The organism is Microvirga zambiensis WSM3693, assembly GCF_016735695.1.
GTDB lineage: Bacteria > Pseudomonadota > Alphaproteobacteria > Rhizobiales > Beijerinckiaceae > Microvirga > Microvirga zambiensis.
In genome coordinates this window covers 1-113,227 of the sequence record NZ_JAERQD010000013.1, presented here as the reverse complement: position 1 = coordinate 113,227, position 113,227 = coordinate 1, and the positions used below count along the sequence as shown (strand labels likewise).

At 63.7% G+C, this 113,227-nt stretch carries 104 protein-coding genes, 2 tRNA genes and 1 pseudogene (1 of these 107 cut by a window edge); 33 read left to right on the top strand and 74 right to left on the bottom strand.

Annotated features, from left to right (window positions below):
- The 6 genes from chvE to ytfQ all read right to left on the bottom strand — a co-directional run.
- A protein-coding gene (gene chvE, locus JKL46_RS12600) for a multiple monosaccharide ABC transporter substrate-binding protein (RefSeq protein ID WP_425493260.1) crosses the window boundary here: on the bottom strand, positions 1-799 show its 5' portion. 305 nt of this gene lie to the left of the window's left edge; the window shows 799 of its 1,104 coding nt (coding positions 1-799); its start codon is at positions 797-799; its stop codon lies off the left edge, out of view.
- A 235-nt stretch (positions 800-1,034) separates the two neighbouring features.
- Positions 1,035-1,811, bottom strand: a complete 777-nt coding sequence (locus JKL46_RS12595) for a FadR/GntR family transcriptional regulator (RefSeq protein ID WP_201833232.1) — start codon at positions 1,809-1,811, stop codon at positions 1,035-1,037.
- Positions 1,812-1,822: 11 nt separating this feature from the next.
- Positions 1,823-2,788 carry a galactofuranose ABC transporter, permease protein YjfF gene (gene yjfF, locus JKL46_RS12590; protein ID WP_210381342.1) on the bottom strand — a complete coding sequence of 322 codons (966 nt, stop codon included), beginning with the start codon at positions 2,786-2,788 and terminating at the stop codon, positions 1,823-1,825.
- Positions 2,785-3,789, bottom strand: a complete 1,005-nt coding sequence (gene ytfT / locus JKL46_RS12585) for a galactofuranose ABC transporter, ATP-binding protein YtfT (protein WP_201833231.1) — start codon at positions 3,787-3,789, stop codon at positions 2,785-2,787. Before ytfT ends, yjfF begins: the two co-directional genes overlap by 4 nt.
- Entirely contained in the window at positions 3,790-5,298 is a 1,509-nt protein-coding gene (ytfR, locus tag JKL46_RS12580; RefSeq protein ID WP_201833229.1) for a galactofuranose ABC transporter, ATP-binding protein YtfR, read from the bottom strand.
- A gap of 69 nt (positions 5,299-5,367) precedes the next feature.
- Positions 5,368-6,330, bottom strand: a complete 963-nt coding sequence (gene ytfQ / locus JKL46_RS12575) for a galactofuranose ABC transporter, galactofuranose-binding protein YtfQ (RefSeq protein WP_201833227.1) — start codon at positions 6,328-6,330, stop codon at positions 5,368-5,370.
- A 153-nt stretch (positions 6,331-6,483) separates the two neighbouring features.
- Here ytfQ and JKL46_RS12570 point away from each other — a divergent pair, with 153 nt between their 5' ends.
- The 4 genes from JKL46_RS12570 (at position 6,484) to JKL46_RS12555 (ending at position 10,475) form a co-directional block, all read left to right on the top strand.
- A complete protein-coding gene (locus JKL46_RS12570) occupies positions 6,484-8,217 on the top strand; it encodes an IlvD/Edd family dehydratase (protein WP_201833225.1) in 1,734 nt (577 codons plus the stop codon).
- Between the two features lie 33 nt (positions 8,218-8,250).
- Positions 8,251-9,189 carry a dihydrodipicolinate synthase family protein gene (locus JKL46_RS12565; RefSeq protein WP_201833223.1) on the top strand — a complete coding sequence of 313 codons (939 nt, stop codon included), beginning with the start codon at positions 8,251-8,253 and terminating at the stop codon, positions 9,187-9,189.
- A 161-nt stretch (positions 9,190-9,350) separates the two neighbouring features.
- Positions 9,351-10,160: a phasin family protein gene (locus tag JKL46_RS12560; protein ID WP_201833222.1), complete on the top strand. Its 810-nt coding sequence runs from the start codon at positions 9,351-9,353 to the stop codon at positions 10,158-10,160.
- A 75-nt stretch (positions 10,161-10,235) separates the two neighbouring features.
- A complete protein-coding gene (locus tag JKL46_RS12555) occupies positions 10,236-10,475 on the top strand; it encodes a hypothetical protein (RefSeq protein WP_201833220.1) in 240 nt (79 codons plus the stop codon).
- Positions 10,476-11,110: 635 nt separating this feature from the next.
- Here the strand turns inward: JKL46_RS12555 and JKL46_RS12550 are convergent.
- Positions 11,111-11,569 (bottom strand): hypothetical protein, encoded by a 459-nt coding sequence (locus JKL46_RS12550; protein WP_201833217.1) that lies wholly within the window; start codon positions 11,567-11,569, stop codon positions 11,111-11,113.
- A 134-nt stretch (positions 11,570-11,703) separates the two neighbouring features.
- Here JKL46_RS12550 and JKL46_RS12545 point away from each other — a divergent pair, with 134 nt between their 5' ends.
- Entirely contained in the window at positions 11,704-12,531 is an 828-nt protein-coding gene (locus JKL46_RS12545) for a LytTR family DNA-binding domain-containing protein (protein ID WP_201833215.1), read from the top strand.
- Positions 12,532-12,562: 31 nt separating this feature from the next.
- Here JKL46_RS12545 and JKL46_RS12540 read toward each other — a convergent pair whose 3' ends face one another.
- Entirely contained in the window at positions 12,563-13,252 is a 690-nt protein-coding gene (locus tag JKL46_RS12540; protein ID WP_201833214.1) for a FadR/GntR family transcriptional regulator, read from the bottom strand.
- Positions 13,253-13,462: 210 nt separating this feature from the next.
- Here JKL46_RS12540 and JKL46_RS12535 point away from each other — a divergent pair, with 210 nt between their 5' ends.
- The 3 genes from JKL46_RS12535 to JKL46_RS12525 all read left to right on the top strand — a co-directional run bounded on the left by JKL46_RS12535 (position 13,463) and on the right by JKL46_RS12525 (position 16,279).
- Positions 13,463-14,203, top strand: a complete 741-nt coding sequence (locus JKL46_RS12535; RefSeq protein WP_201833213.1) for an ATP-binding cassette domain-containing protein — start codon at positions 13,463-13,465, stop codon at positions 14,201-14,203.
- Entirely contained in the window at positions 14,203-15,252 is a 1,050-nt protein-coding gene (locus JKL46_RS12530; protein WP_201833212.1) for an ABC transporter permease, read from the top strand. The genes JKL46_RS12535 and JKL46_RS12530 overlap by 1 nt, the downstream gene beginning before the upstream one ends.
- A gap of 94 nt (positions 15,253-15,346) precedes the next feature.
- On the top strand, positions 15,347-16,279 hold the full coding sequence (locus tag JKL46_RS12525; RefSeq protein WP_201833282.1) for a sugar-binding protein: 933 nt from the start codon (positions 15,347-15,349) through the stop codon (positions 16,277-16,279).
- 73 nt (positions 16,280-16,352) lie between these two features.
- On the opposite strand, the gene rarD is transcribed toward JKL46_RS12525, so the two are convergent.
- The 9 genes from rarD to JKL46_RS12480 form a co-directional block, all read right to left on the bottom strand.
- On the bottom strand, positions 16,353-17,258 hold the full coding sequence (rarD, locus tag JKL46_RS12520; protein WP_343074053.1) for an EamA family transporter RarD: 906 nt from the start codon (positions 17,256-17,258) through the stop codon (positions 16,353-16,355).
- A gap of 135 nt (positions 17,259-17,393) precedes the next feature.
- Positions 17,394-19,343, bottom strand: coding sequence for an oxidoreductase (locus tag JKL46_RS12515; RefSeq protein WP_201833211.1), 1,950 nt, complete (start codon positions 19,341-19,343; stop codon positions 17,394-17,396).
- Between the two features lie 12 nt (positions 19,344-19,355).
- Entirely contained in the window at positions 19,356-20,504 is a 1,149-nt protein-coding gene (locus JKL46_RS12510; protein WP_201833210.1) for an NAD(P)/FAD-dependent oxidoreductase, read from the bottom strand.
- On the bottom strand, positions 20,501-22,753 hold the full coding sequence (locus JKL46_RS12505; RefSeq protein WP_201833208.1) for a GMC family oxidoreductase: 2,253 nt from the start codon (positions 22,751-22,753) through the stop codon (positions 20,501-20,503). The genes JKL46_RS12510 and JKL46_RS12505 overlap by 4 nt, the downstream gene beginning before the upstream one ends.
- Positions 22,750-23,550, bottom strand: a complete 801-nt coding sequence (locus JKL46_RS12500) for an amino acid ABC transporter ATP-binding protein (RefSeq protein ID WP_425493259.1) — start codon at positions 23,548-23,550, stop codon at positions 22,750-22,752. The genes JKL46_RS12505 and JKL46_RS12500 overlap by 4 nt, the downstream gene beginning before the upstream one ends.
- Positions 23,547-24,236, bottom strand: coding sequence for an amino acid ABC transporter permease (locus JKL46_RS12495; protein ID WP_201833206.1), 690 nt, complete (start codon positions 24,234-24,236; stop codon positions 23,547-23,549). Before JKL46_RS12495 ends, JKL46_RS12500 begins: the two co-directional genes overlap by 4 nt.
- 3 nt (positions 24,237-24,239) lie before the next feature.
- Entirely contained in the window at positions 24,240-24,905 is a 666-nt protein-coding gene (locus tag JKL46_RS12490; RefSeq protein ID WP_201833204.1) for an ABC transporter permease subunit, read from the bottom strand.
- 12 nt (positions 24,906-24,917) lie between these two features.
- The gene (locus tag JKL46_RS12485; RefSeq protein WP_201833202.1) at positions 24,918-25,802 is read right to left on the bottom strand and encodes a substrate-binding periplasmic protein; all 885 of its coding nucleotides are present in this window, start codon (positions 25,800-25,802) and stop codon (positions 24,918-24,920) included.
- A gap of 47 nt (positions 25,803-25,849) precedes the next feature.
- Positions 25,850-26,734, bottom strand: coding sequence for a tripartite tricarboxylate transporter substrate-binding protein (locus JKL46_RS12480; RefSeq protein ID WP_201833200.1), 885 nt, complete (start codon positions 26,732-26,734; stop codon positions 25,850-25,852).
- 297 nt (positions 26,735-27,031) lie between these two features.
- Here JKL46_RS12480 and JKL46_RS12475 point away from each other — a divergent pair, with 297 nt between their 5' ends.
- Positions 27,032-27,985, top strand: coding sequence for a dihydrodipicolinate synthase family protein (locus tag JKL46_RS12475; protein WP_246529280.1), 954 nt, complete (start codon positions 27,032-27,034; stop codon positions 27,983-27,985).
- Positions 27,986-28,047: 62 nt separating this feature from the next.
- Here the strand turns inward: JKL46_RS12475 and JKL46_RS12470 are convergent, their stop codons facing one another.
- From JKL46_RS12470 to JKL46_RS12385, 18 genes are all read right to left on the bottom strand, one after another.
- A complete protein-coding gene (locus tag JKL46_RS12470) occupies positions 28,048-29,346 on the bottom strand; it encodes an NAD(P)/FAD-dependent oxidoreductase (protein WP_201833198.1) in 1,299 nt (432 codons plus the stop codon).
- A gap of 2 nt (positions 29,347-29,348) precedes the next feature.
- Positions 29,349-30,725, bottom strand: a complete 1,377-nt coding sequence (locus JKL46_RS12465) for a dihydroorotase (protein ID WP_201833197.1) — start codon at positions 30,723-30,725, stop codon at positions 29,349-29,351.
- Complete coding sequence (locus tag JKL46_RS12460) at positions 30,725-31,387, bottom strand: aspartate/glutamate racemase family protein (RefSeq protein WP_201833196.1); 663 nt, start codon at positions 31,385-31,387, stop codon at positions 30,725-30,727. Before JKL46_RS12460 ends, JKL46_RS12465 begins: the two co-directional genes overlap by 1 nt.
- Before the next feature lie 10 nt (positions 31,388-31,397).
- Entirely contained in the window at positions 31,398-32,519 is a 1,122-nt protein-coding gene (locus JKL46_RS12455) for a M14 family metallopeptidase (protein WP_201833195.1), read from the bottom strand.
- A 346-nt stretch (positions 32,520-32,865) separates the two neighbouring features.
- Entirely contained in the window at positions 32,866-33,612 is a 747-nt protein-coding gene (locus JKL46_RS12450) for a GntR family transcriptional regulator (RefSeq protein WP_246529279.1), read from the bottom strand.
- Positions 33,613-33,859: 247 nt separating this feature from the next.
- Positions 33,860-34,981 (bottom strand): NAD-dependent epimerase/dehydratase family protein, encoded by a 1,122-nt coding sequence (locus JKL46_RS12445; RefSeq protein WP_201833194.1) that lies wholly within the window; start codon positions 34,979-34,981, stop codon positions 33,860-33,862.
- Between the two features lie 3 nt (positions 34,982-34,984).
- Entirely contained in the window at positions 34,985-35,860 is an 876-nt protein-coding gene (locus tag JKL46_RS12440; RefSeq protein WP_201833191.1) for a creatininase family protein, read from the bottom strand.
- A complete protein-coding gene (locus JKL46_RS12435; RefSeq protein WP_201833189.1) occupies positions 35,857-36,657 on the bottom strand; it encodes an AroM family protein in 801 nt (266 codons plus the stop codon). The genes JKL46_RS12440 and JKL46_RS12435 overlap by 4 nt, the downstream gene beginning before the upstream one ends.
- A gap of 15 nt (positions 36,658-36,672) precedes the next feature.
- Complete coding sequence (locus JKL46_RS12430; RefSeq protein WP_201833187.1) at positions 36,673-37,890, bottom strand: FAD-dependent oxidoreductase; 1,218 nt, start codon at positions 37,888-37,890, stop codon at positions 36,673-36,675.
- A 149-nt stretch (positions 37,891-38,039) separates the two neighbouring features.
- Positions 38,040-39,551, bottom strand: a complete 1,512-nt coding sequence (locus JKL46_RS12425; protein WP_201833185.1) for an amino acid ABC transporter permease/ATP-binding protein — start codon at positions 39,549-39,551, stop codon at positions 38,040-38,042.
- A 9-nt stretch (positions 39,552-39,560) separates the two neighbouring features.
- Positions 39,561-40,685: a hypothetical protein gene (locus JKL46_RS12420; RefSeq protein WP_201833183.1), complete on the bottom strand. Its 1,125-nt coding sequence runs from the start codon at positions 40,683-40,685 to the stop codon at positions 39,561-39,563.
- Positions 40,682-41,431 (bottom strand): amino acid ABC transporter permease, encoded by a 750-nt coding sequence (locus JKL46_RS12415; RefSeq protein WP_201833181.1) that lies wholly within the window; start codon positions 41,429-41,431, stop codon positions 40,682-40,684. Before JKL46_RS12415 ends, JKL46_RS12420 begins: the two co-directional genes overlap by 4 nt.
- A gap of 61 nt (positions 41,432-41,492) precedes the next feature.
- The gene (locus JKL46_RS12410; protein WP_201833179.1) at positions 41,493-42,359 is read right to left on the bottom strand and encodes a transporter substrate-binding domain-containing protein; all 867 of its coding nucleotides are present in this window, start codon (positions 42,357-42,359) and stop codon (positions 41,493-41,495) included.
- A gap of 166 nt (positions 42,360-42,525) precedes the next feature.
- Positions 42,526-43,176: an amino acid ABC transporter permease gene (locus JKL46_RS12405; RefSeq protein ID WP_201833177.1), complete on the bottom strand. Its 651-nt coding sequence runs from the start codon at positions 43,174-43,176 to the stop codon at positions 42,526-42,528.
- A gap of 107 nt (positions 43,177-43,283) precedes the next feature.
- Complete coding sequence (locus JKL46_RS12400; RefSeq protein WP_201833174.1) at positions 43,284-43,946, bottom strand: amino acid ABC transporter permease; 663 nt, start codon at positions 43,944-43,946, stop codon at positions 43,284-43,286.
- A gap of 4 nt (positions 43,947-43,950) precedes the next feature.
- A complete protein-coding gene (locus JKL46_RS12395) occupies positions 43,951-44,736 on the bottom strand; it encodes an amino acid ABC transporter ATP-binding protein (protein WP_210381341.1) in 786 nt (261 codons plus the stop codon).
- A 3-nt stretch (positions 44,737-44,739) separates the two neighbouring features.
- Complete coding sequence (locus JKL46_RS12390; RefSeq protein ID WP_201833172.1) at positions 44,740-45,519, bottom strand: AroM family protein; 780 nt, start codon at positions 45,517-45,519, stop codon at positions 44,740-44,742.
- An 84-nt stretch (positions 45,520-45,603) separates the two neighbouring features.
- A complete protein-coding gene (locus tag JKL46_RS12385) occupies positions 45,604-46,416 on the bottom strand; it encodes a substrate-binding periplasmic protein (protein ID WP_201833170.1) in 813 nt (270 codons plus the stop codon).
- A gap of 416 nt (positions 46,417-46,832) precedes the next feature.
- Between JKL46_RS12385 and JKL46_RS12380 the strand changes: the two genes are divergently transcribed.
- Together JKL46_RS12380 and JKL46_RS12375 are read left to right on the top strand one after the other, a co-directional pair.
- Positions 46,833-47,198, top strand: a complete 366-nt coding sequence (locus JKL46_RS12380) for a cupin domain-containing protein (RefSeq protein ID WP_246529278.1) — start codon at positions 46,833-46,835, stop codon at positions 47,196-47,198.
- Between the two features lie 148 nt (positions 47,199-47,346).
- Entirely contained in the window at positions 47,347-48,333 is a 987-nt protein-coding gene (locus tag JKL46_RS12375; RefSeq protein WP_201833168.1) for a hypothetical protein, read from the top strand.
- 78 nt (positions 48,334-48,411) lie between these two features.
- On the opposite strand, the gene JKL46_RS12370 is transcribed toward JKL46_RS12375, so the two are convergent.
- Positions 48,412-48,795, bottom strand: coding sequence for a hypothetical protein (locus JKL46_RS12370; protein WP_201833167.1), 384 nt, complete (start codon positions 48,793-48,795; stop codon positions 48,412-48,414).
- A 621-nt stretch (positions 48,796-49,416) separates the two neighbouring features.
- On the opposite strand from JKL46_RS12370, the gene JKL46_RS12365 reads away from it, so the two are divergent.
- Positions 49,417-50,691, top strand: coding sequence for a right-handed parallel beta-helix repeat-containing protein (locus tag JKL46_RS12365; protein WP_201833166.1), 1,275 nt, complete (start codon positions 49,417-49,419; stop codon positions 50,689-50,691).
- 179 nt (positions 50,692-50,870) lie between these two features.
- Here the strand turns inward: JKL46_RS12365 and JKL46_RS12360 are convergent, their stop codons facing one another.
- The 5 genes from JKL46_RS12360 to JKL46_RS12340 all read right to left on the bottom strand — a co-directional run bounded on the left by JKL46_RS12360 (position 50,871) and on the right by JKL46_RS12340 (position 54,938).
- Positions 50,871-51,230, bottom strand: a complete 360-nt coding sequence (locus JKL46_RS12360; RefSeq protein WP_201833165.1) for a hypothetical protein — start codon at positions 51,228-51,230, stop codon at positions 50,871-50,873.
- A gap of 304 nt (positions 51,231-51,534) precedes the next feature.
- A tRNA-His gene (locus JKL46_RS12355) sits at positions 51,535-51,611 on the bottom strand.
- A 120-nt stretch (positions 51,612-51,731) separates the two neighbouring features.
- On the bottom strand, positions 51,732-52,706 hold the full coding sequence (locus JKL46_RS12350) for a tripartite tricarboxylate transporter substrate binding protein BugD (RefSeq protein ID WP_201833164.1): 975 nt from the start codon (positions 52,704-52,706) through the stop codon (positions 51,732-51,734).
- A gap of 61 nt (positions 52,707-52,767) precedes the next feature.
- Positions 52,768-54,270 (bottom strand): tripartite tricarboxylate transporter permease, encoded by a 1,503-nt coding sequence (locus tag JKL46_RS12345; RefSeq protein WP_201833163.1) that lies wholly within the window; start codon positions 54,268-54,270, stop codon positions 52,768-52,770.
- Positions 54,270-54,938, bottom strand: a complete 669-nt coding sequence (locus JKL46_RS12340) for a tripartite tricarboxylate transporter TctB family protein (RefSeq protein ID WP_201833161.1) — start codon at positions 54,936-54,938, stop codon at positions 54,270-54,272. Before JKL46_RS12340 ends, JKL46_RS12345 begins: the two co-directional genes overlap by 1 nt.
- Before the next feature lie 435 nt (positions 54,939-55,373).
- Here JKL46_RS12340 and JKL46_RS12335 point away from each other — a divergent pair, with 435 nt between their 5' ends.
- The 3 genes from JKL46_RS12335 to JKL46_RS12325 all read left to right on the top strand — a co-directional run bounded on the left by JKL46_RS12335 (position 55,374) and on the right by JKL46_RS12325 (position 57,182).
- Positions 55,374-56,045 (top strand): TerC family protein, encoded by a 672-nt coding sequence (locus tag JKL46_RS12335; protein ID WP_201833159.1) that lies wholly within the window; start codon positions 55,374-55,376, stop codon positions 56,043-56,045.
- A 109-nt stretch (positions 56,046-56,154) separates the two neighbouring features.
- Positions 56,155-56,865 carry an AzlC family ABC transporter permease gene (locus JKL46_RS12330; protein WP_246529277.1) on the top strand — a complete coding sequence of 237 codons (711 nt, stop codon included), beginning with the start codon at positions 56,155-56,157 and terminating at the stop codon, positions 56,863-56,865.
- Positions 56,862-57,182, top strand: coding sequence for an AzlD family protein (locus JKL46_RS12325; RefSeq protein WP_201833157.1), 321 nt, complete (start codon positions 56,862-56,864; stop codon positions 57,180-57,182). The genes JKL46_RS12330 and JKL46_RS12325 overlap by 4 nt, the downstream gene beginning before the upstream one ends.
- On the opposite strand, the gene JKL46_RS12320 is transcribed toward JKL46_RS12325, so the two are convergent.
- The 5 genes from JKL46_RS12320 to murA form a co-directional block, all read right to left on the bottom strand.
- Complete coding sequence (locus JKL46_RS12320; RefSeq protein WP_201833155.1) at positions 57,147-57,629, bottom strand: arsenate-mycothiol transferase ArsC; 483 nt, start codon at positions 57,627-57,629, stop codon at positions 57,147-57,149. The genes JKL46_RS12325 and JKL46_RS12320 overlap by 36 nt on opposite strands.
- Positions 57,630-57,632: 3 nt before the next feature.
- Entirely contained in the window at positions 57,633-58,118 is a 486-nt protein-coding gene (locus tag JKL46_RS12315) for a UPF0262 family protein (RefSeq protein ID WP_201833154.1), read from the bottom strand.
- A gap of 16 nt (positions 58,119-58,134) precedes the next feature.
- Entirely contained in the window at positions 58,135-59,427 is a 1,293-nt protein-coding gene (gene hisD, locus JKL46_RS12310; protein ID WP_201833153.1) for a histidinol dehydrogenase, read from the bottom strand.
- Positions 59,427-59,867 carry a DUF2948 family protein gene (locus JKL46_RS12305; RefSeq protein WP_201833152.1) on the bottom strand — a complete coding sequence of 147 codons (441 nt, stop codon included), beginning with the start codon at positions 59,865-59,867 and terminating at the stop codon, positions 59,427-59,429. The genes hisD and JKL46_RS12305 overlap by 1 nt, the downstream gene beginning before the upstream one ends.
- Before the next feature lie 158 nt (positions 59,868-60,025).
- On the bottom strand, positions 60,026-61,315 hold the full coding sequence (murA, locus tag JKL46_RS12300; protein WP_201833151.1) for a UDP-N-acetylglucosamine 1-carboxyvinyltransferase: 1,290 nt from the start codon (positions 61,313-61,315) through the stop codon (positions 60,026-60,028).
- A 372-nt stretch (positions 61,316-61,687) separates the two neighbouring features.
- Here murA and hemA point away from each other — a divergent pair, with 372 nt between their 5' ends.
- From hemA to JKL46_RS12275, 5 genes are all read left to right on the top strand, one after another.
- The gene (gene hemA, locus JKL46_RS12295) at positions 61,688-62,914 is read left to right on the top strand and encodes a 5-aminolevulinate synthase (protein WP_201833273.1); all 1,227 of its coding nucleotides are present in this window, start codon (positions 61,688-61,690) and stop codon (positions 62,912-62,914) included.
- 64 nt (positions 62,915-62,978) lie between these two features.
- A tRNA-Thr gene (locus tag JKL46_RS12290) sits at positions 62,979-63,053 on the top strand.
- 223 nt (positions 63,054-63,276) lie between these two features.
- The gene (locus JKL46_RS12285) at positions 63,277-63,519 is read left to right on the top strand and encodes a hypothetical protein (protein WP_201833150.1); all 243 of its coding nucleotides are present in this window, start codon (positions 63,277-63,279) and stop codon (positions 63,517-63,519) included.
- Positions 63,520-63,855: 336 nt separating this feature from the next.
- Positions 63,856-65,535 carry a M10 family metallopeptidase gene (locus tag JKL46_RS12280; protein ID WP_201833149.1) on the top strand — a complete coding sequence of 560 codons (1,680 nt, stop codon included), beginning with the start codon at positions 63,856-63,858 and terminating at the stop codon, positions 65,533-65,535.
- A 249-nt stretch (positions 65,536-65,784) separates the two neighbouring features.
- Entirely contained in the window at positions 65,785-66,093 is a 309-nt protein-coding gene (locus JKL46_RS12275; protein WP_201833147.1) for a hypothetical protein, read from the top strand.
- Positions 66,094-66,319: 226 nt separating this feature from the next.
- Here JKL46_RS12275 and JKL46_RS12270 read toward each other — a convergent pair whose 3' ends face one another.
- The 8 genes from JKL46_RS12270 to JKL46_RS12235 form a co-directional block, all read right to left on the bottom strand.
- Positions 66,320-67,609: an NAD(P)/FAD-dependent oxidoreductase gene (locus JKL46_RS12270; protein ID WP_201833146.1), complete on the bottom strand. Its 1,290-nt coding sequence runs from the start codon at positions 67,607-67,609 to the stop codon at positions 66,320-66,322.
- Positions 67,610-68,113 (bottom strand): GAF domain-containing protein, encoded by a 504-nt coding sequence (locus tag JKL46_RS12265; RefSeq protein WP_201833145.1) that lies wholly within the window; start codon positions 68,111-68,113, stop codon positions 67,610-67,612.
- 44 nt (positions 68,114-68,157) lie between these two features.
- Complete coding sequence (locus tag JKL46_RS12260; RefSeq protein ID WP_201833144.1) at positions 68,158-69,969, bottom strand: ABC transporter ATP-binding protein; 1,812 nt, start codon at positions 69,967-69,969, stop codon at positions 68,158-68,160.
- A 304-nt stretch (positions 69,970-70,273) separates the two neighbouring features.
- Positions 70,274-70,816 (bottom strand): MOSC domain-containing protein, encoded by a 543-nt coding sequence (locus JKL46_RS12255; RefSeq protein WP_201833143.1) that lies wholly within the window; start codon positions 70,814-70,816, stop codon positions 70,274-70,276.
- A 39-nt stretch (positions 70,817-70,855) separates the two neighbouring features.
- Positions 70,856-71,305 (bottom strand): DUF488 domain-containing protein, encoded by a 450-nt coding sequence (locus JKL46_RS12250; protein ID WP_201833142.1) that lies wholly within the window; start codon positions 71,303-71,305, stop codon positions 70,856-70,858.
- Positions 71,306-71,314: 9 nt separating this feature from the next.
- Positions 71,315-71,890, bottom strand: coding sequence for a cyclase dehydrase (locus tag JKL46_RS12245; protein ID WP_201833141.1), 576 nt, complete (start codon positions 71,888-71,890; stop codon positions 71,315-71,317).
- Positions 71,891-71,901: 11 nt separating this feature from the next.
- Positions 71,902-73,074 carry a zinc-dependent alcohol dehydrogenase gene (locus JKL46_RS12240; protein WP_201833139.1) on the bottom strand — a complete coding sequence of 391 codons (1,173 nt, stop codon included), beginning with the start codon at positions 73,072-73,074 and terminating at the stop codon, positions 71,902-71,904.
- Between the two features lie 137 nt (positions 73,075-73,211).
- Entirely contained in the window at positions 73,212-73,637 is a 426-nt protein-coding gene (locus tag JKL46_RS12235) for an NUDIX hydrolase (protein ID WP_201833137.1), read from the bottom strand.
- A 186-nt stretch (positions 73,638-73,823) separates the two neighbouring features.
- Between JKL46_RS12235 and JKL46_RS12230 the strand changes: the two genes are divergently transcribed.
- From JKL46_RS12230 to JKL46_RS12215, 4 genes are all read left to right on the top strand, one after another.
- Positions 73,824-74,618 carry an inositol monophosphatase family protein gene (locus JKL46_RS12230; protein WP_201833135.1) on the top strand — a complete coding sequence of 265 codons (795 nt, stop codon included), beginning with the start codon at positions 73,824-73,826 and terminating at the stop codon, positions 74,616-74,618.
- A 121-nt stretch (positions 74,619-74,739) separates the two neighbouring features.
- Entirely contained in the window at positions 74,740-75,786 is a 1,047-nt protein-coding gene (locus tag JKL46_RS12225) for an ABC transporter substrate-binding protein (protein ID WP_201833134.1), read from the top strand.
- A gap of 111 nt (positions 75,787-75,897) precedes the next feature.
- Complete coding sequence (locus tag JKL46_RS12220) at positions 75,898-78,087, top strand: ABC transporter permease (RefSeq protein ID WP_201833133.1); 2,190 nt, start codon at positions 75,898-75,900, stop codon at positions 78,085-78,087.
- Between the two features lie 5 nt (positions 78,088-78,092).
- On the top strand, positions 78,093-79,199 hold the full coding sequence (locus JKL46_RS12215; RefSeq protein ID WP_201833272.1) for an ABC transporter ATP-binding protein: 1,107 nt from the start codon (positions 78,093-78,095) through the stop codon (positions 79,197-79,199).
- Between the two features lie 3 nt (positions 79,200-79,202).
- On the opposite strand, the gene JKL46_RS12210 is transcribed toward JKL46_RS12215, so the two are convergent.
- Positions 79,203-79,970, bottom strand: coding sequence for an ion transporter (locus tag JKL46_RS12210; protein ID WP_201833132.1), 768 nt, complete (start codon positions 79,968-79,970; stop codon positions 79,203-79,205).
- Between the two features lie 176 nt (positions 79,971-80,146).
- On the opposite strand from JKL46_RS12210, the gene JKL46_RS12205 reads away from it, so the two are divergent.
- Entirely contained in the window at positions 80,147-80,806 is a 660-nt protein-coding gene (locus JKL46_RS12205; protein WP_201833131.1) for an HAD family hydrolase, read from the top strand.
- A 19-nt stretch (positions 80,807-80,825) separates the two neighbouring features.
- Here the strand turns inward: JKL46_RS12205 and JKL46_RS12200 are convergent, their stop codons facing one another.
- Positions 80,826-81,221 (bottom strand): winged helix-turn-helix transcriptional regulator, encoded by a 396-nt coding sequence (locus JKL46_RS12200; protein WP_201833130.1) that lies wholly within the window; start codon positions 81,219-81,221, stop codon positions 80,826-80,828.
- A gap of 103 nt (positions 81,222-81,324) precedes the next feature.
- On the opposite strand from JKL46_RS12200, the gene JKL46_RS12195 reads away from it, so the two are divergent.
- Positions 81,325-81,921, top strand: a complete 597-nt coding sequence (locus tag JKL46_RS12195) for an NADPH-dependent FMN reductase (protein WP_201833129.1) — start codon at positions 81,325-81,327, stop codon at positions 81,919-81,921.
- A gap of 73 nt (positions 81,922-81,994) precedes the next feature.
- On the opposite strand, the gene JKL46_RS12190 is transcribed toward JKL46_RS12195, so the two are convergent.
- The 5 genes from JKL46_RS12190 to JKL46_RS12170 form a co-directional block, all read right to left on the bottom strand.
- Positions 81,995-83,158, bottom strand: coding sequence for an iron-containing alcohol dehydrogenase (locus JKL46_RS12190; protein WP_201833128.1), 1,164 nt, complete (start codon positions 83,156-83,158; stop codon positions 81,995-81,997).
- A gap of 11 nt (positions 83,159-83,169) precedes the next feature.
- The gene (locus tag JKL46_RS12185) at positions 83,170-84,561 is read right to left on the bottom strand and encodes an aldehyde dehydrogenase family protein (RefSeq protein ID WP_201833127.1); all 1,392 of its coding nucleotides are present in this window, start codon (positions 84,559-84,561) and stop codon (positions 83,170-83,172) included.
- 198 nt (positions 84,562-84,759) lie between these two features.
- Positions 84,760-86,130 carry a glutamine synthetase family protein gene (locus JKL46_RS12180; protein WP_201833126.1) on the bottom strand — a complete coding sequence of 457 codons (1,371 nt, stop codon included), beginning with the start codon at positions 86,128-86,130 and terminating at the stop codon, positions 84,760-84,762.
- A 64-nt stretch (positions 86,131-86,194) separates the two neighbouring features.
- Entirely contained in the window at positions 86,195-87,730 is a 1,536-nt protein-coding gene (locus tag JKL46_RS12175) for an amino acid permease (protein ID WP_201833125.1), read from the bottom strand.
- Between the two features lie 63 nt (positions 87,731-87,793).
- Positions 87,794-88,582, bottom strand: a complete 789-nt coding sequence (locus JKL46_RS12170) for an N-formylglutamate amidohydrolase (RefSeq protein ID WP_201833124.1) — start codon at positions 88,580-88,582, stop codon at positions 87,794-87,796.
- Positions 88,583-88,707: 125 nt separating this feature from the next.
- Between JKL46_RS12170 and JKL46_RS12165 the strand changes: the two genes are divergently transcribed.
- Both JKL46_RS12165 and JKL46_RS12160 read left to right on the top strand, forming a co-directional pair.
- Positions 88,708-89,595 (top strand): MurR/RpiR family transcriptional regulator, encoded by an 888-nt coding sequence (locus JKL46_RS12165; RefSeq protein WP_343074052.1) that lies wholly within the window; start codon positions 88,708-88,710, stop codon positions 89,593-89,595.
- A gap of 100 nt (positions 89,596-89,695) precedes the next feature.
- Positions 89,696-91,252: a hypothetical protein gene (locus JKL46_RS12160; RefSeq protein ID WP_201833122.1), complete on the top strand. Its 1,557-nt coding sequence runs from the start codon at positions 89,696-89,698 to the stop codon at positions 91,250-91,252.
- A gap of 3 nt (positions 91,253-91,255) precedes the next feature.
- Here the strand turns inward: JKL46_RS12160 and JKL46_RS12155 are convergent, their stop codons facing one another.
- A complete protein-coding gene (locus tag JKL46_RS12155; protein ID WP_246529276.1) occupies positions 91,256-92,386 on the bottom strand; it encodes an AbrB family transcriptional regulator in 1,131 nt (376 codons plus the stop codon).
- 85 nt (positions 92,387-92,471) lie between these two features.
- On the opposite strand from JKL46_RS12155, the gene JKL46_RS12150 reads away from it, so the two are divergent.
- Complete coding sequence (locus JKL46_RS12150) at positions 92,472-92,936, top strand: RbsD/FucU domain-containing protein (RefSeq protein ID WP_201833120.1); 465 nt, start codon at positions 92,472-92,474, stop codon at positions 92,934-92,936.
- Positions 92,937-92,949: 13 nt separating this feature from the next.
- On the opposite strand, the gene JKL46_RS12145 is transcribed toward JKL46_RS12150, so the two are convergent.
- From JKL46_RS12145 to JKL46_RS12130, 4 genes are all read right to left on the bottom strand, one after another.
- The gene (locus JKL46_RS12145) at positions 92,950-94,152 is read right to left on the bottom strand and encodes a pyridoxal phosphate-dependent aminotransferase (RefSeq protein WP_201833118.1); all 1,203 of its coding nucleotides are present in this window, start codon (positions 94,150-94,152) and stop codon (positions 92,950-92,952) included.
- Between the two features lie 337 nt (positions 94,153-94,489).
- Positions 94,490-94,924 (bottom strand): large conductance mechanosensitive channel protein MscL, encoded by a 435-nt coding sequence (mscL, locus tag JKL46_RS12140; RefSeq protein ID WP_201833116.1) that lies wholly within the window; start codon positions 94,922-94,924, stop codon positions 94,490-94,492.
- Positions 94,925-94,978: 54 nt separating this feature from the next.
- Positions 94,979-95,506, bottom strand: coding sequence for a VOC family protein (locus JKL46_RS12135; protein ID WP_201833113.1), 528 nt, complete (start codon positions 95,504-95,506; stop codon positions 94,979-94,981).
- Between the two features lie 11 nt (positions 95,507-95,517).
- Positions 95,518-95,952 carry a DoxX family protein gene (locus tag JKL46_RS12130; protein ID WP_201833111.1) on the bottom strand — a complete coding sequence of 145 codons (435 nt, stop codon included), beginning with the start codon at positions 95,950-95,952 and terminating at the stop codon, positions 95,518-95,520.
- Positions 95,953-96,055: 103 nt separating this feature from the next.
- Here JKL46_RS12130 and JKL46_RS12125 point away from each other — a divergent pair, with 103 nt between their 5' ends.
- Positions 96,056-96,970 carry a LysR family transcriptional regulator gene (locus JKL46_RS12125; RefSeq protein WP_201833110.1) on the top strand — a complete coding sequence of 305 codons (915 nt, stop codon included), beginning with the start codon at positions 96,056-96,058 and terminating at the stop codon, positions 96,968-96,970.
- A gap of 68 nt (positions 96,971-97,038) precedes the next feature.
- Positions 97,039-100,548: a PAS domain-containing hybrid sensor histidine kinase/response regulator gene (locus JKL46_RS12120; RefSeq protein WP_201833109.1), complete on the top strand. Its 3,510-nt coding sequence runs from the start codon at positions 97,039-97,041 to the stop codon at positions 100,546-100,548.
- Between the two features lie 110 nt (positions 100,549-100,658).
- On the opposite strand, the gene JKL46_RS12115 is transcribed toward JKL46_RS12120, so the two are convergent.
- The 8 genes from JKL46_RS12115 to JKL46_RS12080 form a co-directional block, all read right to left on the bottom strand.
- The gene (locus JKL46_RS12115) at positions 100,659-101,357 is read right to left on the bottom strand and encodes an aspartate/glutamate racemase family protein (RefSeq protein WP_201833108.1); all 699 of its coding nucleotides are present in this window, start codon (positions 101,355-101,357) and stop codon (positions 100,659-100,661) included.
- A gap of 11 nt (positions 101,358-101,368) precedes the next feature.
- The gene (locus JKL46_RS12110; RefSeq protein WP_201833107.1) at positions 101,369-101,992 is read right to left on the bottom strand and encodes a 2-hydroxychromene-2-carboxylate isomerase; all 624 of its coding nucleotides are present in this window, start codon (positions 101,990-101,992) and stop codon (positions 101,369-101,371) included.
- Positions 101,993-102,045: 53 nt separating this feature from the next.
- On the bottom strand, positions 102,046-102,594 hold the full coding sequence (locus JKL46_RS12105) for an acyl-CoA thioesterase (protein WP_201833106.1): 549 nt from the start codon (positions 102,592-102,594) through the stop codon (positions 102,046-102,048).
- Complete coding sequence (locus JKL46_RS12100; RefSeq protein ID WP_201833105.1) at positions 102,591-103,100, bottom strand: DinB family protein; 510 nt, start codon at positions 103,098-103,100, stop codon at positions 102,591-102,593. The genes JKL46_RS12105 and JKL46_RS12100 overlap by 4 nt, the downstream gene beginning before the upstream one ends.
- A gap of 152 nt (positions 103,101-103,252) precedes the next feature.
- Complete coding sequence (locus JKL46_RS12095) at positions 103,253-105,460, bottom strand: FAD-dependent oxidoreductase (RefSeq protein WP_201833104.1); 2,208 nt, start codon at positions 105,458-105,460, stop codon at positions 103,253-103,255.
- A gap of 145 nt (positions 105,461-105,605) precedes the next feature.
- Entirely contained in the window at positions 105,606-106,814 is a 1,209-nt protein-coding gene (locus tag JKL46_RS12090) for an acetyl-CoA C-acetyltransferase (RefSeq protein ID WP_201833102.1), read from the bottom strand.
- Positions 106,815-106,943: 129 nt separating this feature from the next.
- Positions 106,944-108,737 carry an acyl-CoA dehydrogenase C-terminal domain-containing protein gene (locus JKL46_RS12085; RefSeq protein WP_201833100.1) on the bottom strand — a complete coding sequence of 598 codons (1,794 nt, stop codon included), beginning with the start codon at positions 108,735-108,737 and terminating at the stop codon, positions 106,944-106,946.
- Positions 108,738-109,098: 361 nt separating this feature from the next.
- Positions 109,099-109,509, bottom strand: coding sequence for a MerR family transcriptional regulator (locus JKL46_RS12080; protein WP_201833099.1), 411 nt, complete (start codon positions 109,507-109,509; stop codon positions 109,099-109,101).
- Positions 109,510-109,870: 361 nt separating this feature from the next.
- Between JKL46_RS12080 and JKL46_RS12075 the strand changes: the two genes are divergently transcribed.
- Positions 109,871-113,026 carry an SEL1-like repeat protein gene (locus JKL46_RS12075; protein WP_201833098.1) on the top strand — a complete coding sequence of 1,052 codons (3,156 nt, stop codon included), beginning with the start codon at positions 109,871-109,873 and terminating at the stop codon, positions 113,024-113,026.
- A 103-nt stretch (positions 113,027-113,129) separates the two neighbouring features.
- Positions 113,130-113,227: pseudogene (locus tag JKL46_RS36565) on the top strand (sulfite exporter TauE/SafE family protein); the annotation flags it as partial.

The following is a 113,227-nucleotide window of genomic DNA, read 5'->3' as shown; positions in this document are numbered from 1 at the left end:
TGCCGTAGCCCACGCCCTTGAGCGAGGAGATGATGCCGATGCTCAGGCCGTCGTAAGGAGAGAGAACCGCATCGACGCGCTTGTCGGTGTAGAAGGCCGAGAGCAGATTATCCATGCGGGCCTGGGCAACGGCGCCGTCCCAGCGCAGGGTCGAGACCTTGTCCATTCCGGTCTGGCCGCTCGCGACCTTGAGCTTGCCGCTCTTGATATAAGGGTCGAGAACGGACATGGCGCCGTTGTAGAAGAAGAACGCGTTGTTGTCGTCCGGCGAACCGCCGAACAGCTCGATGTTGAACGGGCCCTTGCCTTCCTTCAGGCCGAGCGCCTTCTCGATGTAGCCGCCCTGGAGCACGCCGACCTGGAAGTTATCGAAGGTCGCGTAGTAGTCGACGTTCTTGGAATTGCGGATCAGGCGATCATAGGCAATGACCTTGATGCCCTTGTCGGCCGCCTGCTGCAGCGCGTCGGACAGGGTCGTGCCGTCGATGGCGGCGATCACGAGCACCTTGGAGCCCTTGGTGATCATGTTCTCGATCTGGGCCAGCTGGTTCGGGATATCGTCTTCCGCATATTGCAGATCGACGTTGTAGCCCTTCTCTTTGAGCACCTTGACCATGTTGTTGCCGTCGTCGATCCAGCGCGCGGACGACTTCGTCGGCATGGCCACGCCGACCGTGCCCTTAGTCTGCGCCTGGGCGGCGCCGAGCAGACCGAAGGCTCCAAGAGCCACGGCCGCCAATGCGGTAGTAAGTGTCTTCAAGGTCGTTCTCCCTCTCGTCCATGCCCGGGCCGCTGACATTTTGCCCAGCGCATATTCGGTATTGTTCGTTCCAGGACTCAGATCGGCTTGGGGCAGAGGACACAGGCCGGCTGCCGCCCTCGATTCTACTACAAAGGCAGAGCTTGCCGTTGGGAAAGCCCTGCCCTCCTAAAGACCGTCGAAGTGGTAGACCCATCCCGAGCGGCGATAAATCATACTATAATACTAATTTGGAACAAGAGACCCGGCGTTGCTGGAACAGGCCGATCACCCGCTAATCGACGCCAGAGAACGTGTGGATCTGGACGCTCGCCAGGGCGCTCTCCGCATGCTTGATCCGGACCCGTTCCGCAGCCTGCAGGATCAGGTCCGACATGGCGTCGCTCGCGGCAGAGGGATCGCGCTGCTCGATGGCATCGAAAACCGCCTGGTGCTGCTGCATGACCTCCTTGAAGCGCTCGTCGCTGGAGACGGGAGAGCTGATGGTGAAGGAGGTGGCGAGCGCCGCCCCGATGACCGACCCGATCGATTGCAGGAAGGGATTGCCGGACGCCTCGAGAATGGCCTGATGGAAGATCAGGTCGGCCTTGGTGAAGCCCTGCCGGCTGGTCTCGCATTCGTACATCGCCCGAAGCCCGCGGTGCATCGCGTCGAGCTGCTCCGGCGTACGCCTGACCGCAGCGGTGGCGCAGGCGAGCGGCTCCAGCATCTGCCGGATCTCGAAAAGCCATCCGAGGAAGCGGGCATCGACGCCGACCTGCAGATGCCAATCGAGAATATCGGCATCGAACATGTTCCAGTTGTTGCGATCCATGACCTTGGTGCCGACCTTGGTCTTCGACTCGATCAAGCCCTTCGCGGCCAGCGTCTTCAGCGCTTCGCGCAGGGCCGTTCGGGATACGCCGAACAGCTCCATCAGCTCCGCGTCGCCCGGCAGGATGCTGCCGATGGGGAAGCGGCCCTCCATGATATTCTGGCCGATCCCATGGGCGACGAGATCATGAGCCGATCGCGCTCTCGAAGGCCTGTGGGTACCGTGCATCAACACCATGTTCCTTCTCTTTAAGCCGATCGTGTTCGAAGCGACGCCGCCGACAGCCCGCGCTGCAGCACGATGAACGCGAACAGCAGTGCACCGATGGCGATCTTTGTCCACCAGGAACTCAGGGTTCCCTCGAAGGTGATGTAGGTCTGGATCAGCCCCTGGATGAGCACGCCGACCAGCGTGCCGATGATCGTCCCGTATCCACCCGTGAGCAGCGTGCCGCCGATGACGACGGCCGCGATGGTGTCGAGCTCGACGCCGGTCGCGGCCAGGGAATAGCCCGCGGAGGTGTAGAAGGAAAAGACGATTCCGGCCAGGGCGGCAAGGAAGCTCGAGAGCATGTAGATCCGGATCGTCGTCTTCCGTACCGGAACGCCCATGAGTTCGGCCGACGTTCTGTTGCCCCCGAGCGCATAGACATTGGCGCCGAAGCGCGTGAAATGCGCCAGCACGATGCCGATCGCGAAGGTGATCAGCATGACCATGGCGATGAAGGTCAGCCTGCCGCCGCCCGGCAGCCGAAAGGCGATATCGGTGATCTGTCCATAAGCGGGAGCGTTGATCGGAATCGAATCCGTGGTGAGCACGAAGCACAGGCCGCGCGCCAGGAACATGCCCGCCAGCGTGACGATGAAGGCCGGGATCTGGAAGGTGTGGATCAGGAATCCCATGCCGGATCCGAACAGGGCCGCAATCCCGAGGATGAGCACGAAGGCGAGGTAAGGGTTGAGCCCGTATTTCTCGATCGTGACGGCGAGGAACACGCCGGTGAAGGCGATGACCGAGCCGACGGAAAGATCGATGCCGCCGGAGAGGATCACGAAAGTCATGCCGACCGCGACGATGCCGAGGAACGCATTGTCCGTGAGAAGATTGCCGATCACCCGGGTCGAGGCGAAGCTCGGAAACTGCGCAAGGCAGATCAGGTAGCCGACGATGAAGACGGCGAGCGTGATGAGGACCGGAAGATGGCGCCTGATCATGCTTTCGCCCTCCAGACCGAACGGACGGCCGACAGCACGGGCGACTGGGCAAGCAGCACGGCAAGCACCACGATGGCTTTCACGATGAGGTTGTATTCAGGCGGATAGCCGCTCAGCAGGATGCCCGTGTTCATCGCCTGGATGATGAGCGCGCCGACAACGGAGAGGCCGAGGCTGAAGCGTCCGCCGAAGAGCGACGTGCCGCCGATCACCACGGCGAGGATCGCATCGAGCTCGAGCCAGAGACCGGCATTGTTGGCATCGGCGCCGCGAATGTCGGCCGTCACGATCAAACCGGCAATCGCCGCGCAGAGGCCGCACCACATATAGACGGCGATGGTCACGACCTTGGTGCCGATGCCGGCATAGGCGCTGGAGCGGACATTGGCGCCGATGGATTCGATGAAGAGACCAAGAGCCGTGTACCGCACGATGAAGTGGGTGATGATCAGCATCACGATGGCGATCACCACCGGCATCGGCAGAAAGAGGAAGGAGCCGCCGCCGATGGCGGCGAAGCCCTCGCTCACGAAGGTGATGATCTGGCCCTCCGTGATCAACTGCGCGAAGCCGCGTCCCGCCACCATCAAGATCAGCGTTGCCACGAAGGGCTGGATTTCGAGGACGGCGACGAGGAAGCCGTTCCACAGGCCGCAGGCGAGACCAATGCCGGCGGCGGCGGCCAGCGCAACCGGCAGCGGATAGCCCTGCGCCGTCAATGTCGCCGCCATCGCACCTGCAATCGCCATGACGGCGCCGACGGAGAGATCGATGCCGCGGGTCGCGATGACGAGGGTCATCCCCAAGGCCAGGATCGCCACCGGTGCGCCACGGTTGAGCACGTCGATGAGGCTGCCGAAGAGGCGCCCGTCCTGCAGGCGCAGGGCAAAGAAGTCGCGGAAGACGAGCCAGTTGACGAGGAAGACGATCAGAAGCGCCGCAACCTGCGGAAGCCCCTTGGGAAGGGTGCGAGGAGCACTGGCCTGAATCATGCCGCTCATTCAATGGCCCGCAATGGTTGTCATGATGGTATCGGCGCTCACCTCGGATCCGGACAATTCGCGCACATGCCGCCGGTCGCGCAGCACCACCACCCTATCGCTGTAGGAGGCAATCTCCTCAAGCTCGGACGAGATGACGAGAAGGGCAAGACCCTCCTCGCACAGGCGCTCGATCAGGCGGATGATCTCGGCATGGGCACCGACATCGATGCCGCGAGTCGGCTCGTCGAGGATCAGGAAGCGCGGCTCGGTGGCGAGCCAGCGGGCGAGTAGCGCCTTCTGCTGATTGCCGCCGGAGAGAAGACCGATGGGCTTTTCCGCATCCGGCGTGCGAATGTCGAGAAGCTTGATGAAACGGTCGGCGATCTCTTCCTGCCTGCGACGGGGCAGCAGGCGCAGCCATCCACGCTGCGCCTGGAGTGCCAGGATGATGTTCTCACGCACCGACAATTCCGCGACGATGCCTTCCGTCTTGCGGTCCTCTGGCGTGAAGCCGAACCGTAGGCGCGCTGCATCGCGCGGGGTTGCGATGCGCACGGGCTTGCCGTCGACGAAGGCCTGCCCGCTGTCGGCGCGCTCGATGCCGAAGACGAGCTTCGCCGTCTCGGTACGTCCGGAGCCGAGAAGACCGGCAAGGCCCACGACCTCGCCCGCACGCACGGCAAGATCGAAGGGCTCCAGCAGGCGGCGCTTGCCGTAATCCTTGAACGCGACGAGCGGTTCGCCGGTGACGGCTTTGCGCTGGTTGCGGTGGAGCGCTTCCGCCGCGAGTTCGCGCCCCAGCATCATCGACACGAGCTCGATCCGCGGCAGCTGTGAAATCGGGCGCGATCCGACGAGCCGTCCGTTGCGCAGGACCGTGATACGGTCGCAGACCGCGTAGACCTGATCGAGGAAATGCGTGACGAACACGATGCCGATGCCGCGGCTCTTGAGATCCCTCAGGATCTTGAAAAGGGTCTCGACCTCATGGGCATCGAGACTTGCGGTGGGTTCGTCGAGGACCAGCACTTTGGCCGAGAGATCGACGGCACGGGCAATGGCGACGATCTGCTGAACGGCCACCGAATAGGTGCTCAACGGATTGGCGACGTCGATATCGAGGCCATAACCTGTCAAAAGCTCCTCGGAAAGGCGGCGCATCTCGCCGGTGCGCACGAGGCCGAAGCGGTGCGGCTGGCGGCCGATGAAGAGGTTTTCCGCCACCGACAAGTTCGGCAGCAGATTCACCTCCTGATAGACGGTGCCGATTCCCAGAGACAGCGCGTCGGCGGGATCGCGCGCATTGATGTCCTGCCCGTCGAGGCGAATGGTGCCGGCGTCGCGCTTGAACACGCCGGTGAGCACCTTGATCAGCGTCGACTTGCCGGCGCCGTTCTCCCCGAGAAGACCGTGGATTTCGCCGGCATGCAGGGTGAAGTCCACATGGTCGAGGGCTTGGACCCCGGGAAATCCCTTCGTCAGGCCCCTGATCTCGAGAAGCTGGGGCTGTTCCGTCGCTGCTGGCATCACGTCCTCACCGGCCCATACGCGAAGCAGCAGGCGGTCGCCCGCCTGCTGCCCCGAAGCCTGACGATCCTAATAGAGATCCTTGCGCTTGTCGTATTCGGCCTTCGCGGTCTCGGGCGTGAAGACCTTCGATTCCGTCTGGATCCACTTCTTCGGCATCGTGCCGTCCTTCTTGAAGGCCACGAGCGCATCGAGCGCCGGGCCCGCCATGTTCGGCGTCAGCTCGACCGTGACGTTGGCCTCGCCATCGGACATGGCCTTGAAGATATCCGGAACGCCGTCGATGGAGACGATCTTGATGTCCTTGCCGGGCTTCAGGCCGGCTTCCTTGATCGCCTGGATGGCGCCGATCGCCATGTCGTCGTTATGCGCATAGACGGCGCAGATGTTCTTGCCGCCGCCTTCGGCCTTGATGAAGCTTTCCATCACTTCCTTACCCTTGGTGCGGGTAAAGTCGCCGGACTGGGTGCGGACGATCTTCATGCCGGGATTGGCGGCAACGACCTGATCGAAGCCCTTCTTGCGGTTGATCGCCGGGCTCGAGCCGACGGTGCCCTGCAACTCGACCACGTTACACTTGCCGCCGGTCTCCTTGGCCAGCCACTCGCCGGCGACCTTGCCTTCATAGACGGTGTCGGAGGTCACGGCGGTGAGGTAGAGCGACTCGTCCTTGGTATCGATCGAGCGGTCGAGCAGCACGACCGGGATCTTGGCGTCCTTCGCTTCCTTCAGCACCGCATCCCAGCCCGTCGACACGACCGGGGCGATGAAGATGGCGTCGACGCCCTGCGCGATGAAGGAGCGGACGGCGCGGATCTGGTTTTCCTGCTTCTGCTGCGCGTCGGAGATCTTCAAATCGACGCCGCGCTTCTCGGCCTCGCTCTTCGAGACCTTCGTCTCGGCAGCCCGCCAGCCGGATTCAGATCCGACCTGCGAGAATCCGATGGTCATTTTGTTCTGAGCGTATGCGGCGCCGGAGGACAGCATCAGTGCAGCCATGCCGATCGTCGTCAGGAGATGACGGGCCTTCATGAGATTCTCCCTAAATTTGTCGTTGCTCTTCGACTTTAGCAGCCTTATCAGCTGCCTATTAGTACTATTATATGAATCAAATTGAGCGCCTATTCAACCAAAGTCGTGAATCAACGGCTCGCGGATGCGCTACAAAGTTTCAGGGACAAGACGATGAGCGATGAGAAGAAGCACCAGCTACGCAGCCAAGCCTGGTTCGGGCGCCAGGACAAAATGGGCTTCTATTACCGGTCCTTCCTGAAAAACAGCGGCTTCCCCCAGGACCAGTTCGAGGGCCGGCCCGTCATCGGCATCTGCAACACCTGGTCCGAGCTGACGCCCTGCAACGCCCATTTCCGCACCATCGCCGAGCATGTGAAATACGGCGTGCTCGATGCCGGCGGCTTTCCGCTGGAATTCCCCGTCTCCTCCCTCGGCGAGGTGACGATGCGCCCGACCGCCATGCTGTTCCGCAACCTCGCCGCCATGGACGTGGAGGAGGCGATCCGCGCCCATCCGCTCGACGGCGTCGTGCTTCTCATGGGCTGCGACAAGACCACCCCTGCCCTGCTCATGGGCGCAGCCTCCGCCGACCTGCCGACCGTCGGCGTGTCGGGCGGACCGCAGCTGCGCGGCGTCTACCGCGGCAAGTACATCGGGTCGGGCACCAACATCATCTCCATGAGCGAGCAGCTTCGCGCCGGCGAGGTGACCCTGCAGGAGTTCCACGAGGCGGAAGGCGGCATGAACCGTTCGGCCGGCCATTGCATGACCATGGGCACCGGCTCGACCATGGCCTCCATGGTCGAGGCGCTGGGCGTCGGTCTGCCGGAGAACGCCGCGATCCCGGCGAGCGATGCGCGTCGCAACCATCTCGCCCGCATGGCCGGACGGCGCATCGTCGACATGGTGCACGAGGATCTCGTGCTCTCGAAAGTCATGACCCGTCAGGCCTTCGAGAACGCGATCCGGACGCTCGCCGCCATCGGCGGCTCGACCAACGCGGTCGTGCATCTTCTCGCCATCGCCGGGCGCTGCGGAATCGACCTGACCCTCGACGATTTCGACAGGCTCGGGCGCGACATCCATTGCCTCGTCGACCTCATGCCCTCCGGCCGTTTCCTCATGGAGGACTTCTACTATGCCGGCGGCCTGCCCGTGGTGCTGCGCACGCTGGGCGAGCGCGGCCTGCTCCACAAGGATGCGCTGACCATCAACGGCAAATCCATCTGGGACAACGTCAAGGACGCGCCGTGCTGGAACCGCGACGTGATCACCACCTTCGAGGAACCGTTCAAGCCGGAGGCCGGCATCGCGATCCTCAAAGGAAACCTCGCGCCGAACGGCGCGGTGATCAAGCCGTCGGCGGCGTCGCCTGAACTGATGCAGCATACCGGCCGCGCGGTCGTGTTCGAGACCATCGAGGATCTGCATCACAGCATCGACGACGAGGATCTCGACATCGACGAGACCTGCATCATGGTGCTCAAGAATTGCGGCCCCAAGGGCTATCCCGGCATGGCGGAAGTGGGCAACATGCCCCTGCCGCAGAAACTGCTCAAGAAGGGGATCCGCGACATGATCCGCATCTCGGACGCACGTATGTCCGGAACCGCCTACGGCACCGTGGTGCTGCACGTGGCGCCGGAAGCCGCCGCCGGCGGGCCGCTGGCGCTGGTGCAGAACGGCGACCTCATCACCCTCGACGTGGCGGCCCGCAGCCTGCACCTTCACGTGGAGGCCAAGGAGATGGAGCGCCGGCGCGAAGCCTGGATCCCGCCGGAGCCGCATGCGACGCGCGGCTATGCCAAGCTCTATATCGACCATGTCATGCAGGCCGACAAAGGTGTCGATCTGGACTTTCTCGTCGGCCGCACCGGCTCGCCCGTTCCGCGCGACAATCACTGACTGCTAAACTCAAAGATATCGAAGGGAGAAATCATGTCCTCGTCCGGCAAGAGTGCCACGCGCCCCTATCGCGGCGTGTTTCCGGTCGCCCCCACCATTTTCGATGACAACGGAAAGCTCGACCTCGAAGGCCAGAAGCGCGCCATCGACTTCATGATCGATGCGGGCTCGGACGGCATCTGCATCCTGGCGAACTTTTCCGAGCAGTTCGTGCTGACCGACGGCGAGCGCGAGGCCGTGATGACGACCGTGCTCGATCACGTCGCGGGCAGGGTTCCGGTCATCGTCACGACCAGCCATTTCTCGACCGAGATCTGCGCCGAGCGCAGCCGGCGCGCGGAAGCCGCAGGTGCTGCGATGGTCATGATCATGCCGCCCTTCTTCGGCGCGACCCTGCGGGTTTCCGAAGCCGGGATCCACGAGTTCTTCCGCAGGGTCTCCGATGCCATCACCATCCCGATCATGATCCAGGATGCGCCGATGGCCGGCACGTCCCTCTCGGCGCCCTTCCTCGCGCGCATGGCGAAGGAGATCGCCAACGTCTCCTACTTCAAGATCGAGATCGCCGGCACGGCCGGAAAGCTGCGCGACCTTATCGCGCTTGGAGGCGCTTCCATCGAAGGCCCCTGGGACGGCGAGGAGGCGATCACCCTCATGGCCGATCTCGACGCCGGCGCCACCGGCGCCATGACGGGCGGCGCCTATCCGGACGGCATCCGCCAGATCATCGATCCCTATTTTGCCGGCGACAAGGAAAAGGCAGCTTCCGCCTATGAGCGCTGGCTTCCGCTGATCAACTACGAGAACCGCCAATGCGGGCTTCTCGCCGCCAAGGTGCTCATGAAGGAAGGCGGCGTCATTCGTTCCGAAGCCGTCCGTCATCCGCTGATGCCGCTGCATCCGGAGACCCGCAAAGGCCTGATCGAGGTCGCCCGCCGGGTCGATCCGCTGGTGCTGCGCTGGGGCCGATAAGCCGGAACCCATCGGAGTCGTTTAGCCGCGGGATCGCAAGACCCGCGGCTTTCGTTTGCCCGATGGTGCGCCGCATTCAGGCCAAGGTTTGTTGCTGCACTGCACACTCGCCTGCCCGTGCCCTTAACCTGCGTCATCCGCCGCCCTTACGAGGAACGACCATGCCCGCCAGACATTTCGGCCAGACACCGCCCGACAGAGCCAACGACCTGTTCGACAAGCTCCTTGCAACATCCGATGGCGCCGCCAAGACCCGCGAGCGCCTGCTCTTGGAGCTGAAGGACGAACTGGACCTTCTAGCCAATCTGCAGGAACAGCATCTTTTCCCGATCCTCCGGAAGCATGACATGCAGGACCTGCTGGAGGCCGCCGTCAGCGACAACCGGGAGACAGCCGCGCTTCTCGAGGAGCTGGCATCGATCCCGAAGAGCGGCGGCGAGTTTCTCGGCAAGATCGCCGCGCTGAGGCAGGCCTTCCAGAAGCACATCCGTGACGACAGGAAGGAACTTCTTCCGGCAATCCTCCAGGTTCTCAGCGCGGAAGAGGCTCAGGCCGTCGCGGACAAGGTCGAGGACGAGATGGCAAGCTTCAGCGACGTGCGGGAGCCGGAGCTGGACGCGGAGGGGCATGATCTCCAGACCGTTCCTGACGGCGTGGTCGATATCATGCATACGGGGACGGAAAGCGCCCAGGCGATGACCGTCGGCGTTCATGACATTTCCCGGGAATGCCTGCGCATGTCGCAGAAGCGCCTGCAGACCAATCTCGAGGGCTGGACCCGCCTCGCCCAGTGCCGATCGCCGCAGGATTTCGCGAATGCTCAGATCTCGCTCCTGCAGGACAATCTCGAACTGACCCTCAGCAACGGCGCTCGCCTCGCAGACCTCGCCGTTCAGCTGACCGAGATGACCACCTGGAAAGCCGCGCTCCGGGCGGTGAAGATGACGCCGCATTCCCGCGACTTCGCCTGAGCGGCGCCTGGCGCTCGATGGACAGAAACGGTGGGGGGCCTATATCCGGACGTGTCCCCCACCAAGGCAGAGTTGATGCCCGACACAGACGAACAGCCGGACGAGGAACTGGAAGACCTGGAGACGACGGGAAAGGTCAATTTCCGCGAATATCCGAGTTCCGGGCTCGTGGTCATCGCAGCCCTCAGCTCGGGGCTCGGCTGGATGCTCTACAGGTGGCTGGGCCGGAAGCGGCGGGAGAAGAACGGCGGCCTTGCCGAGGTGAAGACCAACGCGCCGCTGGATACGGAAGAACCCGGCCGCAAATCGCCCTGATTCGACCTTCCCTTACGTGCTGCAGCGCACTGTCTCCTCAAACGTCCGAGAGTATTCTCTTGGACGTTAACAGGAGGTTATCGTGACACACGGTGCTATTTCCTTCGTCCTCGGCATCATCGCTCCCGTCGCCCTGGTGAGCTGGCTGCTCGTTCTGCATTGAGATGCAGGGGCCGGCGCATGCACGTGGCGGCCCGGACGGATGTGAAATCCGCGATGACCGGAGAATGATCTGAAAGCTGAAATTCGCCTGGCTTCCGTAACGGAGCGTTTACGTTTCGGGAGCAGGCTCATGAGGTGCCTGACTGGCACGGTCCTCCCTCGACGGTCGCGACGGCGGCCCACCTAGAGCGCCAACGGATGGGGCGCTCTTTCTTTGCCCCCTCACCGCAAGATTATCCGCCAACCCATCGCTTCTTCGATGCGTCGAGATGCATCCGCATCATCGGCGGCCTCTGCCCGCGGTGCCGATCCGCCGACGGTGACATTATGGGGCGTTCATCTGCACGGCGAGGCGGGCGGCGACTTTCCGTCAGCGTTGACCGCGTCGGCTTCCTCGCCAGAGAGCTTATCGATCTTGTGCCGAGGATCATGGGCGGCGGCGCCCGACTTCCGCTCGCGCCGCCCGTTCGGCCTTACTGCGCCCGTTGGGCCTGGGGTTGATAAGTCGACGGTCTCCGCTGCGCCAGCATCGGGAGGAACTGCCCGCCATGATAGGTCACAGTCCCGCACATCCGATCCGCTTTCGCCGAAAGCTTGCCGTCGAACAGGACGTCGCCTTCGCGGGAGGCAACGACCATATGGATGGCGTTGCCGGTCAGCGTGATCTTGCGGACGACGACAGGCGCGGTGTTTACCGGCGTCACCGAACCGCCATAGCCGCCGTCCACCAAGCCGATCGAAAGGAGGCCGAAGCTCGGCGCTCCGCTCACAACCATCAGGAAGTCCCAACTACCGTGGAGGTTCGGGGCCTCGGCGCCGACCGGAGCGGCATCCGTGCCGCAATTCACGTCAATGGTGAATGCGGGCTGTGCGGCAGCCATGGTGGGAGCGGCGAAGGCGGCAAGCAAGGCTAGCGTCATCAAACGCTTCATCTTCATTCTCCATGTTCGGATGGGTTTGGGCGCTGGTCGCCCGGTAGTGATCGTCATCACCAAGCTCGGCCGCCTCGACAAGCCGGGCTTTCGCCAATAGCCTCGGGTTTTTCGTGAATGTAGGAACATTGCAGTTGACGCAGCGCCAACGACTTTTCTCCGGAAAATTGCGGCTCTTGCTCGCCGCGATATTGGTCGGTCTGCTGCTCGGCTTTGCCGGGCCCTTCGGCTCCTACCCAGCCCTTCCCATCCTAACGCGCTACATCTATTGGCTGGGGCTCACCGTGGCGGGAGTCATGACTGCTGCTGCTGTGGATGCGGTCCTGCCCTCGACGCGCCTTCGATCGCGCGCGCGCCGCATCGGCGCCGTCGCCTTGGTATCTGCGCTGCCGATGACGTTCGTCGTAACCTGGGCTATTTCTCTCGTTCAGCCGGGGCGCTTCTTCACGCCACAGCAGCTGCCGGCACTTTTTGCCGCCGTCGCGACGGTTCAGCTCCTGATCGTTTACGTGATAACCATCACGACGCCCACCGTCGACAACGGCGCGGCACCGGACCGTCAGCTGCCCTTGCCGGAGCGCAGTGGAGAGGCGGCAACCCCAGTTCTCCCCTCTCCCCTGCTGGTCCGGCTGCCGCCCGGCCTCGGCAGCGAGGTAATCGCGCTCGAGACCGAAGATCATTATCTTCGCGTTCATACGAGCGCGGGAAGCGCCCTGATCCTGATGCGGATGGCGGATGCGGTGGCGTTGCTCGACCCGCGCCTGGGTGCGCAGGTTCATCGCCGCTGGTGGGTCGCGGAACGAGCCGTCGCGCACATGCAGAGGGATGGGCAGAAGCTCTGCCTCGGCCTGACCAACGGTATTGTGGTTCCAGTCGGCAGAACCTTCTCAGGGATGGCAAGAGCGAGGTTCGCGTGTGCCCGCAGGATCGACTCTTCGCAGGCGGACGAGGTCCCGCTTTAGGGCGCTCTTTCTTTGACACCTCCTCAAAAGATCACCCCCCGACCCATCGCTTCTTCGATGCGTCGAGATGCATCCGCATCGCCGCCTGCGCCATAAGAGGATCCGAGGCTTCCAGCGCGGCGAAGATTGCCTCGTGTTCCGCGAGCGCCGCGCGCCAAGTCTCCCGGCTGTCGAACCGGATGCTGAGATGGCTGGAAATCGGACTGTGGCGCTCGTCGAAGAGGTCGCGGACGATGCGCAGGAGCACCGAATTGCCGGAAAGACCCGCGAGGGTCAGGTGGAACAGGCGATCCTGCTCGACCGGATCGCGTCCCTTCGCGATATCGGCCCGCATCGCCACAATCGTCTCCTGAAGGGTATCGAGGCCCTCGCCTGTCATCCGCGCGCAGGCCAGAATCACCACCGTTCCCTCGATGGCCGCCCGCGCATCCATCAGCTCGGAGGGGCTCTCTCCCATCGACCGGGTCAGGCGGTCCGGCCGCTCCTGCGGCAGCAGGACATAGATCCCGGAGCCGGAGCGGATCTCGACGCTCCCGTCGATCTCGAGCGCAATCAGCGCTTCCCGTAAAGAGGGGCGCGAGACGCCGAGCTGCTGGGCGAGATCCCGCTCGGCAGGAAGGCGGTGGCCCGCTGGAAAGGTTCCATCGTGGATCAGATCGCGGATCCGGTCGGCCAGATGCTGGTAGAGACGCCTGGGCTCCATCGACTTGACCTGTGACATGGGACGGCGATCCAGCCTGATCAGGAATTGGCCTGACCATAGGCGTCCATCCCGGACCTTGCAATGATGGATGCGGGCCAATTCCGCGCCTTGACCGATCGGTCATTCGGGCCTTATTCCTATTGACGACTGAATTGGCCTGACCAATTTCAGCATCGCTGGAGCCTCGCGCAGAACGGGGTCATTCGAAACAACCGGGAGGGAAGAAACGTGTCGCTCCTCGTCCTGCAGGATGTCGGGAAGGAATTCGGCGCCATCCGCGCCTTGTCCCACGTCAATCTCACGATCAAGCCCGGCGAGGTCGTCGGCCTCATGGGCGACAACGGCGCCGGCAAGTCGACCCTGGTGAAGATCATTGCGGGCAATTTCCCGCCGTCGCACGGCCGGATCCTGTTCGAGGACCGGGAGGTTCACTTCACCAAGCCGGTCGATGCCCGCTCCGTCGGCATCGAGGTGGTCTATCAGGACCTGGCTCTCGCCGACAATCTGACGGCAGCAGCGAACGTGTTTCTCGGACGCGAGATGCGGCGCAAGGTCGGCCCCTTCTCGTTTCTCGATCATGCCGCTATGAACCGGCGCACCGCAGAACTTTTTCGCGAGCTCAAATCCGAGACGCGCCCGGATGATGTGGTCCGGGCCATGTCGGGCGGGCAGCGGCAGGCGGTGGCGATCGCCCGGACGCGCCTTGCCAAGGCCAAGCTCATCCTCATGGACGAGCCGACCGCAGCGATCTCCGTCCGGCAGGTCGCCGAGGTGCTCGACCTCATCCGCCGCCTCAAGGATGCGGGCATCGCCGTCATCCTGATCTCGCACCGCATGCCGGACGTCTTCGCCGTCTGCGAGCGGGTGATCGTGATGCGCCGGGGAACCAAGGTCGCCGACAAGCCGATCGACCAATCGAGCCCCGAGGAAGTCACCGCGCTGATTACGGGCGCCAAGGAAGCGGCGTGATGAGCGAGTTCTCCCCTGCAGCCGGCACCGAAACGAACGACTTCTCGAACGTAGGTCGCACACGCTGGTGGCGCCGCGGCTTCTTCGCGAGCCAGACAGCCTATGTTGCAGCGGCCCTCATCGCGATCATGATCGTGATGTCCTTCCTGAGCTCGGCCTTTCTCAGCTCCGGCAACTTGGCGAACGTCGCCAAGAACTTCTCCTTCGTCGGCATCGTGACGCTGGGCGTCACACTCGTGATCGTCACCGGCGGAATCGATCTGTCGGTCGGCTCGACCATGGCGCTCTCCGCCATCACCTGCGCCATCGTCATGCAGGCTCTGAGCGGCACCGTCTTCGACGGCATTCCACTCGCCGGCATGATCGTCTCGCTCGGCGCAGGCCTTGGTGTCGCCCTGCTGATCGGCCTCGCCAACGGATTTTTAATCGCGCGCGTAGGCTTGTCGCCTTTCGTGACGACGCTCGGCATGCTCTCCATCGTGCGCGGCCTCGCCTATGCGGTCACAGAAGGGCGCGGACAGGCGCCGACCGGCCCCGATGTCGACATGTTCTACAACATCACCGACGGCAACCTCGCAGGCATTCCCGTCGCCGTCATCTATCTGCTCGTGCTCGCCGCGATCATGGGCGTAGTTCTCCATCACACCGCGTTCGGGCGCCACGTCTTCGCGCTCGGCGGCAACGAGAAGGCCGCGGCGCTGACCGGCATCGCCGTCGAGCGGGTGAAGATCGCCGTATACGTGCTCTCCGCGCTCTCTGCCGGCTTTGCGGGCATCCTGATGGTCGGCTGGCTGGGTTCCGCTCCGGCCAATCTCGCCACCGGCTACGAGTTGACGATCATCGCCGCAGCCGTCATCGGCGGCGCCAATCTCAACGGCGGCATCGGCGGACCCGCGGGCGCGGTGATCGGCGCTCTTCTCATCGAGGTCATCCGCAACGGGCTCGTGCTGGCCGGCATCAATGCCTATTGGCAGATCGTGCTGGTCGGCGGGATCATCATCCTCGCGGTCCTCGTCGACCGTCTGCGCACGCTGCGGATGACGTCGTGACCTAGCCTCGAGAACCGATTTGGAGAAGCCGGCCGACAGATGCCGGTCCGAAGACCTCAGGCATGGGGCTGCAATCAACCAGGAGGAAGACATGATGAAACGCCTGATCCTAGCCGCGGTCGCCGCAGCGGCGCTCACTGCACCGGCAGCGGCCCAGACCCTCAAATTCGCCATCGTGCCGAAGGCGATGAACAACCCCTATTTCGACCTCTCCCGCGACGGCTGCATCAAGCGGGCGAAGGAGCTCGGCAACATCGAATGCATCTACAAGGGCCCGGTCGAGCATGAGCCGGCAAGCCAGGCGCAGATCATCCAGGACCTGATCAGCCAGAAGGTCGACGGCATCGCCATCTCCGTCTCGGATGCCGCTGCAGCCGTGCGCGTGATCAAAGCCGCGCGCGATGCCGGCATTCCGGTCATCACCTTCGATGCGGATGCCCCCGCCTCCGCACGCCAGGCGCATGTGGGCACCGACAATCGCGCCATGGGCCGCGCGCTCGGCGAGGAACTCCTCAAGCTGCGGCCCGAGGGCGGCAAATACGCCATGGTCTCCGGCGGTCCCGCCGCCGCCAACCTGAAGGATCGCGTCGAGGGCGTGCGCGATGCGCTCAAAGGATCCAAATGGCAGGAAGTGTCCGGCTCCCCCACCTATTGCAACGACGATCTCGCGCTTGCCGTGCAGCAGATGCAGGACCTGAAGACCGCCAATCCCGATCTCGCCGCCATCGTACCGGTCGGCGGCTGGCCGATGTTCGTGCCCGAGGCCTACAAGAGCTTCGTGAACAAGAACAAGAGCGCCATGGACCAGGGCAAGTTCTCGCTCGTGGTGGCAGACACCCTGAAGGTGCAGCTCGAACTCCTGCGCGACGGCTACGCCAATGCGCTCGTCGGCCAGCGCCCCTACGAGATGGGCGAGAAGGCCATGGACATCCTGCTGCAGCTTAAAAAGGGCGAGAAGGTGCAGGACATCATCTATGCCGGCATCGACCGCGTGACGAAGGACAATGTCGGCTCCATGCTGAAATAAGCCGGTCCCCCACAACAATGCGTCCCGGAAGTTGCGTCTTCCGGGACGTTTTTTCTTTTGCGCGACCGCTTCTTCAGCGGCTCGAAGCGGCTCGCAGGGCGCTGAACGTGTAGATCGCAAGCGCGACCCAGATCAGCCCGAAGGCGACGGCATCGAGCCAATCGAAGGGCTCGCCGAAGACGAGAACGCCAAGCGCAAGCTGACCCGAAGGCGCGAGATATTGCAGCAGGCCGACGGTCGAGAGCTTCAGGCGCTGGGCGGCTGCGGCGAACCAGATCAGGGGCGCGGCCGTGCTCAAGCCCGTCAGAACCAGGAGCAGATCGAGGCCCACATCGCCCCTGAGCGCCACCGATGCGCCATCCGCCAATGTCGTGACCAGATATCCCAAAGCCAGAGGCGTGAGCAGCAGCGACTCGATGCAGAAGCCAATCAGCGGCGTCACCGGCACGATCTTCCTGACGAGCCCGTAGCAGCCGAAGCTACAGGCGAGAGTCAGCGAGATCCATGGCATCGCGCCGGTCGCGGCAGCAAGGATGAGCACGCCGATTCCTGCGAGCAGGCACGCCATGATCTGCATCAGGCTCAGCCTTTCGCGGAGAAAGACCACGCCGAGAACCACATTGACGAGCGGATTGATGAAATAGCCGAGGCTCGTCTGGACGAGATGGCCTGAATTCACCGCCCATATATAGACGAGCCAATTCATTCCGATCAGTGCGGCCGAGACGGACAGCAACAAGATTCTCTGCCGCGATGCGAAGGCCTCGACAAGCTTGCCTCCCTGCCGGAAGACAGCGATCAGGCCGAGCGCGAAGACGCTTGCCCAGACGATGCGGTGAGCGAGGATCTGCAGCGCCGGCACGGCTGTGAGAAGCTTGAAGTGGAGCGGCACGGCCAAGCCCCACATGAAGAACGCCGCCAATGCATAGAGGACGCCGCTGCGCGTGCGCCGCGCCTCGTCCTGCTCCAATCCTGTCACGACAACCGACCCCGCATATCGATCCCGGCGATCCGCCGGCAAGCGTTCGCCATGTCCGCTTCCTAGTTCAATCGGCGGGTCAGGGATAGGCTGCGAAAGAAGGATTATTTTTAAGGCGGCGCACCGGTTCGGCCGTCAATGGATGTGGAAACCGGCTTCGTAGCCTTCCAAGATGGCTGCCTCGACATCCCTGGGGGCGTAGGCATCGCCGATGATTCTGTAGGCGATATCGAGATACTGCACCGCTTCCGCGAGATCGTCGCTCGGCTTGCCCGGACTTGCCAGGACGATGCTGTCATAGGGTTCCGATATCCTGCGCTCACGCGTGAACGGGTTGATGAACGTCACACGTCCGCCATCGAAGCCATGGGCCTCCGAAATGGCGGTGAACCGAACGCCAGCCTGCAGCGCCCGCCGATAGAAATAGGTGATGTTCTGGATTTCGAGCTTCTGGCCGATATGGAAGGCAGGAGAGGCCATCTCGACATCGCGTCCCATCTCCGCCAGCATGATTGCCGTCACCATGGCAGGCTGCCGGTCGAGCTGGTCGATCACCAGAACGCGCTGGCCGATCGTTTCCGGGTGAGCCACAGCCTCATCCACGGAGCAGAGCGGCGCCGTCTCGATCCCCGGCAGAGCCGGCTTCTCGAAACGCCCACCCGTCGCCAGGACCACGAAATCGGGCCGCTCTGCCTCGAGCATTGCTGCATCGACTCTTGCGTCGAGGCGCAGCTCGACGCCCGCGCGCTGGAGCGCTTCGCTCTTATGCCGGATCAGGCGATTCCATTCGTCACGACCATTGGGACGCTTGGCGAGATCGAGGCGCCCGCCGAGATGCCCCGACGCTTCCGAGAGCACGACGTTGTGCCCGCGAAGCGCCGCAACGCGGGCCGCCTCCATGCCGGCAGGGCCGCCGCCGACCACGAGAACGCGCTTCGGTTCGGCTGCGCGTTCAAGGACGCGGTACTCCCGTTCGCGGCCGGTCACGGGATTGCCGACGCAGCTGATATGACGGCCCCGATAGAGACGCCCGAAGCAGGCCTGCTCGCAGCCGACGCAGGGGTTGATCTCGTTCAACCGGCCCGTCCGCGCCTTCTGGGGCAGCCATGGATCGGCGATGAGCGCGCGGCACATGCCGGCCATGTCGGCATCGCCCCGCGCGATGAGCTCCTCCGCGATCTCCGGCGTGTGGATGCGCGTGCCATGGATGACGGGCACGTCGATCGCGTCCTTGATCAGGCGCGCCGTCGATACGAAGGGAGCCGGCTCGAGTCCCATCGGCGGCTCGTGCAGCATGTTGCTGACGAGATCGCCGTCCGTGCCGGCGCTGACGTCCACGTAGTCGAGGTCGCCTGCCGCCACCAGGCGCGGGACGATCTGCGCCATGTCGATACCTGTGAGCCCGCCTTCCACAAGCTCGTCGCCCGAGCAGCGGATGCCGAGGGGCACATCCGGCCCGACGCGCCGGCGCACGGCGGCGAGCACCGCCTCGGGAAACCGCGTGCGGTTCTCGAGCGAGCCGCCATAGGCATCGGTGCGGTGATTGGTGAGCGGCGAGAGGAACTGCTGCAGGAGAAGACCGTGCCCGCAATGAACCTGGATGCCGTCCATTCCCGCCTCGATGCAGCGAACGGCTGCATCCGCGAATGACTGCACGATGATCTCGATCTCTTCGAGGCTCATCTGATGCGCGACTTCGCCGTATTTCTGCTCGTAGGTGTTCGATGCGGACCACAGCGCCACGGGACGGGCGCTCGAGGCGAGCCCCATATGGGAAAGATAACCGAATACTTTTCCACCGTGTCTATGAACCGCGTTCGCGACGGCGGACAGGCCGGGAATGATCGTCTCGTCATAGTTGCAGAGAAGACCGGTGATGCCCGGCGATGTGGGATGCACCTGCTGCGAGCCGAGCATGATGAGACCGACCTCGCCGCGCGCGCGTTCCTCGTAATAGGCGATCATCCGTTCGTCCGGCTTGAAATCGCGCCCCATCCCGGTGCCGTGCCCGGTCAGGACGATGCGGTTGCGGATTTCGGAGCGGCCGAGGCGGATCGGCTCGAACAGGTGCTTGAAGGTCGTCATCGGATGGACTTTCTAGAGCAGGATCGTTTCGGCCTTGAAGGCGGCCGCGCGCTCTGCGGACAAAGGCCGGTCCGGTCGAAAGGCCTTGAGCAGAGGCTCGGGACCGGAGAGGAGATCGGAAGCGACGAGACGGCCGATTTCCGGAGAGATCTGAAAGCCGTGGTTCGAGAACCCGGTCGCGAGATAGAGGCCCGGAAGACCGCTCGGCCCGATGAAGGGTGACCCGTCCAGCGATTGCGCTTCGGCGCCCGCCCAGCTCTGTGCGAGCCTGAGATGCGCCATCGCCGGCAGGATCCCGACAGCGGAACTCCATTGCCGCGCCACATGGGCATCGATCGGTTCGGCATGCGGCTCCGGCGCCTGCGGACGAGCGAACCAGCGCCCGCCGACCATCAGCTGACCGGATGGCGATTGCTTGAGGGAGAGATTGCGGCCGACAGCTGTCACAGTCGGTGCGAGCATCGCGGGCGCAATTTCCGACAGAAGCATCTGCAGCCCGCGCCAGCGGATCGGCAGATCGATGCCGAGATCTTTTAGAAGTGCGATACTCCACGCACCTGTCGCGAGCACAACCGTGCCGCCCGAAAGCTTCTCGCCGGATGCCGTCAGAATGCCGGTGACGCGGCCTCCCTCGCACAGGGGGAGCGCGTGACTATCGTAAATCGCCCTCGCACCGTGGCGCACAGCGGCCGCAGCGAAGGCGCGCGCCGTGCGTCCGGGATGCGCCTGGCCGTCGCCGGGGGTATACGCGCCCATCAGAGCGCTTGGCGCGATGCCGGGAACGATCTTGCGCAGCTCATCCGCCTTGAGGCTCTCGATGGCGATCCCGGCCGAGCGGTCTGCCGCGACGCGCTCCTCGATAATTGGAAATTCCGCCTCGCTCTCCGCGACATGCAGATGCCCGCCGAGCGCAACTTCCAGATTGGCATCGAGCTCCTGAGACAAGGTCTGCCAGCGGATGCTCGCGGCAAGCGATATCGGCCGCTCCGGGCCGTACCGCCCCTGCGAGCGCAACCCTCCCGCGCTCGCCCAGGTCGCGCCGGGTGCGGCAGCGGGAGCGCTCCGGTCGACGAGCAGCGTGGACGCGCCGGCGCGCGCGAGATGATAGGCGATCGAGGATCCGATGATGCCGGCACCGACGACGATGACATCCGCACTCATGCCGGCACCGCCTCGACCTGCTGGCCTGCACCCTGACTGACAACGCCGTCGCCCGCCCGCAGGGCGAGGGCCAGGATGGTCAGAGCCGGATTGACCGCGGGCAGAGAGACGAAATTCGACCCGCCGAGCACAACGAGGCCGGGCGTGTCGTGAACACGGCCGAAGCCGTCCACGACGGATGTCTCGGGGTCATGCCCCATGCGGGTTCCGCCCACGTCATGGGTGCTGATCGGCCCCGTGAGGAATTGCCGGCGCCATGTACGCGTGGCGCCCATCCGCTTCGCGATTCTCTCCGCACGGTCCTGCAGGAACTGCATGAGCTTGCGCTCATTGTCGCCGATATCGAACGTGATGCGGACGACAGGGCGTCCGAGACTGTCGGTGACATCCGGATCGAGATCGAGCCGGTTGTTCTCGTAGGGGAGAATTTCGGGATCGATGAACAGCATCGACGTGCTGTTGTAGCTCTTCAGGAAGAAGTCGCGCCACGCTTTACCAAAGCGAGGAACATCCGGTGGCAGGATGCCGGAGGCCTCGACGGGCAGATACTGGTTGAAGGCAGCGATGCGCCCGCCGCGAATGAAGTCGAGGTCCGTGTGATCGAAATGATCGCCGGTCAGATCGGCGATCGCCATCGCCTGAGCGGTCGGCCCGATGAAGCGGTTGAGCGCCAGGCCTTCGAAGAAGGCATAGACCGAGGGCTGCTGACGGGTCATGTAATGCAGCCCCACCTGCCCCGTCTCGTTGCCGAGCCCGCGGCCATGACGCCTGTCTTTCGACAGGAGGAGCAGGCGCGTGTTCTCGAAGGCATAGGTTGCCACAACGACTGTCCCGCCACCCTGGAACTTCATGTCGCCGTTCGATGTCCGGTAACGAACGCCGACGGCACGGCCGGAATCGTCGGTGACGATGTCCATCACGCGCGCGCCCGTGACGATCTTCAAGCGGCCCGTTTCGAGCGCCGCGGGAAGAACGGTGTTCTGTGCCGATGCCTTGGCATCCACATGACAGCCGAAACGCGAGCAGAAGCTGCAATAGGTGCAGGCATGACGGCCGCGATATGGCGTCGTGTTGATGGCGGCCGGCAGCGGAAACGGATGATAGCCCTCGGCTTTGGCGGCATCCGCGAAGAGTTGCCCGAGACCGCTGGTGTGCAAAGCGGGCATCGCATAGGGACGGGAGCGCGGCGCCTCGAACGGGTTTCCACGGGAGCGGGCCGGATCGGCACGATTGCCCGCGTGACCCGAGACCCCGAGAAGATCCTCCGCCTCGTCATAATAGGGAGCGAGATTGTCGTATGACATCGGCCAATCGGCCATGGTCGAGCCAACCGGGATCCGGTCCTCGCCATAGCGGGCGATCGTCGCGCTGCGGATACGGAAATCCTCCTCATAGAAGCGCATCGCCACAGCGCCCCACGCGATCGAGTTCCCGCCGAGAGCGGTCTCGAGCCCTTGCGACATGACGGCCCGGCGTGCGCGCTCGCCGGGACGGGTCCGCCACGTCGGCACTTCATCGTTGAACTTGACCGCGCCGCCTTCATTGCGGAACGCGGTGGCGAGGATCTCGTCCATCGATCGCTCGCGACCCGTGCGGGCGGGGCCTGCCTCGAGGATGACGACGTTCAATCCCTGGCGCACCAGCTTGTGCGCGAGAAAGCCGCCGACCGCGCCGCCGCCGACGATCAGAACGTCCGGCTCCCCTTCCCCCGCACTTTCATGGACGGCGGGAGTGCCCAGCAGGCGCGCGCTCTCCGGCAGGTCGATCACGCTTTGCGGCGCACGCTCGACTTTGTGATTGAGCGCCTGCTCCTCCGCCCTGTATCCGAATTGCGCTCCGGGAAAGCCGACGGCGCGCCAACCGGCGAAATCTCTGTTGCCCCCATGCACGGGATCGCTGAAAAGCCCTTCGCGCAGGTGACGCCAGATCAGATCGAAGCTCGTCCGGTCGCGGTTCTCCGGCAGGCCGGCGAGTTCGCCGCGCTCGAACCGCGCGATGATATCCAGGCGTGTTTCTGCCGATGCGCGGACAAACCCATCCGGCGAGGCGGCGTCTATCGCTGCCAGGACGTCCCGGTATTCAATCAGATGATGCGCGTAGACGTTCGCCAGAGCTTTATCAAGATAATCCGCCGCGCCGATCTCCACTGCGCCAGGATTGTTCTCGCCGCCCGGAAACATGGTGTCGAAGAGCGCCTCGAGCACCGCCCGTTCGGCCGGTGCGAGGGCGCGCTGCATATCCTTGGTCATAGAGTCCGTCTCAGAAGGCGTTGAAGGAAGGCTTGGGTGCGCGGCTGCGAGGGATTGCGCAGGACATCGGAAGGCTTGCCCGCTTCGACGATCTTGCCCTTGTCGAAATAAACGAGGGTGTCCGCGACGTCCTCCGCGAACGACATCTCATGCGTGACGACGAGCATGGTCATGCCCTTCTCGGCGAGGTTGCGCATGGTACGTAAGACCTCGTCGACCAGTTCCGGATCAAGCGCCGATGTCGGCTCGTCGAACAGCATGACGCGCGGTTTCATGGCGAGCGCCCGGGCGATCGCAACACGCTGCTGCTGCCCGCCGGAGAGTTCGGTCGGAAAGGCCTCCTCCTTGCCGGCAAGGCCGACGCTCGCGAGGAGTTCGCGCGCCGTTGCCACCGCGTCGGCTCGCGAGAAGCCGCGCACGGCCATGGGCGCTTCGATGATGTTCTGCAGAACCGTGAAATGCGGAAACAGGTTGAAGTGCTGAAACACCATTCCGATATCGGCGCGATGCCGGCGGATCTCCCGGTCGCTCGCGCGGCGCATCCCGCTCCCGCCCTCAATGAAGCCCATGCGATGGCCATCCACCCACACATCGCCGGAATCGGGCGGATCGAGGAAGTTGATGCAGCGCAGGAGCGTGCTCTTGCCGGATCCCGAGGCGCCGACGATCGCAATGACCTGACCGGCCTCGACGGCAAGATCCACTCCATCGAGGGCCGTCAGCGGACCATATGTCTTGTGAAGGTTCACCACCTCCACCATAGCCTGCGGGGAGGTGCGCGGAGCGGGCATCTTCATACTTGGGCAGCCTTTACAGTAAGCGACGTCCTGGGCCGCCGCGCACGCGCCACGCGCTCCTCGGCCCACATCTGGAACAGGGCAAGGGCACCGCTCAGGAGCAGGTAGAGCGCACCGGCCATGATCAGGAACATGAAGGGTTCATAGGTGATGGATGTCGCCCTCACGGCCTCGCCGGTCAGATCGCCCACCGCGACGAGAGACGCCAGCGACGTGGCCTTCACCATGATGATGGCGCGCGTCACGTAAGGCGGAATGATGAGCGGGATCGCCTGGGGGATAATGATGCGGCGGATGATATGCGGATAGGACAGGCCGAGCGCCTTCGCAGCCCTGTACTGCCCCTGATCGACGGCAGCCAACCCGCCACGAATGTCCTCGCTCATATAGGCTGCGCCGACGATCGAGAGGCCGAGGACCGCGGCGGTCATGGGAGAAAGCCGCAGGCCGAACTGAGGCAGCGCATAGAAGGAGAAGAAGAGAACCAGCAGCGCCGGCAGGAGCCGAAAGATGTTCACGTAGATGGCGGCCGGGATTGCGATCCACGGGATGCGCGTTTCCCGGATGAGCGCGATGGCCGCGCCGATCGGGGTTGCGATCGCCAGCGTGACCACCGACAGGAAAATCGTGTTGAGCAGGCCCTGCCCGAGTGCGGGCCCGTATTCGGCAAGGAGAGCAAAATTCATGACTTACCTCGCTGCGCTGCGGCGCGCCGCCCATCGTTCACCATAGATCTGGAGTACGAGCAGCAGGGAATCGAGGATTGCGTAGATGGCCGCAGCCGCGATCAGGATCTCGAAGGGCCGGAAGGTCACGACGAAGACCTGCTTTGCCGCGCTCGTCAGTTCAGGAACCGAAACGGCGGCGGCAAGCGCCGTGCCTTTCAGGATTTCCGTTGCGTGGGAGATGTAGGGCGGCAGTGCGGCAGGAATGGTCTGCGGCAGGATGATTCGGATCAGCGTGCGGGCCGGCGAGAGGCCCAGCGCTTCCGCCGCCTTCCACTGACCGGCCGGAACGCTGTTCAGGCCGGCGCGGAAGACCTCGCCGAAATAGAACGACATATACAGAGACATGGCGATCACGGCGGAGGGCAGCGGCGGGAGCTTGATGCCGATGACGGGAAGACCGAAGAAGACGAAGAACAGAAGAAGGAGCGGCGGAACCCCGCGGCAAATCCAGCTCAATGTCGCGAGAATAGTGCGAAGGGTTCGTGAGGGGGCGCCGCGAAGCAGCGCCACCAGAATGCCCCCGGGAGTGGCGACGGCCAGAACGGCCGCCGTGAGCTCGACGGTGACCAGCGTTCCCCGGAGCAGTGCAGGCCAGACGGTTCCAAGGATGCTGAAGTCAAGCGTCACGGCGGCGGCCTGTCAGTAACCGATGCGGCCGAGAAGATCGACCTCGGCGGTGGACGTCGCGTACTTGCCGATGAGGTTCTTCAGCGTTCCATCGGTGCGATAATTGCCGAGGAGCGTATTGACGGCCACCAGGAGGTCGGGCTGGTTCGGATTCACGCACAGACCCTGCGCGAAGACTTCGAGCGCCGGTCCGACCAGCACGAGATCGGCCTTGTTCGGAGCACTCGCAAGCACGTTCAGTGCATTCGCCAGATTCAGTGCGACGAGATCGACCTGCCCGTTCTGAAGACCGATGAGCGACTCGGGGAGACCCGGGAACTCGGTCGGCTTTGCCGTGGGCAGCGCTTTCTTGGCGCCTTCGAAATAGATCTCGCCGCGCACACCGCCGAGAGCCTTCCCCTTCGCAGCGTCAAACGTCTTGATGCCGGTGTCCTTGCGCGTGATGGCAACCGTCGCGTTCACCGCCGTCGGCGATGTCATCAGGAACTGGCTCGAGCCGAGACGCTCGGCGGTCCAGGAGGCGCCGTCACAGGCGAGGTCGAAGCGGTTGGCTGCGAGGCCGGGAAGAATGCCGGCCCATTCGAGGCGCACGAACTCGACTTCGAGGCCGAGATCCGCACCGATCTTCTTGAACAGTTCCACATAGCTGCCGGTGAGTTGGCCCGATGAAGGATCCACGAAAGTGCGCGGCGGAGATGAACCGGTGGTGCCGACCGTCAGCTTCCCGGGCGTCACGAGCTTCTTGAGCGGCCAGGGCTTCGGGATGTTCGAGAACGGCTTGGGCTGGCCGAGCGCTTCCTGGAAAGCGGTGATATCCTGAGCCTGTGCTGAGGCTGCCGCGAAGGGCAATGCCAGGGCGGCCGCCAGAACGACTTTCATCAACGTCTTGCGCGTCATCGGTCAAACTCCTGTTTCTGCAGCGTCCATGCTGCGTGCTGTCGATGTCACTTGGCGGGAAGCAGGCCGGCCATACCGAGATGCTTCTCGTACCAATCCCATTCTGTTTGCAGAAAGGCCTTGAAGCCGTCGCCCGGGAGATAGCCGTCGGTCTGGCCGTTGCGGACGAGATAATCCTGCCACGCCTTCGTCGTGCGGACGGCTTCGACGATGCGGTGCCAACGCGCTTGATCCTCAGGCGAAAGATCCGGCGGCCCCATCAGTCCGCGCCAGAGATTGAACGTTACGGGCACGCCGACCTCGGCGAGCGTCGGGATGTCAGGAAATGTCGATTGCCGTTCCGGCGCGAGAGCAGCAAGGACGCGTAGAGTTCCTGCCTCGACATGCGGAAGAATTTCCGCGGCGACGCCGCAGCCCCAGTCGATGGATCCCTCGATCAATGCCGTCCACACGGCCGGCTCGCTGGGAACGACGATGAACTCCACATCCGCACCGGTTCCCTCCGCAATCGAGAGCGCGAGGAGGTGGTTGATGCCGCCCTTGAAGTATCCGCCGGTGCGCGTCGTACGCTTGGGGATGTCACGGATGAACTCCTCCGCCGTCGCCCATGGCGCATCGGCACGCGCGACGAGGAAGAAGCGATCCGCAACGAGACGGGCGAGCGGCGTGAGATTGCGGTGGGTGAGCGCCATGCCGCGCAGGAGCGGCGCCTGGAGGAAGACGGGCGTGCAGGTCGACAGCACGTTGGTGTCGCCGGGACGTGTGACGAGGAGCTGCATGGCATCCACGCCGGGATCGTCGCCGCGCGGAACGGTCTTCCAGAGGCGGTCGTCTGCGCCTGCCTCGCGCACGCCGGCGAGGAAGGCCTCGGCCAGCACCGGGGGAGCGCTTCCGGGCGGTCCATGGATGACGAAATCGACGCTGCTTCCCACCACTGCACCCCGGCTTGCCTTAAGAAGAATTTCGTCTTCTTGTACATTTTAGATGTTTTACTGATATCTTACAAGCGTTCCAGGGAGCAAGGACCGGACTGCACAAGTTCGCGTCTCCGCCCGCAGCACATTGCTCAAAAATTGAGCCCTTTCTTTGCCCGCGGCTCTCATGCGTTCCCGTCTCTCTGCAAAGAGCATGCCAGCGCCTGAGCGGATCGATTTTGTATGATTGAAATATTTATTGATATATCTGCAGCATGGCATTACGCGACTGAAATCATTTCGCGAAAGGACCACATGATGAGCGTAACAGGAGCACCGACCAGGCTCGACGAGACAGCCAAAGGTGTCTTCGTCATCTCAGCCACTCCGTTCTCCGACAGCGGCGAACTGGATCTCGCCAGCGCGGAACGGCTCACGGACTTCTACCTGGAACGCGGTGCGAGCGGATTGACGCTGCTCGGCATGATGGGCGAGGCACCGAAGCTCTCGTCCGAGGAAAGCCATCGCTTCCTGACCACGGTTCTGCAGCGCGTCTCAGGCCGTGTTCCCGTGGTTGTCGGCGTCAGCAGCGCCGGCCTTTCGAACCTCGTTCATCTCGCCCACGACGCCATGGAGGCCGGCGCTGCCGGTGTGATGGTGGCGCCCATGCCGAGCCTGAAGACCGAAGAGCAGATCATCGGGTATTTCCGCAGCGTTTGTCAGGCTCTCGGTCCGGACGTTCCCGTCGTCCTGCAAGACTTTCCCCTCTCCCTGAACGTCTATCTGTCGGTGGCGACGATCGAGCAGATCGCTACGGAACTGCCGCAGGTTGTCATGCTGAAGCATGAGGACTGGCCCGGCCTGTCGAAGCTATCCCGTCTGCGCAGGAACCAGAGTGAGCGCGGTTCGCGACGCCTGAGCATCCTGGTCGGCAATGGCGGCCTCTTCCTGCCGCAGGAACTCACCCGCGGGGCAGACGGCGCCATGACGGGTTTCGCATATCCCGAAATGCTCGTTGACGTCTGCAAGCGGCACGAGGCTGGCGACAAGGACGGCGCAGAGGACATTTTCGACGCCTATCTTCCGCTGATCCGCCACGAAACGCAGCCCGGACTCGGCCTCGCCGTAAGGAAGGAAATCTTGAAACGTCGCGGTGCCATCGCCTCCGCGCATGTTCGCGCTCCCGGCCCCAAACTCGATGCCATCGACCAGGCCGAACTGACCGTCCTGATGACGCGCCTCGAGCGGCGACTTGCCCAGATCAGATAAGTGAAAGGCCAGCTCCTGACATGCAGGAGCTGGCCGCCCTTGGCGCGGTCGAAGGGACCCGGTTATCGCCTGGCGTCCTGCCAATCGCGGAACGTACTCCAGGGCAGCCACAGAGACGGCCCGTGCTCCGCCAGGGCACGCACGGGAACACCACGCGGTGGCTCATGCGCGAGCGGGAAATCCGAAGCGTCCAGCCTGCCGTTGTAGAGTCCGGCGATGTCTCGTCCGAGCGACGTCGTCAGGGCGACACCCCGGCCATTGCATCCGATTGCCGCGTCGAGACCCGGTGAAAGAGAGAGAAAGCGCGGCAGCGAATCCGTCGTCGCCGCGATGACGCCGTTCCAGACGTACTCCGCCTTGATCGGCGCCAACGCCGGGAAGAAGCGCTCCAGGCGTTTCGCAAAGAAGCGCGATGCCCGCTCGAGCGGCGCCGGTCCCGGCATCACGAGCCCGCCGGTGACCAGACGCCCATCTGGCGACCAGCGAACGGCGAAGGTATGCCGCCGCGTGTCGGCTACCGGCGATCGCCCAATGAGAAACGTGCCCTGAATCGTCTCGTCGAATTGCTGGGTCGCTATCTGATGGACACGCACGGGTATGATGCTGGCAAACAGCTCCGGCTGCAGTTTCCCGATCAGCGCATTGGTCGTCAGCAATACGCGCTCGGCAGCCACCGAGCCGTTGGGAGTGCGGGCAAGCCATTTCGCTCCCGCTTTCGACAATTCCGTTACACGGGATCGAAAATAGAGCGCGACCCCGGCCTTCCTGCATGCATCGGCCAACCCGCGAGCATAGGCCAACGGATTGATCTGACCGCCGGTCGGGTCGAGCAGCGCAGAATGATAGCCCTTGTAACCGATACGGCGCCCGGTTTCCTCCGCCGAGAGGATTTCCACGGAACGTCCGCGTTCGCGCCAATCGGCCTGGCGCTTCTCCAGGACTTTGGCGATCGATGCGGTATGAGCGGGCTGCATCCATCCGACCTGCTCCGCACTGCATTCGATGCCGAGGCGGCGGATCAGGTCGAAGACGATGTTGCCGGATTGACCGACCAATGAGATGAGACGCTCGCCCTTATCCTGGCCGAGATGCCGCGCCACATCCGCCGGCCCGAAGGCCGTCTTGAGGCTCGGCACGACGAAGCCGGTATTGCGCCCCGAGGCGCCAAACCCTGCTTCGTCGGCCTCCACCAGGGCCACGCGGGTGCCGGCTTCAGCAAGGTGCAGCGCCGTCGACAGCCCGAGGAAACCTGCACCGACGATGAGCACGTCGGCTTCGATGCTCTCCGTCAGCTCCTCATATCCCTCAAGCGGCCTCGACAGCGACGACCAGAGGGATTGTGCGAAGGTTTCCGTCGCCATGCTCACGCCGCCTTGGACGATTGCGGGCGCGGGAGATACTGGCCGTATCCGCTTTTGCCTGTAATCTCCGTGCCATCCCAGACCGGCTTGCCGCGCAGGAACGTCGCGGCGATCCGGACCTTGAAGGTTTCCCCGTCATAGGGACTCCAGTTCAAGCCGTCACGGGTTTGAGAGGCATCGAAGGGATAGTCTCCGGTTTCGAGAATGGCGAAGTCGGCATCCGCCCCGATCTTCAGCGCGCCTTTTCGCGCGCTCAATCCGAAGAACGCGGCAGGCTTCGTCGAGAGATAATCGGCAACCGTCCGGACCGGATCGGCGACGCGACCGATGAGATCGGTATAGAGAGACGGCGCCATCGTCTCGAGACCCGGAATGCCGGCGCCGGCATCGAAGATCGAAGGCGTGAACTTGTTGTCGATCGGCCAGCTCGAATGATCGGACGAGATGAAGTCGATCTGTCCCTTTTCGAGGGCAGCCCACAGACCCTCGATCATGCCGGCGCGGATGGGAGGGCTGACCTTCATGCGCGCGCCGAGGCGTTCAATATCGCGCGCGGCATCGAAGTGCAGATAGTGCACGCACATCTCGGCCGTGGCGTTGACGCCCTCGGCACGATAGCGGGACACGAGATCATAGCCGCGCGGCGCCGAAATATGGACGATATGAACATGAGCGCCTGTGGCGGCCCCCAGTTCCAGGAAGGCTGCCGTGGCTGTCATCTCGGCGGAGAGCGGACGGCTGGGCTCATGCCATTCCGGCGTGATCTTGCCATCCGCCTTCAGGGCAGCGATGGAGGCGCGCACGATCTCCTGGTCCTCGTTGTGCAGGCCGACGGGAAGTCCGGTTTCGACCGAGGCTTCGAGGATCGCCAGGGTATCGCTCGCCGGCAGTCTCGGGAAGCGAACAGGATGGCTCTCGAAGCTGGAGATCTTGAAGGCTGCAACGCCGGCCTTGGCGAGATCCGCCATTTCCGCCGTGCCCTGCCCCGGCGCGATTGTGGCGTAGAGCGCGACATCGCAATAGGACAGGTTTTCGACGGAATCGATCTTGAGCTGGAGCCGCTCCATGGTGTTGAGCGGATCCGGGTTGTCGTAAGGCATGTCGACCATGGTGGTGATGCCACCTGCGATGGCCGAACGGCTTGTTGCCTCGAAACCCGCCAAGCCTTTGTAGCTTGTCGCGTGTGTCTGCCCATCGATGAAGCCGGGGAGCACGTAGGCGCTGCCGGCGTCATGCACCGTATCCGCCGAAGGATTTGGTCCTGACCCGATTGCCATGATCGTTCCGCCGGAGACGGCGATCCAGCCATTTGGCAGCGTCTCCGTCGGCAGAACGAGAGTGCCGCGAACGACGAGATCGTAGCGTGGTGTGTCGTTCATCAGGCGGCCCTCGCATAGCCGAGTGTTACGAGAGAGATGGCACGCATGACGGCGGCCTGCGTCGGATCGACGACAGGCAGGCCGAGCCTGTCTTCGATCTCCGCCCGGAAGCCGCCCATGCTGGCGCAGCCCAGGATGAGCACATCGGCTCCATCGATATCGCGCAACTGCGTGCCGACCTCGACGATGCGCTCGATCACGGCATTGTCGCCGAGCACATCGGTCACGCCGATATCCAGCGGGCGGTCGCCTGCAAGGCGCGATTCCAGGCCAAGCTGACGTACATTGCGCATATGCCGACCGATCGAGCCTTTTTTGATCGCGACGATGCCGAAGCGGTGGCCGAGGCCGAGCGCCGTAAGAAACGCGGATTCGGCGATGCCGAGAACCGGCTTCTTCACCGTTTCACGCGCGAGATGAAGACCCGGATCGGAGAAGCATCCGATCACATAGGCATCGGCCGGGTTCTCGGCGAAGTAACGTGCTGTGGGGATCACGACACCCTCCACATGCGCCTGCGTCTCGATTCCAGGAGGGCCTTCGCTCAAGGTTGCGGTCACGATCTCAGGATTTCCGGGCAGGCGCAGCACGTCGAGCGCCCTGTCCATGGATTCCGTGATGTTAGCCGAGCTGTTGGGGTTGAGAACGAGAATGCGTTTCATGGCGGGCCTTTTATGACGACGTTGAGCAAAGGCCCGTGACGGCCTGTGAGATGACTTGGCGGCTTCTGAAGAGAACGAGCTCACACCAATCTTGAGTGCCAGGATGGTAGAAGCGGCGGAGATTGGTCTTGATGCGCTGCGTCTCCTCGCTGGTCCAGTCGACCGTTCCGTAAGCATGCAGCCAGTGATCGTCGCGAAGCGCGTCGGCGCCGATCTCCGCGTCGTAGGTTCCGAATTCAAGAGCGATGAAGGTGAGCTTGTCACCGCCAACGCAGCGGGCCCATGCATATTGCGTCAGCCCGGCGATCGGAAGCGATGACGACTTGCCGAGCAGAGGCTCGCCCAGAGAATGGCCATACCAGGCACGGCAGCGCGCCTGACCCGATTCTCCCGGGCGATGGCCGCAGATCGGCTCGCCGTAGCCGTGGGAGCCAAGCCCAGTGTGATAATCGATGACGGCAACGCCCTTGCGCGATGACAGGTCGTAATCGGCGCAGATTTGTTCAAGCGTCTTCAGCGACCAGGTAGGCCCTGTTCCGCCGAAGAAAATCCCCTCGGGATGCGTGTATTGCCCAGAGCTGCGCGCCTGCTCGAATGCGACGCGTCCGTGCTTTTCGCGATAGGCTTCGCGCCGTGCCTTTGCCTCTGCAAGCGTCGTCTCGTCGAGCGCCTTTGGCACGAAGGCCGAAGCGAGTTCGTCATAGCCTTCATTGGCGGGCAACGAACCGTCGAACGAGATGCAATTGCGGTTGAGATCGACGCCTTCTTCCGTGGTGCGCCGGAGCCAGGCGAAGCCATGCGGATTGATGGCATGAACGATCATCACCGCAAGCCCTGAAGGAAGGGTTTCAGGTCCGTTCGTCGCAAGCCAGTCGAGCTGCGCTCCGGACCCGCAGAATCCTTCAACGCCATGCGTCGACGACACCAGCACCAGAACATTTCGCGCGTCGCGCGGGCCGAACCAGGCAACATCGGTTGCGAGATCCTCGCCGGAGGGCCCCTTGTTCGGATTGTCGTAAGACCGGATCACGCCGCCGGCGGAAGTCGCCTTGTCGAGAAAGCGGCTTCGCGCCGTTTTGTAGTCGGGTGAGAAGCAGGCGCGGACGTCCATGCTGACCTGAGCAATCGCCATATTTTGTAACCCTCGAGCCCTCTAACGAGCTGCCCCGAGAACGGAGCTAAGATCGTCTGTAAGATAATTCAGAAATATCACGACGCACAGGAACTACAAGCGCATTTATCGCGTAGAACGTGCACAATCGGCGAACTTTGACCGTGCAATTGCTATACGATGAGGCACTCGAAGCGTGGGATTGTTGTCTTGAGCCCGGGCTTCTGCAGGCCTCTCTATACGTGGCGATGTCCGGCCGACTTTTCGTCGCCCCCAAAAACAAAAACCCCGCGGAAGATCGAGCCTTCGCGGGGTTGGAGATCGATGAGACTGCAATGATTGCGCAGGCGGCCCGCGCAATGTGCGATCAGAGGCTGATCTGGCTGGCCTTGCGGGATGCTGCGAGCACCTGGAACAGGTTCTGGCGGGTCATGTCGTTGTGGCGGATCATGATCGCCCGCGCGGCAACGGGATCGCGCGACCTCAGCACCCTGACGATCTCGTGGTGATCGTCCTTGGTCTCGCCGCTGATGTCGCGCAGACGCGCACCAAGATAGAAGATGCGCTCGAGTTCATCGATCTGGCGAACGGAAAGCTGATAGAGGCGCTCGTTGCCCGATGCGCGGGCGATGGCGACGTGGAAGTCGCGGTTGGCCTGGATGAAACGCTTGAGACTCGGCTGCTCATAGCGGTCGTATGCCACGTCCGCGAGACGATCGAGCTGGTCCAGTTCCTCATCGGTGATGCGGGCGCAGGCGAGCTCCGCAGCGCCGGCCTCCAGCATCGCGCGCACCTCGAACAGCTCGGCCACATCGCCGAACGTGATCGGCACGACCTGATAACCGCGCCGGGGGAACGTCCTCACGAAACCTTCCGACCGGAGGGTGGCGAGAGCCTCGCGCACGGGGGTCTTGCTGACGCCGAACTGTTCAGCCAGTTCGGCCTCCGACAGTTCGCGCCCCGGCTCCAACTCGCCGGACAGGATCTGCGCGCGTAGGAGTTGGTAGACCTTCTCCGTCAGGGAGGATGCCTTTCCGCGCACGCTCTTCGCCTTTGCGGCCGCTTTCGCCGGAATGCTCATTTTGCGCAGGCTCGCCCTCGTCGGCGTTTCCATGTCATCACCCCTCAATGCGGGTCTTGTTCTCGAGATCTCTGTTACAATCTTGCGGCAAAGCCGAAGAAAGGATCACCTCTAATATATCTAACTTAGTAACACAAACTATATTCCAAGGGTGGATCCGACCGCCTCTGGAGCTAATGCGACATGCCTTAAGCCCCGATGATAGCGAAACAAATCCCGCCTATCCTCTCCAGGAAGGAAGCTGCTGTCGACGCACAACAGGCCAAGCAGCTTGCCCCCGTCATGTCCCCGAGGCGATCCGCGACGACAGGGCCTGCCGAAGCGCCCGTGCCGTCGAGGCAATGCGATCGGGGGCGACTCTCCCCACATCCACGCCGAAGAGTTCCTCCATCATCGTCCGGCAACGCTCCGTCGCGACCAGCGTACCGTCGGCTTCGATCGTTTCGATTCCGCCGGCCCGCTGTCCCGCCATGTTGATGTCGAACGCGCGCTGGAGATCGAGACCGGGCACATCCACCAATTCCAGCCGGTCGGCCCAGAGCCGCGCCGGCCAGCCCCCGGCCCGCCCCAGAGGGCCGGCGGAATGGAGATAGCAGCCGTTATCGCGCAGGACCGCCAGAACGGCCTTGACGCCCGATGCGGCCGTCCTCTGCTCCTGCGGAACGGGCCTGATGCGCGCGGCGCTTTCCGCCATGAGCGCTGCCAGATCGAACTTCTCGCTGACATCCTTGCCGTCGACATAGACGCGCGCGAACCAGGGTGCTTCGCCGGCCGATCCCGAGCGCTGGAACCACTCGCCGACGCTGTGATGCGCCACGATCATCGGCGTGACGTCCCTGGCGGCGACATCAAGCTTCTCGGACACGATGGCCTGGAGTTCACAGGCCATGTTGTCGACATTGCCGATGCCCGTGATCGGCGCGGGTCCCAGCTTCGCCAGCACCTGGTTGGTGAAATCCGGGAACGGCGCCGTGATCATCGGCGGTCGCGGCGACAGCCGCGCCAACTCTTTCTGCAGCGTCACAGCCAGCAGGAGATGGCCGCACAGGAACCCGCCCATGCCGTCCGCCCTCACGCGGGCGAATACGTCAGGCGTCAGGCCGCGGGCCATTTCCGGAACGGTGAGCAGCGTCGCCGTGTGGAACACGACGCGCGGCTGCAATCTCTCGAGCAAGGCCCGCGTCGCATCCGCATCGGAAAGGTCGAGGCCAAAGCCTTGAACCGTGACCTCCCTGCCCTCCTGCAATGCACCGAGGCGGGCCCGCCATGCGACACCGGCGGCGACATCCGCTCTCACATCCACAACGGCGATCCGGCGAACCTCGGGCCTGCGGACCAGGAACTCGACGGCATGACCGCCGACAGCGCCTGCGCCCGTCACAAGAACATCGAATGGTCTCATATGTCAGGCTCCGATCAGCGGTGCGGAAATCGATGGCGCGGCCGCATCGCGCGATACACCGAGCCGCAGCGGCGTTGCCGCAAACGCGGTGAAGAAGTTGGCGAGGCGCTCCACGATGATGTCGAGCAGGACGAGGCCGTTGTCCCGCGTTGCGGCTGCGGGATCGCCGTAATAGCCGCAATCGTCGGCCTGGAAGATCGGCGGCCAGGCTGCGCCCGCTTCCGTGATCGGATCGCTCTCGTGGCCGGGCGCGATCCATGGCTGGATGACCCGCGGCGGGAGGTCTCTGGCGCTGGCGATGATCCGCTCGACGGCCTCCGAATCCTGCGCCTCGATCGCCAGCATCAAGGCGGTCTCCTGCTCGCAGGCGTGACCACCCCGCTTCAGCCTGCCTGCAAGCCGCGCAATCCATGCACTCTCGCCTGGAACCCAGTAATCTACCGTCCCGACAGGCAGACCATCGGTGACCAGTTCGCCGACCTTGGCGCGGAGCGGAGCGTTGTTGCCGCCGTGCCCGTTCACGAAGAGCACGCGGCGGAAGCCCGAATTGGTCAGCGACACGGCGATATCGCCCAACACGGCGAGATATGTGTCGAGCCGCAGGCTGATGGTTCCCGCATGGCTCACGTGATGCGGCGAAAAGCCGAACGGCAGGGATGGCGCGACCAGAACCGGAAGCGCGGAGACACGCTTGGCCGCAAGCTGACTGACGACGGTGCTGAGCCGCGCATCCGTTTCCACAGGAAGGTGGATGCCGTGCTGCTCGATGGCGCCGACCGGAACGACGACCATCGCACCGGAATCGCGCGCCTCGGCGAGTTCATCGCTGGTCAGGCGCTGCCAGAGCAATGTCCGCGGAAATCTCGCAGGCGTGCTCATTTCAAACCCCAACCGTCCGGCAGATAGGCATGATCGTTGAGCGTCGGGCCGATGATGTTGCGCAGGAAAAGGCCCGTGACACGGTGGGGCAGGATCAGAGGCGCTCCGATGGCCGCCTCCAATGCCGGGACTTCGTTGACCGGATCGAAGGGCGCAAGGCCGATGCCGTAGCCGAAGAAGAATGCGAACTCGACGTTCCTGCGGCCCAGTTCCTGCGCGGCCGCCAGCGCCGATGTCGTGACCGGCGACATGACCAGCTCGATCTTGTCGAAATAGGGCCGCTTCGCCCAGTCCTCGTAGTCATGGTCGGCGTGCTCGGCATCCACCAAGGCGCCGATCCTGACCTTGCGGCGTGAGCCATGCGCGATGTTCTCGACCACCGAGAACATCAGCTCGCGAGGATGAATCAGGAGGGTTCCCGCGCTGATCGATCCTTCAGGAAACTCGGCGGCGCAGGCGAGCAGAACCATGTCGACCTTGTCTTCCTTCTCGAGCCGGTCGATCACCGACTGCACCCGTCCGATGGCGAAATCGAGCGAGAAGAAACGATGTTCCCAGCCATCGCCCATATGATTGCCGACGGCACCGGGAACATGCACATGCGCGCCGAGATTGGGCGTCTCCTTGCCGACCTGATGAGGCAGGAGATCGTCAAGGGACAGGCCATCGTAGATGTGGCGGATGACGACCTCGACGTCGGCACCCAGCGAGCGCAGAATCCGCTCATGATAATGAATGTATTCGTCCCGCGGGCCGTGCCCGGTGGTGACGACACCCAGTCTGGTGGTTTTCGCCATTGAATTGCCCCTGGTTCAATTGGGATGATCGGTCAGATGAATCGTCATCGCCTCGGGGACGAGCTTTCGCCCGTCATGGAAGCGCTCGACGGAAAACAGATCGGCCGGATCGTGCCTGCCATCGGCCAGCATCTTGGAAAGACGGCGCCCGCCACCTGGGCTCATCATCACGCCGTGGCCGCCATATCCGCCGTTGACATAGACGTTCGGGGCATCGGGAAGCGGCCCGATAACGGGAGCACCATCCTCGGATACGGCGAACGTGCCCGTGCGCAGGTGACTGTCGAGCAGGTTCTCGGACCAATGCTTCCAGCGCGGCGTCATCGGCATCACCGTCGCCATCGCATGGTTCAGATAGCCGGGCTCGGGCGCAGGATCATCGACTCCGTCTTCGACAAAGAGCGTCCCGCTGAAGGATGCGGTGATGCGCGCACCGCCCTCATCCGGCCGCCAGAAAGAACCGATATCGACGTCGATGGTCGTCGGGTGATCAGCCGGAATGCCTTCCGCCTTGACCCGCATGATCGACGACTTCGCTGTCTTCATCACGGGCGCATAGGCAAAGCCATTGAAAAGACCAATGCTTTTGGCGCCCGCAGCGACGACGACGGCACCGGCAGAGATCGATCCCCTTGAGCTTTCGATGATCACGCCGCCGGCATCGGGCTTGATCGCGTGGACGATCGTGTCGAGAACGAGATCGGCGTCCATGGTGCTCTTGTAGCCGGCGATGATCCGGTCGATGGAAATCACGCCGTCGCCGCGGCGGAAGGAAGCGCCGATGACATCGGGTGCGAGCAGCGGCGCCTTGTCATGGAGTGCAGCGCCTTCGAGATACTCGATCCCTTCCAAGCCAACCTTCGCCTGCCGCTCGACACGCGCCTTGAGGGCTGCGGCGGCGTGGGGCTCACGGCTGGCATAGAGATAGCCGATCGGCCTGTAACCTGCATCGTTCGCGGGGTCGCCTACAAGCTCCCCGAAATGCTTGTAGAGCGCGATCGATTCCTGAGCGATCGCAATGTTGTGCGGCAATTCCCACTGAGCTCTGACGCCTTCTCCCGAGCGGCGGGAGGTCAATGAGGTCGGTGAGCGCATTGCCTCGATAATCAGAACGCGCAGGCCCTCGCGGGAGGCGAAGAAGGCGGTTGCCAAGCCGACGATCCCTGAGCCGATCACAACGACATCCGGGCGGCTTCGCAGCTGGTCGGGTTCCTGAATGATCCGGAGAGGCACGGCGAATGATCCTGGCTATTCTTCTGATATATTACCGATATCCTAGAATCGTCAAACCGCGGATGCATAATGATGCGGCTCACGCTGCACAAGTTTCGATCAATGCCCGGTTTCCGGTTACGGTGCGCTCGATCCCTTGAGCAAATTCCCTATGCGGCCAGCGATGCGATGAATTGCTGCGTTCTCGGATGCCGCGGGCGCTCCAGCACGTCGGCGACTGCGCCTTGCTCGATGATGCTGCCGTGGTCCATGACCACGATCCGGTCGGCGACGGCACGCGCAAAGCCGATCTCGTGCGTGACGACGATCATCGTCGCACCGTCCCTGGCAAGCTCGCGCATCGTGTCGAGAACCTCGTGAACGACCTCAGGGTCCAGGGAGGACGTCGGCTCGTCGAACAGGAGGACGGTCGGCTCCATGGCGATGGCCCGGGCGATCGCCACGCGCTGTTTCTGTCCGCCGGAGAGCTGGCTCGGATAGCTGCCGAATTTGTCGGCAAGGCCGAAGCGCTGCAGGAGCAGCTTTGCCTTTGTCTCCGAATCGCCACGTCGCGCGCCGAGAACACGTTCCGGGCCGACGGCGACGTTTCGCAGGGCATTGAGGTTCGCGAACAGGTTGAACCGCTGAAAGACCATCCCCATGCGGGCACGCTGCCGGCGCAGCACGGAGTCGGGAACGAGCTTCGACGGATCCCGCTCGCTTGCACGGCCGAAGAGGCTTCCCTCCAGGCGCACGACGCCCGCATCTGGAATATCGAGATAGTTGAGGCAGCGGAGCAGCGTCGACTTGCCAGAGCCGGAAGGGCCGACGACGACAACCACTTCCCCTTTCGCGATCGCCAGATCGACATTGTGAACCGCAATGACGGAGCCCAGCCGCTTCGTGATGGAACGCGCTTCAAGAACGATCTCTGCCTCCCCCGCGAGGGGCTCGGCTTTGATGCCGATTTCTTCAACGTCTCGGGCGGCAACGATTGCGCTTCTTCTTGTTTCCGACCGACTGCTGCGCGACAGACGGCGCTCGATCATCGATTGAGTGATCATGATGATCGTGACCATGCCCATGTACCAGATGGCTGCCGCCGAATAGATCTCGAGAGGGCGGACCGTCGACTGGGCGAGCTGTTGAGAGGTTCGCAGCAGCTCCGCGACGGAGATCACGGACAACAGGGACGTTGCCTTGATCATGTAGCTGTAATTGTTCGCAAGCGGCGCCAGAATGGCCCGCGCGGCCTGCGGCAGCACGATGAGGATGAAAACGAGATGCGGCCTCAGCCCGAGGGAACGGCCTGCCTCGCTTTGCTCCTTGGGGACCGAGAGAAGACCGCCGCGGACGATCTCGGCCATCCGGGCGCCCTCGTTCACACCGAGAGCAAGAAGGCCTGTGGCGAGCACCGAGAGGCGCAGGCCCCACAGAGGCAGCACTGCGTAGAAGAACAGGATCTGCGCCAGCAGCGGCGTTCCGCGAAAGAGCCAGAGGTAGAACCAGGTGGCTCCGCGAACGAGGCGATATTGGGACAGCATGGCCGGCCCGACGACGGTGCCGATCGCGGTACCGATGAGCTGCGCGACAGTTCCCACCCAGATCGTCGTCCACGCTGCCTTGATGATCAGCGGCGAGACGAGGATGTCGAGGAAAAGCTGCTGGTTCCAGGCCGACATGGAACATCCCTAGTGGGGAACGGGGACGAGACGCACCTGCCCGGGACGGGGCGGATGCTTCGGATCAACCGCATAGTGGAAACCTCCGCGACGAACGCCGGCGATAGAGAAATCGAGAATATTCACCAGTCCGGGCGCGGCATCGAGCAGGTCATGGGTCGCATTGACGATGGTGTTGGCCGCGCCGAACAGGGACAAGGCGGCAGGCTTGAGGCTCGCCTTGACATGGTGGGCGCCTTCGATGTCGATGACATCGGCCACTTCCAGGCCATGCAGCTCCGGCTGATAGAACATGACGAGGCTCATGGAGATGACGGTTTCATCTCCCCTCACGCCCATGCCCTCCTGGCTGATGCCGATGACGCGGCCGGGCTCCAGCACGCCGAGGGTTGCATCGCCGGAATCCACGGGGAAGTCCGCCGTGGTTGTCGTCCAGCGTTCCTCGACCCGGTCGACGTCGATGTTCAGCCGCTCGGCAATGGCCGCAATCGACTCGGGCATCCCCATATGGCCGACGATGCGGCCCGACGCGATCTTCTCGTCGAATTCCTTTGGCCACAGGCCGTATCCGACATGATCGATATCGCCGGGCCCTGTTCCCGTCACGTCGATGGTCCGCGAGATGGTGACCCGCTTCACGCCCGACGTCACCCGCCCCAGCAGCAGGGGAAGGCTGTCGAAGCTGAAGCCCGGATTGATTCCGACGCCCGTGATGGACACATCTCTCGCACGCGCCGCCGCATCGAGGCGTAGGGAGAAGTCCGGGTACCGGAGGGCGGGATGAAACATCGCCTCGGAAGCCGAGATGACATGAAGCCCTGCCTCGAGGGCTTCGATCAGCTGACTTTCGATATGGGACGGCGTCGATTCCGTCATATGGTAGAGAAGATGCGCCGGCGCATCGAGCCCATCCAGACACTCCCGCAGCGTTGCGGCGACGACGACATCGGACGCCTCTCCAAGTCCGTCATAGATGTCGCCCATTCGGCGCCCGGCCCGATTGGGAGCATGATCGACCGCACCGACGATGCGGATCAACGGATAGCCCGTCTTGAGGCAATCGATGACGAGGCCGCCAAGAGCCCCCAGACCAAAGAGGATGACCCGAGTTGGTTCCGCCGGTGAATGCGTCATGTGGTGATCTTTCTTGAGAACGGGCGAGGAAATCGAATGAGGCGCTTGATGTCGCTCCAGATCGGTCGGCGAACCGGCGCGCTCGCCATGCCAACGCCGAACTTTCGCTCGAGCCAATCCTGAACGACCATCCATAGGGTGGCCATCAGAAGGTAATAGACGGCCGCGACCGAGTAGAGCTCGAAGGGCCGGAATGTTTCGCTGATGGCGAGCGTGGTAACCCGCAACAATTCCTGGAACGATATGACCGACAGAAGCGACGTCGTGCGCATCATGCTGGTGAATTCGTTTCCAAACGCCGGCAGGACCAGACGTGCAGCCTGCGGCGCGAGAATGCTGCGCATGGTTTCGAACCGCGACAGGCCGATGCTTCGGGCGGCCTCCTCCTGGCCGGGATCGAGGGATGCGAGCGCACCGCGGATGATCTCGGCCATGTAGGCCGCGCCGTAGAGGCTCAAGCTCGAGATGCCCGCCTCCAGCACCGTCACGCGTATGCCGAGCTGCGGCAGCCCGAAATAGATAAGAAGCAGCTGGATCAGAGGAGGCGTGCCGCGAAAGAACCAGACATACGCCACGGCAGGTGCGCGCAGAAGGTTGCTGCGGGAGCGCAACCCGAGAGCGAGCACGAATCCGACGACCGTCGCGAGAAGCTGCGCCACCGCTGCGACGCAGAAGGTGACCAGCGCGGCCCAAGCCATGCGGGAATCGAAGAGATATGTGAAAAACGTATCGAAGTCCCAGGTCATCGCTTGCTCGGATCAGCCGAAGCCCGGCGAGCTTCGGCTGTCGGTTCCTATGGCGGTTGCGTTACTTTGCGTAGGCGAAGGACGGAACGGACGCGACGCCCCACTTCTTGAGAATGGCGTCGTAGGACCCGTCGGCTTTCATCTGCTCCAGCGCAGCGACGAAGGCATCGGCCAGCGCCGTGTTCGGCTTCATCGTCGTGAGCGCAAGCTGGTTCGAGGCATAGCCGGTAAAGGCGAGCTTGAAGTTGTCGTTCGTCCGGTTGATGAAGAAGGCGGCTTGCGGATCGTTCAGGTATGCTGCGGCGGTCTGCCCCGATACGACGGCTTGGATCGCATCCGCATTCGTGTCGAATGCCCGAATTTCAATCGGAGCCTTGCCCGCCGCCTTCATGCGGTCGCTTTCGGTCTGAAGGTTCTTGTTGGTGGTTCCGGCAGCCGCCACGGAGACGGCCTTGCCCGCCAGATCATCGAAGCAGCCGGCATAGCTCGCCTTGTCCGCCGCCTTGAAGGAACAGCTCGATCCAAGGGATGAACTCTTCGGAACCATCAGCCCCTCGCCCCACTGCACATAAGGGACCATGTTCATGATCTTGAGGCGGTCGGGATTGATGAAGATCGCCGTGCAGAGACCATCGAAACGTTGGGCTTGCAGGCCCGGTACGAGGCCGGGAAAGGAAAGGTTCGTCCATTCGAGCTTCACATTGAGGCGTTTCGCAACCTCGCCGCACATGTCGACGTTCAGGCCATCCTTCTCGCCATCCGTCTTGATGAACTGATTGGGAGCCGCTGCGAAATCGGCGGCAAGGGCCAATGTGCCGTCGGTGAGAAGAGCACCACTGGGGACCTTCAGCGTGCTTTGTGCCTGTACTCCGGCGGTCGCGAGAACCGTCAGCATCATCCCGACCGCCACTGCAGCAATCTTTTTCATGTGTGCTCCCCTGTTGTTGCCTTCTACCAACGAAACATCGTCTCACTTGCCGTCGCCGTAGAACCCGGTACCTCTCGATCAGAACTAGTATTCTCGTAAGATATCAGCACGGACATTGCGCAACAAGGCGGTTACAATGTGCGTTGGGATATCGTTCGTGGAACGTCTAGTCCTGTAGCCGGTATCGCTGCTCGACGAGCCGTTGGACTCCTACGAGCACGCCGTTCAGGCACAGATAGATCAGCGCGACGGCGATCAGGATCTCGATCGGCTTGTAGGTGTAGGAGATGAGTGCCATGGCCTGCCCGGAAAGCTCCGTCACCGCGACGAGGCTCGCAAGAGCGCTTCCCTTCAGGAGGAGCGTCAGGTTCGACGTGAGCGGCGGCAGGATCGTGCGCATGGCCTGCGGCACGATCAAACGGCGCAGCGCGATCGACAACGGGATGCCGAGTGCACGGCAGGCCTCGTATTGCCCGGCAGGAACAGCCTGCAGGCCGACCCGGATGTATTCCATGTTGTAGCCGGCTGCGATCACCGTGAGCCCCGTGATGGCCGCAACCACCGGATCGAGATAGATCCCGAACTGCGGCAGGCCGTAATAGGCCAGGAACAGGAGCGACAGTGTCGGCATCGCCCGCGTGGTCCAGCTGTAGCCGGCGGAGACCCATCGCAGAAATCCGAAGCGCGAATCCCGCATGATGGCGAGCGGAAATGCGATGACCACCGACAGGACGATGGTCGCCGCCGCTATGGCGACCGTGTTGAGCGTCGCGGAAACGAAGAGCGGCGCGTTGCTTGTAACGACAGTCCAATCCAAAGCGACCTCCCTGTCCTAGAGCTGTTTCCACTTGCATGGAATCATCTCTCTTCTTTGGCTTGCCGCATTTTTTACGGCGAACCGGATCCACTTCGCCGAAAAATGCTCTAGCGACGCAAGCCAAGTCCGTAACGGGTCGAGAAGCGGCGTGAGAGAACGGCCTCGAGAACCATCAGAATGCTGGCGATGGCCGCATAGATGCTCGCCGCGACCATGATGAGAAAGAACGGCTGATCAGAGACCGCGATGGCCTGCCGGGTCACGGCCATGACCTCCGTCACGGCGACGGCGGACGCGACGGCAAAGATCTTGACGTTGCCGGCGAGGAACGTCGCCCAGGCCGGCATGGCGATCCGGATCACCTGGGGCAGCACGACACGGCGCATGGTGAGCCACCAGCTCATTCCGAGCGCCCGCGTGGCCTCCAGAATGCGCTTGTCCACCGCATTCAGCCCGGCGCGGAAGATCTCGAGCTGGAACGCGATGCCGACCAGCGTGAAGCCGAGGATCGCCGAGCCGACGGAACCCAGATCGAGACCGATGGCCGGAAGAGCCAGATAGCACCCCAGCAGAACGATGAGTTCCGGCAGGCCTCTGAACACCCAGCTATAGACGCTGAGCGGCAAGGATACCGGCTTTCCGGCCCATTCGGCCAGCACGGCCAACGTTGCGCCGATCAGGGTCGACACCGTGGTGACAAGCACGAACATCCAGATCGTCAGCCATGTCGCATCGAGGAAGCGAGGGAACTGCGCGATGAAAACGTCCATGAGCCTAGTCCGTCACGCGTTGCAGGAACGCCTGCAGCTCGGCGCTGGCCGGATTGACGAGCACATCCGACGGATTGCCGCGCTCCTTCACGATGCCCTGGTGCATGAACAGGACCTCGTCCGCCACATGACGGACGAAACCCATCTCGTGGCTGACGAGGATCATCGTCATGCCCTCGGCGGCAAGCTCGCGCATCACCGTCAGAACCTCCCCTTTCAGCTCCGGATCGAGAGCCGAGGTGACCTCGTCGAACAGCATGGCCTTCGGCTTCATGGCCAGAGCCCGCGCGATCGCCACCCGCTGCTGCTCGCCGCCCGACATCTGATGCGGATAGGCCTTGACACGGTGAGACAGGCGAACCTTCCGAAGAAGGGCGTGCGCCTCCTCCTCGATCTCGCTCCGCTTGCGCCCCAAAACCGTCATCGGTGCTTCGATGATGTTCTCCAGCGCCGTCATCTGCGGGAACAGGTTGAAGCTCTGGAACACCATGCCGACCTGAGTCCGGTATCCCAGAAGCTCCTTTTCCTTTTGCCTGACCCAGGTGCTTCCTTTCTGCACCCAGCCGACCCGCTGTCCCTTCCAGACGATCTCGCCGTCATCGGGAACGATCAGCATGTTGAGGCAGCGCAGCAATGTGCTTTTGCCCGACCCCGATGCCCCGATGATCGCAACGACGCTTCCTTCGGCAACAGTGAAGTTGATGCCCTTCAGAATATCGACACCGCCAAGGCGCTTGACGACTCCGTGGACTTCAAGAATCGGCGACTTCTCTGCTGCCGCGATGGTCATGGATCAGCGCTCCACGTGAATACGCTCGGGCCAGGCTGGCGACAGCAAGGTGCGCGCATTGAACACGTTCAGCACATTCGGCGTGATGACCGGGCATTGAAGTCCCTTGGAAATACTTTCGAGCAGATCGTCCGGGTCATGAGGCGCGAGGCCGTCGCCATATCCCCAGATGAGCGCAAGATCGTATGGGGCGCCTGCCTTGAGCTGCTCGACGGCCTGACCGTCAGCGATACCGATGCCGAACGATGCTTCGACATCCTTCATCCAGGGTTGGGATTCCCAGGTGGCGCGATCCTGGCCGATATGCCAGGCGGTCGGGAGCAGCAGCGCGAGCTTGAAACGGCCCTTGGCCTCCGCCTGGCGACGAACGACATCGAACATCAGCTGGTAAGGCAACAGAAGCGGCACGCTGCAGCGGAACGAGTTCGGCGGATACATCTCCGCGCAGCACATGAGGATGATGTCCATGCCGTCGGCTTCATGGGCCGAGATGGCGGCCTGAGCCCGTTCGATGTACCAGGCCTGATCGACGAAGATCTCCTCCCAGCCGCTGCCCATGCGGCGGTCGGCCGGGGTATCGTTGTGGACATAGCAGCCAATCCCGAGGCCGTCCTCCGGCTTGATCTCATGGGCGCGGATCTCTTCGCGGCTCAGCCCATCGAGGCAGGCGCGCTCGAAGACATCGACCTCGAGACCCAAGGCCGCGAGCGCGTTGCGATGAAAGGACCGGTACTCATTGCGAGGGCTTTGCCCGGTGGTGATGATGCCCACTTTCTTCTTCATTGGATGCTACTCTTCGTTCTTGATTGACAGCGAGGCAGGCCGCCTGAACCTGAAGGCGGCCCGCCATTGAATGTCGGACGGCGATCAGGACTTCGGATCGGGAGGCATCTTCGCGAAGTCGACCTTCTGGCCGAACCATTTCTCGACCAGCGCGTTCAGGGTCCCGTCCTCGCGATAGCGGGCGATAAGAGCGTCCATGGCCTTCGCCAGATCGGGATCGGCCGCGGAGACGGCGATGCTCTGGGTCTTCGGCATGCGCACCTCGGGCAGCACCGTGATGTTCCGGTCCTTGCTCGCCGCATAGGAGGGCCCGAGATAATCCATGCCGATCCAGTCGATGCGGCCGTTCTTGAGGTCGAGCGCCAGCTCGGTCCAGCCAGGATACTCGACGACATTCGTAACGCATCCGGCCGGCACGGCCTGCTGAATGAGCTTCGGCTCGTTGGAGCCGCGGATGACGCCCATCTTCTTGCCGCACACATCGTCCCAGCTGGCGATCTTCGCATTGCTCGTCAGCTTCGTGACGGCCACGCCGTTGACGATGTAGGGCGAGAGCATGATGAAGTCTTTGGAAGCGATGCGCTCCGCGCTCCGGGTGACGCCGGAGGCGACGACATCGAAGCGGCCGGCTGCGAGGCCCGGCAGGAGACCGGCCCAGTCGAGCTGCACGAACTCGACCTTCACGCCTAAGTCCGCCGCAATCTTCTCCATGACGGCGATATCGTAGCCGGCGAGCTTGCCGGACGCGTCGATCATGGAGGTGGGAGGGGCGGATCCCGTCGTGCCGACCACGATCGTGTCGGGCTTGAGGAGTTTCGCCTTGAAGTCCTGTGCACCTGCCGAGAATGGCGCCAGCGCAGCGAGCGCTGCTCCGGCAGCGAGGATAGCCTTGATCATCTTCGAGCCCTCCTTATGATATCTCAGTAGTATATCAGAGAAATTTTATTAGAAAGCCCGCATTTGCGGCGTTCGCGCTCAAAAAGTGAGCTCGCCTGCCTAAGGCTTGTACTTCCTGGGCTTTTTCGCGCCGCTGCGCCCGCCGAGCCGAGCGGCGCCGAGAATATTCCAGCAAAAACCTTGCGCGAATTCATTCCGTGATATACTACTCATACATCAGTTGAGACGGCAGATCTCTCCCCTTTCCAAGCATCGCGAACGGGGCTCACGCAATCCATTGGAATGCGGCCATGAGCTCGCGGGCGCCATGCAGAGGCTCATCGTCACGTTGCCTCACATCGGAGAGCCGACCGATCCGACTGCATAACCTGGATCCAGCAGATATCCGGGGGCCAAGATCATCAATGGAGAAGGCAATGGGCGATAAGATCGTGTGGGCTCGACAGGAAACGACGTTCAAGACCTGGGTGCATCCCGGTCAGGAATTTACCCATCGCCTGATCACGAACAAGAAGCAGGGTTCCTCGATGTCCTTCCACATCACCACCTACATGCCGAACTTCGAGGTCATGGTGGAAGGCGACGGCGTGCACGAGGTCGTGCTCTACTGCCTGCACGGTCATTCGCGACAGATCGTCGAAGAAACCGGAGAGGAGCATTTCTTCAAGCCGGGCGATGCGATGTATCTCCCCACCCGCTATCGCTATCGGCATATCATCGGCGATGCCGGCCTGGTTGTGGCCGTCTGCGCCAATCCGAGCAAGGAAGATGGCGACATGTAGCGCAGCGCTTCCGCGCAAGCCTCAAAGAGCAATCGATCCGGGCGATTCATGAGCGTCGCCCGGTCGGAATTCCATCGCGGCTTCTATCGCATGAACCTCGCTCGCAGCGAGATCCTGCCGGCGAGCGGCCATTCCATCGGGAGATACAATGATCTGGATCGACGATCAGGCTGTGGCGTCCATTCTCGACTCCGCGGCAGCCATCAAGGTTGTCGATCTCGTCGAGGCGGGTCTGGCCGAGGTCGCGGCCGGCACACTCGTCGAGGCGCCCGTCACGCGCCTGGATGCGAAGGAGCATGCCGCGAACTACACCGTCTTCCCGGCCTATAGCCGAGAGAGATCGCTGGCGACGGTCAAGGTCCTGTCGGGCGTAGAGCGCAATCCCGAACACGGTGTTCCGATGATCGATGCCGTGATCGTCGTCATGGATGCCAAGACGGGAATCATGCGAGCCGTCATGGACGCGAGGCGCACCACGGCGCTGCGCACAGCCGCAGCAACCGCGATTGCATTGCGCCGATTGCTGCCTGACTCGGCGAAATCCCTAGGCATCATCGGCACCGGCATTCAAGGCTGGGCCCATGCCCAGATCATCTCGGCAATATTGCCGGATTTGCATCTGTCCGTCGCATCGGCATCGGGCAACGCCGACCGTGCGCGCAGTCTTGCCGGCAGGGCATCCCTCGAGCTGGGGCGGCCGATTGCCAGCTCCACCTGCGACGAGATCGAGGCAACCGCGGATGCGATTGTGGTGGCTTCGCTGGCCAATGCACCTCTTATCGGAGAAGCATCCAAGCCGGATGCCGTGATCGCGAGCGTCGGGCATTTTCTGCCGGGAGCGACCGAGATCGACCCGAGGCTCGTTGCCAATGCCGCGAGAATCGTCTCCGACCTTCCGGAACGCTTCCGGCGGCATTGGCAGGCGCATGGAAGAATCCTGGGCGATGCGCTTGAGCGACTGACGAGCCTCGAGGATCTCGTTGCTTCGCAGCCAACTCCGTCCGGATCCGGTCGATCCGTTTTCCTCTCCGATGGCCGCAGCTTCGAAGACTGCGTCGTCGCAGGATATGTCCTGCAACAGGCCGAACTGAAGGGCATCGGGACACGACTGAGGAATGCGCCTTTCAACGGATAGCAGGTCCTGTCTCGATACGGATGCTGATGAGGACCTGCAAGCGCCCGACGACACGCACCTGAACGGCTCCCGCATGACCTAGCTTGGCTTTTCCGGCTGATCCGCTGGGAGTTGGAGATGTTTCGTCAGCACCTGCACCATGCTGGCGATATCGGTTCTATGCAGCGCAAAGGCCAGCGGCCCATACGACGGATGATCGAAAGCAAGAAGCGAGCCGTCGAACTGCGCGACCTGGATATGCCATGGCGGGTCGTTGACCGTGTCGACGGTTTTTCCATCGAGCACCTGCTTCTCGCTCCCTTCGACCATCCGAGCCCGCGCCTGCCCGAGCAGCCTGATGATCTTCGTCAGTTGCTCGACATCCAGGGTGATGGGCTCCGAGAGCCCTCCGACAGGGCCAAGCTCGACAGTCACGGATTGTCGATCCTCAGCGACCCGCACACCGATCCGTGCCTCGGCCACGACGCTCCCTCCCTGTTGTTGGCGAACGGTTGGAGTTCCCAGGCCTTCGCTCAACCCTACAGGGGTCAAATAGGTCCGCGATTACCTCTTTCGCGCGCATGGCATGTCACCCTGTGCAAGCCACCCTACCGGCCGCGCTCGCAGGGTCCCAAGCCTTCAGTCGATCGGATGTCCCATGACCGGCTCCGTGCTCGGATCTGCCGCCGCTGCGACCCATGACCGGAGGAGGTGCCCCTTGGAGTTACCGCGGCATCGCTAAAAAATCTGCTTGGTCATGCTTTGGCCCTATTCAGAAACCAAAACCCTCATGCAGTTGTTCAAAGTACTCCCCGCAACCCCCTGACGTTGAGGAGGGCACACTGCATGCTTTGATCGAATTTTTGCCCCTGTATTAGAGTGAAAGCGGCGCAAATTCTTGCGCATCGCAATACATATTCCTTCCTAATACGTCCCCCCTTCATCAGCCTCCTATTGCGCTTCGCTGCATCACCCGCCTCGATACTAAGGCTGGGTGCAGAGCGTCACGCCTGCGCCGATGGTCTTCTCATCAGGAGACATGCGTAGCCGGCACGTTCCACGCTTCGATTGAGAAATCCCTGAAATCTTAAAGCGAGAGAGACCATGGCAACCATTTATGTCTCGACCACGGGCAACGACTCCAATTCCGGCGCCTCCGGCAGCCCGGTCAAGTCCATCAACAAGGCAGCTCAACTGGCGCAGGCCGGCGATACCGTGCTCGTCGGCGCCGGCACCTATAACGGCACCGTCAACATCACCAAGAACGGCACCGCCTCGGCGCCGATCACCGTCAAGGCCGCCGACGGCGCCAGGGTGATCATCGACGGCAGCCAGACGTCCTCCGGCACCGATCTCGTCACCATCACCGGCGACTACATCACCTTCCAGGGCTTCGAAGTCGCCAACGCCAAGCGCACCGGCATCAGCCTGTGGGAGACGCACGACACCAAGGTGCTCAACAACAACGTCCACGACAGCTTCCGCGCCGGCATCTGGGCGGGCGGCAACGTCGGCAATTCCTACAACAACGTGATCGACGGCAACGAGGTCTGGCGCAACGTCAAGGAGAACCAGAGCAAGACCTGGTCCGGCGGCTGGGCCCAGGGCATCAGCCTCGACAAGTCCGACAACAGCACGATCAGCAACAACAACGTCTACGACAATTGGGGCGAAGGCGTCGGTGCCATGTTCACCAAGGGCGCCAAGATCACGGGCAACAAGGTTTACGACAGCTACAGCATCGGCATCTACCTCGACAACGCGCAGAATGCGGTGGTGCAGTACAACACCGTGTCGCATTCCTACGACACCGATTTCTACCGCAGCGGCAAACCGGCCATCGGCATCATCATCGCGAATGAGAACGGCGACCGCATGCTGCCGTCCTCCGGCCTCGTGATCACCAACAACGTGCTCGCCGGCGTCGGCAATCTGTCATACAGCAGCTACGGCGCCAACACCGGCCTGGTCAACTCGACGGTCTCGCCGAACACCATCTACAGCAGCCCGGATTCCGTCCCGGCTTCGTCACCCAGTCCAACGCCAAGCGGTAGCCCGATCCCGTCGTCGGAGGATGTGTTCACCTTCAACACGGCAATCGGCGGGACCGTCAAATCGATTTCCGGCTTCGATGTGGCGACCGACACGATCGCCCTGGACAACAGCATCTTCACGAAGCTCGCCAGTACCGGCGCCCTGTCTTCCAGGTTCTTCACGATCGGCGAAGCTGCCAAAGATAAGAACGACTACATCGTCTACAACAAGACCACGGGCGTTCTGTCCTACGATGCCGATGGATCAGGCTCGGGTGCCCCGGTGAAATTCGCCGTGATTCAGAACAAGGCTTCTCTCACCGCTGCGGACTTCCTCGTGATCTGAGCAGCGGGTTTATCGGTATTCGCGCTTTGAGGATCCCGAGACCCAAGCAAGAGCGACGGCAGGTCGCGCAAGGGACCTGCCGCCGCCGTGATGAGGCGAAATATGCACTAAGCTGAACTAAAAAGTCTCGATGTCTGAGGACCAGTTGGACTGGATTTGGAAACCACCGGCATCGCTGACTAGGTGTCCTTATTGACACCCATTAGACGCTCGGCCTCGGCCTGATCGATCTTGTTGCCCCACTCGATACCCTTCGGAACATCACCGGTGTACGGCGTGAACTTAGTGCCGTCCCAAATCTCTCTCGGCCAAGCCGTCGACGGCCCTTTGAACAAAGCTCCTTCATTCTCGATGAAGATATATTTCGAGCCGTCCGTCAGGTGCCGCGCACCCTGACGTTCGTCGATCAGCTTCTGGATGTAGTCCGGACCCTTGACGCCGGTTTTGCTGAACAAGAGGCGGCCACTACCGTCGTAGTGGTCATACAGGTCGGGCCGCGCTTCAGGCGTTGGAATCGGTTTCTTCGGTTTGTTTTCCATGGTGAGGAGCTTATGCGCTCTTGGGATCCCATGAAAGTCAAAGCGCATTATGAATACCAGACCGGTAGACTGAGACACCCAGACTAGGGCTCGTGACACCCAAACTGAGCGCCTGACTCAGGAAGTTCAGTGAAGCTCCAGGACGGTGCGTGACACCAAAAAGCGCGGACCTGTCGCAGGTTAGATACCTGAGTGCGCCCGACCTGCGCCCGAAGCACCTATCGAACCCTTGCGCACAGGCTCTTGACCACCGAGACTCGGCCGCGCAACGCTTTGAAATGTAAGTGATTTTTAGGCGGGAGAATGGTACAGCCGCCCCGGCTCGAACGGGGGACCCCCAGATCCACAATCTGGTGCTCTAACCAACTGAGCTACGGCTGCACGTGAGGCAGGGTGTAATCGCCTGGGCTGGCAATTTCAAGACCCCTTCGGCCTCTGATGGCCTGAAATGACAACGGCGGGCCTGAACCCGCCGCGTCCCATGCTCAAGCTTGGAAAGGCTTACTCGGCGGTGGCGCCGGCGGCCTTGAGGACCGGGGTCCAGCGGGCGACCTCGCTCTCGACGAGCTTCTGCAGGCCCTCGGGGGTCCGCTCCGTGGCGGAGGGCAGAACGCCGCCGAGGTCGAGAAGGCGCTTCTTGGTGTTCTCGTCCTCGAGGGACTTCACGAGCGCATCGTTGAGCTTCTTGACCACGTCCGGGGGCGTGCCCTTGGGCGCGAACACGGCGTTCCAGGCGCTGACCTCATAGCCGTCGAGGCCGGCTTCCTTGGTGGTCGGCACGTTCGGCAGAACCGGGGAACGCTCAGGCGTCGCGATGGCGAAGGCCTTGATGTTGTTGCCCTGGATCTGCGGCGCCACGTTGACGATCTGGTCGGTCATGAAGTCGACCGTGTTGCCCATCAGGTCGTTGAGGGCCGGTCCCGTGCCGCGATAGGCCACCATGGTCGGCTTCACCTTGACCACGGAATTGAAGAAGATGCCCGTGGAATGGGAGACCGAGCCCACGCCCGCATGGGCCATGTTCACCTTGTCGCCGTTGGTCTTCAGATATTCCAGGAAGCCCTTCAGGTCGTTGGCCGGGAAATCCTTCTTGGCGACGATCACGATCGGGGTGCCTGCGGCCACGCCGATGGGCGCGAAGTCCTTGGCCGGGTCGTATTTCAGGTTCGGATAGAGGGCCGGCGCGGCGCCATGGGTGCCCATATGGCCCATCATGATGGTGTAGCCGTCGGGCTGCGACTGGGCTGCGCGGGTGATGCCCGTGGTGCCGCCGGCGCCGGCCACGTTCTCGACCACGATCTGCTGGCCGAGGGTGCGGCTCATATGGTCGCCGACGATGCGGGCGATGACGTCGGTCGGGCCGCCCGCCGCGAACGGCACGATCATGGTGATCGGACGGGTCGGATAGTTCTGGGCCTGGGCGCCCGTTGCGGCCAAGCCGGCGACTGCGGCAAGCGCCATCACAACGTTCTTCATCAGTTTTCCTCCCTGGAAAAGTTACGGCCTTACATGTGGGCAAGGCCGGGTCGAAGGCAAGCTACTCCGTGAACACCTCGTCCCTTCCCTTTCGAATGGAAGGCAGGAGGGCGATCACAAGTAGGATAGTGGCGACGGCGAGCAGGCCAGCGCTGATCGGACGCTCGATGAAGGTCTCGAGCGAGCCGCGCGAGATGATCAGCGCACGGCGCAGATTCTCCTCCATCAGCTTGCCGAGCACGAAGCCGAGCAGCAGCGGCGCCGGCTCGAAGCCGAACTTGATCAGCACGTAGCCGACGAAGCCGAACAGGCCGATGAACATCACGTCGGTCGGCAGCGAGTTGATCGAGTAGATGCCGATGCAGCAGAACATCAGGATCGCCGGGAACATCAGGCGATACGGCACCTTCAGCAGCCGCACCCACATGCCGACCAGCGGCAGGTTGATGACGAGCAGCATCAGGTTGCCGACCCACATCGAGGCGATCATGCCCCAGAACAGGGTCGGGTTCTTGGTCATCACCTGGGGACCCGGGATGATGCCGTGGATGGTCATCGCGCCGACCATCAGCGCCATCACCGCATTCGGCGGAATGCCCAGGGTGAGCAGCGGAATGAACGAGGTCTGCGCGCCGGCATTGTTGGCGCTCTCGGGGCCTGCCACGCCCTCGATGGCGCCGCGGCCGAAGCGGCGCGGATCCTTGGCGAGCTTCTTCTCGAGCGTGTAGGAGGCGAACGGGCCGAGCACCGCGCCGTTGCCCGGCAGGATGCCGAGGATCGATCCGATCAGGGTGCCGCGTATGACAGGCTTATAGGACTGCCTGAAGTCGTCCTTGTTCGGCAGCAGCCGGCCGATGGCCTGGCGCACCACGTCGCGATGCTCGGTATGGTCGAGATTGCGCATGATCTCGGCGATGCCGAAGATGCCCATGGCGAGCACGGCGAAGTCGATGCCGTCGGCCAGGAACGGCAGGCCGAAGGTCATGCGCTCCTCGCCGGTCTCGAGGTCGGTGCCGACGGTGGAGAGCAGCACGCCGACCAGGATCATCGCCACCGCCCGCAGGATCGAGCCGCGGGCGAGCACCACGGCGAAGACCAGGCCCATGACCATGAGCGAGAAATACTCGGTCGGGCCGAAGACCAGCGCCAGCTTGGTGAGCGGGGCGCCCAGCGCCGCGATGACGAGGGTCGCCACCGTGCCGGCGAAGAACGAGCCGATGGCGGCGATGCCGAGCGCCACGCCGGCGCGGCCCTGGCGGGCCATCTGGTGGCCATCGAGCGCGGTCACCACGGAGGTCGCCTCGCCGGGGATGTTGACCAGGATCGCCGTGGTCGAGCCGCCGTACTGGGCGCCGTAATAGATGCCGGCCAGCATGATCAGCGCGCCGGTTGGATCGAGCCCGAAGGTGATCGGAAGCAGCATGGCGATGGTGGCGATCGGGCCGACGCCGGGCAGCACGCCGATCAGGGTGCCGACGAGGCAGCCGAGGAAGGCGAGGCCCAGATTCTGAAGCGACAGCGCGACGCCGAAGCCGAGGCTGAGGTTGGAGAAGAAATCACCCATCAGATCCTCCCGCTGTGATCGGCCACGTCAACCGGAGCCGGACGGCGGTTGCGGGTGGTGAGAAACAGGATCACGGCGGCGGCCGCCATGATGCCGGCAGTGGCGCGCAGCACCGCCTTCTGCGACCAGTCGGCCGGGAAGAGCCCCGTCAGTGCCTGCGGGAAGACCGGGATCGGCAGGTTGAGCAGATCGCCGAACAGCACCATGCAGAACGGTGTGAGGCTGAGCGCCAGGAGGACGAGATCGCGCAGGCGCGCCTCGTTGGTGGCATAGCCGCCGAGGATGATGGCGAGCGGCCCTGCGAAGAGCAGGCCAAGGCCCGGGGTGGCGAAGCTGCCGAAAGAGAACGGGCGGATCGTCAGCGCGAAGGCGACGATGGCGCCGATCACGAAGACCGGCCCGCGCAGGCTCCAGCGCTCCAGCGGATCGCCGTCCTTCATGAAGGAGAGGACCAGAAGTGCGATGCCGGACAGGCCCACGCCGATGGCGAGCCAACGCGGCAGCATGGCCGGGCCCATGGCGTTGAGCGTGCCCTGATCGAGATCCCGCGTCAGCCACAGGGCGAGCGCTGCAAGGGCAATCAGAAGAATGCCGCCGGCCAGGCTTTGCGGCGCGCGAACAGGCCCGTGATGGCGTGGAGGCTCGGGGCCTTCGTGAAGAACAGACATGGACGACCTCCCACCGGGCGCATCCCGCGCCCAAGGTTGTTGGGACCGATATGGCCTGAGGCTTCACTCCGGATCAAGCGTTCGCCTTCTCGAAGGGAAGGTTTCTCAACAAGACCTCTTGGAATGACCATCCGCCGTGGAAAGGTCCATTAAACTATAGGACAGGGAACCTTTGCCGCCAGGACGTCACTTGATCCTCCGCCCGGTCTTGTCTAGATGGACCCTGTACTGCCAGGCCGGGCCCCTCTGGTCGCTTCCCCATGAAGCGGCGATGTCGGACTGGATGAAAACCAGGGCGGCCTGGGTTCGTTCAAAAAGACGGTTTTGCCTGCATTTCGGCTCGATGTCCGGATGATTCCCTGACATCCCGATGCCAGATGCGTCTCTTTGAGCGTTTCACATGCGCTGCCCTCCAACCGACATATGAGGCACTGCATGTTTGATCTCTCGCAGTTTTTCGGACCCGAGGTCGTCGCCTTCCTGATGGTGGTCGGCATCGATCTGGCGCTGGCCGGCGACAATGCCATCGTCATCGGCCTGGCCGCCGCCGGTCTCCCGAAGGAGCAGCGCAACAAGGCCATCCTTCTCGGCGTTCTCGCCGCCACCGTCCTGCGTATCATTTTCGCGCTGATCACGACCCAGCTTCTCCAGATCGTGGGCCTGCTCCTGGCCGGCGGCATTCTGCTGCTCTGGGTCTGCTGGAAGATGTGGCGCGAGCTGCGCACCGGCCATGAGGCCGAACAGCATGCGGCAGAGGAGGCTCTGGAGGGTCGGGACATCGATCAGGACGGCACCATTGCCGGAGGCGTCCCGCGCAAGACATTCGCCCAGGCTGCCTGGCAGATCATCATCGCCGACGTGTCGATGTCGCTCGACAACGTGCTGGCGGTGGCGGGAGCGGCGCGCGAGCATCCCTACATCCTCGCCTTCGGCCTGCTGCTGTCGATCGCTCTCATGGGCATTGCCGCGTCCTATATCGCACGCCTGCTGCAGCGCTATCGCTGGATCGCCTATGTGGGTCTCGCGATCATCCTCTACGTGTCGCTCAAGATGATCTACGAGGGCTTCCTGGAGGTCTCTCCGCTGGTCAACGCCGCCGTCGGCTAGAGCAATGGATCCAAAAGTGGTTTTCACTTTTGGATCCGTTCCATGCATCGTCTCTATACCGCGGCATGGAATCTTCAATTGACGGCGGGGATGCGGGAAGGCACAGAGCATGTCGCTCATGTCTCCCGCTCTCCGCCCTTATTTTTCGACGGCAGGCCTTCGCCACGGCGCCCGCGCTGCCGTCCCCGCTTTTCCCGGGTTCATCATGTTCGCCCTCGCCTTCGGCGCGGCCGCGGCCCAGAAGGGCCTGTCGCTCGGCGAAACGCTCGGGCTCTCCGCCTTCGTCTATGCGGGCGCGTCCCAGATGGTCGGACTCGAGATCTGGCAGAAGGTGTGGACCCCGTCGACGATCCTCACGATCATGACCGTGACCGCCATCGTCAACGCACGCATGATCCTTCTCGGCGCGACACTCCAGCCCTGGCTGAGGGACGAGCCCATCGCGCGCACCGCGCTCAACCTCTTCCTCATCACCGAGGCCGGATGGCTCGTGAGCACGCGCTACCATAACGAGGGCGGCCGGGATGTGGGCGTGCTCCTTGGGTGCGGGATCATTCTCTGGATGGTGTGGATCGCCGCGACGCTGGGGGGCTTCTTCGCGGGCGCCCTCGTGCCCGAGCCCCGGCGCTTCGGCCTCGACCTCGTCATGCCGATCTTCTTCGGCGTGATGCTCGTTCCGCTCTGGAAGGGAACGAGGGCCGCCCTGCCCTGGCTCGTGGCCGGCGTAGTCGCGCTCATCGTTCATGCCCTCGTGCCGGGCTATGTCTTCATCATTGCCGGGGCGCTCGCCGGAGTCGCGGCCGGAATGCTGATCGAATGAACACGGCAACCATCATCGCGAGCCCCTGGGGCTCGGTTCTCGCCATCGCCGCGATGGCCTTCGTGACGTATCTCTGCCGCATCGCGGGCGTCGTCCTCATGAGTCGCGTGCGCATCACGCCGCGCATCGAGCGCGGCCTGCGCGCGCTTCCCGGCTCCATCATCCTGGCCACGATCCTTCCGGTGGTGATCGACAACGGCTGGCCTGCCGTCGCTGCGCTCGTGGCCGCCGTCATCGCCATGGCTGTGACGCGGATCGACATCGTCGGCCTGCTCGCCGGACTAGGCACCCTCGCCGTGATCAGGGCCCTTGGATGAACCCTGCTTGAGCCGAAGACGGATGCGATACATCAGCCCGTCGCGGATGTTGCGATAGGCGTCGAGAACCTGCTCGCGCGACCCTTGCGTGATCGTCGGGTCCGGGGTCGGCCAGTATTCCACTTCCGCCGCGATGGTGCGCGTCAGTTCGAGCGCCGCGTGATGGGCCTCCGGCGAGAGCGAGATGATGAGGTCGAAATTGAGCCCCTCCCATTCTTCCAGCTCTTCGAGCGTGCGCGGCTTGTGCTTGGATCCGTCGATGCCGATCTCGGACAGGATCGAGGCGGTGAAGCCGTCCGCTTCGCTTTTCCGCACGCCGGCTGACTGCACATAGATCGACTTGCCGAAATAATGACGCGCGATGGCTTCGGCCATGGCGGAGCGAACGGCGTTCATGGCGCAGACGAACAGAACCGAATGGATCCGTTTCGAGCGGGGCTCGTCCAAGCGTCAGCCCTTCCAGTGAAGCGCGAAGATCAGCGTGAAGATACGCCGGGCCGTATCGAAATCGAGAACGAGCTTGCCCTCGAGTCGCTTCATCAGAAGTTCGGCCGCCTCGTTGTGGAGGCCGCGCCGTCCCATGTCGATGGCTTCGATCTGCGCCGGAGAGGCGGAACGGATGGCCTGGTAATAGCTGTCGCAGATCAGCTCGTAATCGCGGATCGCCTTGCGGAACGGCGTCAGAGACAAGTGATGGGAGACGAGATGCCCGCCTTCCTGCCCCGTCACCTCGAAGCAGAGCTTCTTCTCGACCAGCGAGATCCGCAGCGCATAAGGCCCGCCATCGTAGTTCGGCAGCGCGAAGGTGTTCTCTTCGAGAATGTCGTAGATGGCGATGGCGCGTTCGTGTTCCTGGTCGGGATTGCCGCGGCCGATGGAGGATTCGTCGAGCGTCACGGCGACCAGCCGGGTGCGCTCCTTCGCTTCGCTCGCCATCCCGCCTCCGCCAGCGTTAAAGGTTCAGGCGGATCGCCACCGACCGCGCATGACCCTCCAGTCCCTCCGAACGCCCGAGCGCGATCGCGGCCGGGCCGAGCGCGCGCAGAGCGCCCGCATCGCATTTCAGGATCGAGGTTCGCTTCATGAAGTCAAGCACGCCGAGCCCTGACGAGAACCGCGCCGAGCGGGCCGTGGGCAGGACGTGGTTCGGGCCGCCCACATAATCGCCGATGGCCTCGGGCGTGTGGCTGCCGAGGAAGATCGAGCCCGCATTTCGGACCTTCGCCGCGAGCTCTTCCGCATTCTCCGTCTCGATCTCGAGATGCTCGGGTGCCAGCCGGTCGACCAGGGGAATGGCGTTCTCGAGCCGGTCGATCAGGATGATGGCGCCGTAATCGCGCCAGCTCGCCGCGGCGATCTCCGCCTTCGGCAGGGTCTTCAGCTGACGCTCGACGGCCTTCTCGACCGCGTCGGCCAGCGCCGGGCTGTCGGTGATCAGGATAGACTGCGCCGCGGGATCGTGCTCGGCCTGGGCCAGGAGATCGGCGGCGATCCAGTCGGGATTGCCCTGGGCGTCGGCCAGGATCAGCACCTCGGAGGGGCCTGCGATCATGTCGATGCCGACCTGGCCGAAGACGCGGCGCTTGGCGGCCGCCACATAGGCGTTGCCCGGTCCGACGATCTTGGCGACGGGATTCAGGCTCTCGGTGCCGTAGGCGAGCGCCGCCACGGCCTGGGCGCCTCCGACGCGGTAGACCTCGTCGACGCCGGCAAGGCGCGCCGCGGCGAGGACGAGCGGATTCGTCTCGCCCTTCGGCGTCGGGACGACCATGACGATGCGGGGCACGCCCGCGACCTTCGCCGGCACGGCATTCATCAGGACGGAGGAGGGATAGCTCGCCCGTCCGCCCGGAACGTAGAGGCCGACGGATTCGATCGAGGTCCAGCGCCAGCCCAGGGTGACGCCCACCGAATCCGTGCTCATGGAATCCTGCGGACGCTGCGCCCGGTGATAGGTCTCGATGCGCTCCTTCGCGAGCGCGAGGGCTTCCAGCGCCTCCTTAGGGCATTCGGCCTCGGCGGCGTCGATCTCGGCGTCGGACACGCGCAGGGTCTCGGGCTGGAGGGCGAGCCCGTCGAAGCGAAGGGTGAAGTCGATCAGGGCCTCGTCGCCCCGCACCATCACCTCCTCGATGATGGCGCGCACCGCCTGGTCCACGTCCTCCGACACCTCGCGCTTCGCCGAGAGGAGCGCGGCGAAAGCCTGCGGGAAGGAAGCCTCCCGCGCATCGAGCCTCTGCGCCATTACGGGCGCCCCGCCGTTTGCAGCTGATCGTCGTGGGAGGGACGGCTTTCGGCCGCCCAGACGGGGCCGGTGTCTTTCATCTGCATCTCGATGCACTCCAGATCCACCTGGATGGCTCCGCCTTCGGCAAAGATCAAGGTGGCAGTGCCCGAAGGAGCGCTGGTCTCGTCAAAGGCGATGGCGAGAAGGTTAAGGACCGCGTCCTTGTTGGTCTGGTCGATGCCGCGGACGCGCACGCCGGTCACGTTCTCGAAATGCATGCAGGTCAGCCGGCGCTGGGGCGTCGCGGCCTCCCAGTCGTAGCGACGGATCTGGATGGCGAAACGCCGTTCCTTCGGCAGATAGGCGATGTCGCCCACCCGCAGGAGCGAGTCCTGAAGATGAGCGGAAATGACGGCAAGATCGTCAGGGTCGAACGCGACGAGTCTGAGGAGGTCCATGAGCCACCAACCTGTTGTTGAACTTTAAGGTTTAGGTAGAGAGCCCCCTGCCCCGGCGCAACCTCCCGGGAAGCGGCCCGGCAGCGTCTTCGAAACTTGCTTCCTGGCGAGCCCTGGCCCCGAAAAGAAAAGGCCGGCTGAAAAGCCGGCCTCGATCCTCAGCCTCTCAGGCGCTCGATCTGAGCGCCGCAGCGGGCAAGTTTGGCTTCGAGGGCCTCGAAGCCGCGATCCAGATGGTAGACCCGGTTGATGGTGGTCTCACCATCGGCCACCAGGCCCGCGATCACCAATGAGACCGAGGCGCGCAGGTCGGTGGCCATGACCGGGGCTCCCTTGAGGCCGGGCACCCCGTCCACATAGGCGCTGTCGCCGTCGAGGCGGATCTGGGCGCCGAGGCGGGCGAGCTCCTGCACATGCATGAAGCGGTTCTCGAAGATCGTCTCGCGGATGCGCGACGTGCCGCTCGCCCGGGTCATGAGAGCCATGAACTGGGCCTGGAGATCAGTTGGAAACCCTGGAAACGGATCGGTGGTAACGTCTACCGCCTGGATGCCATTGCCGTTCCGCCGGACCCGGATGCCGCCATGGGTCGGGGTCACCTCGGTCCCGGCCTGGCCCAGCGCATCGAGGGCCGCCTGGAGATATTCGGGGCGGGTGTTGTCGAGCACGAGGTCGCCGCCGGTCATGGCGACGGCCATGGCGTAGGTACCGGTCTCGATGCGATCGGGCATGACGTCGTGCGAGGCGCCGTTGAGGCGGGCCACGCCCTCGACCACGATCTCCGAGGTGCCGGCGCCTTCGATCCTGGCGCCCATCTTGATCAGGCACGCGGCGAGATCCACCACCTCCGGCTCGCGGGCGGCATTGCGGATCACCGTGGTGCCTTGAGCCAGCGTCGCCGCCATCAGGGCGACATGGGTGCCGCCGACGGTCACCTTGGGAAAGTCGATCTCGGCCCCGATCAGGCCCTTGGGGGCCGTCGCCACCACATAGCCGCTGTCGATCTCGATGGCGGCGCCCAGTTTGGCGAGCGCCATGATGAGCAGATCCACCGGACGGGTGCCGATGGCGCAGCCGCCCGGCATGGAAACCCGGGCATGGCCGAAGCGGGCGACCAACGGAGCGATGACCCAGAAGCTCGCCCGCATGGTCGAGACCAGCTCGTAGGGGGCGGTGGTGTCGATGATGTTCTTGGCCGAGAGGCGGATCGTCTGCCCGGTCTCGGAGGACTGGCCCGGCCGGCGGCCGGCGATGGAGTGATCGACGCCGAAATTGCTCATGATCCGCAGGAGGGAGGAGATGTCGGCAAGCCGCGGCACGTTGCCGAGCTCGAGCGTCTCCTCACTCAGCAGGCTCGCGATCATGAGCGGCAGGGCGGCATTCTTGGCGCCTGAGATCGGAATCAGGCCGTTGAGAGGCGCGCCGCCCCGGATGCGAATGCGATCCATAAAAATCCCCTTGCAAATCTTGTCAGTAAACCATGCGCTATGCGCGCCTCCGGCGTCGCAGGCTAGTCGCGCTCGTCCTTAACGCTCAAGCTTCCGCTTTCGGTTCCAGACGGCCTCACGGCCTGCCGCCCGCGGGCTTGAGCCTTGCGACGCTTCAAATTCTCTTTCAAAGCCGCCTTCAGCCGGTCAGCTTTTTCTTGTGTTTTCACGTCAGTCATGGTTCACGCGACCCATCGTCGCCTTTATCAAATAGAGGCTTCGCAGGCGGCCCTCAACCGCAATATCACAAATCCGGGCTTTGACCCGGATCAATGCCGTCTGGCATAATGTGTTTAAGTTCCCGGGGCATTGGATTGCCCACCCGGTGAGATGATGGATTATCAAAACTTCTTCACGTCAGCCCTCGAGCGTCTGCAGGCAGAGAGGCGCTATCGCGTCTTCGCCGATATCGAGCGGTTGGCCGGCCGTTACCCTCAAGCGATCTGGCACTCCCCTGAAGGCCCGCGCCCGATCACCGTCTGGTGCTCCAACGACTATCTCGGCATGGGCCAGAACCGGGACGTGACCCGCGCGATGGTGGAGGCCGCCTGGCGGCTCGGCACCGGCGCCGGCGGCACCCGCAACATCTCCGGCAACAGCAATCCGATCGTGGCGCTCGAAGCCGAGCTTGCCGACCTCCATGGCAAGGAGGCCGCTCTGGTCTTCACCTCGGGCTACGTCTCGAATCAGACCGGGATCTCGACGCTCGCCAAGCTGATCCCGAACTGCCTGATCCTCTCGGACGCCCTCAACCACAATTCGATGATCGAGGGCGTGCGCCAGTCGGGCTGCGACAAGGCGATCTTCCGCCACAACGACCTCGAACATCTGGAGGAACTGCTCCAAGCTGCAGGCGACCGCCCGAAGCTCATCGTGTTCGAGAGCGTTTATTCCATGGACGGGGACATCTCCCCCATCCATGCCATCTGCGATCTCGCCGAGCGCTACGGCGCCATGACCTATATCGACGAGGTCCATGCGGTGGGCATGTACGGCCCGCGCGGCGCCGGCATCGCCGAGCGCGAGGGCGCCATGCATCGAATCGATGTGATCGAGGGCACGCTCGGCAAGGCCTTTGGCGTCATGGGCGGCTATCTCACCGGCACCAGGGCCGTGATGGACGCCATCCGCAGCTTCGCCCCCGGCTTCATCTTTACCACCGCCCTGCCCCCGGCGGTCGCCGCCGCCGCGACGGCCTCGATCCGGCATCTCAAGGAATCCTCCGCCGAGCGCCAGCAGCAGCAGCGCCAGGTGGCCCGCACGAAGGCGATCCTGACCGGAATCGGCCTGCCCGTCATGGACACGGTCACGCATATCGTGCCGGTGATGGTGGGCGATGCGGAGGCCTGCAAGGCGGCCTCCGACCGGCTGCTCGACAAGCACGGCATCTATATCCAGCCGATCAACTACCCGACCGTGCCGCGCGGCACCGAGCGTCTGCGCATCACCCCCGGCCCGTTCCACTCGAACGCTCATATCGACGCCCTCGCCGCCTCTCTCGTGGAGGTCTGGACGGCGCTCAGGCTCCCCCTGCAACCGAAAGTCCAGGCGGCCGAATAAAGATCATTTTCAAGCTTGCATGGAGGGCTGCCCTGTGGCAGTAAGCGGCCCTCCCCGTTGGCGCGCTGCCGTAGCTCAGTGGTAGAGCACTCCCTTGGTAAGGGAGAGGTCGAGAGTTCGATCCTCTCTGGCAGCACCAGCCACGCCGATACGACGCGGTGGTTCGACCCCGTCGACACATCTTCTCCCTGCACTGCAGCCCTATTGCCGCGCCTCATCCTCTGGGGGCAAAACCAAAGGCCTAGTTGTCTTTCTAGGCAATGCTTTGCAATAATACCTTGAGCCGGCAATGCTGGTCTTCACGGCCTGCGATCCGGACAAATGACTGGAGGAAAACCTCCGGCATGTTGGGGGAATGGACCATGAAGAACGCGGCCTCTGCGCCCAAGATCGCCGATCCCTATGCGGCGCTCGAGCAGATCCTGAAAGTCATCGGCAGATCGTGGCTGAGTGAGGAGTGGCGCCTCGAGGACGTCCGCCTTCTCGCTCAGGAGGCCCTCGACAAGCGGGGCCGCAAGACTGGCAGCAAGCGCGCTGCCATTCCGGCCCTGCAGACCACGATCCGGCTTCAGACCCAGCTCCCGAGTGAGCGTCTACCTTCCTGAAGCTTAACCGACCTTGCAGACGGTGACGTAGAGGACAGCCCTGCGGCATGGTGTCTAAAAGGGCATAAATTCAAGAAAAGCCGTTTTTTATCCTCGTGATAATCTTTTATAAGCCTTCTGAACGATAAAGTTCACGCGAGACGGTCAAGAAAATCACTCTCGCGGCGGGGCAGAATACCATGACATTCCACGCTTTATCGTAGCGGTTCCGCCTTATGCGGCCTCCGGCGGCGATCTCTTGCCTTTTTTCCTGAGATCCGCCGGCGCCGCTCACCGGCACGCCACCGTTTCGACGGATTTGGCCCCTGAACTCCTGCTTCATCGATTGAGATTACCATGCCTGCTGTCGAGTCTTACACTTCTACGGGAAACACCTACCTCGATGCCATTCTGGGCAGCCTCAAATGGGTGCCGAGTCATCTCACCTACAGTTTCCCCGTGACGGCCACCTCCTACGGCGCCTCTTACGGCGACGGTGAGACCGCCAAGGGATTCGGAGCCTTCAACGGCACCCAGCAATCGATCACGCGATCGGCGCTGAACCTCTATGCGGCCGTCAGCAACCTGACCTTCCAGGAGGTTGGTGGTGCGAGTGCGCCCGCAGCCGATCTGCGCTTCGCGCAATCGGACCTGCCGAGTACTGCGTGGGCTTATTTTCCGACGACGGAAGCGACCGGCGGCGACGTGTGGGTCAACAATTCCAGCCGCAACTACGCGAGCCCTGCGAAGGGGAACTACGCCTATCTCACCATCGTCCATGAGATCGGACACGCCCTCGGTCTCGAGCATTCGCATGAGGGCAACATGCCGCTCTCGCGCGACAGCATGGAATACACGGTGATGAGTTATCGCTCGTATGTCGGCGCCTCGATCTATTCCGGCTACGCGAACGAGACCTGGGGCTATGCCCAGTCCCTCATGATCTACGACATCGCCGCGATCCAGCACATGTACGGTGCGAACTTCGCCACCAACAGCGGCAACACCACCTATTCCTGGAGCCCGACGACAGGAGAGATGTCCATCGACGGCGTCCGGCAAGGCGCCCCCGGCGGCAACCGGATCCTGCAGACCGTATGGGACGGCGGCGGCAGCGACACTTACAGCTTCACAGCCTATACCACAGACCTGAAGATCGATCTCCAGCCCGGGGCATGGACGACCACGTCACAGGAGCAGCTCGCCAAACTGTACTGGGACGGATCTGAGGTCGCCACGGGCAACATCGCGAATGCCCTGCTCTATCAAGGCAATTCGGCTTCTCTCATCGAGAACGCCTATGGCGGCTCGGGTGACGATGTCATCACGGGCAATGTCGCCGCGAACGTACTGCGTGGCAACGGCGGCAGCGACAAGCTCTACGGATTGAGCGGCAACGACACCCTGATCGGGGGCGGCGGCAAGGATCTGCTGAACGGCGGCGGCGGCAAGGATGTTGCGAGCTATGCCTACGCCAAGGCGGCCGTGACGGTCGACCTTCAGTCACCTTCGGCCAATCGGGGTGAAGCCGCTGGCGACACCTATGTCAGCATCGAGGGCCTCGTCGGCAGTGCCTATGGCGACAATCTCCGCGGCAACGGCGGCGCGAACACGATCGAAGGCGGAGCGGGCAACGACACGCTTTACGGGCGCGGAGGCAACGACGTGCTGCAAGGCGGCGCGGGCCGCGACAAGCTCTATGGTCAAGGCGGCAAGGACCTGCTTATCGGCGGCAGCGGCGCAGACACGTTCGTCTTTCAGGCTCTGAGCGACTCGCGCGGATCCGCTGTCGATACGATTCAGGATTTCGTCAGAGGCTCCGACCGCATCGATCTGCGCGGCATCGACGCCAATACCAGCATTCTCGGCGATCAGGCCTTCACCTTCATCGGCAAGGCTGCGTTCCATCACAAGGCAGGCGAACTGCGCTTCTTTGATGGCTTCGTGTCGGGTGATGTGAACGGCGATGCATCCGCTGATTTCAAGATCGCCGTCACCGGCCTCACGGTGCTGTCCAAGAGCGATTTCTATTTGTGATCCATTTGTGATCGCCCGCGCCCGGCAAGGGGGGAGAGCATCGGACCCAAAATTGGACACCACTTTGGGATCCAATCGATGCTCTCTTCTCCTGGCTGGCGCATCGTTGAGTGTGGACCCAGCGGGCCACGCGAGTGAAAACCGGATCCGCTTTTCCGCACGATGCGCTAGCGCGGGTTGCTTTCTCCCAGACGATGATGCGACGAAGGACCTTCATCCGCTGAACAGATTCGATCTCGGGAGCCGTGAATGAAGATCTCCGTTGTTGCCTGCCTTGCCCTGTTTGCTGCATCGCTACCGACGCTTGCGATGGCAGCAGATAGCGAAAAGCCGCTGCCCGATACGGATCTCGTCGCGCCGTTTCACTCCGAGGATCGCACTTACTTTCGCGAGCACCGTCTGCGCGCCTACGAGCGCACGCGCGCCGGAACGCGGCAGGGCGCCACCTGCGTCACGCCTCAGGGCGTCTGCTGGATTGCGGAGCCCCTCTCCAACGGCAATGACTGCTCCTGCGAGAGCCGGCGCCTCGGAACGATCCGCGGAACGGTGGGAGGTTGACGGAAATTATTGGTTAACCATCTGGACAGAAAGTAAGCTTAGGCTTTATCCCTGAATCAAACTTTCCGCTCCACGAGGAAGTGCGATGGAACAAACGGGAAAACGCCACCCCGCCAACGATGCAATGGCCTATCTTCTGAATCTGATTGCGCTTGCTTTCAGCTTCAGCTGCCTCTGGGTCGTCGCATCGGCCGCAAAAATGTAATTAAGTTTCGTTCCCGCGTGATCAGCGGGAGCGAAACTCCCGAGCCGCATCGGCAGCTTGATAGCTCCAATAGGTGAGCTGAGCTGCGGCGCGACCGAGAATGCCGCCATTCCATGCCAGATCGAACGGTGCGAACAGGCGATAACGGTCGCTCGCTCCCATAATTCCTTCGGCGATGAGGGTGCCGCCGATGGCGGTCGTATTCATGCCGTGTCCGCCGAAGGCGGTGCAGTACCACACGCCCGGCTTCCATTGTCCGATCTGCGGCATCAGGTGACGGGCGTAAGACATCAGGCCCGACCAGGCGATCTCGACCTTCAGATCCGCCAGTTGCGGATAGGTATTCACCATCTCCCGCCGCAACAGAGCCGCGATGTCGCGGGGGTCCGTCGTGCGCGTGGTGATGCGTCCGCCCCACAGGATGCGGCTGCCGTCCTCGACGAGGCGGTAATAGTCGCCCGCGCGCCGGTCATCGAGAATGGCGGCCGGAGTGCGGATCGCGCTCTGCACGAGATCGGGCGCCTGCTCCGTCAGCAGAACATATGTGGCGATCGGCAGGAAGGATCGCCGGAGCGCCGGCAGCACGGAACCCGTATAGCCGCCAGTCGCGAAGACCACATGTTCGGCCGCAATCTCGGCATTCTTCGTCCGCACGATCTTGCCCGCGCCATCGAGATCGAAGGACATCGCGGGCGAAATCTCGTGGATCGCTGCTCCCAGGCGCACGGCCTCGCGGGCGAGTGACCGGCCATAATTCAGCGGATGAAAATGGAAGGCATCTTCGTCGAGGATCGCCTCATGATATTTCGGCGAGACGAAGAGATCTCTCACCTCTCGCTTGTCCAGGTAACGCAGCTTCAGCCCGAACTCGCGCCGCTGCTTCTCGCTCGAAGCCTGCAGCGCACCGCGTGAATCGTAGCGCAGAGCCTTCGCGATGCCCGGCACCGGATGCGCATCGCGAATGTCGAGCGCATCGATATTGCCGCGAACGATCTCGACGCCTTCCATGGACATGCGGAACAGTTCGCGTGCCTGCTCGGCACCCACACGGCGCTCGATGGCGGAAAGTCCGGTGGCAAAGCCTGCGGAAACGAAACCGCCGTTGCGGCCGGACGCGCCCCAGGCCACGCGCTCGGCCTCGAGCAGCACCACCTTGCGCCCGCCGCGCGCAAGCGTCACCGCGGCGGTGAGACCGGCGAGCCCGCCGCCGACGATGCAGACATCCGCCTGGATGCGGCCCGCCGCCTGAGGATAGGTTTCCGAGGTGGCGGCGGTGCGGCTGTAATAGGTGTCGATATAGGCGGCCGTCATCTATCGTTCGGACGAAAACTCGGAGGCTGCGAGATAGATCTCGACCAGTCTCTCGCAGCCCTCACGGTCCTCATCGTCGAAGCGGTTGGCGCTCGGGCTGTCGAGATCGAGCACGCCGAGCACGACGCCATTCTTGATCAGCGGCACGACCAGCTCCGAGCGGGAAGCGCTGTCGCAGGCGATGTGTCCGGGGAAGGCATGCACGTCCGGCACGACGATAGAGACCTTACGCTCCACCGCCGAGCCGCAGACGCCGCGCCCCACCGGGATGCGAACGCAGGCGACCTTGCCCTGGAACGGGCCGAGGACGAGCCCCGGCCCGCGCATGAAATAGAAGCCGGCCCAGTTCAGATCGGGCATCAGCTGATAGATCAGCGCCGACATGTTGGCGGCATTGGCGATCGCATCCGGCTCGCCCTCCAGCAGACCTGTGAGCTGCTGGGCGAGCGAGGCGTAAAAGTCCCGCTTGCTGCCGGAACTCGAGAGGGATTTTGCTTCGAACATGGGCTTTTCCTTATGGATCCCCGGTCATCCTGTCCAGATGGGCCTCATTCGGCCGCCATGCCAGTCCTGGCGGGCGCTGCCAGGTCGAGGCCCTGATGGTCGCAGAGGCGGCGATAGAGGCCGCCCTTGCGATAGAGGCTCAAGTGATCCCCCTCCTCCACGATCCGGCCCTTCTCGAACACGAGGATGCGGTCGAGCGCGCGCACCGTGGACAGGCGGTGGGCGATCACGATGGAGGTACGCCCCTCCATGAGCCGCACCATCGCCTGCTGGATCAGCACCTCCGATTCCGAGTCGAGGGCGGAGGTCGCCTCGTCGAGAATCAGGATCGGCGCATCGGCGAGGAAGGCGCGGGCGATGGCGACACGCTGGCGCTCGCCGCCCGACAGCTTCACGCCGCGCTCGCCGACGAGGGTCAGGTAGCCCTTGGGCAGGCTCATGATGAAGTCGTGCGCGTTGGCGAGCCGTGCCGCGCGCTCGATCTCGACCATGCCGGCGCCGGGCCGTCCATAGGCGATGTTCTCCGCGAGCGTGCGGTGGAACAGGATCGGCTCCTGCTGCACGATGGCGATCTGCGAGCGCAGGGACGATTGCTGCGCATCGGCGATGTTCTGACCGTCGATGCGGATCTCGCCGCCCGTCACGTCGTAGAGGCGCTGGATCAGCTTGACGAGAGTCGTCTTGCCGGATCCCGAAGGACCGACCAAGCCTACGCGTTCGCCGGCGCGGATCGTCAGGGAGAGATCCCTATAGAGCGGCGTCTCGTGCCCGCCATAATGGAACGTGACGCGGTCGAACGCCACCTCTCCGCGCCCGATGCGGATCGGCTTCGCATGCGCATGGTCGGGCACGCCGATGCGCTCCCGGTGAATCTCGACGAGCTCCTCCATGTCGTTCACCGACCGGCGCAGATTGTTGATGTGCATGCCGACGTCGCGCAGGTAGCCGTGGATCACGAAATAGGTCGTGAGCACATAGGCGAGATCGCCCGGTGTTGCCCGGTCGTCCCACCACAGCCAGATCGCGGTGCCGATGATGGCGGCGCGGATGCCGAGCAGGGCGATGAACTGCACAGTGCCGCTGTTGGTGCCGCGCTGCCAGACGCGCCGCGTGCGGTTCTGCCATTTGCCCAGCACCCAGGTCAGCCGGTCGTCCTCGCGGATCTCGGCACCGAACGCCTTGACGACGGGATTACAGCTCAGGGCATCGGCCAAGGTGCCGCCGACGCGTGTATCCCAGGCATTTGCCAGCCGCGCTGCGGGCGCGACATAACGGGTGGCGAGAAAGCCCGTCATCACGATGTAGGCGAGCGCACTCAAGCCGATCACGACACCCATGATCGGCCAGCGCAGACCGAGCACGATCATCGAGCCGGCGAGCACCGTGAGCGAGGGCAGCAGCGCCAGCAGGAGCGTGTCGTGCATGAGGTCGAGCGCCCACATGCCGCGCGTGATCTTGCGCACCGTCGAACCGGCGAAGGAATTGGCGTGCCAATCGGTCGAGAAACGCTGCACGCGCGCGAACGCGTCCTGCGCCACGCGTCCCATGACGCGCAGGGTCAGTTCCACGATGCCGTAGAACGCCAGATGCCGCATGACGATCATGAGCAGGCCGAGGCCTGTCATGAAGCCGAACGCGATGAGCGCCGCATGGAGGGCGGCAGCCCGATCGTTGGCGCCTACGGCGATGGCATCGACGAGCCGCCCTGCGAAGACGGGCATGAACACGTCTGCGAGCGTGGACACCATCATGGTCACCACGATGAGGGCCACGTAGCGCGGCTCCTCACGCCAGTGGCGGAATGTGAATCTCAAAACGTCGCGGGTGGCGTCCCCGCTTCTCTTATGGTGCTTCATGGAGGTGAACAGGCCGCGCCGAAGCGCTTGCCTCTCCCGGAATTTGTGCGAAGCGACAGCGGAACGGCGGCTTGACGCGACCGATATCGCTCGATGATGGAATAGGAAAGCTTGGTAAGGTTTGCGGGCCCTCAGGAGCCCTGCCCGGTCCGGTCTACGATTTAGACTTGGACATGGGAGGAACGTTCAGCAAGCGGATATCGGCCATGCAGTCCTCCCTCTCTTGAAATTAAACCTAGGCTCAAAGTAATGCAGTTCGTTCAACTTGGCAACTGCACTTTCGTTTCAGGTCTGCTTTCGCGGCTCACACGACCTGAAGCGGCAGGTGCGGCCCTGCAGGAAGCTCGGTTCGAACAGCGTCGCCCGGCCTGACCTCGCCCCCCTCCAGCACGATGCCCATGATTCCGGATTTGCGGATGAGATTGCCGTCATTGTCCTTATCGAGAACGGCGCTCATGAGCCCTTTGCGGAAGCGGTCGATCTGGACGCAGGGGTTGCGCAGGCCCGTCACCTCGATCACGGCACTTTCACCGACATGAAGGCGCGTCCCGGCGGGGAGGCTCAACAGATCGATCCCGCGCGTCGTGATGTTCTCGCCCATGCCGCCGGCGGCGACGTCGAAGCCCTGAGCCTCGAGTTCGTCGAAGAGTTCCGCGTGGATCAGGTGGACCTGCCGCAGGTTCGGCTGGCTCGGATCCTTCGCCACCCGCGACCGGTGCTTCACTGTCGTGCCGAGATGCGCGTCGCCCTCGACGCCGAGCCCGGCCAGAAGGTGGATCGATTCTCTGTTGGTCTTGCTGAAGCTGTGTGTCGCGCTGCGGCTCACCGCCGTGACGATCGCATCCATTCCGCAGCCCCCCGCCTGTCCATCCTCCGCCTTGTAGCGTCAGAGAACGGTCAGATCTACCGTCTCAAAGCCCTTTTCGGCAAGACGCTGCGCCAGCACGCGGCGATGGCAATTGGCGGGATCGCGCTCGAAGCAGAGAAGGCAGATCGGCTGATGCCGCGCGAGTTCCTCAAGGTCTCGGAACGCCTCCTGAGCCGGCTCGGTCGCCAAGACTGCATCGCAATAGATCCGGCGCATGAGCTCGCCATCGCCGGCACGAGCCGCCTGACGGCCCTCCTTCGGCGTGCCGAGCTTGATGAAATGCTGATAACCGATCTCCCGGCTTGCCAGCGCGTCGCGCAGCGCGGATTTCGAGAACCCGCGCTTGCGCGAGAGCGCCACGGCGCGCACGTCCGCGAGCGTCGCCACGCCCGCGTCCTTCAAGGTGTCGAGGAAGCGGTCGACATCCGCTCCCTCGTACCCGATCGTAAAAACCTGCGGCTTTGTCATGCCGCGAGGTTACATGGATGGCTGCGGATGTCGAGGTGCCTCGGGCTGCGTATAGGGCCGGAGAGCTTCCGGTGTGCGGAAGTCAGACGGCACCGCGAAGTCGCTCGCAGCGCCATGCGCCTGTTCGACACCTCGCGGAAAACCGCTGCGATCGGAATAATCCTGCAGCGGCGGCAGCGGATGCGGGCTCTCGCGGCTCAAGGTCTGTGCGCAATAGACATCGAGTGCGGTTGCGCCCAGAACCGCCGCCATGGCGATACCGACATTTTCCTTCTTCGGATTGTTGCCCTCGAGCGCCGTTGCCAGCGTTGCAAGATCGAGCGCATCGCCCGCAACGCGGCCCCATATCCATGGCGTCGGATCCTTCGAGGCTAGGATGCCGATGCCGGTCGCGATCTCGCGCACGCCATAGCCGGCAATCAGACCCTCCTGCCCCTTCATGCCCAGCGCCCGCGCCAACGCGCGCGGCGCAGCAATTTCAGCGATGCCGAGAGCAATGGAGAACAGGCCGAGCCCGCGGGCGAGGGTATCGGTCGCCGTATCGGCCTGGCCGCGGCGGCGCGTTCTTTCGGTTTCGTAGCGCATGAGCTCACCTGTCAGGGTTTGATGACGACCTTGATGCAGCCGTCCTGCTTGTCGCGGAAGACCTTGTACATGTCCGGCCCCTCTTCGAGCGAGACCGTATGCGTGATGACGAAGGACGGATCGATCTGCCCCTCCTCGATGCGGCGCAGGAGATCGTCGGTCCAGCGATTCACATGCGTCTGGCCCGTGCGGATCGTGAGGCCCTTGTTCATGATCGCGCCGAAGGGGATCTTGTCGAGAAGACCGCCATAGACGCCCGGGATCGAGAGCGTGCCTGCCGGACGACACACATAGGCCATCTCGCGCAGCACGTGCGGCCGGTCGGTCTCCATCATCGTCGCCTGCTTCACGCGGTCGTACATGGAATCGATCGTCGCGGTCGCATGGGCCTCCATGCCGACCGCATCGATGCACTTCTCGGGACCTTTGCCGTTCGTGAGCTCGTTGAGGCGCTCGATCACGCTGTCCTCGTCGATGTTGATCGTGATGGCGCCGCCGGCCTCCGCCATGGCGAGACGCTCAGGGATGCGGTCGATGGCGATCACCTGCTTTGCTCCGAGCAGGACGGCGCTGCGGATCGTCATCTGGCCGACAGGGCCGCAGCCCCAGATCGCGACGGTGTCGGTCGGTTGAATGTCGCACTGCACGGCAGCCTGCCAGCCGGTCGGGAAGATATCACTCAGGAAGAGAAGCTTCTCGTCGGGGATTCCGTTGGGCACCTTGATGTGCGTTGCGTCGGCGAAGGGCACGCGCAGATATTCGGCCTGACCGCCGGGATAGCCTCCGGTGAGATGGGTGTAGCCGAAGAGGCCCGCCGTCGTGTGGCCGAAGGCCTTGGCGGCGATATTCCCGTTGCGGTTCGTCCGCTCGCACACCGAGAAATTGCCCCGTTTGCACTGCTCGCACTCGCCGCAGATGATGGTAAAGGGGATCACCACCCGGTCTCCGACCTTGAGCTTGCCCTTCGCCTCCGCGCCGACCTCGACGACTTCGCCCATGGTCTCATGGCCCATGATGTCGCCGGATTTCATGCCGGGCATGAAATGGTTATAGAGGTGGAGGTCCGAGCCGCAGATGGCGCAACTCGTCACCTTGATGATTGCGTCGCGGGGTTGCTCGATCTCGGGGTCGGGGACGGAATCGCATCGGATATCGGTCGTGCCGTGCCAAACAAGCGCCTTCATCAATATCTCCCTCGGACGGCCGAGAACTGCCAAGACTCTTGGCTTCGGCCGCTTTCGCGAGAGAATACTTATGAGGGGGCCCTTACGTTCCCTTGTGCACCTGAAAATCCGTCCGCCGATTTATGGCGAAGGTATCGTCAGACGTGTTGCGGCAGGCTACGGATCAGGTCGGCGAGCGCCGGTTCGAGAACCTGATGGGCGGCTTCCTCCACCTCGAACCATTGCGCTCTGCGTTGGCCCTTCTCGCGCCATGACTTGAGCTGCTTGGACACCTCGAGCGGATAGACGCTGACCCGGCAGAGATCGAAATGCGCCGCGCGTCGCTTCCAGTAATCGTAGGAGCCGAGGGGTTTGTTTTTGATCTCGCCCTTCACGCCGGCCTCCTCTTCCGCCTCCTGGGCAGCCGCTTTGTGCGGCTTCTTGCCCTTCATGGGCCAGCCCTTGGGTATCAGCCAGCGCTTGGTTTCCCGTGACGTGACGAGAAGCACCTCGACCTTTCCATCTTTGATGCGGAACGGGAGAGCTCCAACCTGGCTGAGTTCTTCTTTGGGGGGCTGGGACATTCGACGAGAGTAGGATTCCTGGCGGGTTAGTTTGTAACGTAAGTGATTTGAGCCGGCTAAGAAAGGATCTTTTCGAAAAGAGTTGAGGATGGGGTGGGTTCCACCCTGATACTGTTCTCCATGCTTTCAAAGTTCCATGACCGGTTGATAACAAGAAGTTTTCGTTTGAGAAGGACGCTCCGAGCTATGACCACCGATGGCCTCGACCTGAGATTTGCCGCAGCCTGTGCCGTCGCGCGGGAGGCTGGCGTTCTGGCCCGCAAGCGCTTCCTCGAACGGCCGCGCTCGCAGCGCCCGGACTTCAAGGGGCCGCAGGACTTTCTCACCGCCACCGACGCCGAGGTGGAAGAGTTGATTCGCGGCCGCCTGAGCGGGCTGTTTCCGGAGGATTCCTTCTTCGGCGAGGAAGGCGGCGGCTCCTTCGGACGCGATGTCTGGGTCGTCGACCCTATCGACGGTACGGCGAATTTCGCCCGCGGCATTCCCCATTTCGCAATCTCCATCGCCTTCGTGCGCGATGGCTGCGTGGAGATCGGTGCGATCTACGATGTGATGCACTCGGAGCTGTACACGGCCCAGCGCGGCCGTGGCGCGACCCTCAACGGAGAGACGATCCGGGTGAGTGGCCTCGCCGACATCAGGCAGGCGACGGTGGAGGCCGGATGGTCGTCGCGGCTGCCGGCCGAGCCCTACATCGCCGTCGTCGACACGCTGAAGGCAAGCGGTGCCAATGTCCGCCGTGCCGGCTCGGGAACGCTTGGCATCGCTTACGTCGCCGACGGACGCACCGACGCCTATTGCGAGCTCCACATCAATTCCTGGGATGTCCTTGCTGGGCTCCTTCTTGTCGAAGAGGCCGGCGGCTGGGCCAACGATTTCCTGGCCAATGACGGTTTGCGCAGGGGAAACCCGGTTCTGGTGTGCACGCCCGAGCTTGCCGATGTGCTGACGCAGGCGACGGGGATTGCCAAGCAAGCGTGAGGCGGAGACCTTATTCTAAAGATTCAGCCGGAGGGCCGACAGGGCTCTTGACCCGCCGAGGCAATGGAGGGAGCTTAGCCGGCCAAACAATAACATATCGGCCTATCATGGGAGGATTGAAATGACGTTGAAAAAGACTTTCGTAGCGGGAACCATGCTGGCGGGCGCCATGACGGCCCTGTCCTTCATGTCCGCCGGAGCAGCCCAGGCGCAGGGCGAGCTCGTCATGTATTGCGGCGTGCAGGAAGAATGGTGCCGCGCCATGGTCAACGCCTTCGAGCGTGAGACCGGCATCAAGGTCTCGATGACCCGCAAGAGCGCCGGCGAGGTCTACGCCCAGGTGAAGGCGGAATCCGCCAATCCCCGCGCCGACATCTGGTGGGGCGGCACGGGCGATCCCCATATGCAGGCGGCGGAAGAGGGCCTGACCGTCGAATACAAGTCGCCCAAGATGGGCGAGTTGCAGGACTGGGCGGTGCGCCAGTGGGAGCAGTCCAAGCAGCGGACCGTCGGCATCTATTCGGGCGCGCTCGGCTTCGGCTACAACACAGAGCTTGCGCAGTCGAACAAGATCGGCGAGCCCAAGTGCTGGGCCGACCTCTTGAAGCCCGAGCTGAAGGACGAGGTGCAGGTCGCGGATCCGAACTCCTCCGGCACGGCCTACACGCTTCTCGCCACCATCGTGCAGATCATGGGCGAGGACAAAGGCTTCGATTACCTGAAGGCCCTGCATAAGAACATCAATCAGTACACCAAGTCGGGCGCTGCCCCCGCCAAGGCCATGGCGCTGGGCGAGACGACGGCCGGCATCGCCTTCATGCACGACATCGTGACGATGGTGGTGGACAAGGCTCCGGTGAAGGTGGTCGCGCCTTGTGAAGGCACGGGCTACGAGATCGGCTCCATGTCGCTCATCAAGGGCGCCAAGAACATGGACAACGCCAAGAAGTTCTATGACTGGGCGCTGACGGCGGATGCGCAGAAGCTCGGCGCCGAAGCCAAGTCGTATCAGGTGCCGTCCAACAAGAGCACGCCGGTTCCGCCGCAGGCGCCGAAGCTCACCGACATCAAGCTGATCAACTTCGACTTCGCGAAATACGGCTCCTCGGCCGAGCGCAAGCGCCTCCTGTCCAAGTGGGACAACGAGGTGAAGAACCTGCCGAAATAGTCGGATGAACCGTCCTTCGGCGAAGCGGGACGCGCTTCGCCGAAGGACCAGCATTGCTTGATCGATTTGTGAGCCGATCTTCGCATCGGCCTTGAGGCGGGAATATTCAGGATGTCACGGGCAACCCTTGGCTGGATCGTACTGGGCTGGGTCGGATTTGCCCTTCTTCCCTGGTATGGGTTCGAGCGCTCCGCGGCGCCGACCCTTGCCGATTACTTCGTCAGCGGATCGGCTCTCGTTCACGGCTTTCGCGGTGCCTGGTGGCTTCTGCCGCTTCTCGTGCCACTCGGCATGGCCCTCGTGCCTGTGGTGCGGCCCAAGGCGGAATCGAAAGGCACGTGGCTCGTCGCATCGGGACTTCTCGGCCTCGCACTCATTGTCCTGCAAGGGTTCACCATCGGCCTCAATGGCTGGACGCTCGATATCCTGAAAGGCCTCTTCGGTGACCCGGGACCCCGGCAGGCCGGCATGGGCTATGGCGCGGCACTGACCTCGACAGCCTTCCTCATCGTTCTCTGCCACGGCCTTGCGGCGCGCGGCTGGTGTAGGGGCGACGCCTTCGTCACCTCCTCCATCGGCATCGTCATCGCGCTGATCATCGTCTTCGTCTTCTTCCCGGTCTCAACGATTCTCGCGAGCGCCTTTGCCGACAACAGCGGCAATTTCGCGCCGGTGGAATTCGTCACGAAATTCCTCGACAAGTCGATCTGGGGGCTCGACTGCCTGACGAGCGATCTGCGCTGCGGGGTCGCCTGGAACACGCTGTTTCTCGGGCTGCTCGTGGGTTTCGGAACGACGGCGCTCGGCCTCGCCTTCGCGCTGATCGCAACGCGCACCAGCTTTCGCTTCAAGAAGCTCCTGCGCGTGATGAGCGTCCTGCCCATCATCACCCCGCCCTTCGTGATCGGCCTTGCGCTGATCCTGCTCTTCGGCCGCTCCGGTGCGCTCTCCGCCGTGCTGTTCGAGTGGTTCGGCGTGCCGCGCTCGCGCTGGATCTACGGACTTCCCGGCGTTCTCATCGCGCAGCTGCTCGCCTTCACGCCCATCGCCTTCCTCGTTCTCATCGGCGTCGTGCAGGGCATCAGCCCGACGCTCGAGGAAGCCTCGCAAACCCTGCGCGCAAAAAGCTGGACGACGTTCTGGACCGTGACGCTGCCGCTCATGCGTCCGGGCCTCGCCAACGCCTTCCTGCTCGGCTTCGTGGAAAGCCTCGCCGATTTCGGCAACCCGCTGGTGCTCGGGGGCAATTACGAAGTGCTCTCGACCAAGATCTTCTTCGCCGTCGTCGGCGCGCAGCAGGATCAGGGACGGGCAGCCGTGCTCTCCATCATCCTGCTCGCCTTCACGCTCGGCGCCTTCTGGCTCCAGCACGCATGGCTCGGCAAGAAGGTCTACACGACCGTGACCGGAAAGGGCGATGCCGGGCTTCCCCTCCCCCTGCCGCGCCGCGTGGCGCTGGCTTCCTATCTCACGGCCATTCCGTGGGCGCTCTTCACCGTCGCCGTCTATGCGATCATCGTCGTCGGCGCCTTCGTGCGCTCCATGGGCCGCGACTACACGCCGACCTTCGAGCATTTCCTCACCGCCTTCCGCGTCGAGCGCGCCGAATGGGGTCTCTACTTCTCCGGCTCGGCCTGGAACTCGTTCTTCGCCACCGTCAAGGTCGCCGCGCTCTCTGCGCCGCTCACCGCCGCCATCGGCCTTCTCACCGCCTATCTGCTCACGCGCCAGCGCTTCTCGGGCCAACGCTCGTTCGAATTCGGCACGCTCCTGAGCTTCGCGATCCCGGGCACCGTGGTGGGCGTGTCCTACATCCTGGCCTTCAACGTGCCGCCGATCGAGATCACCGGCACCGGCTTCATCCTCGTGATGTGCTTCGTCTTCCGCAACATGCCGGTGGGCGTGCGCTCCGGCATCGCCACCTTGAGCCAGATCGACAAGAGCCTCGATGAGGCCTCGCTGACCCTGGGTGCGGGCTCGTCGACCACCATGCGCCGCGTGGTCCTGCCGCTGCTGCGGCCGGCCATCGTCGCGTCGCTCGTCTATTCCTTCGTGCGCGCCATGACGGCGGTCAGCGCCGTGATCTTCCTCGTCACCGCCGAGTACAACATGGCCACGACCTATATCGTCGGCCGCGTCGAGGCAGGCGAGTTCGGCCTCGCCATTGCCTATTCCACCGTGCTCATCCTCGTCATGCTGGTCGCCATCGTGGCGATCCAGCTGGCCGTCGGCGAACGGCGCCTCGGCCGCCGCAGTGCGAGCACCGCTTCCTCTCCCGTTGCCGTGCAGGCGGTTCCATGAACAAGATGTCCACGATCAGCTCACTCTCCCGCTCCTCGGCTGCCGGCAAGAAACAGGCCGCATCCGTCGAATTCCGCAACGTGACGAAGCGCTACGGCAACGTCACCGCCGTGGACGATGTCTCCTTCACCATCGAGCCGGGCAAACTCGTCACCCTGCTCGGGCCCTCCGGCTGCGGCAAGACAACGACCCTGCGCATGATCGCCGGCCTCGAGATGGCGAGCGAAGGCCAGATCCTGATCGGCGGCCGCGACGTGACCAACCTCTCCGCCGCCGACCGCGACGTGAGCATGGTGTTCCAGTCCTATGCGCTCTTCCCGCACATGTCGGTGCTGGAGAACGTGGCCTATGGCCCATCCGTGCAGGGAGCGTCGAAGAAGGACGCCAACGAGATGGCGATGGAGAAGCTCGAACTCATCGGTCTTAAAGGACTTGAGAAGCGTGCGCCGTCCGAATTGTCGGGCGGCCAGCAGCAGCGCGTCGCGGTAGCACGCGCTCTCGTGCTGGAGCCGCAGGTCCTGCTCTTCGACGAGCCGCTCTCGAACCTCGACGCCAAGCTGCGCCGCCGCGTGCGCGAGGATATCCGTGAGCTGCAGCAGAGCCTCAACCTCACGGTCGCCTACGTGACGCACGACCAGGAGGAGGCGCTCGCCGTCTCCGACCACATCATCGTCATGTCGAATGCGCGCATCGCCCAGACCGGCACGCCGCGCGAGCTCTACGAGGAGCCGGCGAACCTGTTCGTGGCCGACTTCATCGGCGATGCCAACATCGTCAATGGCGATCTGGTGAGCCTTGCCGGACCGAATGCGCAGGTTCGCCTCGGCTCCGTCACTCTCGACCTGCCCCATCGCGGTCTGCGCCAGGGTGCCGTGAAGCTCGCCGTGCGGCCTGACGCGATCATGATCGACGAAACCGTATCGCCTGGCGCGCTCGCCGGGACGGTGAGCAAGGCCTCCTATCTCGGAACGCAGGTTGAATACGAGGTGGAAAGCCCGGTCGGACATCTCTTCGTGGTGCAGTATGGCCGCAAGCAACCGATCGCGCCGGGCACGCCCGTCGCCATCTCCTTTGCGACGCAGCGCGGCGTCGCCGTCATTCCGGAGGCTTGATCCTCAGATCGCACCTTCATCGGGGATGTTGAGGGTCGTGCCGCAGGCCTTGCAATGAACCGCATCGTGGTCGTGCCGCTGCAATCCGCAGACGGGACAGGGAAAGCGTACCTTGTCGGGCCGCAACAGAATTTGCACGAGGCGCAGGAAGAGCGTGACTCCGAAGATCATGATGACGACGGAAATCAGGTGTCCCAGGGTCCCCGTCAACGTGATGTCGCCGAACCCAGTCGTGGTGAGCGCCGCGATGGTGAAGTAGAGCGCATCGACATAATTGCCGATCTTCGTGTTCGTCCAATACTGTGTCTCGTAGACAAAGCCGGTCATGATGAAGATGAAAACCGCAAGATTGACCGTCGCGATGATCAGGTCCTCATAGCGCCTGAAGAACGGAAAATCGACCCTGAGCCGTGCGGTTAGCTGATAGGTGCGCAGGAGACGCAAGGTCCGCAGAATCCGCAGGAATCCGAGACCTTCGCCGGTCCATAGCGCCAGGAAGGACACGATCGCGATAATGTCTGCCCAAGTTGTCGGGCGCAGCAAATCTCGCCACGGCGTTGGGCTGATAGCGAGCCGAGCCAAGAAATCGGCCAGAACGATCAGGCCGATGATCATGTCCATCCACTCGAAGGCAGGCGAGTGCGGAAGGAACGAGGTCGCGACGATGAACAGGATCGTCGTGACATCGAAGACGAGCAAGCCGTAGCGGAAGTTGTGCGCCTCGGGCGTATCGCCCTCGTAGAGCAGCCGAAGCTTGTCCTTTACCCGCATCGGGGCATCTCGGAAACGGGTCGGGAGGGGTCGCGGGACATGGGGGATCGGCTTGGAGACGGTTTACTGCTTCCCAAATATCTATAGAGCAGGGTTGCGATTCCAACGGGGTGCCACATCGGGAAAAGGACGGTATTCCCTGACCCACGCCCCACGACACTTTGCGAGACGGCCCAATGCTGAAAGCTCTGATCTTCGATATGGACGGCACCCTGGTGCATAGCGACCCGGTCCACCTGGAGGCTTTTGCCGAGGTTCTCAAGGACGAGGGCGTGGCGATCGACGAGGAGATCTACCGCTCGAAGATCATCGGGCGGACCAACGAGGCCATCTTCGCCTCGCTCCTGCCGCATCTGCCGGTCGATCGGCACGAGGCCTATGCGGACGAGAAGGAGGCCACCTTCCGCCGGATGGCCACGCAACTGAAGCCGCTCGAGGGCCTGCTCGACCTGCTCGACTGGGCCGAGGGCAGCGGCATGAAGATCGCGCTCGTCACCAACGCCCCGCGCCTCAACGCCGATCACATGCTGGAGGTGCTCGGGCTGGCAGGGCGGTTCAAGGTCGAGATCACCATCGAAGAGGTCGAGCGCGGCAAGCCCGATCCCCTGCCCTATCTGACCGCCCTCCAACGGCTAGGCCTCAAGGCCGAAGAGGCCATCGCCTTCGAGGATTCCCCCTCCGGCATGCGGGCGGCCAAGGCCGCGGGGCTGTTCTCCTTCGGCGTCCTGACCGGGCTCACGGCCGACGAGATGCGGGATGTCGGCGCGGACGGGGCCATCATGACCTTCCGGGACCCCGCCCTCTGGGAAATCCTGGAACATCGGACAGGGCGCTGAACCTGCCGAGCCTGCACCCTCAGGCCGCGTCGGATCTCTGTCCGGGCGTCTCGCCACCCTCGTCGAATCGCCGCCGCGCCTCCAGAATCTCGTCCCGGTTGGCGATGGCCCATTCGCCGAGGCCCCGAACAGTCTTGAGCAGGGAGCAACCCAGCCCTGTGAGCTGGTAATCCACCCGCGGCGGAATGGTGGGATAGACGGTGCGCGTGACGAGCCCGTCGCGCTCCAGGCTCCGCAGAGTCAGAGTCAGCATCCGCTGCGAGATCCCAGTCACCAGGCGGCGTAACTCATTGAATCGCTTGGGTCCTTCGCCCATCTGGACGACGACCTGGACGCTCCACTTGTCACCGACCCTGGACAGGATCTCCGTCACGGTCCGGCAATGGCTGGGCACATGGATGTGACTGGGTGACATGAAAGTGCCTCCTTGCGCGGCGGCCGAGAAGTTACTTAATGAGCCTCGGTTACAAAAGGGAACTTAAGTGGTCCCGCCTCCAATTGCAAACCAAGGACATGCCATGAAGCCCAAGCTTCACATCATCATCGGCAGCACCCGCCCCGGCCGCATTGGCCCGAGCATCGCCAAGTGGTTCAGCGACTACACGGCCGAGCATGGCAAGTTCGAGCCGGTTCTGGTCGACCTGGCGGAGTTCAAGCTGCCGGTCTTCGACGAGCCCGAGCACCCGATGAAGCAGAACTACCGCAACGCCCACACCAAGGCCTGGGCCGAGAGCGTTGCCGCCGCCGACGCCTTCGTGTTCGTGACGCCGGAATACAACTTCGCCACGCCGCCGGCGCTCGTGAATGCACTCAACTACCTCTCCCGCGAGTGGAACTACACTCCGGCCGGCTTCGTCAGCTATGGCGGCATTTCGGGCGGCCTGCGCTCCGTGCAGATGGCAAAGCAGATCGTGACGACACTGAAGATGATGCCGATCCCGGAAGGCGTTCCCATGCCGATGGTGTTCCAGAACCTGGACGAGAGCGGCAAGCTCAATGCCCCTGACATCTACAAGGCGTCGGCGGCGACCATGCTCGACGAGCTCTCCCGCTGGACGGAGGCCCTCAAGTCTCTGCGGGCCGAGCGCAAGACACCGCTGAAGGCCGCTGCGTAACCGACGGACGTCCGATCAAAATGACAAGGCACCGCTGCAGATGTCAGCGGTGCCTTCATTTATCGCGAATGGATCAGAGACGTCCGGCGAGCGCATCCTCGAAGAGCTTGCGCGCGCTCGTCTTGTCGATCGGCACGGGATTGCCGCCGGCGGTGGGATCGTTCGGCGCCATCTCGGACATCTCGTCGAAGCGCGCCGCATCGACCTTCAGGCCATCCAGCGTATGCGGCACGCCGAGGTCCTTGCGCAGCTTGAGCACCCAGTCGAGGAAAGCCTGGAACGACGGCTCAAGGCCGATATAGGCGGCAAGCCGCTCGATCCGCTCCTCGATGGCCTTGCGGTTATAGACCAGCACATAGGGCATGAAGACCGCGTTGGTCAGGCCATGATGCGTGTCGTAGAGCGCGCCGGTCGGATGCGAGAGCGCATGGATTGCGCCAAGCCCCTTCTGGAACGCGGTGGCGCCCATGGCGGCGGCCGACATCATCTGCGCGCGCGCCTCGATATCCTTGCCGTTTTGATAGGCGCGCGGCAGGTATTCCTTCACGAGGCGGATGCCCTCCACCGCGATGCCATCGGCCATCGGGTGATAGCCGGGCGCGCAATAGGCTTCGATGCAATGGGCGAGCGCATCGAGCCCCGTTCCGGCGGTGATGTGCGGCGGCATGCCCACCGTCAGCTCCGGATCGCAGATCACGATCTTCGGCATCATCAGCGGATGGAAGATCACCTTCTTGGTATGCGTCGCTTCCTGCGTGATCACGCCGGCGCGGCCGACCTCGGAACCCGTACCGGCCGTTGTCGGCACGGCGATGATCGGCAGGATGCCTTTCGGGTCGGCGCGGGTCCACCAATCGCCGATATCCTCGAAATCCCACATGGGCCGCGTCTGACCGGCCATGAAGGCGATGACCTTGCCGGCATCGAGCGCGGAACCGCCGCCGAAGGCGACGACGCCGTCATGCTTGCCGGCGCGCAGAACATCGAGACCCTTGTAGACATTGGTCTCGACCGGGTTCGGCTTGATCTCGGAGAAGAGCGCGGCCTTCAGGCCGGCACCGATGAGCTGGTCGAGCGCCGCCTTCGTCATCGGCTGCGTCGCCAGGAACGGATCCGTGACGATGAGCGGCGACGACATGCCGACCGACTTGCAGGCTTCCGCAAGCTCGGCGATGCGGCCGGCGCCGAAGCGCACGGCGGTTGGGTAGTTCCAGTTGGAGCGGGGCGATGTGGTCATGATGCTTTCGATCAGATCTGACGGAGGTGGTAGGATTTCGGACGGGTGAGCGATTCATAAGCCAGCCGCGACAGGCTCGCGCCGCGGCCCGTATCCTTCACGCCGGTCCAGGCGAGCGCGGGATCGAGATAGTCGCAGCGGTTCATGAACACGGTGCCGGTCTCGAGCCTCTCGCCGATGGCTTCCGCCGCATCGACGTCCGAGGTCCAGATTGCGGCGGAGAGACCGTAGGGCGAATCGTTCATGAGGCGGATCGCCTCCTCGTCGCCCTTGACCTTCATGATGCCGACGGTGGGCCCAAAACTCTCGTCGCGCATGACGCTCATGGAATGATCGACATCGGTAAGCACCTGCGGCGCGAGATAGGCGTTGCTGCCCACATCCGCTGCAAATTTCTTTGCCTCGACATGCGCCTTAGCGCCCTTGGCCACCGCTTCCGCGTTCTGCTGGCGCACCAGATCGGCGAAGCGCTTGTGTGCCATCGGGCCGAGCGTCGTCGCTTCGTCGAGCGGATTGCCGAGCACATAGGCGTTCACGAGATCGACTGCGCCCTCGACGAAGCGGTCATAGTGCTTCTCGTGCACGTAGATGCGCTCGATGCCGCAGCAGCACTGCCCGGAATTGAAGAACGCCCCGTCGACGAGGTTCTCGATGGCGTGATCGAGATTGGCGTCCTCGCGCACATAAGCCGGATCCTTGCCGCCGAGCTCGAGCCCGAGCGAGGTGAAGGAGCTCGCCGCCGCGCGCTCGATGGAACGCCCGCCGGAGACGGAGCCGGTGAAGTTGCAATGATCGACGAGGCCTGAACCGAGGATGCGGCTCGTCTGGTCGTGGGAGAGATACAGGTTCTGGAACAGGCCCTTCGGCATGCCGGCCCGGTCCATCGCCATCTGGAAGCGCTCGCCCGCCAGCACCGTCTGCGAGGCGTGCTTCAAGAGCACCGCATTGCCGGCCATGAGCGCCGGCACGATGGTGTTGATGGCGGTGAGATAGGGATAGTTCCACGGCGCGATGACGAGCACGAGGCCGACGGGCTCGCGCTTGATCATGCGGCGGAATCCCGGTTTCTCGTCAGCGGCGGGAATGGGCTGGAGGCTCTTCTCCGCAATCGCGATCATGTAGCGCGCCCGCTCCTCGACCCCGCGGAACTCGCCGCCGTACCGCACGGGGCGGCCCATCTGCTGGGCGATCTCCGGCACCACCTCCTGGTTCATGGCGAGCAGCGCATCGAGGAAGGCGGAGACCTTTTGCGCACGCTCGGCAATCGAGGTGTTGCGCCAAGCCTTTTGCGCCTCGCGCGCGGCCTCGACCGCAGCATCGATGGCGCCCTCGGACATGATGGGACGGCGGACGAGCTCGCGCCCGTCGATGGGGGAAATGCAGACGATATCGGTATCGGCCATAAGGCCGTCTCCTTCAGCAATGATCCCCTCCCCCTTGCGGGGAGGGTGGTGCAACCGGTTGGAAGCCTCCCGTCATGGCCGTCCCCGGACTTGATCCGGGGATCAGTCCCGGCCATCCCGATACGGTGAGGCTCAGCGCATTTCTTAATCGGGATCACCGGCACAGGGCCGGTGATGACGTGTAGAGTTACAAACCTCTTAAATGATCTCGAAGTAGCGCGCGAGCTGCCAATCGGTGATGGCCTTGCGGGCTTCGCGCTCCTCCCATTCGCGGGTTGCGGCATAATGCTCGACGAAGGTGTCGCCGAAAAGTTTACGCGCAGCCGCGGAGCCCTTGAGACGCTCTGCGGCCTCGCCCAGCGAGCGCGGCAGGGCGCGCTCCTTCGGGTGCTCGACCGCATAGGCATTGCCTTCGATCGGCTCGCCCGGATCGACCCGGTTCTCGATGCCCCACAACCCCGAGCCGATGGCGGCCGCAAGCGCGATGTAGGGGTTGATGTCGGCGGCGGCGACCCGGTACTCCACGCGCTGCGACTTCTCGGAGCCGGGAATGACGCGAAGCGCCGTGGTGCGGTTCTCGACGCCCCAGGCGGAATCGGTCGGCGCCCAGAAACCGGGGATCAGGCGCGTGTAGCTGTTCACCGTGCAGGCGACCATGGCGAGGAGCTCGGGCATCAGCTGCTGCTGGCCGCCGACGAACCAGCGCATGGTCTCCGACATGTTGTGTTTGCCGTTGGCATCGTAGAACGCGCCCTTGCCGGTGCGGATATCGCGCAGCGACGTATGCAGGTGCCCCGACTGGCCGGGCCAGTCGCGCGACCACTTGGCCATGAAGGTCGCCATCCAGCCGCGGCGCTGGGCGAGAATCTTGGTATAGGTCTTGAAGAGCGCCGCCTTGTCGGCTGCCTTCAACGCATCATCGACGCGGATCGCGGCCTCCAGCACGCCGGGACCGGTCTCGGTATGCAGGCCCTCGATCTCGAAATCCATCCTGTTCGCGAGATCGAGCAGCTCGTGATAAAAATCCGCGTGCACACCGGAGCGCAGCACCGAATAGCCGTAGAAGCCCGGCGTGATGTTCTTGAGGTCGCGATAGTTCTTCTCGCGCACGGAATGCGGCGTCTCCTCGAACAGGAAGAACTCGAACTCGGCCGCCGCCGAGACCGCAAAGCCCATGTCCTCGGCCTTCTTCAGCACGCGACGCAGCACGCCGCGCGGGCATGCCGCCTCGGCATAGCCGTCGAACTCGCCCAGGAAGAACGGCAGGTCGTTCTCGAACGGGATGAGACGCATGGTCTCCGGCAGAACGCGAACCGCTGCATCGGGATAGGCCGTGTGCCAGCCGGTGAGCTTGGTGTTGTCGTAGAGCTGGTCGTTGGAATCCCAGCCCAGCACCACGTCGCAGAAGCCGAAGCCTTTTTCGAGGGCGGATTCGAACTTGTCGCGGGCCATGTACTTGCCGCGCATGATGCCGTCCACGTCGACGATTCCGACCTTCACGAAGGGAAGGTTGCGGCTGCGCACATATTCCATCGCGTCGGCGGCGTTCTTGATCTCGGGAGCGTCCATTGAAGAAAAACCTTGACCGGGGACAGGGAGGGAGCGCGCGAGGTGCGCGCTCCCTTTTCGATCGTCAATGCGTCTTGTACTCGCTCTCGCCCTTGGTGAGCGCGAACTCCTCCTCCGGCGAGAGGATGAGCTTATGGCGCCCGATGAGCAGGAAATAAGCCATCATCACCGCATAATAGATGGCAACGCCGATCACCGCCCCACGGAACACCGAGTCCGTGAGCTGGAAGTAGAGCGTCACCGCCGCGATCGCCATGCAAACCACTGCGCCGGCCATGCCGAACGGGCTGTTATAGGGGCGATGGAGGTCGGGGAACTTCCTTTTGAGCACGATATAGGACATGCCCTGCATGAAATAGGCCAGCATCGCGCCCGCCACCGCCATGTTGAGCAGCGTGCCGCCGATGATGCTCGCACCCGACTCGGCCCCCACCGAGAACCAGATGATCAGCATCACCAGAAGACCGAGCAGAGCGCCCGCGATCAGCGCCACGTGCGGCGTCTTGCGCTCGCCGTGCGTCACCGACAGGACGCTCGGGAAGTAGCCTGCCCGCGAGAGCGAGTAGATCTGCCGGCCGAAGGCGAAGATGATGGTGTGGAACGAGGCGATCAGGCCGATTACCGCGATGGCCGCCAGGATCTTCGCGATATCCGTGCCGAACAGGGTGCGGAAACCGTCGAGCAACGGCTCGCCGGATTTTCCGAGGCCGGCGGCGCCCGGCGCGATGCCCGTGTTCAGGAAGAGCACGAGGAACGCGGAGGCGATGAGAGTCAGGATGCCGGCGATGATGCCCTTGGGCATGTCGGTCTGCGGATCGTGCGATTCCTCGGCCGCGAGCGGCAGCTGCTCGATGGCGAGGAAGAGCCACACCGCGAAGGGCAGCGAAGCCAGGATGCTGCCGAATCCTAAGGGCAGGAAGGTTCCATTGCCGTTCGGCAGCTCGGCTCCGTCGGGGCCGATGTTCAGGGCCCAGCGCGAGAAATCGAACTGCCCGGAGAGCAGAACCGAGACGTAGAAGAACGCGAGCACCGCAAGCGCCGCCACCGTGACGCCCACCGTGACCTTGAACGACAATTCGACGCCGATGATGTTGAGGCCGACGAAGAGCGCATAGCACAGGATCCAGTAGACGGGCTGGAAGGCCGGTGCCGTCTCGAAGATCGCCGAGAGATACGAGCCGATGAAGAACACGATCACGGCCGGAGTCAGCACGAACTCGATGTTTTCCGCGATGCCCGTGATGTAGCCCGCCCAGGGGCCCATCGAGGTGCGGGCGAAGGAATAGGCGCCGCCCGTATGCGGCAGCGCCGGCGACATCTCGGCGATCGAGAAGGTCAGGCCGAGATACATGATGGCGATGATGATGGTGGCGAAGAACATCGCCCCGAAGCCGTTGCTGAGGCCGAGATTCCAGCCCGAGTAATGGCCCGAGATCACCGCGCCGACGCCGAGCGCCCAGAGCGACCAGACGCGGGCGTGGCGCTTCAGGCGCCGTGCTTCGAAATAGCTCTCGTCCACCGTGGTGTAGGTGATTCCGGCGGTGCCCTGCGCCCCGGCCGGCGGGGCATGAACCCCTGTGCTTCCTTGTCCGACTGACATCGAGTTGATCCTCCAAGAAGTTCTGCGTTTCAGGTCATGGCACGTCATGCGCCATGCACTTCATCAGAGCGTCCGTGCCCCCTCCCTCAAAAGCGGCGCCAGACGTTGAGCCCACGACGCCTGTCCGTCTTGTGTGCGGATCAGGTCGTTGCGGATTTCGATCATCAGCGGAGGCAGGCCGCGCCGTACGGCGTGGCGCTCGAGGGTGTGGAACACCCGGTCCGCCGGTGAATAGGGTTCGTTCATGCCGACGACGAGCGCCGGATCCTGCTTCAATCCGGCCGCGACGCTGCGGGCATAGCGCTCGTCGCGGTCGAAGATCAGGCCGATCTGCCAGGGGCGCTGCACATCGCGATAAACGGGCGTGAAGGAATGGATGGACACGACGGCGCCGAGCTGCCCGGCGGCCAGACGCGCATCGGCGAAGGCATCGACCGCGCCGTGGAAGGCCTCGTACACCTCGCGCACGCGGGTCGCCCGCTCGGTCTCGTCGAGATCGAGATTGCCGGGGATCGTCGTGCGCTCGCTGAGCGTCCAGATCGAGTCCGGCGCCGAGGGCTCGCGGTTGAGATCGAGCACGAGGCGCGAGACGGTCGCGTGGATCAGCGGCGCATCGATGAGCCGCGAGAGCTCCTGTGCGACACCGAGCGCGCCGGGATCCCAGGCGATGTGGCTTTCGCGTTCCGCAGGGCCGAGACCCAATGTGCCGTAGCGGGCGGGAAGGTGATTGGAAGCGTGTTCGCAGATCAGCAGGATGGGCGAGCATCCATGCGGATTGTCGATGACGGCGACCGGCTGCTCTGCCGCAGCGGCAGAGAGCGTCCCGGCTGTCATGCGACTCGCCTGCGTCATGCGGTTCTCCGTGATCCTGCCCCTAAGGCAGGCCAATCCCCGATTGAACGCTTGATACGTTTCTTATAGTTTTTTCATGTTCTGAAATTTCTGATACAGCTTTTCAAAACCGTCAAGGAGGGGCTGTGAATCAATCCGGTATGCGTCGCGACCCCCGCCCTCCTCCGACGGACCCGCCGAGCCTCGCCGAGCGCATCCGGCTCGAGATGGATGCCTTCACGCCGAGCGAGAAGCGCGCCGCGCACCTGCTCCTGAGCCATTATCCCTTCGCAGGCCTCGATACCGTTGCGGAATTCGCCTCCCGCGCCGGCATCTCGGCCCCATCGGTCCTGCGCTTCGTCACGCGGTTGGGTTTTGGCGGTTTTCCGGATTTCCAGAAGCACCTGCGCGAGGAGTTGGAGGCGCAGCTTCTGTCCCCTCTCGCCAAGGCGAGCCCCTCCGACAAGGGCCATGGGGCGACGGCGCTTACCTCCTTCGCGGAGGCTGTTATCGGAAACCTGAGGGCGACGGTGGAGAACATCGCTCCGGCGGAATTCGAGGCCGTCGTGACGCTGCTGTCCGATCCGCGCCGGCACATTCATTTCACGGGCGGACGCTTCACCGGCGCGCTCGGGCGCTATGCGGAGAGCCATTTTCGCATCGTGCGCAGCAACGTGGATTTCATCGAGGGCCAGCCAGCCCTGTGGCGCGACCGGATGATCGAGATCGGCAAGAAGGACGTGATCGTCGCCTTCGACATCCGCCGCTACCAGGAGGACGTGACGGCCTTGTGCGAAACGGCGGCGAAACAGGGCGCGACGGTGGTTCTGCTCACCGATCCCTGGCTCTCCCCCATCGCCCGCGTGGCCAGGCATGTGCTGCCGGCCCACATCGTCGCCCCTTCCAACTGGGATTCCTCCGCCGGACTTCTGCTGCTGACGGAAGCCCTCGTCGCCGCGGTCACCAAGCGCCTGTGGGAGACAGCCAAACCGCGCATGGAGGCCGTCGAGCGGCTGCGCAATGAGAAGTCCTGACCTTCGATTGCCGTAACTGAAACTTTATATTGTAAAAACGATACGATATTTTATATACTTCCTCTGCCGAGACCCACCCTCCGGAGAGGCCCGTTATTTGATGAGAGACCGAGTTTATCCTCGGGGCTTTGTTCTTTCTCAAGGCAACAAACAGCCCTCGCCTGATTTCATAGCAGGGCCGATATTCGACAATTTTTTCATTGATGGGCTCAATACTTTCGATTTTGCCGCCAAGGGCGAACTGGCTGTCGTGATCTTGGGAACCTGCGTCAGCACCGAAGCCGATGACGCGCTCGGGAGTCGAAGCTCCGCTCCGCAATCCCCCGCTCAGCACATGCTTGACGCGCTTCTTGCGAGCGAGAGGCAGTTCTTCGACGTCATCGACCAATATTGCGGCAGACACGTCATTTTTTACGGCCGGAAAGACAGGCCGCGCATCATCACCGACGCGACAGGAATGCGCACGGTCTTCTACGCGACGGAAGGGGGAGTTGTCGCCTCCCATGCCCGCCTTGTTGAGGAAACCCTTGGCGGAGAAATGAAGATGATCCATCTTCCATCCCGCTACGGGTTTCCAGGCAATCATACACCTTATGTTCGGACACGCCTGCTGACGCCCAATACGCTGTACGACTTCGCGCAAGCCAAGGTCATCCGCTTTTGGCCGAGAGGTCCTATTCAGGAACTGACGCCGCAGCTGGCCGCCGACGCCGTTCTTGAGCGCTCGACAATCGCACTCCAGAGAATTGCAGCGGGCAAACGCGTTTCCCTGAGCATCACGGCAGGCATGGACTCTCGGACCATGCTTGGCCTTGCCCTCCATTCAGGCATCCCATTCGACGGATATACATACGACCGCGGAGAGAAGACGACGATCGATTGCGACGTCGCTCGCGAATTAGCCCGTATCGCCGGAATTACGCATACCCTCGTTCACATGCAGACCTCTGTCCCGGAAGAGCTTAAGAACATTCTCAGCCGTACGACATATTCCAATCATCATCACAAAGTGATTGCCCCGATGCAAAGACACTTTGCGGATAGGGATGTCCTGACCGTAACGGCAAATCTTTTGGAGATTGGAAGATTTTTCTACAAGGATCGGGTCTATGCGGAAAAGCTGCCCGAAACTCCTGAATCCATGACTGATCTTGCCCTCACGGCAACAAACTGGTCGGCGCAGAAAATCGACGGAATGCGTGGTTCGGAGAACAAGAATTTAATACCGGAATGCTTTGCAGACTTCATCCGCGACACAGACTTCAATGCAGCGCGCGGCATTCTTGACTCGAGGGATCAGTTCTACTGGGAACACAGGATGAGCGCGTGGCACGGAACGATCCTTTTGGAACGTGATTTCTATGCCGATTGCTTCATCCCGTTCAACAGCCGATCGATCTTTGAGGCACTCCTTGGTGTCCCGGAGGTGGACCGCAGGAATTCGACGGTCTTCAAGATGCTCATCGAACGCTGCGCGCCTCAGCTCCTGACAGGAATCCCCATCAATCCCGCTCAATGGCCTCCAAGACAACCTGCACCGAAGCGCCCTGCGCGTTTCTTGCCCTGGCTGGAAACGCAGGCAGGCGAAGTGAAGAGAGGGCTGAGCACGAAAGTGCTGGCATCGATCCCGGAACTGCTTCGCCGAAAATTTCTCTAGACGCTATTCCGCAGCCTCGGGCCTGCTCCGCTGCAGCCAGCCGATGAAGAGCGGCAGAACCAGGCCGATGCCCAGGAAGCGCACGAGGTGGTGGACGCCAACGTATAGCGGGTCGAGCCCGAGAACGAGCGCCAGCACCGTCATCGCCTCGAGGCCGCCAGGCGCGAAAGCGACGAGGCTGTTGGCGAAGCTCACGCCGGCCAGCCAGGCGGCGAGGCCGGCAAAAAGCGTCGCGACGCCCATGCCGACGGCGAATGAGCCCAAAGCCGCAATGATGGAACTCTGAAGGGTAGAGCGCTGAATATGCCGAAACCGCTCGGCGATGAAGAGCCCGATCAGGATGAGGCCACCGGTGGCGATGACGGGGGGTACGACCCCGGTCACGAAGCCCGTGCCGTGGCTGACCGAGCTGACGATGGTCGCGCCCAGAAGCACGGGGGCCGCCACTTTCACCAGCTTGAAACCGGCACCCAGAGCCAAGCCACCGAGGAGAATGATCGCCATGCCGGCGGGGCTTTGGATCGGAAGCCCGGTTCCCACCAGCGCATTCGTGTGGCCTCCGCCGCCGATGAGGACCACGATGCTCGGCAGGAGCGCGATGAGGACGAAGAGCCGGAGGTTCTGTGCGATGGCGATGGAGGCCACATCCGCCTTCCGGTCGATCGCAACCGCAAGCACGGTCGAGAGAGCACCGGGCGCGGAGGCGAGAAGCGCGTCGAGTCTGCGCCAGCCGGAGATGCGGACGAGCCAGAGCGAGGATGTGTAGGAGATTGCGACGACCGCGATCACCAGGACGATCAGGCTGCCGGGATAGCGGCCGATGGCCGATATGGCGGCCGGCGTCACGGCGGCACCCATGGCGGCGCCGGAAATCAGCATGGCGGCATCGACGAGGGCGCGAGGCAGGGCCACGGCCCAGCCCGTCAACCCCCACAGGATGGTCGCGACAGCGGCGCCGGAGAGCCACGCCGCCGGGACGCCGAGCATGTCGAAGGCGAGGCCTCCGAGTGCGGCGATCAGGATCTGGGCGATGTGGGCAAGGACGAGGCGCATCTGGCTTTGCTCAATGGACGTCCTTTCCGTTTCCGTCAAATGCCGATCCTGCGCATTGGGCATGCGGTGAGCGACTGCCATCGCCACAAGCTCTTCCGGAGCATTGCACAGGACCCGAAAGCCTGCTGAGATCGCCCGCATCAAATCGAGAGAGGGGGAGGGAACGGTGCTGCACGGAATCGATCCGGCGCTCAATGCCGATGTACTGTTTGTGCTGCGGGCGATGGGGCATGGCGACGACATCGTCGTCTGCGACGCGAATTTCCCCGCCGATGCGATCGCGCGCCAGACCGCCCATGGCCGGCTGATCCGGATGGACAACCTCACCTCGCCTCAGGCGGTGCGCGCGATCCTCTCGGTCATGCCGCTCGACAGCTTCGTCGAGCATCCGGCGGAGCGCATGGAGGTCGTCGGCAATCCGGACGAGCTTCCGCCGATCCAGCGGGAGGCTCAAGCCGAGATCGATGCTGTCGCCCGGCGCGACGCCGGGCGCGATGCCTGGCCCATGGGCTCGGTGGAACGCTTCGCCTTCTACGAGCGCGCCAAGCGGGCCTATGCGGTGGTCGTCACGGGCGAGCGCCGCTTCTACGGCTGCTTCATTCTCAAGAAGGGTGTGATCCCGCCTCCGTAAGCGGCTCGCCGGCTCAAGCCACGAGCCGCGGCAGGGCCTCGGCGATGCGGCGGACCGCTTCCTCCACATCCTCCGGCTTGCGCAGGTAGCACAGGCGCAGGTAGCCCTCGCCGGCCTCGCCGAAGGCCGAGCCCGGCGCGAGGCCGACATTGGCCTCGTCGATGAGGCGGAAGGCGATGTCCTTCGCGCTTGTGGCGCCCTTGATCTTCAGGAAGGCATAGAAGGCGCCGTTCGGCGGCGGCAGTTCCACGAGGCCGGTCTCCGCAAGCCGTCCGACCACCTCCCGGCCGTGGCGCGCCTTCGCGATCTGGTCGGCGAGGAAATCCTCGCCCTGCTCGATGGCGGCGACGCCCGCGCGCTGCACGAAGACCGGCGTTCCGGAGGTCTGGTACTGCACCAGGTTCTCGATGATCTGGCCCAGGGCGGGCGAAGCCTCGAGCCAGCCGAGACGCCAGCCGGTCATGGCCCAGTTCTTGGAGAAGGTCTGGACGAAGATGATCTTGTCCTCGGGCTCCATCACATCGCGGAAGGACGGCGTGCGCCCGTCGACGGTGAGAGCGGGCTCGTGGACGAAACGGCTGTAGATCTCGTCCGCCACGATCCAGAGCCCATGACGCCGGGCGAGATCGAGCGCGGCGCGAAGATCGTCATGGCTCGCCACCCAGCCGGTGGGGTTGGAGGGCGAGTTGATGACGAGCACGCGGGTGCGCGGCGTGATCGCCTTTTCCAGGCGCTCGAAATCGAGATGCCAGCCTTTTGCGTCGATGGCCATCGGCACCGCGACGGGACGCGCGCCGGCAATGGAGATCGCACCGGCGAAGTTCGGCCAGGCGGGGGTCGGAATCAGCACCTCGTCGCCGTTGCCTGCCAGCATGCGGAAGGCGATCTGCATCGCGGGCATGCCGCCGGAGGTGACGAAGAAGCGCTCGGGGTCGAACGGCTTGCGGTAGACCCGCTCATGGTACCCGGCGATGGCCTGGCGCAGCTCCGGGATGCCGCGCTGATAGGTATAGAAGGTCTCGCCCTTCGCGAGCGACTGGGCCGCCGCCTCGCAGATGAAGGACGGGGTCGGCAGGTCGCCCTCGCCCACCCAGAGCGGAATGATGCCGGGCTTCAGCCGGCCATAGCTGAACACGTCGACGATGCCGCTCGTCGGCGCCTGCTCCGCCTCGGGGCGCAGGTTGAGAACGGACGGAATCGAGACGGAGGCGTTCATGGGAAGTTCCTCGGGGACAGGTGAACAGGGATGGCCTGTCCGCAGCCCCAAGGCAAGCCTCGAATATGTCCTATGACAAAAGACGAAGGGTTCGATCGAAACCGGTGATCAATCTCAGGTCGTCCGATCCCGTATGCGGCACTCTCCATCTCATAAATCTCTGTCCTCATCCTGAGGAGCAGACGTAGTCTGCGTCTCGAAGGATCATCCAGAGCAAACTGGAGACGCCCTCGTCCTTCGAGATGGCCTGACGGCCTCCTCAGGATGAGGGCTATGGAAGCGGAAACCCTTTTCGAGCCACCCTCACAAGATGAGGTCGAGGGTGATGGGCAGCCTCTCAAGCGGTCCGGCCCGTCTTCAGGAGGTCGCGGATTTCCGTCAGCAGCTTCACGTCGGCCGGGATCTCCGCAGGCTTGTCGGCCGTGCCGGTCTTGGCATCCTCGGTGCGGCGCAGGCGGTTCATGCCCTTGACCAGCAGGAAGAGGATCCAGGCGATGATGGCGAAGTTGATGGTGACCGTGATGAAGTTGCCCCAGCCGAGCACGGCGCCCTGCTTCTTGGCCTCCTCGAGCGACCCGGCGGTCACGTTGCCCGACAGGGCCGTGAAGTGGTTCGAGAAATCGAGGCCGCCCGTGACGGCCCCGATGATGGGCATGAAGATGTCGCCGACGATGGAATCGACGATCCTGCCGAACGCGACACCGATGATGATGCCGATGGCGAGATCGACCACGTTGCCACGCAAGGCGAACTGCTTGAATTCATTCCACATGACCGGACCCTTTCGCTTGCTCCTAAGCTTAAGCTGTCCGGCCTGAGAATTTCGTCAAGCCTCGCGTGCGGCCAGAAGGTCCTGCAGATCGAGCCGTCTGGTGACCATCTGAAGCTCGCCGTCCGGCGTGCGAGGCCACTGGTCCTCGGGGCGGTCGAAGTAGAGTTCGATGCCGTTGCCATCGGGATCGCTCAGGTAGAGCGCCTCGCTCACCCCGTGATCGCTCGCCCCCTGCAGGGGGATGCCGGCCTCGGCGAGCCGGTAGAGTGCATCGGCCAGGGCTGCCCGTGTGGGATAGAGGATCGCCACGTGGTAGAGGCCGGTGGTGCCGGGAGCCGGCGGCGATCCGCCTTTGCTCTCCCAGGTGTTGAGGCCGATATGGTGGTGGTAGCCCCCGGCGGAGACGAAGGCCGCCTGGGTGCCGTAGCGCTGCATCAGCTCGAAGCCGAGCACGTCGCAATAAAAGGCGAGCGCGCGGTCGAGATCGGCCACCTTGAGATGGACGTGGCCGATCCTGACGCCGGGATCGATGGGTCGCGCCACCGGATGTCCGGTGGCGCCAGAGAGAGCGGAGAGCGACATGATCTTGGACCTCAGGCCGAGCGGACGGACAAAGCAGGCGCAGTGTTCGCCGATCCGGCCTGCAGGGCAAGAGCGCCGTTGCCGAGGAGAGCCTGAACCACGAGAGCTGCGATCCAGAAAGCGAGGTATTCCCAGCCGCCGTTGGGGTTGTTGAAGAAGAAGCCGGCAGGACCGTGCACGAAGACGATGGCGCCGAGCAGAACCGGGATCAGGGCAAGCGAGACCCAGCGGGTGAAGAAGCCGAGGATAAGAGCGATTCCGCCGACGGTCTCGGCGGCAATGGTCAGATAGGCCACGGCCGGAGGCAGCCCGAGGCTGCCGAAGAACTGGGCTGCGCCGGCGGGCGTGAAGACGAAGACCTTGAGGCCGGCATGGGCAAGGAAAAGGACGCCGAGGGTGACGCGCAGGATCAGCGCGGCGTAGGGAGCGGTGCGGGTGTCGATCATCGAGATATCTCCGAAATGGGGTCCTCTCCTATGACCTCAAACCAATAATGTGATAATCTCTGCCTCAGAATATGAGCTCACACTCCGGGAATGAGATCGCATCATGCTTGACCGTGTCACCAGCATGCAGGTCTTCGTCCGCGTCGCGACGCTTGGCAGCTTCTCGGCCGCGGCCAGGGCGCTCGACCTGTCGCAGACCATGGTGACGAAGCACGTGGTGGCGCTGGAGGAGAGGCTCGGCATCAAGCTGCTGCACCGTTCCACCCGCAAGCTGGTGCTGACTGAGGGCGGGCGAAGCTATCTCGCGGCCTGCGAGCGCATCCTGGCCGAGATCGAGGAGGCCGAGGCCTCGACCAGCCTCGACCGCATCGAGCCGCGCGGCACGCTCCGCCTCAACGTGCCCCTCACCTTCGGCTTCCGCCAGGTGGTGCCGGCCCTCGCCGAGTTCAGCAAGCTCTACCCTGCCGTCTCGTTCGATCTCGGGCTCGCCGACCGCTACGTGGATCTCATCGAGGAAGGCTGGGATCTCGCGATCCGCATCGGGCGCCTGAAGGATTCGAGCCTCGTCGCCCGGCGGCTGGCCGAATGCCGCACGGCCGTCTGCGCTGCGCCGTCCTATCTCGCGGAACACGGCACCCCGCGAAATCTGGACGACCTCTCCCACCACAACTGCCTCGGCTACACCCTGCCGAGCGCCATCGGCGCGAACCGCTGGACCTTCGGCACGGAAGGCGAAACTGTCGTGCCGGTGCAGGGCAACCTGCGCGCCAATAACGGCGACGCGCTGCTCGCGGCAGCCGTCGCCGGACAGGGATTGATCTACCAGCCGACCTTCATCGTCGGCGACAGCCTGCGTGACGGCTCTCTCGTCCCGGTGCTGACAGGGTACCCAACCTACCAGCCCGGCATCCACGCCGTCCTGCCCTCCGGCCGGCAGGCCCCGGCGAAAGTGCGCGTCTTCGTCGAGTTCCTGGCCCGGCGCTTCGGACCTGAGCCTGACTGGGACAAGGCCATCTGACCGCCAGTGGCCTTCGTACCGCTAACCGGATAAAGCTGTTCCACGTTGGATTTCGAGGGTTAAAGCCTATGGTCGCCACCTGGGCCGTCGTGCTGTCGGCGCTGGTCTATCTCTGCTTCCTGTTCACGGTCGCCCATTGGGGCGACGACGGAGGCAAGCGCTTCATCCAGGGACCGGCCCGTTCCACCATCGCGGCGCTTGCCCTCGCCGTCTATTGCACCTCCTGGACCTTCTTCGGATCGGTCGGCCTTGCCAGCCGCTCGGGCTTCGATTTCCTCGCCATCTATATCGGCCCGATCCTCGTGATCGGCTTTGGATATCCGCTGGTCGCGCGGATCGTGCGGGTCGCCAAGACCCAGAACATCTCCTCCATCGCCGACTTCGTCGCCGCCCGCTACGGCAAAAGCGAGCGGGTCGCGGCGCTCGTCAGCGTGATCGCCCTCGTCGGATCGGTGCCCTACATCGCCCTGCAGCTGAAGGCGGTCTCTTCCTCGCTCGATGTATTTCTCGCGGCAAGCAACGAGACGCTGCCGTCGCAATTCCCGCTCGTGGGCGATCTCGCCTTCGTCGTCGCTCTCGTGCTGGCGGGCTTTGCCGTCGCCTTCGGCACGCGGCACACGGATGCGACCGAACACCAGAACGGACTTCTTCTCGCCATCTCCGTCGAATCCGTGGTGAAGCTCATCGCGTTCCTGATCGTCGGCGCCTATATCACCTTCGTCATGTTCGACGGCTACGATTCCATCGTGCAACGTCTCCATGCGCAGGGGATCAGCGCAAACCTGATGGGCACGACCTCGGGCTTCGGCAGCTACATCACCCTGATCCTGCTCTCCACCTGCGCCGCCCTGCTTCTGCCGCGTCAGTTCCACGTCACCGTGGTCGAGAACCACGAGATCGGCGACCTGAAGCGGACCGCCTGGCTGTTTCCGCTCTATCTGATCCTCATCAACATCTTCGTCATCCCGATCGCGCTCGCAGGCCTCGCCGTCTATCCCGGCGGATCCATCGACCGCGACATGACCCTGCTCGCGCTGCCGCTCATGGACAAGGCCGGCACCGTCGCGGTCATCGCCTTCCTCGGCGGATTCTCGGCGGCGACCGCCATGGTCATCGTCGATTCCGTCGCCATCGCGGTGATGATCTCGAACCATCTCGTCATGCCCATCGTGCTGCGGCGGCGGGCCTTTGCCGGCATCGATCCCGGCAGCTTCGTGATCGGCGTACGACGGATCTCGATCGTTCTCGTGATCCTCCTCGGCTACGCCTATTACCGCGCATCGGGCGAAGCGGCGCTTGCCGCCATCGGCCTTCTGTCCTTCGCCGCCATCGCGCAGGTCGCGCCGGCCTTCCTCGGCGGGCTGATCTGGACGCGCGGCACGGCGCTCGGCGCCAGCGTCGGCCTGATCGTCGGATTCCTCACCTGGGCCTACACGCTCCTTCTCCCGAGCCTCGTCTGGGACGGCGTGTTCTGGTCCGACGTGGTCGTCACCGGCCCGTTCGGCATCACGGCGCTGAAGCCCACTTCCCTGTTCGGCGTCGACCTGCCGCAGCTCACCCATGGCGTCATCTGGAGCCTGACGCTGAACATCATCTGCTACATCGCCTTCTCCCTGTGGCGCCCGGTCACCGCGATGGAGCAGATCCAGGCCAATCTCTTCGTCGGCGAAGCCGTCGCCTCGGTGACGCCGAGCTTCCGCCTCTTCCGCGCCAGCGTGACCGTCGGCGAGCTGCGCGCCACCGTGGCGCGCTATCTCGGCGAGGAGCGGACGACCCGCTCCTTCGAAGGTTTCACCCATAGCCGCGGCCAGAACCTGGAGGCGCGCGCAGAGGCCGACATCCATCTGCTGCGTTATGCCGAGCATCTCCTGGCCTCGGCCATCGGCACGGCCTCGTCGCGTCTTGCCCTGTCGCTGCTGCTGCGCCGACGCACCGTGTCCACGGAGGCGGCCCTCAAGCTTCTCGACGACGCCTCCGCCGCGATCCAGCACAGTCGCGACCTGCTTCAGCATGCGCTGAACTATGCCGAGCAGGGCATCACCGTGCTCGACAGCGACCTGCGCCTGCTCGCCTGGAACCAGGCCTTCATCGATCTCTACGACATGCCGCCCAACTTCGTGCATGTGGGCATCAGCATGGAGCGGATCGTCACCTACAATGCCTCGCGCGGCTCCTATGGCCCAGGCCGGATCGAGGAACTCGTCGCGGCCCGCCTCCACTCCTTCCGGAACGACGTGGAACCGGTGCGCCTCAAGCTCTTTCCCTCCGGCAAGGTGATCGAGATCCGCTCGAACCTCCTGCCCGACGGCGGCCACGTGACGACCTATACCGACGTCACCGAAACGGTGGCGGCGGAGGAAGCGAGCCGGCGCGCCAACGAGACGCTGGAGCAGCGCGTGCGTGAGCGAACCGAGGAGCTGACGCGTCTCAACGAGGCGCTGAGAAGCGCGAAGGCGGAGGCCGACGAAGCGAACGTATCGAAGACGCGCTTCCTCGCCGCCGCATCGCACGACATCCTGCAGCCGCTCAATGCCGCGCGTCTCTATGCGACCTCGCTCGTGGAGCGGGATCGCGACGCGGGCAATGCGACCCTTGCCGAAAACATCGATGCCTCGCTCGACGCGGTCGAGGAAATCCTGACCGCCATCCTCGACATCTCGCGTCTCGATACAGGCGCCATGAAGCCGCAATGGTCGAGCTTCCGCATGGACGAACTGTTCCGTCAGCTGCAGCGCGAATTCGAACCCGTCGCCCGCAACAAGGGCCTCACGCTCACCTTCGCGGTCCCGTCGCTCACCGTCCGCTCCGATCGGCGTCTCATGCGCCGCCTGCTGCAGAACCTGATCTCCAACGCCATCAAGTACACGCCTTCCGGCCGCGTGCTCGTCGGCGCGCGCCGGCGCGGCGCGCATCTCGTCCTTGAGGTGTGGGACACGGGCCTCGGCATCCCGCCCTCGAAGCAGCGCATCGTCTTCCGCGAGTTCCAGCGCCTCGACCAGGGCGTGAAGGTGGCGCGCGGCCTCGGCCTCGGTCTCTCGATCGTCGAGCGCATCGGCCGCGTGCTCAAGCATCCGGTCACGTTGAACTCGGAAGCCGGGCGCGGCTCCGTGTTCCGCGTCGAGGTTCCTGTGGTCGCCGCGCTTCCCGCAACCGCAGCCACACCGGAGCCGCCGAAGCCGGCCGCGACCGTGCTGTCGGGCCTGCGCGTCCTCGTGATCGACAACGAGCCTGCCATTCTCGAAGGCATGCGCCTTCTGCTCACGGGCTGGGGCTGCGAGACCTGGACCGCCTCGGATCTCGAAACGGCTCATCAGGCTCTGCGCACGCACAAGGCGCTGCCGGAGGTGATCATCGCGGACTACCATCTCGACGACACCGACGGCCTCGAACTCATCAAGGCCCTGCGCTGGAAGACTCAGGTCGACACGCCGGCCGTGCTCGTCACCGCCGACCGCACTCCCGTCGTGCGTGATGCCGCCGCCGACATGCACATCCATGTTCTCAACAAGCCGCTGAAACCGGCGGCTTTGCGCGCACTGCTGACGCAATGGCGTGCGACGAAGGTGGCGGCGGAGTAAGCGTCCTCTCCACGTCATCACCGGCCTCGTGCCGGCGATCTCGATTAAGAGGAGCGCTGCGCCTCACATCATCGGGATGGCCGGGACAAGCCCGGCCATGACGTGGAGGATCACTCCCCTTTCAACGCCTCATCGACCGCCGCAACTGCGTGGATCGTCGTGGTATCGAACAGCGGCACGGCGCTGTCCTCGTCGGAGACCAGCAGCATGATCTCGGTGCAGCCGAGAATGATGCATTCAGCGCCGCGCTCGATCAGGCGGACGATGATCTCGCGATAGGCTTTTCGCGACTCTGGCACGATCCTTCCAAGAACGAGCTCCTTGTAGATGATCTCGTGCACGACGCGACGATCGCTCTCCTCCGGCACGATCACGTCGAGCCCGTGATGCTGCTGCAGGCGGCCCTTGTAGAAATCCTGCTCCATGGTGAAGGCCGTGCCGAGCAGGCCGACGCGCTGAAAGCCGGCCGCCTTGATCTTCTCCGCTGTCGGATCGGCGATGTGCAGGAGCGGGATGCCGACAGCTGCTTCGATCGCATTGGCCAGACGATGCATGGTATTGGTGCACAGAACGATGAAGTCTGCCCCGCCGCGTTCCAGCCGGGTCGCTGCGTCCTTCATGGCCTCTGCGAGTCTGTCCCAGTCGCCCTCGTGCTGAAGCCGCTTGATCCCCTCGAAATCGACGGAATACATCAGGCACTGTGCCGAGTGAACGCCGCCGAGCCTCCGGTTGGTCTCCTGGTTGATGATGCGATAGTACTCGGCCGAGCTTTCCCAGCTCATGCCGCCGATGAGGCCGATAATCCGCATCGCGCTTGCTCTCAGGTGTCCGGCGTGTAGGGCTCGCGGCCGGTGCTCAGCGCATCGTCGAGCAGTTCAAGTCGGTCCTGACCCCAGAACACCTCGCCGTCGAGCACATAGGCCGGGGAGCCGAAGACGTCGCCCGCCACCGCATTCTCCAGGTTGAGCGCGTAGATCGCCTCGGTCGTGCTGCCGGTCACCACATCCATGAGCGCCGACGAGTCGAGCCCGGCCTGTTCGGCGAGTTCCGCGACAACGAGCGGATCGCCCAAGTTACGCTCCTCCTCCCAGATCCCCGCGAAGGCCCGGCGCAGGAAGACGTCGGGGCTCTTGCCGGAGGCGGTGATCGCGATCACGAAGCGGTCGGCGAGGTTCACGTCGAAGGGCCAGTGCTTCGGGGAGATGTTGAAGGACAGGCCGCGCTTCTCGCGCCAGCGCTGCAGCTCGACGACGCGATAGCGCTGCCGGGCGGGATGGCGCTGGGCGAGCGGCAGCCCGCCGGTTTCGGCAAAGACGCGGCCGAGGAAGACCGGCTTGAAATTGACCTCGATCCCATGCTTCTGCGCGATCTCCATGAAGGGCGCATGGCCGATATAGGCCCAGGGGCTCACGAGCGAGAAGTAATAGTCGATGATGCGAGGCATGGTCCGATTCGGGGTTGGTCAGGCCTAAAGCGGCGATGGCCCACCTTGGACCATCAGGCGGCGCGCTTCAACGTCTCTTCCGCCTGGAGGAAAGCCTCGACCTCGGGTGCGGCGGCCGGCGCCTGGGCCTCGAGGCCGATCTCGCCGAGCAGGCGCTCCATGGACACGAAGCTCCTCTCCCGCCGGTCGTAGAGCCCGGCCCGCACCAGGGCGATGGCGTTCAGAACCTGGCCGCCGTCCCTGGATTTGGAGACGAGCCGGTGCTCCATGACTACGTGGCTCTCCGACCAGGTGAGGATGCGCGTCTCCAGGGTGAAGGACCTGAAAGCCTTCAGCTCCCGCCTGAACCGGATCTGCCCGGCGCTCACCACGGGCACCCAGCCGTGCCGAAAGATCGGCCGCCACAGGCCGGAGCGGATCATGATGTCGGTACGCCCGAGATCCATGAGCGTCCAGTAACGGCCGTTGTTCATGTGGAGCGAGGTGTCGAGGTCGTGCGGCCAGACCCGGAAGGAGAGCCGCGACACGTCGCGCACCGGATCGAGCCTCGGCCGGAAGAACGAGGCGAGGATCAGGTGAAGGACGCGCAGCCACAGGTTCATGTGAGGCCCATTCCCGTCTCCCGTTGGAACAGGATGAGGTCAAGCGACGGCGCATCGAGACCGAGACCGGTGAGCAGGCAATGGACCTGCCCGCGGTGATGGGTCTGATGGTTGAAGAAATGCACCAGCGCCGGAGCCAGCGGCTGCTCGATCTCGGCCGGGTTCGTGATCGTCTTGTAGCGGATGCGTCCGGCCAGATCGGTTTCGGACAGGCCATCGACATAGGCGACGATGCGCTCGTCCTCCTTCGTGCGCGCCGCACGAAGGCCGGGAAGATCCTCGAACAGGATCACGTCGAGCCGGTTCGGCGCCTCGCCCTCTCCGGAGAAGCGCTTCAGCCAGATGCGGTCGGTAACGAGGAGATGGTTCAGGGTGCCGTGCACCGACTTGAAGAACGCCCCGCGATCCGCGCGGTAATCCGCATCGGAGAGCTGCGCGGCAACGTCGTAGATGCGCGCGTTGCACCAGGCGTTGTAGCCGGCCATCATGGCGAAGTGCGGTTTCATGAAGGCTCCTCTATTGCCCTCTCCCCTACGCGGGAGAGGGTGACCTCGCGAATAGCGAGGTCGGGAGAGGGGCCGAATTCACCTGACGAATTCCCCTCTCCCGGCTCACTCCGTTCGCCACCCTCTCCCGCAAAGGGGAGAGGGTTGAAGCATCACGCCGCCTTCTTCGCTCCCGCGGCGCGTCCATAAAACGTCTCGCCGTTTGCTGCCATGTCGAGCAGGATCTTCGGCGGTGCGAAGCGGTCGCCGTGCTTGGCCTGCAGGTTCTTGCACAGATCCACGAACGTCTTCGCACCCATGAAGTCGATATAGGAGAGCGCGCCGCCGGTATAGGGCGCGAAGCCGAAGCCGAGGATGGAGCCCACATCCGCCTCGCGCGGATCGGTGATCACACCCTCCTCGAATGTGCGCGCGGCCTCCAGAGCCTGCGTCACGAGCAGTCGCTGCTTCAACTCCTGCATGTCGACGAGCTCGGGCTCCACATGTGTCGTCTGCAGATCCTTCAGGCCCGGCCAGAGATGCTTCTGCCCGCCTTCCGGATAATCGTAGAAGCCCTTGCGGTTCTTGCGGCCGAGGCGGCCCTCCTTCTCCACCAGTGTGGTGAGCAGCTCTTCCTGCTGCGGCACGATCGCAGTCTCGCCCAATTGCGCCTTGGTGGCGCGCAGGATTTTCAGGCCGAGATCGACGCCGACCTCGTCATTGAGCGAGAGCGGCCCGACCGGCATGCCGGCCTGCTTGCCCGCCTGCTCGATCATCGCAGCCGGCAGGCCCTCGGTGAACATCAGGTGGCCTTCGAGGATATAGGCGAGCACGCAGCGATTGGCGAAGAAGCCGCGCGAGTCGTTGACCACGATCGGCGTCTTCTTGATCAGGCGCACGTAGTCGAGCGCGGTGGCGAGCGCCTTGTCGCCCGTCTCCTTGCCCATGATGATCTCGACCAGCATCATCTTCTCGACCGGCGAGAAGAAATGGATGCCGATGAACTGGTCGGGCTTCTTCGATTGCCGTGCCAGCCCTGAGATCGGCAGGGTCGAGGTGTTGGAGGCGAAGACGCAATCCGGACTGATCGCCGCTTCCACCTTCCCGATCACCTCGGCCTTCACCTTGGGGTCCTCGAACACCGCCTCGATGACGAGGTCGCAGTCCTTCAGGTCGCCGTACTCGGCGGAGGGCGTGATGCGGGCGAGCAGCGCATCGCGGTCCGCCGTCTTCGCGCGGCCTTTCATGATCTGGTCGGACATGAGCTTGTGCGAATGCGCCTTGCCCTTCTCGGCCGATTCCATATCGCGGTCGATGAGCACGACGTCGAGGCCCGCATTGGCGGTCACGTAAGCGACACTCGCGCCCATGAAGCCCGCGCCGACGATTCCGATCTTCTTCAGGTTCGTCGGCGGCACGTCCTTGGGACGGCGCGCGCCCTTGTTCAAATCCTGCATGGAGATGAAGAGCGTGCGGATCATCGCCGCCGCTTCCTTCGAGCGCAGGATATTGGCGAACCAGCGCGACTCGACCTTCAGCGCCAGATCCATCGGCAGCTGCAGGCCCTGATAGACCGACTCGAGGATTGCGCGGATCGCCGGATAATTGTCCTGCGTCTCGCGGCGATAGATCGCGTTGGCCGGCGGCCAGATCTGCATGCCGGCAGCGGAATAGACCTTGTTCGAGGGCAGCTTGTAGCCCTTCGCGTCCCAGGGCGCGACGGCGGAACCACCTTGCTTGATCCAGTCCTTGGCCGTCTGCACGATCTGCTCGCGCGGCGCGACCGCATGGGCAAGGCCCATGTTGCGCGCCATGAGCGGCCGGAGCTGCTCGCCCTTGAACAGCATCTGCAAGGCATCGCCCGTCTGCATCAGGCGCGCCACGCGCTGCGTGCCGCCGGCGCCGGGGAAGAGCCCGACCTTCACCTCGGGCAGGCCGACGCGGGTGGAATCCACGTCCGAGAGCACGCGGAAATGGCAGGCGAGCGCCAGCTCGAAGGCGCCGCCGAGGCACACGCCGTGCACGGCCGCCGCGAACGGCTTACCGCAGGTCTCGAGCCGGCGATAGAGCAGCGACAGCCTGCGCGATTCATCGAAGAAGAACTGCATCGCAGCCTCCTCGCCCTTCTCCTTAGCAAGGCGCCCATATTCCGCGCCGAGGCCCTGGAGCATGGTGAGGTCCGCGCCGCCGGAGAAGGCGTCCTTGCCGGAGGTGATGACGCAGCCCTTGATCGCCTCGTCGCCGGCAACCGTCTCGACGATCTGCGCCAGTTCGGCCATCACCTCGGGCGTGATCACGTTCATGGAGCGGCCCGGCATGTCCCAGGTCGCGAGCGCGATGCCGTCGGCGTCAACCTCGAAGCGGAAATTGGTGAAGTCCATCTCTTCCTCCCTCGGACCTCATCCTGAGGAGCCCGCTTTGGCGGGCGTCTCGAAGGATGGTCCAGTGTGCTCTGGATCCGCATCCTCGTCCTTCGAGACGGCGCTGCGCGCCTCCTCAGGATGAGGATGCTGGCGTAACGTTTCTTTAAACCCGCTCGATGATCGCGGCGGTGCCCATGCCGGCGGCGACGCAGAGCGTGATCAGCGCCGTCTGCTTGTTGGTGCGCTCCAGCTCGTCGAGCACCGTGCCGAGGATCATGGCTCCGGTCGCGCCGAGCGGATGGCCCATGGCGATGGCGCCGCCGTTGACGTTGACCTTCGCCGGATCGAGATCGAGCGCCTGCATGTAGCGCAAGACCACGGACGAGAACGCTTCGTTGATCTCGAAGAGATCGATGTCGTCCTTGCTCATGCCGGCCTTGCGCAAGGCAAGCTCCGACACGTCGATGGGGCCGGTGAGCATCAGCGCGAGATCGGAGCCGATGGAGGCAAAGCCCTTGATGCGCGCACGCGGCGTCAGGCCTGCCTTCGCGCCGCCCTCCTTGTTGCCGACGAGCACGGCGGCGGCGCCATCGACGATGCCGGACGAGTTGCCGGCATGGTGCACATGGTTGACGAATTCCACGTCCGGATGCGCGGCGGTCGCCACCGCATCGAAGCCGCCCATCTCGCCCATCTGCACGAAGGCCGCCTTGAGCTGGCCCAGCGACTGCATGTCGGTCTGTGGCCGCATATGCTCGTCCTTCGCAAGGATGGTCAGGCCGTTCACATCCTTCACCGGCACCACGGATTTGACGAAGCGCCCCTCGTCCCAGGCCTTCGCCGCACGCTTCTGCGACTCGACCGCATAGGCGTCGACATCGTCACGGGAAAAGCCGTATTTCGTCGCGATCAGATCCGCCGAGATGCCTTGCGGCAGGAAATAGGTGGGAATGGCGAGGCCAGGATCGACGGGCCAGGCGCCGCCGGAGGCGCCCATGCCGACGCGGCTCATGGATTCGACACCGCCGCCGATGGCGATGTCCTTCATGCCCGACATCACCTGCGCCGCGGCAAAGTTCACCGCATCGAGGCCGGAGGCGCAGAAGCGGTTGATCTGCACGCCGGGCACTTCCTTGCCGAAGCCCGCCTTGAGCGCCGCCGCACGTGCGATGTCGCCGCCGGCCTCGCCGATCGGATCGACGCAGCCTAGCACCACGTCCTCGACCAGGATCGGATCGAGATCGTTGCGCTTGCGGATCGCATCGAGCGCCGTCACGGCGAGATCCACCGCCGGCACCTCGTGCAGCGAGCCATCCGGCTTGCCGCGTCCGCGCGGGGTGCGGACGGCATCGTAGATATAGGCTTCAGCCATGGAGGCCTCCCAGAACTATCATGTGTCATCCCGGGCGAGCGAAGCGCGACCCGGGATCGTTCTCAAGTATGCATACTCGTCGCGCGATCCCGGCCCTGCGCTTCGCTTCGGCCGGGATGACGTATGTCGTTAAAAGGCTTCCGCCGGCAGCGCCATGGTCGTGTCCGCACCGGTGGAGATCCGGGCAAGGCGCGTGCCGGTCTCGGGCATAAGGCGCTCCATGAAGAAGCGGCCCGTCACGAGCTTGGCATCCATCCTGTCGGCGGCGCCGTTGCCTTCGGCCTTCTTGCCCTGAGCGGCCTTTGCCATCTTCGCCCACATGTAGCCCATGACCACGAGGCCGAAGAGATGCATGTAGTCGGTGGCGCCGGCACCCGCATTGTCAGGTCTAGCCATGGCGTTCTGCATGAACCACATGGTCGCCTGCTGCAGATGGCCGAGTCCCTGCTGCAGCGGCGCGATGTAGGCCTTCAGGTTCTCGTCGCCCGCGTTCTCCTGGCAGAAGGCGCCGACCTCGTTGAAGAAGGTCATGACGGCGCGCCCGCCATCCTTGCCGAGCTTGCGACCGACGAGATCCATGGCCTGGATGCCGTTGGCGCCCTCGTAGATCTGCGTGATGCGGGCATCGCGCACGAACTGCGACATGCCCGATTCCTCGACATAGCCGTGGCCGCCGAACATCTGCTGCGCCTTCACGGCATTGTCGAAGCCGAGATCGGTGAGCACGCCTTTCACAACCGGCGTCATCAGGCCCATGTAATCCTCGGCGACCTGGCGCTGCGCCTCGTCCGAGGAGCGGTGCGCGATGTCGCTGTTGAGCCCCGTCCAGACGACGAGCGCACGGCCCGCCTCGTTGACGGCCTTGATGGAGAGAAGCGTGCGGCGCACGTCCGGATGCACGATGATCGGATCGGCCGGCTTGTCGGGGAACTTGGCGCCGGTGAGCGCGCGGCCCTGCAGCCGGTCCTTCGCATAGGCCACCGCGTTCTGGTAGGCGACCTCGGATTGGGCGAGCCCCTGCACGCCCACCGCAAGCCGTGCCTCGTTCATCATCACGAACATCGCGTTGAGGCCGCGGTTTTCCTCGCCGATGAGCCAACCCCTGGCACCGTCATAGTTCATGACGCAGGTGGCGTTGCCGTGAATGCCCATCTTGTGCTCGAGCGAGCCGCAGGAGACGCCGTTGCGATCGCCGAGCGCGCCGTCTTCCTTCACCAGGAACTTCGGCACCACGAAGAGCGAGATGCCCTTGGTGCCGGCCGGCGCACCTTCGATGCGGGCGAGCACCAGATGGACGATGTTCTCCGCCATGTCGTGCTCGCCGGCGGAGATGAAGATCTTGGTGCCGGAAATGGCATAGGAGCCGTCGCCGTTCGGCACGGCCTTGGACTTGAGCAGGCCCAGATCCGTGCCGCAATGAGGCTCGGTGAGATTCATGGTGCCGGTCCAGGCGCCCTCGATCATCTTCGGCAGGTAGGTTCTCTTCTGCTCCTCGGTGCCGTGCACGAGAAGCGCGGCGATGGCTCCTTGAGTCAGGCCGGGATACATGCCGAGCGCCAGGTTCGCCGAGGAGATGAATTCCTGCATGACCGTGTTGAGGACGGAAGGCAGCCCCTGGCCGCCGAATTCCTCCGGCGCGGCGAGCCCCATCCAGCCGCCGGCGGAATACGCTTCGTAGGCCTCCTTGAAGCCCTTCGGCGTCGTCACCGATCCGTCCGCGCTGCGGGTGCAGCCCTCCTGATCGCCCGAGAGGTTCAGGGGTGCGAAAGCCTCCTCGCAGAGCTTGGCGCCCTCGGCGAGGATCGCCTCCACCGTGTCGGGGGTCGCATCGGCGAAGCCGGACAGGTTGTTGTAACGCTCAATCGGAAACACGTCGTTCAGGAGGAACATGACGTCTTCGACGGGGGCCTTGTAGACCGGCATTCGGACCTCTCCCAAATCGGCACCGACGCTGCATCTTCCCAAACGGAAGAGTGTCGGTCGAGTAGATAGTTCACATATAAACTATCTTGCCGTTTTGGAAAGATGTAGGGCGACAAATCTTCCGCGGACAGGCTGGTAGCAGCATCCGTCTGGCGATCGGGGACGCCCAGCGCCTCCGGCGGGCCGGCGCCCAAACGCAAACGCCCACCCGGCCCGATGCTCGGGGCCGGTATGGGCGCTCAAAAGGCCTGAAGACGACGCGCTCGTCTGAGAGCTGTTTCCACTTGCGTGGAATCATCTCCCTTCTTTGGTTCGCCGCATTTTTTGAGGGCTAACCGGATCCACTTCCCCGAAAAATGCTCTAGGCGGCAGCGGCGAGGCCGGCGCGGCGGGTCTGGAGTTCGGCGAGGGCCGCCTCGATCTCTTTCTTCTGCTGCTCGAGATGCTGGATCTGGTCCTCGATCTGGTCGAGGGAGAGCTTCAGGTTCATGCCCGGCACGCCGCCGGCACGTTCCTCGGCCACCATGGCGCGGATCTCGGTGAGGGTGAAGCCGAGCTGCTTGCCCTTGAGAATGACGGAAAGGCGCTCGCGGTCGCGGGGATCGTAGATGCGGGCGGTGCCGTCCCGGCGAGGAGCCAGGAGGCCGCGGTCCTCATAGAACCGCAGGGTCCTGAGGGTGACCCCGAACTCGCGGGCGAGATCGCCGATCGTGTAGAACTTCGTGCCGTCTGCGGCATCTTGGGCCGCGGTGCCGTTTGCGTAATGGTCCATGGAACGCCCCGTCATTTCTCGTTGTCAATGCTGTGCTTGGAGCACATCTCCTTTGGTAATGAAATGATAGAACATTTATTTCGGATTTTGCAAGAGTATTACGGACATCATATTAACAGGACTCGAAGGGACCTCCCCTTGCAGGATGTCCAAGGGGAAAGTGTCCGCTCCAAAGGCCGCGGCCTCCCTTAATCCCCTCTGTTTTAACGGGTTCTTTACCACGCCGGGCAAAAGGTGCGGTGGCGGGGGAAGGGCTTGCAGGCGAAGTGATTCGCCTATCGACGCCTCAAGTCCGCAGGGCGGGCATCGGCACGGGGTCGTGACCGTCTCAAGCGTTCGAGCGTATCCCCGCGAGCCTTCCATGAGACGACCCGCCCTTTCGAGACCTGACGATTTCGACCTCGATGCCCGCGAGCTGGCGAAGGCCGCCGCGCGCCGGGCGGGCCTCTCTCTCGAGGATTGGGCGGCTGCCATCCTCGCCGAACACCGGGAGGATTCACGCCCGGCCATGCGAAAGGCCGCCAGCGACCTCGACAACCTGATCGCGCGCATGTCGCAATCGTCCCGCTCCCAGACGAAGCGGGATTACGAAACGCTGATGGCCGCGATCGCGGCCGAGACCGAACGGGAGGCCCAGGAGCAGGCCTCCCGGACCGCCATCGCGCTCGAATCCATGGCAACCTGGATCGAGCAGGCGGAGGATCGCCTGAACGATACCGCCCGCGCCTCGGCCGACCAGCAGGACAGGATCGCCGCGATCCTGTCCGAGGCCATGACCTCGATGAAGGAGCGCCTCGATACGGTCGAGCGGCAGGTGGCCTCGGAGCGTTCCGCCCCGCCCCGCATCGCATTCCCGATGGAGGAGGCGCTCAAGGCGCTCGCCCCGGTCTCGCAGAATCTCGCCGGGCTTCGGGCCGACATGTCCCGGCTTGCGGCCCATCTGGAACGCACCGGCCCCACGCTGCAGCCGGCCGTGGAGGCGATCCGCTCCGAGATCGCGGACGTCCGCGCCGGCATCGATGCCCTGGCGACCCGGAGCGAGATCGCCGCCCTCGATGCGACTCTCGGCTCGCTCGCGAAGGATTTCGGACAGGGGCCCACCACCAGGGATCTGCAAACCCTCGCAGGCTCCATCACCGTTCTCTACGAGCGTGTCCAGAGCCTGTCGGAGGAGATCGGCGAGGACATGCACGGGCGCCTCGCCGATGCGATCGATCTCATCAAGACCAGGATCGACACGGTCGCGAAGACCGGCGTCGACCGTTCCGTCGTCGATTTTCTCAGCAGCCAGATCGTCGACCTGCGTCAGGATCTCGCCAACCGGGCCGAGCCGCAGCAGGTCGGCCGGCTCGCGGATGAGGTCGGCACCCTCGGCCGCCAGATCGCGGAGCTGCGCCTGCATCAGGTGAACAAGGGCGACTTCGCAGCCCTGAAGAATTCCCTCGACGATGTCTGCTCGGCCCTCTACGTCACCGCCACCGCGCAGGAGACGAGCCGGGTCCCCGAGCAGCTGGAGAGTCTCGGGCGGCGGATCGATCTCCTGACACGCCGTCCGGACCCCGCCCCCGTCGATCTTGCCCCCGTCAGCGAGCAGCTCGCGCTGATGACCGAGCACATGGCGAACCTGTCCGGCGGTCGCCCGGATGAGAGCGGCGCCCTGTCGGACATGATGGAACGGCTCTCGTCCAGGATCGAAGCGGTTGCAGAACGGGAGGTTCCTTCGCAGGAGCCCCTCATCGAGCGCTTCGACCGCATCGAACAGGAGCTGCGCCAGCTCGGCGAGAGAACCGATACCGCCAGCCTGGCCGAGCAGGTGCTTCGCGCCCTCGACGAGAAGCTGAAAGGAACGGCCCCGCCGGCCGGTCTCGAAGCCCTCGAGCGGCAGATCGCGGCCCTGGGCGAGCGTCTCGACAGGAATGCGGAGACCACGGGCGGCCACGCCAGGGCGCTTCGGGACGAGGCCGCCGGCATTGCCGAACGCGCGGCGCGGACGGCCCTGACCGATATTCGCGCCACCCTGCCCGCCGCCGGCGATCTCGACACGCTCAAGCACGGCTTCGTCGAGCTGAAGGCTCTTCACAGCCGGTCGGACCGCAAGACGCAGGAGACCCTGCGCGCCGTCCACGAAGCCCTAGAGGCTCTCGCCTCCCGCCTGCCCGGTCAGGTCGTGCCGCCCGCTGCCGCGAGCGCCTCGCCCGATCCTCTGCCGCCGGCGGACCGCCTCGAAGCGGCCGTGCGGCGGCTCCATGCCGCCACCCTGTCCCAGATCGAGAACGCCGCACCGGCCACCGATCAGATGAGCCAGGCGGCATCGACCGCGCAGGCGCCTGCACCCGGGAGCACGACGGGCAGCGCAACGCTCCTTTCGGTTCCGGAAGCCGACAACGGCCACCTGCGGGCGAGCTTCATCGCGGCGGCCCGCCGGGCCGCCCAGGGCGGCGCGGAGACGGACAGGAATGCACCATCCACATCGGAGACGGAGCCTGCGCCGGATGACGGACACGACGAGACAGGCGAGGACGAACCAGCCTCCGCCACCCTCTTCGAGCGCCTGCGCCGGAGTCTCGACGGCCAGCGCCGTCCTCTCCTCTTCGGGCTTGCCTTCCTGATCCTGGCGGCAGGCTCCGCGCTGATCCTTGCGGGAGACCGGAACGCCCCCTCCCCGGCGGCCTCCTCCTCGTCCTCCGCGGACATGGAACCTGTGTCGTCTCCGGCACCGAAGATGGCGGAAGCCGGCTCCGCCGCAGCCGAGACAAACCTTTTCCAGGCCTCCACCCTCTCCACGGGCTCCGTGGCTCCGACCCCATGGGCATCGGGCCAGTTCCTGGTCGATCCGGCGACGGTCGGCGTGATTCCGAGCGAGGCGCCGGCGGCCCTGCGGCAGGCGGCTCTCGCCGGCGACGCGGCGGCGCTCTACGAGATCGCGGCCCAATTGGCCGAGGGACGCGGCATGGCGCAGGACATGGCGATGGCCGCACGCCTCTTCGAGCGCGCTGCCCAGGCCGGCCTTCCCCCGGCCCAGGAGCGCCTCGCGACGATGTTCGAGAAGGGCACCGGCGTCGCGCGCGATCTCAAGCATGCCGCCTTCTGGTACGAGCGCGCGGCCTTGGGCGGCAACATCCGCGCCATGCACAATCTCGCCACGCTCCTGGCCTCGGGAAGCACCGGCAAGCCGGACTATGCCGCCGCCCTGCGCTGGTTCGGCGAGGCGGCCGAGGCGGGCTTCCGCGACAGCCAGTTCAACATGGGGATCCTGCTCGCCCGCGGGATCGGCGCGAAACCCGACCTGCAAAAAGCCTTCCAGTGGTTCTCCCTTGCGGCCGCCCAGGGCGACGAGGAAGCGGTTCGCAAGCGCGACGAACTCGCCATGCGCCTTGCCGCCGCCGACATCAGAGCCGCCAAGGGAGCGCTCGAGCTTTGGCGGGCGCGGCCCGTCGACCCCATCGCCAACCGGCCGCCGGCCGCGGATGATGGCCGGACCGTCGCTCTGGATCGATCGGCAGCGGACAGGAGTTGAGATCGGATCGGTTCTGTCATCTTCCGTTCAGACCGTAACCGTTACATCGCCTGCACGATGCTGTAACAACGACGTGGCTGCACCGGCCATTGGGGGAACCGGGGTGCAAATCTATTTGCCGATCGCCGAGATGCCTGTGAGTGTATTGCTCATTCTTGGGATGGGTGCGGCGGTCGGGTTCATCTCGGGTCTGTTCGGCAT

What these genes read in the sequence shown, in the direction of transcription:
- JKL46_RS12380 (WP_246529278.1), top strand. Translation starts at nt 46,833, where the DNA reads ATGGGCGATAAGATCGTGTGGGCTCGACAGGAAACGACGTTCAAGACC.
- JKL46_RS12235 (WP_201833137.1), bottom strand. Translation starts at nt 73,637, where the DNA reads ATGTCCCAGCCCCCCAAAGAAGAACTCAGCCAGGTTGGAGCTCTCCCG.
- JKL46_RS12145 (WP_201833118.1), bottom strand. Translation starts at nt 94,152, where the DNA reads ATGAACGCCTCCGTCTCGATTCCGTCCGTTCTCAACCTGCGCCCCGAG.
- JKL46_RS12250 (WP_201833142.1), bottom strand. Translation starts at nt 71,305, where the DNA reads ATGACAAAGCCGCAGGTTTTTACGATCGGGTACGAGGGAGCGGATGTC.
- JKL46_RS12110 (WP_201833107.1), bottom strand. Translation starts at nt 101,992, where the DNA reads ATGCCTCGCATCATCGACTATTACTTCTCGCTCGTGAGCCCCTGGGCC.
- JKL46_RS12170 (WP_201833124.1), bottom strand. Translation starts at nt 88,582, where the DNA reads ATGACGCAGGCGAGTCGCATGACAGCCGGGACGCTCTCTGCCGCTGCG.
- JKL46_RS12540 (WP_201833214.1), bottom strand. Translation starts at nt 13,252, where the DNA reads ATGTCACAGGTCAAGTCGATGGAGCCCAGGCGTCTCTACCAGCATCTG.
- ytfQ (WP_201833227.1), bottom strand. Translation starts at nt 6,330, where the DNA reads ATGAAGGCCCGTCATCTCCTGACGACGATCGGCATGGCTGCACTGATG.
- JKL46_RS12230 (WP_201833135.1), top strand. Translation starts at nt 73,824, where the DNA reads ATGACCACCGATGGCCTCGACCTGAGATTTGCCGCAGCCTGTGCCGTC.
- JKL46_RS12595 (WP_201833232.1), bottom strand. Translation starts at nt 1,811, where the DNA reads ATGGTGTTGATGCACGGTACCCACAGGCCTTCGAGAGCGCGATCGGCT.
- JKL46_RS12530 (WP_201833212.1), top strand. Translation starts at nt 14,203, where the DNA reads ATGAGCGAGTTCTCCCCTGCAGCCGGCACCGAAACGAACGACTTCTCG.
- hisD (WP_201833153.1), bottom strand. Translation starts at nt 59,427, where the DNA reads ATGGCGCAGAGGCTCGATGCGCGGGAGGCTTCCTTCCCGCAGGCTTTC.
- JKL46_RS12450 (WP_246529279.1), bottom strand. Translation starts at nt 33,612, where the DNA reads ATGGAAACGCCGACGAGGGCGAGCCTGCGCAAAATGAGCATTCCGGCG.
- JKL46_RS12175 (WP_201833125.1), bottom strand. Translation starts at nt 87,730, where the DNA reads ATGTCAGTCGGACAAGGAAGCACAGGGGTTCATGCCCCGCCGGCCGGG.
- JKL46_RS12435 (WP_201833189.1), bottom strand. Translation starts at nt 36,657, where the DNA reads ATGGCGAAAACCACCAGACTGGGTGTCGTCACCACCGGGCACGGCCCG.
- JKL46_RS12565 (WP_201833223.1), top strand. Translation starts at nt 8,251, where the DNA reads ATGTCCTCGTCCGGCAAGAGTGCCACGCGCCCCTATCGCGGCGTGTTT.
- JKL46_RS12260 (WP_201833144.1), bottom strand. Translation starts at nt 69,969, where the DNA reads ATGAAGCACCATAAGAGAAGCGGGGACGCCACCCGCGACGTTTTGAGA.
- JKL46_RS12570 (WP_201833225.1), top strand. Translation starts at nt 6,484, where the DNA reads ATGAGCGATGAGAAGAAGCACCAGCTACGCAGCCAAGCCTGGTTCGGG.
- JKL46_RS12095 (WP_201833104.1), bottom strand. Translation starts at nt 105,460, where the DNA reads ATGGACTTCACCAATTTCCGCTTCGAGGTTGACGCCGACGGCATCGCG.
- JKL46_RS12505 (WP_201833208.1), bottom strand. Translation starts at nt 22,753, where the DNA reads ATGACCAAGGATATGCAGCGCGCCCTCGCACCGGCCGAACGGGCGGTG.
- JKL46_RS12220 (WP_201833133.1), top strand. Translation starts at nt 75,898, where the DNA reads ATGTCACGGGCAACCCTTGGCTGGATCGTACTGGGCTGGGTCGGATTT.
- JKL46_RS12305 (WP_201833152.1), bottom strand. Translation starts at nt 59,867, where the DNA reads ATGGACCTCCTCAGACTCGTCGCGTTCGACCCTGACGATCTTGCCGTC.
- JKL46_RS12335 (WP_201833159.1), top strand. Translation starts at nt 55,374, where the DNA reads ATGTTTGATCTCTCGCAGTTTTTCGGACCCGAGGTCGTCGCCTTCCTG.
- JKL46_RS12210 (WP_201833132.1), bottom strand. Translation starts at nt 79,970, where the DNA reads ATGCGGGTAAAGGACAAGCTTCGGCTGCTCTACGAGGGCGATACGCCC.
- JKL46_RS12195 (WP_201833129.1), top strand. Translation starts at nt 81,325, where the DNA reads ATGAAGCCCAAGCTTCACATCATCATCGGCAGCACCCGCCCCGGCCGC.
- JKL46_RS12285 (WP_201833150.1), top strand. Translation starts at nt 63,277, where the DNA reads ATGAAGAACGCGGCCTCTGCGCCCAAGATCGCCGATCCCTATGCGGCG.
- JKL46_RS12510 (WP_201833210.1), bottom strand. Translation starts at nt 20,504, where the DNA reads ATGAGTGCGGATGTCATCGTCGTCGGTGCCGGCATCATCGGATCCTCG.
- JKL46_RS12215 (WP_201833272.1), top strand. Translation starts at nt 78,093, where the DNA reads ATGTCCACGATCAGCTCACTCTCCCGCTCCTCGGCTGCCGGCAAGAAA.
- mscL (WP_201833116.1), bottom strand. Translation starts at nt 94,924, where the DNA reads ATGTGGAATGAATTCAAGCAGTTCGCCTTGCGTGGCAACGTGGTCGAT.
- JKL46_RS12410 (WP_201833179.1), bottom strand. Translation starts at nt 42,359, where the DNA reads ATGAAAAAGATTGCTGCAGTGGCGGTCGGGATGATGCTGACGGTTCTC.
- JKL46_RS12200 (WP_201833130.1), bottom strand. Translation starts at nt 81,221, where the DNA reads ATGTCACCCAGTCACATCCATGTGCCCAGCCATTGCCGGACCGTGACG.
- JKL46_RS12350 (WP_201833164.1), bottom strand. Translation starts at nt 52,706, where the DNA reads ATGAAGAACGTTGTGATGGCGCTTGCCGCAGTCGCCGGCTTGGCCGCA.
- JKL46_RS12105 (WP_201833106.1), bottom strand. Translation starts at nt 102,594, where the DNA reads ATGAACCTGTGGCTGCGCGTCCTTCACCTGATCCTCGCCTCGTTCTTC.
- ytfR (WP_201833229.1), bottom strand. Translation starts at nt 5,298, where the DNA reads ATGCCAGCAGCGACGGAACAGCCCCAGCTTCTCGAGATCAGGGGCCTG.
- JKL46_RS12555 (WP_201833220.1), top strand. Translation starts at nt 10,236, where the DNA reads ATGCCCGACACAGACGAACAGCCGGACGAGGAACTGGAAGACCTGGAG.
- JKL46_RS12385 (WP_201833170.1), bottom strand. Translation starts at nt 46,416, where the DNA reads ATGATCAAGGCTATCCTCGCTGCCGGAGCAGCGCTCGCTGCGCTGGCG.
- JKL46_RS12495 (WP_201833206.1), bottom strand. Translation starts at nt 24,236, where the DNA reads ATGAATTTTGCTCTCCTTGCCGAATACGGGCCCGCACTCGGGCAGGGC.
- JKL46_RS12365 (WP_201833166.1), top strand. Translation starts at nt 49,417, where the DNA reads ATGGCAACCATTTATGTCTCGACCACGGGCAACGACTCCAATTCCGGC.
- JKL46_RS12340 (WP_201833161.1), bottom strand. Translation starts at nt 54,938, where the DNA reads ATGTCTGTTCTTCACGAAGGCCCCGAGCCTCCACGCCATCACGGGCCT.
- JKL46_RS12240 (WP_201833139.1), bottom strand. Translation starts at nt 73,074, where the DNA reads ATGAAGGCGCTTGTTTGGCACGGCACGACCGATATCCGATGCGATTCC.
- JKL46_RS12330 (WP_246529277.1), top strand. Translation starts at nt 56,155, where the DNA reads ATGTCGCTCATGTCTCCCGCTCTCCGCCCTTATTTTTCGACGGCAGGC.
- JKL46_RS12245 (WP_201833141.1), bottom strand. Translation starts at nt 71,890, where the DNA reads ATGCGCTACGAAACCGAAAGAACGCGCCGCCGCGGCCAGGCCGATACG.
- JKL46_RS12445 (WP_201833194.1), bottom strand. Translation starts at nt 34,981, where the DNA reads ATGAGACCATTCGATGTTCTTGTGACGGGCGCAGGCGCTGTCGGCGGT.
- JKL46_RS12160 (WP_201833122.1), top strand. Translation starts at nt 89,696, where the DNA reads ATGAGAGACCGAGTTTATCCTCGGGGCTTTGTTCTTTCTCAAGGCAAC.
- JKL46_RS12130 (WP_201833111.1), bottom strand. Translation starts at nt 95,952, where the DNA reads ATGATCGACACCCGCACCGCTCCCTACGCCGCGCTGATCCTGCGCGTC.
- JKL46_RS12190 (WP_201833128.1), bottom strand. Translation starts at nt 83,158, where the DNA reads ATGACCACATCGCCCCGCTCCAACTGGAACTACCCAACCGCCGTGCGC.
- JKL46_RS12125 (WP_201833110.1), top strand. Translation starts at nt 96,056, where the DNA reads ATGCTTGACCGTGTCACCAGCATGCAGGTCTTCGTCCGCGTCGCGACG.
- JKL46_RS12500 (WP_425493259.1), bottom strand. Translation starts at nt 23,550, where the DNA reads ATGAAGATGCCCGCTCCGCGCACCTCCCCGCAGGCTATGGTGGAGGTG.
- murA (WP_201833151.1), bottom strand. Translation starts at nt 61,315, where the DNA reads ATGGATCGCATTCGCATCCGGGGCGGCGCGCCTCTCAACGGCCTGATT.
- JKL46_RS12085 (WP_201833100.1), bottom strand. Translation starts at nt 108,737, where the DNA reads ATGCCGGTCTACAAGGCCCCCGTCGAAGACGTCATGTTCCTCCTGAAC.
- JKL46_RS12225 (WP_201833134.1), top strand. Translation starts at nt 74,740, where the DNA reads ATGACGTTGAAAAAGACTTTCGTAGCGGGAACCATGCTGGCGGGCGCC.
- JKL46_RS12090 (WP_201833102.1), bottom strand. Translation starts at nt 106,814, where the DNA reads ATGGCTGAAGCCTATATCTACGATGCCGTCCGCACCCCGCGCGGACGC.
- JKL46_RS12115 (WP_201833108.1), bottom strand. Translation starts at nt 101,357, where the DNA reads ATGCGGATTATCGGCCTCATCGGCGGCATGAGCTGGGAAAGCTCGGCC.
- JKL46_RS12550 (WP_201833217.1), bottom strand. Translation starts at nt 11,569, where the DNA reads ATGAAGCGTTTGATGACGCTAGCCTTGCTTGCCGCCTTCGCCGCTCCC.
- JKL46_RS12100 (WP_201833105.1), bottom strand. Translation starts at nt 103,100, where the DNA reads ATGAAACCGCACTTCGCCATGATGGCCGGCTACAACGCCTGGTGCAAC.
- JKL46_RS12185 (WP_201833127.1), bottom strand. Translation starts at nt 84,561, where the DNA reads ATGGCCGATACCGATATCGTCTGCATTTCCCCCATCGACGGGCGCGAG.
- JKL46_RS12080 (WP_201833099.1), bottom strand. Translation starts at nt 109,509, where the DNA reads ATGGACCATTACGCAAACGGCACCGCGGCCCAAGATGCCGCAGACGGC.
- JKL46_RS12265 (WP_201833145.1), bottom strand. Translation starts at nt 68,113, where the DNA reads ATGTTCGAAGCAAAATCCCTCTCGAGTTCCGGCAGCAAGCGGGACTTT.
- JKL46_RS12315 (WP_201833154.1), bottom strand. Translation starts at nt 58,118, where the DNA reads ATGGCGAGCGAAGCGAAGGAGCGCACCCGGCTGGTCGCCGTGACGCTC.
- JKL46_RS12280 (WP_201833149.1), top strand. Translation starts at nt 63,856, where the DNA reads ATGCCTGCTGTCGAGTCTTACACTTCTACGGGAAACACCTACCTCGAT.
- JKL46_RS12325 (WP_201833157.1), top strand. Translation starts at nt 56,862, where the DNA reads ATGAACACGGCAACCATCATCGCGAGCCCCTGGGGCTCGGTTCTCGCC.
- JKL46_RS12205 (WP_201833131.1), top strand. Translation starts at nt 80,147, where the DNA reads ATGCTGAAAGCTCTGATCTTCGATATGGACGGCACCCTGGTGCATAGC.
- yjfF (WP_210381342.1), bottom strand. Translation starts at nt 2,788, where the DNA reads ATGATCAGGCGCCATCTTCCGGTCCTCATCACGCTCGCCGTCTTCATC.
- JKL46_RS12440 (WP_201833191.1), bottom strand. Translation starts at nt 35,860, where the DNA reads ATGAGCACGCCTGCGAGATTTCCGCGGACATTGCTCTGGCAGCGCCTG.
- JKL46_RS12515 (WP_201833211.1), bottom strand. Translation starts at nt 19,343, where the DNA reads ATGACGACCTTCAAGCACCTGTTCGAGCCGATCCGCCTCGGCCGCTCC.
- JKL46_RS12475 (WP_246529280.1), top strand. Translation starts at nt 27,032, where the DNA reads ATGATGAGCGTAACAGGAGCACCGACCAGGCTCGACGAGACAGCCAAA.
- JKL46_RS12345 (WP_201833163.1), bottom strand. Translation starts at nt 54,270, where the DNA reads ATGGGTGATTTCTTCTCCAACCTCAGCCTCGGCTTCGGCGTCGCGCTG.
- JKL46_RS12415 (WP_201833181.1), bottom strand. Translation starts at nt 41,431, where the DNA reads ATGACCTGGGACTTCGATACGTTTTTCACATATCTCTTCGATTCCCGC.
- hemA (WP_201833273.1), top strand. Translation starts at nt 61,688, where the DNA reads ATGGATTATCAAAACTTCTTCACGTCAGCCCTCGAGCGTCTGCAGGCA.
- JKL46_RS12375 (WP_201833168.1), top strand. Translation starts at nt 47,347, where the DNA reads ATGATCTGGATCGACGATCAGGCTGTGGCGTCCATTCTCGACTCCGCG.
- JKL46_RS12395 (WP_210381341.1), bottom strand. Translation starts at nt 44,736, where the DNA reads ATGACCATCGCGGCAGCAGAGAAGTCGCCGATTCTTGAAGTCCACGGA.
- JKL46_RS12470 (WP_201833198.1), bottom strand. Translation starts at nt 29,346, where the DNA reads ATGGCGACGGAAACCTTCGCACAATCCCTCTGGTCGTCGCTGTCGAGG.
- JKL46_RS12120 (WP_201833109.1), top strand. Translation starts at nt 97,039, where the DNA reads ATGGTCGCCACCTGGGCCGTCGTGCTGTCGGCGCTGGTCTATCTCTGC.
- JKL46_RS12465 (WP_201833197.1), bottom strand. Translation starts at nt 30,725, where the DNA reads ATGAACGACACACCACGCTACGATCTCGTCGTTCGCGGCACTCTCGTT.
- JKL46_RS12460 (WP_201833196.1), bottom strand. Translation starts at nt 31,387, where the DNA reads ATGAAACGCATTCTCGTTCTCAACCCCAACAGCTCGGCTAACATCACG.
- JKL46_RS12180 (WP_201833126.1), bottom strand. Translation starts at nt 86,130, where the DNA reads ATGGACGCTCCCGAGATCAAGAACGCCGCCGACGCGATGGAATATGTG.
- JKL46_RS12135 (WP_201833113.1), bottom strand. Translation starts at nt 95,506, where the DNA reads ATGTCGCTCTCCGCTCTCTCTGGCGCCACCGGACATCCGGTGGCGCGA.
- JKL46_RS12485 (WP_201833202.1), bottom strand. Translation starts at nt 25,802, where the DNA reads ATGACGCGCAAGACGTTGATGAAAGTCGTTCTGGCGGCCGCCCTGGCA.
- JKL46_RS12270 (WP_201833146.1), bottom strand. Translation starts at nt 67,609, where the DNA reads ATGACGGCCGCCTATATCGACACCTATTACAGCCGCACCGCCGCCACC.
- JKL46_RS12455 (WP_201833195.1), bottom strand. Translation starts at nt 32,519, where the DNA reads ATGGCGATTGCTCAGGTCAGCATGGACGTCCGCGCCTGCTTCTCACCC.
- JKL46_RS12560 (WP_201833222.1), top strand. Translation starts at nt 9,351, where the DNA reads ATGCCCGCCAGACATTTCGGCCAGACACCGCCCGACAGAGCCAACGAC.
- JKL46_RS12425 (WP_201833185.1), bottom strand. Translation starts at nt 39,551, where the DNA reads ATGTCGGCCTGGAACCAGCAGCTTTTCCTCGACATCCTCGTCTCGCCG.
- JKL46_RS12075 (WP_201833098.1), top strand. Translation starts at nt 109,871, where the DNA reads ATGAGACGACCCGCCCTTTCGAGACCTGACGATTTCGACCTCGATGCC.
- JKL46_RS12420 (WP_201833183.1), bottom strand. Translation starts at nt 40,685, where the DNA reads ATGACGCATTCACCGGCGGAACCAACTCGGGTCATCCTCTTTGGTCTG.
- JKL46_RS12400 (WP_201833174.1), bottom strand. Translation starts at nt 43,946, where the DNA reads ATGGACGTTTTCATCGCGCAGTTCCCTCGCTTCCTCGATGCGACATGG.
- JKL46_RS12155 (WP_246529276.1), bottom strand. Translation starts at nt 92,386, where the DNA reads ATGGCAGTCGCTCACCGCATGCCCAATGCGCAGGATCGGCATTTGACG.
- ytfT (WP_201833231.1), bottom strand. Translation starts at nt 3,789, where the DNA reads ATGAGCGGCATGATTCAGGCCAGTGCTCCTCGCACCCTTCCCAAGGGG.
- JKL46_RS12390 (WP_201833172.1), bottom strand. Translation starts at nt 45,519, where the DNA reads ATGAAGAAGAAAGTGGGCATCATCACCACCGGGCAAAGCCCTCGCAAT.
- JKL46_RS12275 (WP_201833147.1), top strand. Translation starts at nt 65,785, where the DNA reads ATGAAGATCTCCGTTGTTGCCTGCCTTGCCCTGTTTGCTGCATCGCTA.
- JKL46_RS12360 (WP_201833165.1), bottom strand. Translation starts at nt 51,230, where the DNA reads ATGGAAAACAAACCGAAGAAACCGATTCCAACGCCTGAAGCGCGGCCC.
- JKL46_RS12525 (WP_201833282.1), top strand. Translation starts at nt 15,347, where the DNA reads ATGAAACGCCTGATCCTAGCCGCGGTCGCCGCAGCGGCGCTCACTGCA.
- JKL46_RS12255 (WP_201833143.1), bottom strand. Translation starts at nt 70,816, where the DNA reads ATGGATGCGATCGTCACGGCGGTGAGCCGCAGCGCGACACACAGCTTC.